Here is a 115,343-nt window from a genome sequence, read left to right on the forward strand (position 1 = left end):
TGAAGGATCTCTTGGCCGAGACTGACGTGAATTTCGATCTCCTTCTTGTCATCGACGTGATCGAGCACGTTGAGGACTACATCTCGTTCATCAAGAAGCTGCAGCCGATCGCGACGTTCAAGATATTTCACATTCCCCTTGATCTTTCCGCGCAGTCGATCTTGCGCGCTTGGCCCATTGCTGAACTCAGGCGCAACGTGGGGCACATCCACTATTTCTTCAAGCAATCGGCGTTGGCGACGCTGGAAGATTGCGGGTATACGATCGTCGATCATTGCTATACGGCAAGCCGTCTGGAATTGCCGAACCAGGCTTTTACAAGCCGTCTGATGCGGTTGCCGCGACGCCTGATGTTCGCACTTGAGCCCGATCTGGCCGTGCGGCTGCTCGGTGGTTACTCGCTGATGGTCGTTGCGAAGTGACGGCGAAGCGCCGAGGCGGTGTCATGGAGTGACAGCACGAGCGCCGGGACGGGCATCAATTAGAGTCGGACTCTTTCCGACCACGACCGCGGCAGCTTGCGTTGAGCGAATTTGAAGGCGCGGCGGATCAGCAGTCCGCCGAAATAACAACCCTGCAGGATCGCCTGCGAGATCAGAACTATCAGCAATGTCTCGAGCCAACTGAGGCTACGGGCAAAGGAGAACAGCACGCACGCCAGGAAAAGCAGCATCACGAACGGCAGTAAGACGCGAAACCGGAATCTGAGACCGAGGATCACTCCGAGAACTGCCAATGCACCTGCGGCGTATTCCATTCCCGCTCCTTCGTCGGCACCAAAACGGCGCCCACATCAAGTCTCGAAACGCGAAGAAGAATGAGAATAACATAATACCGACCGGAGATGAACGCCTCCGGCTTAGGGGCAACGCCTGAAGCGGCGCCCTGCCGCAATTTGCCCCAAAAAATGACACGGTCGGCCACAGTGAATCACACCTGCCGACGAGAGGACAGCGCATTTTTTGGGATAGGCGATGTGAAATGGTGGAAATTATCCCTGCCGACCTTCAGCGCTGAATTAATTCGCGCCTGCAGCCCCGATAGCAACGATGCTCCGTCGTCCGAAGGGTGGACGCTCTGACGTCAAATGAGCGAGCTGCCTACTTTCTATGCAGTATGCCGGCTCGCCTGTGGTTTAGATGCAACGGAGCCGCAGAAAGACCATCCACCCGCCTCACTTCGCTTCCGGTCGAGGGCGTGTATCTGTAACTTTATCGCGGAGGGGACTCAGCCTTTAAGGGTTTCGGAAGGGATCAGCTTTGTAATCCCATGGTGAATCTCAGGTTTTTTCTATCTGAGAGTCCGTTGACCCGTGACTTGCGTTGTATTCGGGCGATGGAACCCAGGATGAGTAGTAGTTGTGGCGAGATTTATTTGATGGCCAAAGGACTGAGTGTCCGTTTCTTAGCTATTATTCTCGCGGGCTCGTTGCCCGCCTGCTCGCTGTTGCCGGGAACCGGCCCGCGAAGCGACGATGTTAATGCAAATGCGACCGCTGGGATCAGGTCCACCGCCTCGTTGCCTTACGCCCTAGTCGACGTGAGTGCTGATACGATCGGCTTTCTATCCCAGCCGAACCTCGTGACGTTCAAAGGAACATTTAGCGACAGGCGGCCCAAGCAGCTTCAGGTGGTCGGGGTCGGCGATTTCCTCAATATTTCGATCTTCGAAGCCCAGCCCGGCGGCCTCTTCACTCCCGGGACGGCGTCAGGCGCGCGCCCCGGCAATTTCGTCGACGTGCCCGTCCAAGAGGTCGATCAGGAAGGCAATATTCACGTCCCCTATGCGGGGTCGATTCCGGCGGCGGGACGCACGATACCTGCCATTCAGGACACCATCGTCGAGCGCTTGCGCAACCGCGCGATCGAACCGCAAGTGGTCGTCAGCCTGAACCAGCAGCATTCAAACATCGTCAGCGTTCTGGGCGACGTGAACACGCCGGGCGCACTGCCGCTGAACAGCTCCGGCGAGCGCTTGCTGCAGGTGATTGCGCGTGCAGGCGGCCCGAAGTTCGAAGCGATCGAAAGTTACGTCACGCTGCAGCGGGACGGCAGGCGTGCAAAGGTCCTGTTGAGCCGCGTTGTTCACGATCCGAGCGAGAACATTTTTGTCCGTGCGAGGGACGTGGTCTTCGTTACGCGTGAATCGCCGACCTTCACCGCGCTGGGCGCATTGAATCAGAACGTTTTTGGCTTCAATTCCGAAATCCCGTTCGATGTCGAAACGCTGACGCTTGCCCAGGCGCTGGGTAAGTCGGGCGGACTTAACGATCAGCAGTCCGATCCGAGCGAAGTCTACGTCTACAGGTACGAGGACCGTCCGTTCCTGAACAAGCTCGGCGTCGATACCACGCGTTTCATCTACGACAGAATACCGACGATCTACCGACTCAATTTGCGTGACCCATCCGGCATGCTGCTTGCGTCTGGCTTCCAGATGCGAACGAAAGACGTGATGTATGTCGCCAATGCCCGGGTCGTGGATTACTACAAATTGTTGACGCTCATAAACAATACGACGACGACCGTGCGGAATGTTAACTCCGCGGTGCATGAAATCGCTGCGCCGCTTAACTAGACGTGGCTAAGCTCGAAAGCATCGGGCGAGACTAGGCTTCCGGCCTGACCTTTTTCTGACGGTCGGAAGCCGCTGCCCGGAAATGGCGTTCAGCGTTTGCCAACGGCAAATGCATCGCGCCAAAGATTGGGCTTGCGAAGATGGATAGGACATTCCTATCCTTAGCCATTTCGGTGCGGCGGGCTCGTCATGCGTATTTTGCAGCTCCTCAACCACACGCGACGCCTGAATGGACATGTCCATGCGGCCGTCGATCTGGCATGCGCTCAGTCCAAGCTGGGCCATCAGGTCGCGATCGCGAGCGGCGGAGGCGACTTTGACGAGCTGCTTGCGGCCAACAATGTCGAAACGATGTTGGTGAGCCATGAGCGCCGGCCGGCCGAGCTCGTGAAGTCAGTCGCGACGCTTTACCGGTCGGCGCGCCGCTGGCGTGCAGAGGTCGTGCATGCCCATATGATGACGAGCGCCGTGCTGGCCTGGCCGGTATGCAAGCTGCTCGGCATCCCTCTGGTGACGACAGTTCACAACGAATTCGAGAAGAGCGCGATCCTGATGGGGCTTGGCACGCGGGTGATCACCGTGAGCGCAGCCGTCGGCGAGTCCATGCAAAAGCGCGGGATCGACAAATCCCGCATCCGCGTGGTTCTGAACGGAACCATCGGCGCGGCCCGCTTCGCCGGGAAAGATCGTGCTCCGCGCTCCCTTCAGTCGCCATCGATCATCTTTGTCGGTGGCCAGCATCCGCGGAAGGGGCTGCCGGATCTCTTTGCCGCGTTCGACTTGCTCTACAAGAGCCATCCAGCGGCGCGCTTATATGTTCTGGGCGATGGTCCGCACCGCGAGGAATATATGGCCCAGGTGAACTCGTTAGGTTGCGCTCAGGCCGTGACTTTCATGGGCGCTCAGGACGATCCTTTTCCGTTTCTGCTCGGCGCAGACATTTTCGTGCTGCCGTCTCACGCCGATCCCGCCCCTCTGGTGTTGTCGGAGGCACGCGAAGCCGGCTGCGCGATCGTCGCCACCAATGTCGATGGCATTCCCGAGCTGCTGGAGCACGGCAAAGCTGGCATTCTGGTCCCGTCCCGAAATCCGGCCGCGCTCGCGCAGGCGCTGGGCTCACTGATCGAGAACGCGGAAACGCTCACGGAGTGGAGGAGCAAGAGCCAGTTCAATCTGGACTATCTGACCATCGAGCGCGTTGCCCGTCGGACGCTCGATATTTATGAGGAGGCGTCTCGCCAAATCCATGGACGCGCCTGAAACCAGCGAAGTGACCGGACCAGAGACTGAGATCCGGCAGGGCTGTTCGGAAAGCGCCAGCCGCGACGCTGCGAAGCTCGCCGTGATCATCACCTGCTACAACTATGAGGCTTTTGTCGAGCGGGCGATCAATAGCGTCCTGGATCAGAAGCGCGACGACTGCGAACTTGTTGTCGTCGATGATGGGTCAACCGACGGCTCGTGGCAGGCGATTGGACGCTGCGGCGCCAGAGCGTTCCGGATCGATAATCGAGGCCAGTTGGGCGCCTGCGTCTACGGCCTTGAGCGGACGCAGGCGCCATTCGTGCTGTTCCTCGACGCGGATGATGAGTTGAAGCCCGGTTCGCTCGCTGCGCTGATCGATGAGCTCGACGAGCGGGTCGCGAAGATTCAGTTCGCACTTACGTTGATCGATGCCGATGATCGTCCAATGGGAGCATTTTCCTCGCTGGACGCATTCCGGGATCGCGAGGGCCTGCTGGACGAGGTGCTCAGGCGCGGCGTCTACAAGACCCCTCCAACGTCAGGGAACGTCTTTCGTCGCGATGTCTGCGAATTGTTGCGAGAAGTCGATTATGACAAAGCGGTGGACGGCATTATCCTATTTGCCGCACCGCTGTTCGGAGACGTTGTAAGCCTGTCTGAGGAGCTGGGCTATTATCGCGTCCACGGTCGCAATGATTCGCGCTTCGGTCAGATTCCGACGGCAGGAATAATCGAGCGCGACATCGACCGGTTCGTGGTGCGGACGGAGCATCTGCGGCGCGTTGTGCAGCGGCTTGCGCCGGGGCGCCAGCTCGTACAGTGCCGCGACGCATTCTATTATCGTGAGCGCAAATTCTGCCTCGATATCGTATCCGGTCATCGGCCGCGCCTCACGGCGCTGCCCATGCTGCTCGCCGGGCTTGCGGCCGAACCCTATTCTCTCAAGGTAAAGCTTGCTATGATGGCCTTCTTCGTGCTCGGCTCGGTGCTGCCGAGTGAGGCGGCGAAGACCTTGCTGGCCTATCGATCGAAGAGCGGAGAGCGGTCTGCGCTGGGCTTTGCCAGGGAGTTCTTTCGTTTTCGTGCGCCAGCGAGGCGATAGCTGCGCAACAGCCGTGAGCAAATAAAGGGAAGGGGCATGTCAAAATCTTTTCGGATCGCAGTTGCCGCCGTCGTCGCGGCGGTTGTCCTCAGCGGGGCATCTTCGTCAGCGCTGGCGCGTTCACGGCTGTATCCGCTGACCCCATGCGGTCCGGAGCTCGCCGACCTCTGTCCCATCCATGGCTATTTCGATACAGTGCCGTTCCACTACAATCTCGCGGTTTACCCGGGCTGCTTGCGGTCGGAGCGTGTCGAAACGCCGCGCGGGATTCGGCGCCGGCTCGTTCTGGTTTGCGGTTGATCCGGAATTAGGACTGCCAACGGCTCGAGCAAATGCCGCGCATCCGCCCGGTCGCGAGTTCGACCGAGCGCACGCCAACCCTCCCTGCGGGTGGTCAGGTGCAAATGGAAGCTGGCTTTGATGAGACCGGAGATTTTCGCGCATCGAATCCACGAGGAATCCGGACGCGCGGTCTATGAATCATCGCTGCCAATCAGCGCTTCTACTCGACTTGCAACCTGATCGCCCTCTCGGCACTGGCCAGCAGATTTTCCCGAGCAAGTTTCTCGATCGCCGACCAGTTCTCCTGAAAGATGGTCGCTGCCCCCGCCTTGCTGCTTGCCCGAATGATGACGCTGCAGGCATGCCTTGCACCGCCACTCGTGATCTGGAAGTTGATTCTGAAATCGGCTGCGTCTTGAACAGACGCAAGCGACTGCTGCTCATGGCGCATTGTAACGTCCCCCAATTTTCGGAAAATGAATATACATTTATGATTTAGCTTTTCGTGGGGCGCGATTGTGGCTCAGTCGTTGAATTGCGTTGTCGTCAGATCGTTATATTGGGCAACTCCGGTCTGCCGGCGGCCGGTCAACTCGTCGTGGAGGTTGGAAAGCAGCGTCGCTGCCGACCCCGACGACAGACCTTAGTGTCGTGCGTGGCGAAGACGCCGGAGGGAAGGCGCCAGCGCATCGAGGAGAGGCGGCCGTTGGCCTGGCCACATAAGCGAGAAGAGGGCGGCTCGCTGCCGCGAGCAGAGCATGATCCGGAAAAGCGCGTGCCGGCTTTCCGCAATCATGCTCTGCCAGATGGTGCGCAATGATGATCTCAAGGCAATCCCATCGCGCTCGCGCTCTAATGCGTCAGCTTGACAGGCGCTTTGTCGTATTGATGGAGAAAGGCGATGAGGTCCTTGATCTTCTGCTCGTCCTTGATCCCAGCAAAGGCCATTTTGGTGCCGGGTATCTTGGCCTTGGGATCCTTGATGTAGTCCGTGAATGTTGCTTCATCCCAGGTAATGCCGGACTTCTTGTTGGCTTCGGAATAGCTATAGCCCTCGACCGAACCTGAATTGCGCCCAAACAAGCCATTGAGCACCGGACCGACGGCATTCTTTGCGTTGTCACCGATCTGGTGACAGGCCTTGCAGACCGCAAACACCTTTTCGCCCGCGGCCGCGTCCTGGGCGCAGGCCTGTCCCAAGCCTGCCGCCATGAACAGTGCCGCGAAGACATACTTTCTCATGCAGTTCTCCTTGCTCAAGTTAAGTGGATTGCAGTCGTGCCGAGCCTATTCAGCAGCTCGCTTCACTCACACGACGAGCTGGGAAGTGTTTCCCTTCGTGTCGATGAGATGAACTCGTTCGATCCCTGCTTCCGACAGCATGGGCCGGATTTGCGCCTCGTCCATCACGCTGAAGGCGGTGGAAAGCGCGTCCGCCGCGGTCGCGTTGGTCGCCACGGTCGTGACGCTGCGGTAGCGGCTGGCGCAGCCACCGGTTAGCGGATCGAAGAGATGATTGAACCGGCCCTGGGCGTCGAACTGGAATCCGTAGCCGCCGGACGTCGAGACGGCGCGGTCGGCGATCGGCAGGATCGCCGCGGTCTTGCCCACCACATCGGGATCGGCGATCCCGACTTCCCACGGTCCGCCATCCGGTCGCGTCCCGATGGCGCGCGTCTCGCCCATGTCGATGAGGCTGTGATCGAGTCCTTGTGCGCGCAGCAGCTCGACGATCTTGTCGGTGACATAGCCTTGCGCGATGCCGTTCAGCGTCACCGCCATGCCCCGCGGCATAACGATGCGGTTGCGATCGACGCTGAGCCGGCGATAACCGACTCGATCGAGCGCCGCCTTTACCTCCGCGCGCGGTGGCCCGCCAGGATCGGCGGCGCTTTGCGAAAAATGGTCCGCATAAAGCTGCCACAATGGTTGCACGGTGGGATCGAACAGCCCGCCCGTCAATTCGGCGTAGCGCCGCGATATCGTCAGCAACTCCACGAACTCGGCGGCAGGATCGACAAGAATGCCGGTCCTGTTCAACTCAACCAGCGCCGAGTCGTTGCGATAGAGGCTGAACAGTCGTTCCAGCCGATGGGCTTGCGCGCAGGCCAGTATGATCAACCGTTCTGCCTCGCGCTGATCGAAATGATGGATCTGCATCGTCGCCGTGGCGCCGAGCATTGTGCCGCGCCAGGTGAACAGCTTGGTATTCGCCTTGGCCATCTGGCCGACTGGCACGACCGCGAGACCGGCGGCGGCAGCGCTGATGCGGATAAAACGTCGGCGCGAGATCATACGTGCCATGCCTTATCTCTCCTCGATTTGTCGCCTATTGCGCAGCGGCGCGCTCGTCCGGTCCGGCGCCGGCTCTCTCATCGACCGGTCCCAGCACATAATCGTGCGGTACGTCGGCAAAGCGTACAACGCGTCCGCCATTTTCGGCGACGAACTTCTCCGCGGCGGCGCGATCCGAAAAAGGCACGGCCTCCTCGCCACCCATGCCGCCTTTGGCGCGGCTTTCGATCACAAACAGCGCCTTGCGCGCCTCGACCCAATTGTCGGCGCCTGGCTTGTCCCAGCTCGGCGCCTTGGCCATGTCGGAGACGTAAATGACCTGAATGTCCTTCGGCTCATCCGGCAACATGGTGAAAGCGATGGTGTCACGCACCGATGAGAACCAGACCGGCTCGATCAGGCTGGCGGCGAGGATCTGTCCCTTCGGCCCGCCGTGCTCGAGCAGGTTCATGCCGCAATAATGCCCGATCGCTTCAGCGGTCATCTTGTGCGGGGGCGGAAGCGCTGAGGCCGGCTTCTCGTTGCAGCCCGCGAGCGCGATGGGCGCGAGCAAGGCGCAGGCCAAGGCGAGTCCTTTCATAATTCCCTCCGCGAAAAAGCAAACGCAGCAAAGGCCAGTGGAGCCAGCGTCCAGAACGTGAGCGTCGCGAGCAGGCTTTCGACCGACAAGCTCGTGCTGCCGGCGAGCCCCGCCATGCCCGAGAACAGGCTGACATTGGCAAAGCCGGTCAGATTCAACAGGCGGTAGACATCGGTCGGATTGAGCAGCAGCAGCGCATTCAAAGTCGCGCCGGAAATCCCGCGTCCCTGGTCGAGCACAAGCAGGCCGAGCAGCGCCATATCGTAGATCAGCACCAGCAACAGCCACAGGCCGATCGAGGCGCCTGCAGCCGTGCCGCGGTCGCGCGCCAGTGCGCTCACGAGATAGCCGATCGCGACGAATACTGCGCCGAGCAGCACGGAGGAGCCGATCATGGCGGCAAAGGCGGCAAGGCCCTCGCCGTCAAACTGGGCTCCGGTTACGAGCAGTGCAGCGGCTGCCGCGCCGTAACCGAGGCAGGTCGCAAAGGCAAGCACCGCGAGATGGCCGAGAAATTTGCCGAGCAGCACCTGCCAGCGCGCGACGGGATAGCTCAACAACAGCAGCATGGTGCCACGCTCCATGTCGCCGACGATCGCATCATGAGCGATCAGCAGGGCGATCAGGGGCACCAGAAAGATCGTCAGGCTCGACAGGCTGACGATGATGACGTCCAGCGCGCGCACGCCGACGCTGCCGGTCGGCGCGCTGCCCAGAAATGCCAGCGACAAGGCCAGACCCGCGAGCAGCAAGGTCGCCGCGAAGACCCAGCGATTGCGTACGGCTTGCCGGATTTCCTTGGCCGCAACGATGGTGACGGCGTTCATGGCATTCGCTCCGCCTGCCGCAGAAATTGGGCGTAGAGCTCGTCCAGATTCGGCGGGATGACATCAACATCCTCGAGGGCTGTGCCAGCGGCCGTCGCATGCCGCAGCAGCTCGATCTTCTGCTCGGGGGCCGCATCGATCTCGACGACGTGGCCGTTCAGCCGGCGACAGGGCGCGAAACTTGGCAACCAGTGCGGCAGTTCTCCGGGTGCGAGACCCGAGACCTTGAGCCGGATCTTGGTCGGCAGTTGCGCCAGATTGCGCAGCTTGTCGATCGAGCCGTCCGCGACCTTGAAGCCGCGATTCATGATGATCACGCGCCCCGCGCGCTCCTCGAGCTCGGTCAATGCGTGCGACGACAGCAGGACGGTGGTGCCTTCGGCAGCGAGCCGCTGGACCACATCATAGAAGGTCTGACGCAGTTCGGGATCGAGCCCGGTGGTCGGCTCATCGAGCAGCAGGATGCGCGGCCGGCCAATCAGCGCCTGCGCTAGGCCCAGACGCTGGCGCATGCCTTTTGAATAAGTGCCGACCCGCCGCGCCGCGGCGGCGCCGAGCCCGACCACGTCGAGCAACTCCAGCGCCTTGGCAACCGGCTCGCCCTTCAGCCGTGCATAGAAGGCCTGGGTTTCGCGCGCCGTGAGGGCGGTGTCGAACGAGACATTTTCCGGCAAATAGCCGAGATGGCGGCGTGCCGAAAACTGGCCCGCGGCGGGATTCTCGCCGAGCACTTCGATCGACCCATCGGTCGGCCGGAGCAGGCCCAGCATCAGCTTCATCAGCGTGGTCTTGCCCGCGCCATTGTGGCCGATCAGCGCCACCATCTCGCCCGCATTGAGCGCGAAGCAAACGCCGCTGACGGCCGTGTTCCGGCCGTAGCGTTTGATCACTTCGGTGATGTGAACAGTCGGTATCATGGCGCGGCGCCCTCGATGTTGCGGCGCGCCTTCGGCGCCATCAACGGATGGCTGTCGACGACACCCCCCGGCAACAGCGCGGGGAATTGCGCTTGAGCCCAGCGGATCACCTGAACGGCGGGGCTATTGATCAAGACCTTTGCGCTCGGCGCCGTCCAGAGCACGCGGTCAATCAAGTCGTTCGGCCGGTATGCGGTATCGGCGACTCCGTCGCCGTTGAGATCAAATGCCGGATTGTCGCTCCAATAGTTGCCGCGCCTGTCCTTGGACCAGTCGAGATGGCGGGTGCCGACATATTTGATCTGATTGGCGTTGTTGATAAAGGCGTTGCCGGTAATCGCGTTGCCTTCCGAGCCCGCGGTGAAGTGAACGCCGATCTCACAACCTTCGAACCAGTTGTTCTCGAAGCGGTTGTTGTTGGTGTTGTAGATGAAGACGCATTTTTCCGGACCGACACGCGCCCCTCCCGGCCCGGCCGCGTTTCCGGCGTCAACTTGCGACATGCCTTCGTCCTCGCCACGATTATCCGCCGTTGCCCAGCGCGCCGCCGGCTGCAAACCGCCGATCACGGTGTTGCCCACGATTTGCGAGCCGTCGGTGGAATTGAACAGAAGGCCACGATCGCGATCATGGTCCGAGACGTTATTGCGGACGAGGAGGCGTTTGGAAAACATCAGCGCGTAACCGATGATGTTAGCTTTGGAGAGGTTGTCGGCGATCTCGCCGTCATTGGTGTACATGTAGTGGACGGCGAAGCGCAGGTCGCGGAAGCGATTGCCGCGGAATTCGTTGTTGCGGCTGGTGATGGCGAAGATGCCATCGCGCCCGAAGCGGACATCGTTTTCGATGACCTTTGCACCCGGCGCGTTCCAGACGGACACGCCGTTGCCGGTCTCGCTGGCGTGCGACCGCCGCAATCCGACAATGCTATTGTGGCGCACGACGGCGTCTGCGGAGCCGTGCAGATAGACGCCGAATAGGTTGTCCTCGATCTGATTGTCTTCAATGAGGGCGCCGCGCGCCGACTCCTCCACGAAAATGCCGGAGTCCATTTTTTCCATCGAGCGGCCGGAGTTGCGCACCGCCAGGCCGCGCACCACGACGTCCGGCGCCGAGATCGTGATGACGCTGCCTTCGCCCGCCCCGGCGATCACCGTGCCGGCCGTACCCGCGAGCGTAATACGATGACTGATCCGCAGAGGACCACGATAGGTGCCGGCCGCGAGGCGGACTTCGTCGCCATCGGCGGCGTGGTCGAGGATCGCTTGCAGATCGGAAGCTTGCGGAGCCACCGTTAGCTGTGCTGCTGGCGCGCGCGCGGCGAGGCTGGCGGCAGCAAGCGCCGCCAGCCCGATTTGCGAAAAATGGCAGGTACGCCGCAGCATCAGACGTTTAGCGGCTCAACCAGCATGCGCCCGCGCATTTCCATGTGCATGGCGTGACAGAACCAGGTGCAGAAATACCAATAGACGCCCGGCTTGTCGGCGATGAAGGTCACCGAGGAGGTCTGTTGCGGATCGATCTCCATGTTGACACCGTAATTGACGATGCAGAAGCCGTGGGTGAGGTCTTCGACGTCGTCGATATTGGTGATGTAGACCGTGACCTCGTCGCCTTGCTTGACGGTGAACTTGTCGAGCGCAAACGCCGGTGCGCTGGAATACATGTAGACCCGCACCTTGTTGCCGTCGCGGATGACCTTGGCGTCGCTCTCGAGCTTAACGCCATCGGCGGCGGCCTGCTTGACTGCATCCGCAAAGAACGGATCGTCGCGCTTCCACACGCTACTGACACGGCCGTCCAGCTTGGACCGATGGATGATCACGGCATCATGCGGCTCGGCAAAGCTCGGGCCGTCATGCACAAGCTCCATCTTGTCGCCCGAGATGTCGATGAGCTGATCGTTCTCCGGCTTCAAGGGGCCAACATTAAGGAAGCGATCCTTGGAGAACTTGTTCAGCGACAGGAGCCATTTGCCGTCCGCCTCCTTGGTCTCGCCCATCGAGGCATGGTTGTGGCCGGGCTGGTAGTGTACATCCAGCTTCTGGATGATCGGATTGACCTTCTCGCCCTTGTAGGCGCGTTTGGCGACATCGATGCTCCACTTGCACACCTGGCTGTCGAGGAAGAGTGTCGTATAGGCGTTGCCCCTGCCATCGAAAGCGGTGTGAAGAGGGCCCAAGCCAAGCTCCGGTTCGGCCACCACGACGTCGCGCGGCTTGATCTTGTCGTCGAATAGTTGGTCCATCAACCGCACATCCATCACCGTCACGGTCGGCGCGAGCTTGCCGTTGGCGACGATATGAATGCCGTCGGGTGCGGTGTTCAGGCCGTGCGGGCTGTTGGAGACTGGAACGTAGCGCGTGTAGGGCGATCCCTTGCGGCCATCGATCACAGGCACGCCGTTCATTTCCTTGAAGTCACCTTTTTTGACCGCCTCCTCGATGCGCTTGATATTGAAGACGGTGACCCAGTCCTGCTCGCTCGCGGTCATTTCGGCGAGGGTGACGCCTTTCTCCGAATTGTAACAGGTCGCAAAGGCATATTTGCCCTGGTAATCGGCATCGGTGTTGTCGAGATTGCCGTCGACGATCACCTGCCAGGCGATCTTCATGGTATCGCCGTCGACCGCCGTGAAGATGGACCAATACTTGCTCTTGTCGTCCAGCACCTTGCCGTCGTTCGGCAGCGGCACCTCGTATTCGCCGTTGCAGAACAGATATCCGGTGCGCGGATATTTCTGCGGACGCATGCCGTGGATCGTGTACTGGTTCGGCAGCTCGATGATCTTGTCGCACTTCATGATATCGGTGCGGATACGGGCAAGGCGCGTGTTCGCCTTGTCGTTGATGAAGATGTAGCGGCCGTCATAGGTGCCGTCGGTGAACGACATGTGCGGGTGATGGGTATCGCCGTTCTGCCAAACGCCGTTCCAGCGTCCCTTGGTCCGCTCGCGAGTCTCGGCCGTCAGTCCTTCGGTCAGTACCTTCAGCGACTCGTTGGTGAGACCCCATCCGGTGGCGCTGCAGCGATTGAACACCGGAATGCGCATCAGCTCGCGCATCGAAGGCATGCCGACGATGCGGACCTCTCCGGTCTGGCCACTCGAGAAGAACACGTAGTATTCGTCGAGCTCGCCGGGGGCGACCTCGATCTTCTGAGCGCCGGCTCGCGCCGCCGGGCGAGGCTGGGCGGCCGCGGGTGTCGGCTCGCCGGCTCCGCCAAGCGCGAGGCCTCCCGCGATTCCGGCCGCGCCAATAGCGGCCGTGCCGACAATCTGTCGGCGGCTTATCGTGGTCTTGTCGTCGTCGCGCGCCATCTTTGTCTCCTTTATGATGGACTGCTGTGTGGATCGTCAGCGTTCGCCGGAATGCGAACGGGCTTTCCGGCGTGGGTGATGACTGTCTTCGGACCGGCTCCATCCGATCGCATCGAGGGCGACGACATCGCGGCGAACTTTTCCCGCTTCAGCCGCACTTGGATCATGTGCGGGCAGCGGTGGTCGTCGTAATACAGCTCCTGGCAGTGCATGCAGTAGATGCACTCATTGACGTTGATGTGCCCCTCGGGATGGATCGACTGCACGGGGCATTCCTTGGCGCAGCGCTGACAGGGCGATCCGCACTCCTTCCAGCGTCGCAACCACTCGAAGGTGCGGATGCGGCCGGGGATCGCCAGCGCAGCTCCGAGCGGGCAAATGTAGCGGCAGAAGAAGCGCTCAATGAACAGGCCGATGACGAGCAGTCCGACCGCATAGAGGACAAACGGCCAGCCGCGAGCAAACTTCAGAATGATCGCGGTCTTGAAAGGTTCAACCTCGGCAAAGTGCTCGGCAAGAGAGACGGAGTAGAGCGAGAGGCCGAACAGCGCGAGGAAGATGATGTATTTGATCGGCCACAATCGTTCATGCAGCCCCCAGGGCACCGTGATCTGCGGTATCTTGAACCATTTCGCTATCGCGTTTGTGAGCTCCTGCAGCGCGCCGAATGGGCAGAGCCAGCCGCAGAACGGGCCGCGGCCCCAGAACAGAAGTCCCGCGGCGACCGCTGACCACAGGATGAAGATCAGAGGCGCGGCGAGAAAAAACTCCCAATGGAAACCGGTGACCAGTGCGTTGGTGAAGGTCAACACGTTGACGACCGAGAGCTGAGCGTTGGCGTACCAGCCGAGCCAGACCAGCACGAATAGGAGGTAGGCGCGGCGGACCCAGGTGTAGACGCCGGGGCGTCGGACCAGCACATTCTGGAAGAAGAAGATTGCGGTCAGCGTCAGCAACGCGAAGGCCGTGATGCCGATCGACACGGTCGTCGAACGCCAGATCCGCATCCACAGAGCTTCGTCGTCATCGTCAGGCGGAGCGGCCTGCTGGGCTGTCGGCGCCGAAGCGGGGGCGGCGGTTGCCGGCGTTGCCGCGCGCTGCTCATGCCGCAGGTAGGAATCGGGAAGGGTGTAATCGAGATCGAAGGTCAGAAAGGCCTTGTCGCGGGCGCCGGTGCTTCGCTGCACCAAGAGCTGCAACTGCCAGGGCTGCGTCGGATCGAGCGTGAATTCCGGCGGCGTGACGAATAGGCCGATCTCTTTGAAGTCGGGCGCGCCTTCCGCCGCCAGTGCACCGAGGCGGGTGTGATTCTTGTCGCGGAAGCGCGTGCCAGAGCCTTCCTGCAGGATTTCGATGCGATCGAAGATGCCGCCGCGCACATAGGCCGAACCCTTGAAAGAATAGGCGCCTTCGCCTGCGACGATGATCGCCTGCTGTCCTACCTGCAGCCCCTCCTTGAGGCGCTGATAGCCTTCATCGCCGAGCAGGCTGCGTCCGATGGTCGGTGCGGTGGCAAGCCCAACATAAAGGTCGATGAAGGTGTCGCCGGCATCGCCCTCCGCATTTTGCGCGGCGATGCCGTTACCTGCCTTCGCAAAGGCCTCGTTGACATCACCAATGCTCAAATGAAGCCGGCGTACCGAACCGTCGCCGAGCAGGCTTGTCCAATCGCGTATGGCACTGTGGTCGAGGTCGAGCGTGGTGACGGTGGCCGGCTTTGCCGCTGTGCCGGAAGCAACATCAGCTCCGCCGATACGCCCGGCGCGAATCAACCGCACCGCCGACCGCACGATACTGTCGCTCATGACCAGCACGGTTACGGTCGCGCCGCTGACGATGTCGACCTGCGGCGGATGGCCGGAGCCTTCCGCAATGGGCTTCATGGCCTTGCCAATAAGGCCGTTCACGGCCGCGACGATGCGGGCCTCCGGGATTCCGATTAGAACGATCGGCTCCTTATGATCGACAAGCTTCAGCCCGGTGATGACGCCCTGCGGATCGATGCCGATGAGAATGCGGATCGGTTTTCCCGAATAACCGGTCGCATTGACGATATCCGAATTCAAATAGACAAAGCCTTTGAGCTGATCGCCGCGATAGACAGGCACGATCGGCGGATCGCCTTGCGGTGCGCCAAAGCGATCGGCGCCCGCAAAGAAATCGGCGGGCGCAGCTTTCGGAAGATAGGCCGCAAGATCACTCGCGGCGCAGGCCGTTCGAGTTGACGACAGGACGGCTATAGCGAGGAACGCGGCCAGCACCACGGCGGTGAGGTTACGGCTAAGCACGGCGAAAGGACTCCGGGCCATGGAGCTCCTCAAAAGGGGAGCGCGCGCTCGCTCGGAGCGCGCATTCCAGCAGGTTTTTGGTGTGATGCCGGGACGTCACCGTTGACAGCCCTAGAGGATCTCCGCTTGAGCCAACGCAAGTTGACTTTCAACGAGATGTTCTAATTACCCGGGGCAGGGCGCTTGACTTTGCGCTGGATCAAAATGCAGGTGGAACATGCTGCTGTCGCGAGCATTGCTGCTTAAATCCGAGCCCGCCGGGGATTTGCACTCGCTTGACGAATTATTCGCGCTTGCAAATGCGATGGAGCAGGAGGCCGCGAACCGGTACGCGGAGCTCGCAGACGAAATGGGGCGTCAGAACAAGCCGGAATTGGCGGCCGTCTTCGGCGAGCTTGCGGCGGCCGAGCGTGACCATGTCGAAAGCGTGACAAATTGGTCGCGAGCGCGCCTCGGCAAGGCGCCAGATCCGGCGTTGGTGCGATGGGAGGCGCCCGAGACCTTCGACCGCGAGACGGAGATGGAAATCAGGAGATCGCGCTTAATCACCCCTTATCATGCGTTGTGCATGGCGGTGTGCAATGAGGAGCGCGCTTTTGCCTTCTGGTCCTATCTTGCGGCCTTTGCGGAGGACGCCGAGATCAAGAACGCCGCTGAAGCGATGGCGCGAGAGGAGCTCGGCCACGTCGCGAGCTTGAGACGAGAGCGCCGCCGCGCTTATCACAGGGAATACGACGCGGCGCGTGCCGACGCGCAAGCTGAGGCGGCAGCGGGCCGAATCACCCGGATCGATGCTGGTGCGTTGGAGCGTCGCTTGGCCGCGTACCTCGCCGAACTGGAATCCCGCCTGTCCGGCGCCGCAGCGGGTCGGGCGCGCGAGCTCGCCAAGGAGGCGGTGGATATGTCTCTTGAAGCTATCGGGGTCGGACGATTTCCCGCAAGCCTCGGCGAGCGCGAGGCCCAGGCGATCGCTGAAGCGCTCGCTGACGCCTATCTGGAACGCACCGAGAGAGCTCGCGATCCAGCTCAGCTCGATTCGATGCAGAGTCTCGCCGCGCGCGCGATCGCCCGCCTCGCTTGGCTGCGATCGCTGGATAGGGAAACTCTCTAGCTGATTTATTTGCGAGCTTCGGGTTCCGCCGAGCAGCACGAACAGCAGCCGCCGGCTTTCTCGCGGCGAGCTGCCGTCGGCTCTTCTTCGGCTGCCATTTCCTGTGCCAGTCCGGCAAAAACGGCCTCGAAGAATCTGCGTTCGGTTCTCGTCGTGCGGCGGACTCGTCTGCGCACTTCCTTGAAGAATCCCACCTTGTGCTCCCGCTCTGATGAGAGGCAACACATCTCCTGCGATTTGGCCGCCGTCTTTGTTCCGGAACAAACAGCATGCGAAAGTGAGCGCAGTTTGTGCCCCGACAAAGAGAGGCCTGCGCCGCCCGCTTAGGGTCAAGCGCAACGTAAGGGCAAAGGCCGCCATGGTCGGCAGCAACATCAGCAAATGGACGATCAGCTATTTCGCGGCCGCCGTCGTCTGGCTGCTTGCGGCCGAAGCGTTGATGGCCGCAGGCTTCGGATTTCCCAACGCCGGCTTGCAGGCTGCAGATACGCTCATCGTCGTGCACATGGTCTGCATTGGCTGGCTCAGTATGGCGATGTGCGGCGCGCTGTTCCAATTCGTGCCGGTGCTCGTCGCCAGGCCGCTCTATGCCGAAGGCTGGACGCTGATCGCCTTTCTGCTGCTCACCGTGGGGTTGGTCGTGCTGCTCGCAGGGTTCCTGGCGCTCGGCGGCAGGATTCCGTCCTGGTCCTCGCTGCTTCCGATTGGTGCGGGTCTCCTCGTCGCGGGCTTCCTGCTAGCCGCCGTCGATCTCGGCGCCACCTTATGGCAGGCTCGCCCGTTGCCTGCACCCGCGCGATTTGTCCTGGTCGGTCTCGTCTCGATCTGCATCACGATCCTGTTCGGCGGGATTTTTGCCCTGGTCCTGTCCGGACGCGCAACGGGGGCCGTGCTGTGGCGCCTGCTGGCAGGCGTGCCGATCCATGCCGCGGCGGGGCTTGGCGGCTGGCTGACCCTTACCGCGATGGGCGTGAGCTATCGATTGCTGGCCATGTTCATGTTGGCGCCCGATAACGGTGTGCGATTGGGCCGAGTCGCATGGTTTGCTGGGACAGCGGCACTGACGATCGCCGTGGTCGGGGGCGTGCTCGCGCTTTTGATGGCGGCAGGCCTGAATATCGTGCTTGCACTTGCAGCGGCGCCGGCCCTGATCGCGCTCATGTTCTATGCGTACGACATGCTTGGCCTGTACCGCAGCCGCAAGCGGCGGGCGCTGGAGCTCAACACCCGCATGACCGTATGGTCGTTTGCGAGCCTCGCTGCGGCGGTGCTGCTCGCCGAGGGGCTCCTCGCCACGGGTTCATTCTCTCGCCACGTCGGCGCATTGGTGTTTCTGGCGGTGTTCGGTTGGCTGTCGGGATTGGTGCTGGCCAATCTCTACAAGATCGTGCCGTTCCTGACCTGGCTCGAGGCCTACGGCCCGGTGCTCGGCAGAGTGCCGACGCCGCGGGTACAGGATCTGGTCGCCGAACGCCGCGCGGCGAAATGGTTCGTGCTGTTCTTCCTCGCAAGCTGGGCCGCGACGGCCACGCTGCTCGCAGAGGCACCGTTCGCTTTCCGCCTCACGGTGGCGGTGATGGGCGTGGCGACGCTTGGGATCGTGCAAGAGCTCGTCAGAGCCCGGCAGCTTGCGGATGTCGCAGAACCTTTGCGTTTGCCGGCGGGAACATCATCGCCGCGGCTCCTGGTCGCGCGAAACTGAAAGGAGAAATGCGAGAATGACCGAATTCGTCGATCTTGACGTCCGGCCGCTGTTGCGGGCCGGCGAGGAGCCGTTCTCGACCATCATGGCCACGCTTGATCGGCTTGAGCAGGGCCAGGGCCTGCGGCTCTACGCGCCCTTCAAGCCCTTTCCGCTGTTTGGCGTCATGGAGAGCAAAGGCTTTGCGCATGAGGAGGCCGAGCTCGAAGGCGGCGAGTGGGAGGTGCTGTTCACGCCGGCGACCGTTGCATCGCAAGCGGTCGAGTTGTCGGATATCGCGCCGGCCGATGATTGGCCGGAGCCCATCCTTCAGCTCGACAATCGCGAGCTCGATCCGCCTGAACCGATGGTCAGGATCCTCGCTGCTGCCGAGACATTGGCGCCGGGACAAACGCTTTTCGCCCTGCTGCGGCGCGAGCCGGTCTTCCTGTTTCGGGAGCTCAGCAAACGCGGGCATCGATGGCGTGGCGGTTTCGTGCCTGGAGGAGATACCTACGAACTGACCGTCAGGGTGAGCGCACATGTCGACGAATGATGAGGATCTCGCTGCGCGAGTGAGAGAGGCACTGCGGGTTGTGATCGACCCTGAGCTCGGCCACAATATTGTTGATCTTGGCTTTGTTTACGACGTGTCGGTCGGTCGAGGCGTCGCACGTATCACGATGACGGCAACGACGCGAGGATGCCCGGCGGTCTCGTTCTTGAAGGAGGGCGCGGCGCAGAGCGCGTGTCTGGTGGACGGAATCGACTCGGTCGAAGTAACGATGACGTTCGATCCACCCTGGCGCCCGCAGATGATCTCGCCGGACGTAAAAGCGTCGCTTGGCTTTGCCGAAGTGAACTGAATCGTTGGAGCCCGGTCTGCTCGATCGAAGGCATGGCGGTCGTCACGCGTCATGCATCACCATTTGGAGATATTGTGCCAGCTCGGCGCGGCGGAAGGGCTTTCCGATGATTGTAAACTCGTCCACCGCGCCGTATCGCGTGAGTACATCTGCCGCATTCCCAGAGGTGAGCAGGATCTTGATGCCGGCGCATAATCGCTTCGCTTCCCGTGCAAGTTCAACGCCGTTGATTCCCTGGGGCATGACGACGTCGGTGAACAGGAGATCGAATTTCTTGTCGTCCTTGAGCAGCCGGATGGCGTCGATGCCATTGCGGGCGCAAAGAACCTGATAGCCAAGCTTGCGCAGCATCGCAGATGTGACGTCCAGGACGTCGTCATCATCCTCGACCACGAGCACCCGCCCTGAACCTGCCGGCGCGTTCTGGCTTGGGACAAGCTCTGTCTCCGCGTCGGGCGTTTGGGAGGATCTGGGCAGGTAGAGGCTGACCGTAGTCCCCGCGCCGAGCGCACTCTCGATTGCGACATGGCCACAGGATTGTCGAACAAATCCATAGACCATGCTGAGACCAAGTCCGGTCCCGCTGCCGATGTCCTTTGTGGTGAAGAAGGGCTCAAATACGCGATCCAGGGTTTCAGGAGACATTCCGCTGCCGGTGTCTCTGACCGAGATCCTGACATACGACCCGGACGCAATGCCGGTGATGGCGTTTTCCTCCAGGTGAACGTTTCGCGCTTCGATCTCCAGCGTACCGCCGCTCGGCATGGCATCGCGCCCATTCAAGATCAGATTGAGGAGGGCAGTCTCGAGCTGGGCGGGGTCGACTTGGCACGCCCATAATTGGTCGTCGATCGTCAGCTTGAGCTCGCAACTCTGTCCGAGGGCACGACGGATAAGCTCCTGAAAGTCTCGGACGAGATGTCCCACATAGATCGGCTTCGGATTCAGTTTCTGTCGGCGGGAAAAAGCCAGCAACTGCGTGGTCAGGCTTGCGCCTCGATAAGCGGCATTGCGCGCGGAGGCCGCAAGCTGCCGGATGCTGTCGTTGTCTCCCGCACGTTCCTCGATGAGTTCGAGATTTCCGGTGATCACCATCAGCAGATTGTTGAAGTCGTGGGCCACGCCACCCGTGAGCTGGCCGACAGCTTCCATCTTTTGGCTCTGATGAAGCTGATCCTCCATCTGCCGGCGTGCCTTGATGGCGCGCCTTTGTTCGGTGATGTCGCGGAACTGGACGGCGAGGCCTTCGCCGGAAGGGAACGCATTAACTTCGTACCATTGCGCCCGGTAGTGGCAGAATATTTCAAAGCGGGCCAGGTGCTGCTCCGACATGGCCTCGCGAAGTCGGTCGGAGAGGTCGCCTTCGATGAAATCCGAAAGCGCTTGCCAGAAATCCATGCCGACGAGGTTGCGTTCGTCGGCAAAATGCGCCTTCGCATGCTCGTTGAGATAAGTGATGTGCCAGTCTCGATCGAGGATGAGCACGCAATCCGTCGTGCTCTCAAATATCGTCGTGATCCGGGCCGCGGCTTCTTCGGCGGCCTCCTTGGCGCCGGACAGCTCGCGTTCGCGCTGCTCGAGCGCATCGGCCATGGAATTGAAGGCGTGAGCTACTGCGGCAATTTCCGAGCGGTTGTCGTGGATCTGCACGCGTGGGGTATAATCGCCGAGCCGCCAGCGATCCGCGGCATCGGCCAATAATTGCAGCGGGTGACGAATGAACCTGCGGGCGCCCAGCCATGTCAGCATCAGCGCCAGCGACGTACTCAAGGCGATCAACAGGACGCCGCGGCGGGTACGGCGCTGGATGCTCGCGAATGCTAGGGCCCTGTCGAGGGCGACACTGACGAGAAGCCCTCCCGATTCATCTGGCAAAGCGGCGTGGCCCACGATCCGCTCTACGCCATCGATGTCGCGGGTGTCATCTGTGCTCCAATGCTCGCCCCGGGGGTATCCTTCCAGGGGCATTTTCCGACCAACGAATCGATCGCCATTGGGGTGGCGCGCAAGGTAGGTGCCGTTCCGGTCGGCGATAGCAATCGCCGTGCCCGGTGGGACATCCATCTGGGCGATGAATTGGCCGAGCCAATCGAGGCTAAGGGTCGCTATGATGACGCCCGCCATGCCGCCGTTATCGCCATAGAATGGTAAGGCGAATTGAATGACTTGACGGCCCGTCGACAGTCCGATCGAAAATTCCCCGACTGTGAACTTTCCGGTTCGCGTAGCCTTGGCAAAATAGGCCCGGCTGGCGACATTCACGATCTCGCCATGGGTCGCGCAAAAGGCAACGCCATTCATGTCGACAGCCACAAAGGTGAGAAAGGCTGGAAAGCTCCGCTTGATCGTTGAAAGATATGAACTGCATGCTTCGGGCTGCCTTGTCTTGATCGCGGGCAGCTCCGAAAGCGCAATCAGGACCTGGCGAATTCCCTGGACTATCTCCTGCTGTTGTGCCGCCGCAATCTTGGCGAGACCGGTCGCCTCTTCCTGCACTTCGATTTGATGAGAGCGGGAGAAGTCAAATTCGTTATACAATTGGATAGCGATCATTGGCACCAGCGCGACCGCCACCAACAGGAATAGGCGCGAGAGTAGGGCCAAGACTCGTCTTCCAGGATAAGGCTCGTTTTCCAGGATAAAGATCCACAGGCCGGCAAGTTGAGCCCGTATATTGCTGGGACGGCCGCTACGCGAAGCGGTTCGTTACAAGCACCGGCAAATCATGCGAAAAGATTGGCATCATCTTGCACCTTTCTCCTTCGATCCGAAGAGGAGGCGGTACTGCCAATCGGCGGCTTCGGCGTGACAACTCTCGCAAATCCGTCTTGATCGGTTCTGACGGGAAGCTGCCGGATCCTTTGATGACCAGACTCAACAATCCAGGCAGAAGCGGACAACGTGCTCGATTTGGGAGCGATTGGGAATGCCGAGCCTCCGAAGCGTCTGGTCGTCGAGTTTCTCCAAGCCGGCGACAGCTCTCTTGAGTTTGTGCTCGTCAAGCCATTCATCGCATCGATCTGCGGTCTCGTCCAACGGCTCGCGCCGGCGGCCGGCTTCTTGTGACCTGTCGATCGTAGGTGCGCGCGAGAGGTTCGAACGGAGTCTCGCTCGTGAGCTCAATGGGAACGGCGGAGCGGATGGAAAAGACAGAGGCTTTAGCAAGATCGCAATCCCGGTAAGTTGACGCAAGGGACTCTCCTGCGTCTCGGTTACCGGACGATCACAGTTGCCGGACAATGAGGTTACGATTGTAACCGGCTGGCCTTCAATTCTGTGTGGGGAGGGCCCACACGCGCGGTGCGCTACCAATAGATGCCGCGTCGATAGACAACGGATGTCAACGGGAGCAGGTGCACGCCGACCTAAAGCGAGGCGCCGTTCTCGAGCAATCCGCGCAGACGATGGTGGTTCAATTCCGCGGCCTGCCCCAACCGCCTCCGAATGGACCAAAGCAAAAGCGAGCGATAAGGTAGTTGGGAATGGGTGGGTCGAGAAGAGAGCCGATAGCCAGTTTTCCGTAGGAAGGATGCAGAGAGCGATGTCGCGAACGAGCGCGTGCATGGAGGATGCCCGTGGCGGGTGCCCCAACGGTAAGGTCGGCAGTCGCAAACGAACAGCGTACCGCAATCGATTCATCCTCGCGCTCATCGTCTGCCTGGCGCACCCGCTGGCGTCGGCGGCGGAGCAGGGCGGAGCCGAGATCGAACAGAAGTTCGCCAACTCGTTGACTGTGATTCCGAACGAAAATCTATCGGTATCGGGCGGATTTTACGTGCCGGCCTATTCCAGCGTCTCAATGAGCGAAGGCAAGCTGCGGGTCGACTTCTCCGTCACTTTGAGTGTGCACAACGCGTCCGAAACCAAGCCATTGATCGTCAAGCGCATCGACTATTTCGACACCTCAGGAAACAGGGTTCAGGCCTATTTGAAGGCCCCGGTGGCGCTGAAGCCGCTCGCGACGATCGAGATTTTCGTTCCTACCAATGACGTGCGCGGCGGGACCGGCGCAAACTTCATTGTCGATTGGGCCGCCGCAGGCGAGATCGCCGAGCCAGTGGTCGAGGCCCTGATGGTCGGCGGGGTCGGCAATGCGCATTATGCGTTCATCAGTCAGGGGCGGCCCGCCAGGACCATCGGGAAGAATTAGAAGGGCGAATCGAGTTGAGGGCGATCCTGTCGCCGCTCTTCCCCTGACCGGCCGCGGAAATACAGTCACTGCGTGAGCGGAACCTCGGGCAGATAATTCGATCCCTCCGATCCCATGAAGTCGAACATTGCCTGCGCGGGCGGCAGCAACACCTTGTCGCTGCGGCGGATCACGTACCACTGGCGCACGATCGGAAGCCCTGCGACATCGAGCATGATGAGGCGTCCATCGACCAATTCATTGGCGACCGTGTGCGCGGAAATGAACGCGATGCCAAGCCCGGCCATCACCGCCTGTTTGATGGTTTCGTTGCTGCTCATTTCCATGCCGATCGTCGGCTCGAGATCGGACTTCTGAAATAGACCCTCCATCAGGATCCGCGTGCCCGACCCTTGCTCGCGGGTGAGAAAGGTCTCGTGCACGAGATCGGTCAGGTTGAGGCCGCGGTCCTTCTCCAGCCAGTGTCCCTTGCGTGCGACGATGATGTGCGGGTTCTTGCCGAGCTGCCTGACATCGACGCTGATGTCGGCCGGCGGCCGACCCATCACCGCGAAGTCGAGATCGTAGCCATGCATCGCCGCGCGGATTTCTTCGCGGTTGCCGATTGTCAGCTTGATCTCGATCTTGGGGTAGCGCTTGGAGAAGGCGGCGATCGCGTGCGGCACGAAGTATTTGGCGGTGCTGACGGCGCCGATGGAGACCACGCCGCCGGTCCGCCCCGCGAGCAGGTCGAGCGCGCCCTGGCAGTCCATGATGGCGGCTTCGATCCGCCCGGCGAGCGCCAGCACTTCCCGCCCCGCGGCCGTCAGCAGCATACCGTCGCCGGTCCGTTGCACCAGCGGCAACCCGGCCAGCCCCTGAAGTTGATGAAGTTGCTGGGTTACCGCCGGCTGGGTCAAGCCGAGTTGTTCGGAGGCCGCAGTGACGCTGCCGCGGGCCGAAAGCGCCGCCAGCGCCCGCAATTGCCGGATGGTCAAGTGCCGGAGTCGGCCGGTATTATAAGAAAAATCTCTGGCCTTTATCATAATTAGAAATTTTCCTTATTTCGCACCTTCTGTCAATTTTCCTGTGCAGGCTCTGACCGCGCCGACCCAAATCGGGACCAACGGCAGCGGCGGCGGCGAGGGATGGACGCAAATGACAGGGCAACGCACGCTTGAGGACTATCTTCAGCGCTACTCGGAAACCGGGCCGCTTGCGCTCGCTGTCGCCGGGGCGATCGATGCGGTTGCGTCGGCTGCGGTGGAAATCGCGGACCTGACCGGCAAGGGCCCGTTGTCGGGGACCCAGGGTCTTGCCACCGGCCGCAACAGCGACGGCGATCTGCAGCGGGATCTCGATGTCCGGGCGGATGCCATCATCCGCCGCTGCCTCGGCAGCATTCCGATCGCAGCGTTGGCCTCCGAGGAGGCGCGCGAGGCGGAAATCTGCGATCCCCAGGGAAGGATTTGCGTCGCGATCGACCCGCTCGACGGCTCCTCCAATATCGACATCAACATGACGGTCGGCACGATCTTTTCGATCCTGCCCGCGCCTGACGATCTCGCCGGCTGCTTCCGCCAGCCCGGCACCGCGCAGGTCGCGGCCGGCTTCGTCACCTACGGACCTCAGACGTCGCTGGTTTTGAGCGTCGGCGACGGCGTCGACGTGTTTACGCTGGATCGCGCCGCGGCCTGCTTCCGCCTGGTGCGCGTTGGCCTGCAGATATCAACGCACGCGGAGGAGTTTGCCATCAATGCCTCGAACCGGCGGCATTGGGATGCGCCGGTGCGGACCTTCATCGACGAATGCCTCGCCGGTATCGACGGCCCCGCCAATCGCGACCTCAACATGCGCTGGATCGGATCGCTGGTCGCAGAGACGTTCCGGATCCTGACGCGGGGCGGCGTGTTTCTCTATCCCTCCGACGCGCGGCCAGGCTACGGCGATGGCCGGCTGCGGCTCGTCTACGAAGCGCATCCGATCGCCTTCATCGTCGAGCAGGCGGGTGGCCTGGCTTCGACAGGCTATCAGCGTATCCTCGATCTTTCGGCGCAGAGCCTGCATCAGCGCGTGCCCCTGATGATGGGTGCCTCGCACGACGTGCGCCGGCTCGAGGAGCTGCATTGCGATCCCCTGCTCATTGCGAGCACCACTGCGCCCCTGTTCGCGCGGCGCGGCTTCTTCCGGGTCTAAAGAGGGAGCGCGCGATGTCCAGAAAGCATCCGATCATCTCGATCACAGGCTCCTCGGGCGCGGGCACGACTTCGGTCAAGCGCACCTTCGAGCAGATCTTCCATCGCGAGAAGGTCAACGCCGTCTATATCGAAGGCGATGCCTTTCACCGCTACGACCGCGCCGAGATGCGCGTTCAAATGGCGCAGGAGGCCGAGCGCGGCAATAGGCATTTCAGCCATTTCAGCCCGCAGACCAATCTGTTCGAGGAGCTCGAGCAGGCCTTTCGTGAATACGGCGAAACGGGCACCGCGATCACGCGTCATTATATTCACGACGAGCAGGAGGCCGCTCTTCATGGCGGTCCGCCCGGCACCTTCACGCAGTGGAAGCGGCTGCCTGAGAATTCGGATCTGTTGTTCTATGAAGGGCTGCATGGCGCCGTCGTCACCGACAAGGTCAACGTCGCGCGCTATGCCGACCTGAAGATCGGCGTCGTCCCCGTCATCAATCTGGAATGGATCCAGAAGCTGCATCGCGATCGCAGCGCGCGCGGCTATTCGACCGAGGCGGTCACCGACACGATTCTGCGGCGCATGCCGGACTACATCCACTACATCTGTCCGCAATTCACCGAGACCGACATCAACTTCCAGCGCGTTCCCACCGTGGATACGTCGAACCCCTTCATCGCGCGGTGGATCCCGACGCCCGACGAATCGATGGTGGTGATCCGCTTCAAGAACCCGCGGGGAATCGACTTTCCCTATCTGCTTGCGATGTTGCCGAACAGCTTCATGTCGCGCGCAAACTCGATCGTCTGTCACGGCTCGAAGCTCGACCTGGCGATGCAATTGATCCTGACGCCGCTGATCATGCAGCTCATGGAACGCAAGCGAAGCCTGAAGTGATGGGCCGCTGGTAGTCGGAAAACAAGACACAAAGGGAGGTGTCATGAACATCTCGGTTCATGCCGAAGCTGACCTGAATGCGGTCACCCATCGTGATCTCGCCAATGCGGTGCGCTTTCTTGCGGTCGACGCGGTCGAGAAATCTCAGTCGGGGCATCCCGGCATGCCGATGGGCATGGCTGATGTCGCAACCGTTTTGTTCTCGCGCTTTTTGAAGTTCGATGCCACACATCCGACCTGGCCGGACCGTGACCGTTTCGTCCTCTCTGCCGGCCACGGCTCGATGCTGCTCTACGCGCTGCTGCATCTGACCGGCGGCGATGTCAGCCTGGACGACATCCGCTCGTTCCGCCAGTGGGGCTCGAAGACTCCGGGCCACCCCGAATATGGCCATACGCCGGGTGTGGAGACCACCACAGGCCCGCTCGGGCAGGGAATTGCGACTGCGGTCGGCATGGCGCTCGCCGAGCGTCTGGCGAATGCGCGACACGGCGACGATCTTGTCGATCACTTCACCTATGTGATCGCCGGCGACGGTTGCCTGATGGAAGGGCTCAGCCAGGAAGCGATTTCGCTCGCCGGTCATCTGCAATTGAGCCGGCTGATCGTGCTCTTCGACGACAACGGCATTTCCATCGATGGCCCGACGTCGCTTGCCACCTCGGACGACCAACTCAAGCGCTTTGCCGCGTCGGGCTGGTCGGTGCGCCGGGTCGATGGGCATGACCCGGAAGCGATCGCGCGGGCGATTGCCGAAGAACGCGAGACGGCACAGCCTTCGCTGATCGCCTGCCGCACCATCATCGGCTACGGTGCGCCGGGCCGCCAGGGCACGGAAAAGGTTCATGGTGCTCCGCTCGGGGCCGAGCAGACGGCGGCCGCCCGAAAGCAACTGGGCTGGGATCACCCGCCCTTCATTGTCCCGCAGCCGATCGCGGACGCCTGGCGGATGATTGGCCAACGTGGCCGATCCGCACGGCTTGCCTGGCTCGATCGTTGCGCGCGGATGGATTCCGCGGAGCGCGAGCGCTTCGAGCAGGGGCGGGCGGCGAGCCTGACCTGTGCCTATGAGCGCGAGCTCGTCAAGTTGCGTGACCGGCTGGCGACAGAGCGTCCAAAACTGGCGACGCGCCAGGCATCCCAGCTCGTGCTCGAGAGCATCGCCTCGACGATCCCGGGCCTGATCGGCGGGTCGGCCGATCTGACGCATTCGAATCTCACCCAGAGCAAGACGCAGCATCCGGTGCGTTCCGGCCAGTTCGCCGGCGATTACGTCCACTATGGCATTCGCGAGCACGGCATGGCCGCGGCGATGAACGGGATCGCACTGCACGGTGGCTTCATTCCCTACGGCGGCACGTTCCTCGCCTTCTCCGATTACAGCCGGCCGGCGATCCGCCTCGCGGCCTTGATGCGGATCCGCGTCATCCATGTCATGACCCATGATTCCATCGGGCTTGGCGAGGACGGGCCCACGCATCAGCCGGTCGAGCATCTGGCCGCGCTGCGGGTGATCCCGAACCTTCTTGTCTTCAGGCCCGCCGACGCGGTGGAAACGCTGGAAGCGTGGGACTGCGCTTTGCGGGCGACCGATCGCCCGTCGGTGCTTTGCCTGTCGCGCCAGGCCCTGCCCACCTTCCGCAGCGACGCGCGCGGCAAGAACAGGGTCGCGCGAGGCGCCTATCTCGTTGTCGCGCCCGAGGGCGGCCGTGACGTCACCTTGATCGCGACGGGATCGGAGGTGGCGATCGCGCTTGATGCGGCCCGTCTGCTCGCGACCGAACACATCCGCGCGGCGGTGGTGTCCGCGCCCTGTTTCGCGCTGTTCGATGAGCAGCCGGCCGATTACCGCGCGCTCGTCCTGGGTTCGGCGCCGCGGGTCGGTGTCGAAGCCGCGGTCGCTGGCGACTGGGGGCGCTGGATCGGCACTGATGGCGAATATGTTGGCATGAGCGGCTTCGGAGCATCGGCGCCGGCGCCCGTTCTCTACCGCGAATTCAACATCACCGCCGACGCGATTGCAGAGGCTGCACGACGCACGATCGCGCGACGACAAGCCTGACAGTAAGCGCCGCAACGAAACATCATTGAACGGAGAAACCTGTGGCACGCATTACCCTTCGACAATTGCTCGATCACGCGGCCGATCGTGGCTACGCGGTGCCGGCCTTCAACATCAACAATATGGAGCAGGGGCTCGCGATCATGCAGGCCGCTGCCGCGGTGGATGCGCCGGTCATCATCCAGGCCTCCCGTGGTGCACGCAGCTATGCCGGTGACATCATGCTCTCGCACATGATCGACGCGCTGGAGCGAATGTATCCCGACATCCCGCTTTGCATGCATCAGGACCACGGCAACGACGAAGCGACCTGCGCCAGCGCGATCGCGCACGGCTTCACGTCCGTCATGATGGACGGATCGCTGAAAGCCGATGCGAAGACGGCGGCCGATTACGACTACAACGTCGCGATCACCCAGCGCGTGGTCGATCTCGCCCATTGGGTCGGCGCCTCGGTCGAAGGCGAGCTCGGCGTGCTCGGCTCGCTCGAACATGGCGGCGGCGCGCAGGAGGATGGTCACGGCGTCGAGGGCAAGGTGAGCCACGATCAGCTCCTGACCGATCCCGACCAGGCGGTCGATTTTGTCCGCGCCACCAAGGTCGATGCGTTGGCGATCGCGATGGGCACCTCGCATGGCGCCTACAAGTTCAGCCGCAAGCCGGATGGTGCGATCCTGGCGATGCGGGTGGTCGAGGAAATTCACCGGCGCCTCCCGAATACGCATCTGGTGATGCACGGATCATCGTCAGTGCCGCAGGCGCTGCAGGACATGTTCAACGAATTCGGTGGGCAGATGCCGCAGACCTGGGGCGTGCCCGTCGAAGAGATTGTCCGTGGCATCAAGAGCGGCGTGCGCAAGGTCAATATCGATACTGACTGCCGGTTGGCGATGACGGCCGTATTCCGCAAGGTCGCTGAGCAAAACCGCGCCGAGTTTGATCCCCGCAAATTCCTCAAACCGGCAATGGATGCGATGCGCCAGCTCTGCCGCGAACGGCTTGAGCAGTTCGGCGCCGCGGGCAATGCCGGCAAGATCAAGGTCATCCCCATGAGCGAAATGGCGCGGCGCTATCGGGCCGGCGAGCTGGATCCGCGCGTCGACAGCTTAGCGTCAGCCGCGGCCTGAGCAGCACGTCGAACAGTGATCCGAACCGCGACCCAGAAACCTAGGAGAGCAGCATGAACGCACATACTGGCACGTTACGCGGCAAAGAGCGCTATCGGTCCGGCGTCATGGAATACAAGCGCATGGGCTATTGGGAGCCCGATTATGTCCCCAAGGACACCGACGTCATTGCGCTGTTCCGCGTGACGCCGCAGGAGGGCGTCGACCCGATCGAAGCGGCGGCAGCCGTCGCTGGCGAATCCTCGACCGCGACTTGGACGGTGGTGTGGACCGATCGCCTGACCGCATGCGAAAAGTATCGCGCCAAGTGCTACCGCGTCGATGAGGTGCCGGGCACGCCAGGCCAATATTTCGCCTACATCGCCTACGACCTCGATCTGTTCGAGCCGGGTTCGATCGCCAATCTGTCGGCTTCGATCATCGGTAACGTCTTCGGCTTCAAGCCGCTGAAGGCGCTTCGGCTCGAAGACATGCGGCTGCCGGTCGCCTATGTCAAAACCTTCCAGGGCCCGGCCACCGGCATCGTGGTCGAGCGGGAACGGCTCGACAAATTCGGCAGGCCCTTATTGGGCGCCACCGTCAAGCCGAAGCTCGGGCTTTCGGGCCGCAACTACGGCCGCGTGGTCTATGAAGCGCTGAAAGGCGGACTCGACTTCACCAAGGACGACGAGAACATCAACTCGCAGCCCTTCATGCATTGGCGCGACCGCTTCCTGTATTGCATGGAGGCCGTCAACCGCGCGCAGGCGGCATCCGGCGAGGTCAAGGGCACCTATCTCAACGTGACCGGTGCGACCATGGAGGACATGTACGAGCGCGCCGAATTCGCCAAGGAGCTCGGCTCGGTGGTGATCATGATCGATCTCGTGATCGGTTACACCGCGATCCAGTCGATGGCCAAATGGGCGCGCCGCAACGACATGATCCTGCATCTGCATCGCGCGGGCCACTCGACCTATACGCGGCAGAAATCGCACGGTGTGTCGTTCCGTGTCATCGCGAAGTGGATGCGGCTCGCCGGCGTCGACCACATTCACGCCGGCACCGTGGTCGGCAAGCTGGAAGGCGATCCCAACACCACGCGCGGCTATTACGACGTCTGCCGCGAGGACTTCAATCCGATGAAGCTGGAGCATGGCCTTTTCTTCGACCAGTCCTGGGCGAGCCTGAACAAGCTGATGCCGGTGGCATCGGGCGGCATTCATGCCGGACAGATGCACCAGCTTCTGGACCTGTTGGGCGAAGATGTCGTGCTGCAGTTCGGCGGCGGCACCATCGGCCATCCCATGGGCATCGCAGCAGGCGCGACCGCCAATCGCGTGGCGCTGGAGGCGATGATCCTCGCCCGCAATGAGGGACGCGACTACGTCCACGAAGGCCCCGAGATCCTCGCCAAGGCGGCCGCGAGCTGCACGCCGTTGAAAGCCGCGCTCGAGGTCTGGAAGGACGTGACCTTCAACTATCAATCGACCGACACGCCGGACTTCGTGCCGCAGGTCCTCGCTGCGGTCTAGAGCATGATGCGGACCCGGAGGGCCGCGTTAGCGCAAAGCGTGTGGCGGTTTTCCGCAAAAGCTCATGCGCGGATAAGGAGAGACAAGATGAGATTGACCCAAGGCTGCTTCTCGTTTCTGCCCGATCTGACCGACGATCAGATCTACAAGCAGGTGCAGTATTGCCTGGCGAACGGCTGGGCCGTGAATATCGAGTTCACCGACGATCCGCATCCGCGCAACACCTATTGGGAAATGTGGGGGTTGCCGATGTTTGATCTGGCCGATGCGGCCGGCGTCATGATGGAGCTTGCCGAATGCCGCAAAGTCTATGGCGACCGTTACATCCGCCTCAGCGGCTTTGATGCGAGCCATGGCTGGGAGTCGGTTCGGATCTCCTTCCTGGTCAATCGACCGCCGAAGGAGGCGCAGTTCGAATTGTCGCGGCAAGAGGTTGCTGGACGGGGGCTGCGTTACACCACCAAGCGCCGCCCGGCCCAGCAGGAAGCTCTGTCCTAAGAAATCCTGATTCCGTCGGAACGGAGTTTACTCCCCTTGCTCCTCCGCGGACCAACTGCTTCGCCGCTTGCGGCGGAGCCCTTCTTTTCGAGGTGCCAATGCTTGATCGCCCGCATCAGCCAAGCTCGGACGAGGACCCGGCCAAGGCGCCGTTCCCGTCGAGCTTCGATCTAAGAAAGGAAGCCGAAGCGGCCGGCATCACCGCAACTCTCCGCGAACTCGATCGCGAGTTGATCGGTCTGAAGCCGGTCAAGAGCAGAGTGCGCCAGATCGCATCGCTGCTGCTGATTGAGCGGATCCGGCAGCAGGCGGGTCTGGTCGCCTCGCCGCCCACTCTGCACATGTCGTTCACCGGCAACCCAGGCACCGGCAAGACGACAGTCGCCTTGCGGATGGCCAAGATCCTGCACGGACTCGGCTTTGTGCGGCGTGGGCATGTGATCTCGGTGACCCGCGATGACCTCGTCGGCCAATATATCGGTCATACCGCGCCGAAGACGAAGGAGATTCTCAAGAAGGCGATGGGCGGCGTGCTGTTCATCGACGAGGCCTATTACCTGCATCGCCCCGACAACGAACGCGACTACGGTCAGGAGGCGATCGAGATCCTACTGCAGGTGATGGAGAACCAGCGCGACGATCTTGTCGTCATTCTTGCAGGTTACGGCGAGCGGATGACGAGCTTTTTCGCGAGCAATCCGGGCTTCCGTTCCCGGATCGCGCATCACATCGAGTTTCCCGACTATTCGGAAGCGGAGTTGCTCGCGATTTCGGAGCTGATGTTGCAGGAACGCGGCTATCGCTTCAGCGCTGCGGCGCGCGAGGCCTTTGTCAAGTATATTGCCTTGCGCAGCCAACAGCCGTTCTTCTCGAACGCGCGCTCGATCCGCAACGCCGTCGACCGCATTCGCCTTCGCCAGGCGGATCGGCTGGTATCGGATCTCGACCGAATGCTAAGCGTTGCGGATCTCGAGACGATTGACGCCTCCGATATCCTGGCAAGCCGCGTCTTCGCATTTCCCGATGCCAAAGTGCGGACGGATGGGACGAGCGCCCGCAATGACTGACGACATCTTGATTTCTCCCTCGCTTCTCGCCGCGGACTTTGCCCGACTTGGCGAGGAGGTCGCCTCTGTCGCCGCTGCTGGCGCAGATTGGATCCATTGCGATATCATGGATGGACATTTCGTGCCGAACATCAGCTTCGGCGCCGATGTCATCAAGGCCATTCGTCCCCTGACGGCGAAGCCATTAGACGTTCACCTGATGATCGCGCCCGTCGAGCCATATCTGGAGGTGTTTGCGAAGGCGGGCGCGGACATCATCACGGTGCATGCCGAGGCCGGGCCGCATCTTGACCGCTCGCTGCAGAGAATCCGGACGATGGGGAAGAAAGCCGGTGTAAGCCTGTGCCCCGCGACGCCGGAAACCGCCATTCAATATGTGCTCGATCGCGTCGATCTCATTTTGGTGATGACCGTCAACCCCGGTTTTGGCGGGCAATCCTTCCTCGGCTCGCAAATCGAGAAGATCGCTCGCATCCGGAACATGATCGGCGACAGGCCGATTCATCTTGAGGTCGACGGCGGCATCACTCCGGATAACGCGGCCTCCGCGGTCGCGGCCGGGGCGGACGTCCTGGTCGCCGGATCCGCCGTATTTCGTGGGCATGGCGGTTTGGACTACGCGAACAACATTGCCGCCATCCGAAATGCCGCGAAGGGGGGTCGCGCCCCGGCCGTGCGCCTCCGATCCGCTGCGGGCTGACTCGCCTCGGTTTCCCAGAGAGATTTGACGCCGACCTGCCAGCAGCACCGCGGCTGCGGCTTTTCAAGTCGTGGATCCTAAGCTTTCTATACGTTGAGCCTGTGAGCGCCGCACGGGCGAGCCGTTTGTCGCACATCTGTCATGAGCCGGTTACAACAAATGGTTTGACCGATCCGCTTAATTCATATGCAACGCGTGCCATGGTTCGAATCGTCTACATCTTGGCTGCCTTGGCGGCGTTTGGCGCACCGGCTAAAGCGCAGCTCTGGATGCCGGCGCAAAATCATGAGCGGATGCCGGCCCAGCCGTTGTCGCGTCCGCCGGAGCCGGATGTCGTTCGTCGCGAAAAGAGCGGAACGGCCTTCTTTGTCGATGATTCCGGCACGCTCCTGACGGTGCGACACGCGATCGACGATTGCACGCGCGTCCTCGTCACAAAGGAGGGACGGTGGGTTGCGGCTCGCGTGTTCGCACTTTCCGACCGCGTCGATTTGGGCTTGATCAAAGTGCCCAAGACACTCGGACTTTCTGCCACCTTTCCTCGCACCGTCACGACGGCCGCGAACGAGATGGTGTTCGTATCCGCCTACGACAGGCTGCCGCAGATGCTGAGCCACGGCGGGATGCTCGGCAACGCCACTATCAGCCCGAGTTCCGGGGAAGGTGAGACAGGCTACATCGGAATCGATTCCGACGCCACATTCGGCGCCAGCGGCGCGCCCGTGCTTGATAGCCGCGGCCTGGTCGAGGGCGTGATCAGCCGGCGCACGGGAGTCAACCACGTCCTGGCGGTTGGCGCGGCCGAGGCCAAGGCGTTTCTTGCCAGCAACGGTATCCGTTTCGCGGAGGACGACAGGCCGCAGATGGCCGGCAGTTCGCCGCGCGCCAACCGGGCCGCTTCGATTTCGGCGCGTGTCACTTGCCTGCAAAATTGAGCAGGCAATCTGGCTGATATCCTTGCCGTGAGGCGGTATAGGCCGGAGCCCTTCCTGAGATGTTCGTGTTTGGTTCATTGATGCTGCCGCGAAAACCGGCAGCGGCGCTGAGCGTTTTGCTGTTGTGCCTGTGCGCGCTCGTTTCGGTCAGCGCACTTGGGCAAAGCCTCGACTATCGTGAACCGGGCAAGGCGCCGCCATCCTGGGCGCAATTTGCCAAGCTCGTGCAGTATCGCTTCGAGAGCTGGATCGAGGCCGACGACCCGGCGGCAAATCGCTTCCGCGCTTACATCAAGGAGCACGCCGGGCAGGAAGACGGCCTGCCGCCCTCGATGGTTGTAAAAGCTTGGCTCAATCCGGACGGCACGGTGGAACGGGTTTCGTTCGCGCCGCTGACGGACGCGCAGGCCGACGCCGACCTGCGGACCATTCTCACCCGCCGCAATATCGGCGAAGCACCGCCGCCGGAAATGTTGCAGCCTCTCAACCTGCGCTTCTCGCTCAATCTCAAGAAGTGAGCAGTGTGTGAGCCTCGCTCGATGGTCATCCCTCGCGCGACGATCGCGCCGGTGGGTCGCGGCGCGCGTGCTCTGGAGGTCCCTTCCATCCGGTCTTTCGATCCGATAATGATCGCCGGCCAAGCCATCGACGCGCGATGATGATGACGATCGACACATTCATATCTGGTCCAGGTGGTTGTCTCGGCGGGGATCCCGTCCGAAGCGCCCGGGAGAGCCGCGAGCTGAAGCGGCGACGACTGATCGGCGCCTCTACTGCGTTGGTGATCGCCGGAATATACGCGGCGGCAGCGCAGGAGCGCCAGCCGGCCGAAAGCCCCGCGCCGATCGTGTTCCACATCCCCTCGCAGCCCTTGGCGAACGCGCTGCAAAGCTACGGCGAGCAAGCCGGCGTGCAGGTTCTCTACGAAAGCCGCGCCGCCGCCGGCCAGCGGTCGATTGCGGTGGACGGAAGCTTCACGCGCGAAGAGGCGCTGAACCGGCTGCTGACCGGGACAGATCTCACTGTCCGTTACACGCGGCCGGATGCCATTACGCTTGCCCCCCGGGTTTCCGAGCGGGACATCCCTCCAGCGAGCCCGTTCGCCAGCGCGGATCTGTCGCTGGGTACACTCCACGTGCGTGCGAGCGGTGAGGAAGATGACCGAAGCTCGCTGCGCGATTACAGCGAGAGCATTCAGGCCGATATTCAAAGAGCACTGCAGAAGAACGCCAGGACCCGCGGCGGGACCTATCGTGCCGTTCTCGATCTCTGGATCGATCCCTCCCGGACCATTCAGCGCACCCAGCTCTTCCAATCGACCGGCGATGCGGATCGCGACGCCGCCGTGGCGGCGGCGCTGCACGGCGTTGTCATTAGCCGTCCGGCGCCGGCCAACATGCCGCAGCCGGTGCGCGTGGCCATTGTCGTGAGGTCCGCACAATGAAATCCGGCGAGCCCGGCGGAGAGCAGGCCGTCCGGATGATCTCGACAGCCTCACCTTTTTATCCTGATGATCCCAGCGCCTGGGCCTGGGGCGAGGTGCTTCGCCTGCTGCTCGCGCCGATTATCGTCACCATGCTTTTCGTTGGCGGGATTTATTGGATCAAATGGCAGTTGCCGTCGGGCCGATCGGGGCAGGACCAGGCTTCGACGGTTCAGGTCCGTCTGCTGCCGCGTCCGGGCCCCGAGCCCGTTCCGGTGTCGGAAATCTCGCCGCCCAGCCTCGCGCGCGTTGCCGCGCAAACCGATGATGCGGCGGACCGGCCGGATAAGCCCATCGAGGATGCCGCCGTCACGCCGGTGCCCTCCGCGCCCGCCGCCGCGGAAGCTCCGGCGGTGATCAGTCGCCCGGTCGCCTCCGATGGTCCGCCCAATGTCGCCGCCATCAAGTTCAGGCAGGACCTGCTGCGCCACGTCGCGCGCTATCAGCGTTATCCCAAGGCGGCCCGCCGCGAACGGCTCTATGGATCGGTCGATACGATATTCTCGATGCGAAGGGATGGGACGGTTCTGGGGGTCTGGGTCAGAAGCAGTTCGGGACAGCCGATCTTTGACAAGGAAGCCGTGGATACGATCTGGCGAGCGCAACCGCTGCCAGCCGTTCCCTCCGACCTGCCGGATCCATTGACTGTCGAAACCACGCTGGTGTTCGAACCGTCCTGAGGTCTACCCGATACTGATACGGCTCACCACGGCCCGCGGCATATTTCGCGGTTGCAGCGTACCGTCATAAATGTGTTGTGCACGCTCGTTACGAACAAATCCGTCCGGGGGACGAGGCCTAAGCTTCGCGGGGACGGCGTGTGGGGGTTAGCAAGACGTGGCTGATATCAACCGCGTGCGATTGCGCGGCCAGCTTGTCGAGAACTACGAGAATCTCGTCAGGAAGCTGACCAGGCGCTTAGGGTCGTCGGATTTCGCCTACGAGGCGCTGCACGAGACGTTCCTGCGGCTTGATCGGGTGACGGACGCTGCGCCGGTCCGCAGCCCGGCGGACTACATTTTCCGGATCGCGATCAACATCGCAAAGGACCGCCGGAAGGCGCAGAATCGCCGTGTAAGCCCCGCGGAAGTCGATGCGTTGCTCGACATCTCCGATGAAAAGCCGGACCCGGCCCGGGTTGTCGAGGCGCGCTCGGAGATCGAAGCCTTCAAGCGGGCGCTGGCCGGACTGCCGGCGCGCCCGCGCGAGGTTCTGTACAGCATCTCAGTGGAGGGGCAGTCTGCGCAGCAGGTCGCCGCGCGCCTCGGCGTCAGCCTCCGCACCATCGAGAGCGACCTGAAGCTGGCAGTGACCCATTGTGCGGATTGTCTTGACTACAAGTTGATCCGTCGTCTTGGGGGCCCGCGCCCCCGTTCATAACCAAGTAGGCGACGTGGCGGTGTGGCTTCGCGTCTGCCGGCCTTGCGGCCGACCTCAGGGCCGGGAGCGCGAGGCAGGCTGTTTGGCCGAAGTCGCCGGCTCAAGTCGTGCTGGATTTTTCCACTGGTGTAGGGTTTTTCTGCGGGATCAGCAGCGTTCGATCGTCTATCAGAAGAGGGCCTGCGGTGACTCGGTGGACGTGGAGCCTCTGCAGGCATTTGAATGGAGCGGCAACATAGATTGCGGCGATATCGGGAAGGCAATTGCGATGGGCAGCAAAAGCGCAACCATCAATTTGGTCGTTGAGGTGAATCGCGGCGAACCGAAAGATATCCTGTCGGCGCTGCCCGCTGCGGCTGTTGGGCGGCGGCTGCCTGCAATTGATCTCCCGAATTGACACGATCGTCCGGTCCAATCCTCATGCACTCCTCGGCGCGGGGGCTTTCGTTTGGCTGGTAAGGCAATGAGCATTCAATGATGATCATGCCCCCTACATCGGCGCGTGATCCGCTGATCGAGGAAGCGCTCGACTGGATCGTGCGGCTCAAGACCGGAGCGCCGACGCAGGCTGACCTGGACGCGCTGCAACGCTGGCGCCGGCAAAGCGAGGCGCATGAGGAGGCTTTCAGGGCAGCGGCGCGGCTTTACCATCACGCAGGGATTGCGGCGCAAGAGCTCAATGCCGAGCAGGCCGCCCGCGGCGCGGTGCTGGTCCAGCGTACTCCCCCACTGCTCGCGCGTCGCGCCATCCTGACCGGAGCGGTTGCCGCGGCGGCCGGCTACGTCATCGTGCGGCCTCCGCTTGGGCTGTGGCCTTCGTTCGAGGAGTTGTCGGCCGACTACCGGACTGGGAAGGGCGAGCAGCGCAAGGTCCTGGTGACGCCCGATATCTCGCTGGAATTGAACACGCAGACCAGCATCGCCTTGCGGCCCGTACCGAATGAGACCCGGATCGAGCTGATCTCAGGGGAGGCTTCGGTCGCCGCGAAGACATCTTCGTCGAAGCCGCTGGTGATGCTGGCTGGGACAGGCCAGATGACAGCCTCCCAGGCCAGCTTCAACGCGCGGTGTTTCGATCGGGTCGTCTCGGTGACCTGCATCGACGGCATAGTGTCCGTCGAGCAGGGCGGCAAGTCCGTGCAGCTCGAGGCGAAGCAACAGGTCAGCTATTCGGATGCCGGATTGCAGCCCTCGACCGCCGTCGACGTCGGCCAGGTATCGGCATGGCAGACGGGACTATTGATCTTTCGCGATCGTCCGCTGGCCAGCGTCGTCGACGAGATCAATCGCTACCGGTCTGGAAAAATCATCATCACCAGCTCCGATCTCAAGGGCCGGCTCGTCAACGGCACTTTTCAGCTCGATAAGCTCGATAATTTCGTCGGCCAGGTCGAGCAGCTCTTTGGCGCCAGGATCACCCACCTGCCGGGCGGCGTCGTACTCCTGAGCTGAGCGGCAGAGGCGATGCGCCCGCCTTTCCGCAACTTCCTAAAAGACCATTAAATTTTTCTGCGTCCTGCAAAAAAATTTGCGGGTTAGCACTCTGCCGGTCGTCTTTGGAATAAGGCCACACGAAGGCGGCGTTCCTGCCGTGCTCGCGCGCGCCCTCCGAAAACGAGCGACTGCAAGTGCGAATTCGAACCGGCAATAACAGTAATCCGCGGCGTCAAAGCCGGCCTTCGCTGCATCTGGCTGCGGCGACCATGATGGGCTGTCTCGCGGCGACCGCTCCGGCTGCCGCAAGGCAGGTGGCCGAAGCCGCAACCCCTGCGGCGGATACGGCGGATGCGCAAAAGCCGGCTGCCCCTGCCCAGAAAGGCGGCGCGTCGACACAGAAGGCTGCTCCGGCGCAACATTTCGATATCGACGATTTCGCGGTGCAGGGAGCGGACGCGCTGCCGCAGATCGAGATCGAGAAGGCGATCTATCCATTCCTCGGTCCCAACAGGACCGCTGATGATGTCGAGAAGGCGCGCGCGGCGCTCGAAAAGGCCTATCACGACAAGGGTCTTCAAACGGTCAGCGTCGCGGTGCCGCAACAGAACGTGGCCGGCGGCACGGTGATCCTCAAGGTGACGGAGCTGAAGGTCGGCCGGCTGCGGGTCAAGAACTCGCGCTATTTCGATCTCGACAAGATCAAGCAGGGCGCGCCTTCGCTGAAAGAGGGGACTGTGCCTAATTTTGGCGATGTCACCAAGGACATCGTCTCGCTCAATCAGTGGCCCGACCGCCGGGTGACCCCGGCACTGCGCGCTGGCGTGACCCCGGGGACGGTCGACGTCGATCTCAACGTCGAGGACACCGCGCCCATTCATGGCAGCCTCGAACTCAACAATCGGCAGTCGCCGAGCACCACGGCGGAGCGCATCGTTGGGACGGTGCATTACGACAATCTCTGGCAACTCGGGCACTCCTTCAGCTTCACCTACCAGGTCGCGCCGGAGCGGCGGAAGGATGCCGAGGTCTTCTCGGCCTCTTATCTGGCGCGCGTGCCCGGCGTCGATTGGCTGAGTTTCCTGACCTACGGCGTGAAGTCGGACAGCAGCGTCGCGACCGTCGGCGGCACCAACGTGGTCGGCCCCGGCGAGATCGTCGGCGAGCGTGCGGTCATCACGCTGCCGACGCGCGATCACCTGTTCCACACGCTCTCGATCGGCGCCGATTTCAAGCATTTTGATCAGACGGTCAGCCTGGGGACCGACGGTTTCTCTTCGCCGGTCACCTACTATCCGATGGTCGCGAGCTACAGTGCGACCTTTCAGCTCGACAAATCAACGACGCAGATGAACGCGTCGCTCACCTACAATCTGCGGACGCCGAGCAGCTCGCTCCAGGAATTCGACAACAAGCGCTTCAACGCCTCGCCCAACTTCACGCACTTCAACCTCGACGTTTCACATACCCAGGAACTGCCCGAAGGCGTCCAGCTCTACGGCAAGGTGCAGAGCCAATTGGCCGACGGGCCGCTGGTATCGAGCGAGCAGTTCAGCCTCGGCGGTCTCGACACCGTTCGCGGCTATCTGGAATCCGAGGTGCTCGGCGACAACGGCGTGGCCGGCTCGATCGAGCTGCGCAGCCCCGACGTCGGCGACGTCCTGCAAAAGAATCTCAAGAATGAGACCGGCCAGGGAGCGCCGCGTTTCAACACCTTCAACGAATGGCGCTTCTTCGTGTTCACCGATGCAGGCCAGGCGATGGTGCTTAAGCCGCTTCCCGATCAGGTGTCGCACTTCGAGGAGTGGAGCTACGGGCTCGGCACACGCTTCAAGTTCTTTGATCACATCAACGGCATGGTCGTCGGCTCGATGCCGATGATCAGCCAGGCTTACACCCGCGCCAACAACCCGCGCGTGAATTTCCGGATCTGGGGTGAATTCTGATGACAATGGGCTGGGACATCGTGTTGCGCGCGTGCTGCGCCTCGCTTCGGCGGAAGGCTGCGAGGGCTGTATCTGGCTTGCTGTTGGGCCTTGTGGCCGCGATGACGCTGTCGCCATCGCCGGCAAAGGCCTGGTGGAACGACGAGTGGCAGCTTCGCAAGAAGATCACCATCGATACCAGCGCGGCCGGCGGCAACATCACCGATCAGATCGGCAGCACGGCCGTGCTGGTGCGGCTGCATGCCGGCAATTTTCGCTTCGCTGCGACGAAGGATGACGGCAGCGATCTGCGCTTCGTGTCTGGCGACGACAAGACGCCGTTGAAATTTCACATCGAACGCTACGACCCGCTGCTCGCGGAGGGGCTGGTCTGGGTCGCGGTCCCCAATCTTGCGCCCGGCGCCAAGACAGACATCTGGCTCTACTACGGCAACAAGAAAGCGGTATCCGTCGCTGACGCGAAGGGAACGTATGATCCCGACATGCTGTTGGTCTATCACTTCAACGAGCGGGGCACGCCGGCCCTCGACTCGTCGGTATGGACCAACAATGCGCAAAGTGCGGGACAGCCGGCTGAAGGCGCGCTGATCGGCACCGGGTTGCGTCTGGATGGGACCAAGCCGCTGACGTTGCCCGCCTCGCCATCGCTCGCGCTTGCCGACAATTCCGCCTTCACCTGGTCCGCCTGGATCAAGCCGGCGGCGCTGCAGCCCAGTGCGGCCGTCTACAGCCGCCGTGATGGCGCCAATGCCCTCGTGATCGGGCTCGATAACGGCGCTCCATTCGTCGAGGTCACCAATGCGGGCAGCGTGCAGCGGAGCGGGGCCGGTGCACCGGTCGCGCCGAATGGATGGCATCATCTCGCTGTGCTCGCGAGCAACCGGCAGATCACGGTCTATCTCGACGGCGCGCCCTATGGGTCGCTGAATGCAGCCATACCCGCGCTCAACACTGTCGCATTGGTCGGGGGGGACACGTCGACCTCCAGCGCTGCCCCGACCTCGCCGGCGACGGCGCCTGCCGCGGCCGCCCAACCTGACAGCCCCGGGGCGGCGGCCGCGGACGGGGGCGCCACCGCTGCACCGGCGCCCGATGCGGCGGCTGCGGCCGCTCCGGCTGCAGGGCAGATGGCCGGCTACGTCGGCGATATCGATGAACTGCAGATCAGCAAGGCCGCGCGTCCGGCGGGCTTCGTTAGGTTTGCTGCCCTCGAGCAAGGTCCGGAATCCTCGAAGCTGATGTCCTTCAGCGTCGATGAGGAAACCGCGAGCTGGCTGTCGGGCTATTTCGCGGTGATCCTGAAATCGGTCACTCTCGACGGCTGGGTGGTCATCGGCCTGCTCCTTGTGATGGCCGCGATTAGCTGGGTCGTGATGGTCGACAAGGCCTCTTACCTGAACAAGCAGGCGAAGGCGAACGCGCAATTCATGAAGGGTTTTCGCGAGATCGCGGCCGATCTCACCATGCTTGATCGCGGCGATGCGGACGAGGTTTCAACGCTTGGCGGACGGCTGACCGAGGCAGATGCCAAGATGATGCGGGCCTCCTCGCTCTACCGCATCTATCACATCGGTGCTGCCGAACTTCGCCACCGCTTCGATGGACGCGACGGGCCGCTGGTGCTCTCGGCCGCTTCGATCGCGGCCATCCGCGCCGCGCTCGACAGCGGCGTGGTCAAGGAGATGCAGCGCCTCAACCGCCTCATGGTGGTTCTGACCATCGCGATCTCCGGCGGCCCGTTCCTCGGCCTGCTCGGCACCGTGGTGGGCGTCATGATCACCTTCGCGGCGATCGCGGCCAGCGGCGATGTCAACGTCAACGCCATCGCGCCGGGCATCGCGGCCGCACTGGTCGCCACCGTCGCGGGCCTCGGCGTCGCGATCCCGGCTCTGTTCGGCTACAACTACCTGATCTCCCGCATCAAGGATCTGACTTCCGACATCCAGGTCTTCGTCGACGAGTTCGTGACGAAGATGGCCGAGTACTACTCCGCCGATCGGCCCGATCCGATGCCGCATCAGATGGCGGCGGAGTAGCGCGATGCAGATCCAGAGCGAAGCCAAGCCGTATGACGACATTAACATCACGCCGATGTTGGACCTCGCCTATGTGCTTCTGGTGATCTTCATCATCATGACGACGGCGACGGTGCAGGGCCAGAAGGTCAACCTGCCCAAGGCTTCGGCCGCGCCGAGCCTTGCGACCCAGACCACGAAGGCGATCACGGTTGCCAACGACGGCAAGATCTTCCTGGACACCATTCCAGTCACCTTGCCCGAGCTCGAGCAGCGGCTGATCCAGCAGAAGGCGCTCACGCCGGAATTCCCGGTCGTGCTGCGCGGCGATGCGCAGGCGCAATACCAGAGCGTGATGGATGTGCTGGACCTTCTGGGGCGCATCGGCCTCACCCAGGTCGGGCTTGCGACGAAACCGCTTGTGAAATGACCGAACCGATGCGGACCGCCGAGATCACGCAATTGTCGCTCCACGGTCGCGCGCCCCGCCGGACCCTGTGGTCGCGGCTGCGCGAGATTGTGCTTGCAGTGGGCTCAAGGTGCGTTGGGCGTCGGAATGAAGATACCGCATCCCCTGCGTTCGGTCGTTCCGCTCAGTCTGATGCTTCGGAACAGTGCGGCACCGCGGTGCTACCGTTTCCAATTCGCGGCGAAGCGGTGCTGGTCAGGTTGGCACATACTCTGCGCAGCCGCCTTGGCGATGCGGATCTGGATGGCGATCCGCTGCTGCTCACGATCGCCCGCGGCGCGCAAGCTCGCCTGACGATCGACCAGGCCGCCTATGTGGAATTTTGCCGGGAGTGGCCCGGCTTTCACGTAGCGATCGAGGCGGCGCCGAGCACGACGGTGTCTCTCAGGACCGCCGATTTCGATATCGTCGTTGGTTTCGTGCTGCACTATCTCGGCGAGAAGCTCGGGACGTCCGCAAGGCTTGAGGCCGCATCATGAGCCGCTTGGCCAGGGACCAAGAGCATTTCATGGCGCGCCGCGACGCCGCCTCAACGGCCGTGCCCGACAGTCCGCAGACCGGGCTTGATCCCGGCGTTGCGCCAAATCCGCCGCGGCCAGGGCGCGAGCGACGCTCCTACCTGCGTTACGGCGCCGGGCTGGCGGTGCTCGCCGTTCTATTTGGCAGCGCCGGCTACTTCTTCTTCGGCCATGACGACATGCCGCCACCGCGCCAGGTGCGTGAGCTCACCATCGTCAACATCGTGCCGCCGCCGCCACCTCCGCCACCACCACCGCCGCCCGAGCAGAAGATGATCGAGCAGCCGAAGATGGCGGAGCAGGAGTTCAAGGAAGACAAGCCGCTCGAAAAGCCGAAGGATGAACCAGTCAAGGACGCCAAGAACGAGGAGCCGCCCGGGCCGCTGTCGCTCGATGCCAAGGCTGTTGGCCCAGGCGATCTGTTCAACCTCGGCGGCAAGCCGGGCGGCAGTCCCTATGGAGGCGGAGGCGGCGGCAGCCGCTTCGGCTGGTACGCCTCCATGGTGCAAACGCAAATCGAGGCGGCACTGCGTGCCAATCCAAAGACCCGCAACGCGGTGATGCAGGTGCAGATCCGATTGTGGGCCGACAGTTCGGGGCGCGTCAGCAAAATCCAGTTGGTCTCTTCAACCGGCGATGCCGAACTGGACGCCGTGATCCGCAACGATGTGTTCGCTAGCCTCACGCTGCGCGAGCCGCCGCCGAAGGATATGCCGATGCCGATCAACACCCGCGTCACCGCGCGGCGGCAAGGCTGATCAGGGGCAATCCAACAACAAGAAATGTGTCGTGATAACTGGGGGTTCTATGTTTAGGAAGAAGACAGACGCAGATTGGCGCGCAATTCCGGTCGCGGTCTCGCTCTGTGCGCTCACCTGTGCGTCGCCGGCGTTCGGCCAAAGCGCGAGGGATCCTGACGCGCCGGCGAAACAGGCCGACTCGAAGCGGCCGAAAGTGTCGAGCACCAAGCCGACTTCTCCGAACGCGACCGTCAATCTGGTCAACCTGCTGGTCAAGCAAGGCGTGTTGAAGCAGGACCAGGCCGACGACCTGATCAAGCAGGCCGAGGACGAGGCCTATGTGGCGCGGCAGGCGGCCAAGGACGCCAGTGCCAAAGCCGACGATGCCACGAAAGCGGCGAGTGCCGCGGCCGCTGCGGCGCAGCCACCGGGAACGCGCCATGTCACCTACGTGCCCGAGATCGTCAAGCAGCAGTTGCGCGACGAGATCAAAAAGGAGGTCATGGCCAAGGCCGAGAAGGAAAACTGGGCCTCGCCCGGCGCCTATCCGGAATGGGCGCAGCGCATCCATTTCTATGGCGACGTGCGCATGCGCTATCAGGGCAGCTACTTCCCGGCCGGCAACGACCAGGCGGACGCGATCAACTTCAATGCGATCAACACTGGTTCGCCCTACGATATCAGCGGGGCCAACGGCACCTGGTGGCCCACTTATAATGCGACGCAGAACCGTGACCAATTCAAGCTCCGCGGTCGATTGGGCATGGAGGCGGACTTGACATCCGGCTTTACGGCCGGCTTTCGCATCGCGACCGGCGACAGCAGTTCGCCAGTGTCCACCAACCAAACGTTGGGAAACAGCGGCGGCAACTTCTCCAAGTACTCCTTGTGGCTTGATCGTGCCTATCTGAACTACGCCACATGGGACAAAGACCTCTCGATCTCCGCCGGCCGCTTCGACAATCCGTTTTGGTCGCCGACGGACCTCGTCTGGTATAAGGAGATTGGCTTCGATGGCTTTGCAATCCAGGCGAAGCACGAAGTGGCTGAAGGTTACACGCCGTTTGCGGTCATTGGCGCGGCTCCGGTCTTCAACACCGACTTCAACGCCGGCATCAATCTCGATACGCAGGGGGTCGGCGCGCCGACCAAGCTGCCGAGCCACGACAAGTGGCTGTTTGGCGGTCAGGTCGGCTTCGACGCCAGGTTCAACGCCGACTATTCCTTCCGACTCGCCGCGGCCTATTACGATTTCAGCGGCGTGCAGGGACAGGAATCGAGCGTCTGTACCGTGACGTCGGCATCCGATGTTTGCGACACCGACTACACCCGGCCATCCTTCGCGCAGAAAGGAAACAGCTACTTTCCGCTGCGCAACATCGCATCGATCTCAGCGAACAATTTCGGCCAGGGACCCGGGCTGTATCAATATTTTGGTCTCGCCAGCCAGTTCAGGCCGGCCGTCGTCGGCGCCGAGCTGGACATCGTCGAGTTCAATCCCGTCCACATCATTCTGGACGGCGAATATGTGGTCAATACGGCCTTCAACAAGGCCTACATGCAAAGCCTTGCGGCGCAGGGACTCCTCTGGAACAACTTTGGGCCGAGCCCAAATCCGGCCAATCGCGTACCAGGACCATTCACCGGCGGCAATCAAGGCTGGCTCGGCAAGATCACCGTAGGCAACAAGGAGATCAAGCATCTCTGGGACTGGAACGTCCATGCGGGCTACAAGTATCTGGAGTCCGACGCCATGATCGATGCGTTCGTGGATTCAGATTTCGGGCTCGGCGGCACCAATCTCAAGGGCTACTTCCTCGGCGGCAATCTCGGCCTCAGCGAAAACGTCTGGGCTTCGCTGCGTTGGATGAGCGCCAACAATATCGGCGGCGTTCCCTATGCCGTTGACGTGCTCCTGGTCGACGTCAACGCCCGGTTCTGATCATGCGCATCCGTTTCAACCTGATCGTGTTGGCGGCCGCAACATTGTTCACGACCGGCGCGTTCGCCAACGATGAAGCCGATAAGCTGCGCGAGGCGCTGCGCAGCGCCACCATGCAAACCCGCGCGCTGGAGGATCAGCGCGCGGCCCTGCAGGCGAAGGTCGCGGAAGCGGAGAGGCAGATCGCTGCCGCGAAAGCAGAGGCCGAGGCCGCGAAGGCCCAGGCGAAAAAGATCGAAAAGGAACATCGTGAGGCGGTCGAGGAATTCAATCAGCGCCTCGCCGAACGCGACCAGACTCTGGACAAATGGAAAACAGCTTACGAAGAAGCTGCCACCGTCGCGCGGACCAAGGATGCGGAGCGCGCCAAGTTCGAGAGTGAGGCCAACACCTACAAGGCCAGCACCAAGAGTTGCGTGGCCAAGAACGACACGCTGGTGAAGGCGGGCCGCGATCTCGTGCAGCGTTATAAGGCTGTCACAATCGGCGATGCTATTGTGGCCCATGAGCCAATGCTTCAACTGCGGCGTGTCGAAGTCCAGAACCAGTTGCAGGAAGGCGATGACAAGTTCCTCGATCAGAAGGTGAGCCCATGAGCGATGCATCCATCCTGAAACTGACACGGCCGGCAGGCATCGCCGTCGTCGCGGCGATGGTCTGTTGTTCAACGCTTGCAGCGCCCGCCCAAACACCGGCGCCGCCCGCGCCGCGCGCCGCTCCGGTCCCGGCTAAGCCAAAGCAGGCCGTGGCCGCGCCGGCGCAGAACGCGCCGGCCGCAGCGCCCGCAACCGCGACGCAAGGCCTCGCCGCCGGCAAGATCGCCGACAACGGTGATGTCGTCGCGCGCGTCGGCAACACCAATATCTCGGCGGCGGATGTTCGTTCCTATGTCGCCGCGCTGGCGCCGCGGGAACAGGCCGCGCTGGAGAAAGACCCGGCACTGCTCAGCCAGGCTGTGCGGCTACTGCTGACCAACCGGCTTGTCCTGCAGGAAGCGCAGGAGAAGAAGTGGGACCAGCAGCCGGCGGTCGCAGCACAACTCGACCGGATTCGTGAAGGCGCCCTGGTCGAACTCTATCTGCAGGCCATAACCGTGCCGCCCGCGAACTTCCCGAGCGATGAAGAGGTGCAGAAGGTCTATGATGCCAATCGCGCCGCGATGCTGGTGCCGCGGCAATTTCAGCTCGCGCAGATTTTCGTCGCCGTGCCCAAGGATGCCGACAAGGCGACGGACGACAAAGCCAAGCAGCAAATCGACGAGATCGCGCGCAAGCTGAAGGCGCCAGGCGCCGATTTTGCGGCGATCGCAAGTGCCAGCAATGAGGCGAAGGATAGCGGCGACCTGGGCTGGCTTGCGGAAACGCAGATTCGCCCCGAAATCCGCAACCAGGTGATGGGGCTCGCCAAGAACACAGTGTCCGAGCCGATCAAGCTCGACGATGGTTGGCACATTCTCAAGCTGATCGACACCAAAGCTTCGTACACGCGCACGCTGCCTGAGGTTCGCGACCAGCTCGTGCAGCAAATGCGGGCCGAGCGCGCGGCGATGTTGCGGCGTGCTTATCTGGCCGAGCTGCAAAAGCAGCATCCGCCGGTGCTCAATGAGCTTGCGCTGTCCGGCCTGTTCGACAACTCGAAGAAATAACCAAGCCGAAAGTGATCATCATGTCCGATATCGTTACCAAGCTCACGCTCGACGGCCTGCGCGAGACCTTTCAGAGCGCTGGCTACCGCATCGAGACCCTGACCGATCCGGTTGCCAATGTGCAATATCTGCGGTCCGCCACCTCGGGCCTCGCGTTCGACATTCGGCCCGGCAATCGCTTTGCCGGCGAAGAGCAAAGCTTTGCGGATGTCACGCTGGTTGCACCGTTGCAGGTTCAGGGCGATCTCCCGCTCGATCTGGTCAATCGCTGGAACGCGACGCGCCGGTTTGGCCGGTTGCAGCTCAGTCATCCGTTCCTGGTGTTCTGCCTCGACATCTGTGTCGCCGGCGGCGTGGCTCCAAACAATCTGCGCGCACAGATCGAGATTTGGGACCGCCTGGTGCAGGAGCTGATCGGCTATCTGCGCGAGGAACTGTCCAAGCTCGGCGCCGCCATGGCCGCCGCTGCGCCGACAGCGCAGCCTTCCGGAAACGCCGAGGAGCCGGCGCACCAGCGTGCAAAGTTGGAGGCATCGCCGACCATTCAGTGATTGCGAGGGTGCCGCTGGGCGCGGCCCTTTGGCCGAGACCGGAGGCTGATGGGATTGCCACATGAACGGAAACGGCGTGTTGCGATGGCGGGCTTTGTTCGGCTGGCTCGGTGCGGTGAGCGGTATGCTTACGGTTGCGCCGGGCCCGGCCGGCGCCGCCACCGGCGATGCTCCACAGAGCGCTTACCGGCCTGCGGTCGTCGCTCCGGCGGCGTGGCACGCCTTCGCCAGGCAACTGCAGACCCGTTTCCAGGAAGAGCTCTCGGCTGAAGATGTGGTGCGGCGGTTTCAGGATGAGATGGCAAGACGTGGGCGCAGCGCGGAGACGGCCGTTGACGTCGTGACGGTGCAGGCCTGGATCACGTCGGATGGTCGCATCGAGAGGGTCGAGTTCGGGCAGATCGACCCTGGTCTTGCGATGCGGCTCCGTGCACTCCTGAACCGGGCCAATGTTGGCGCGCCGCCCTCCGACATGCTGCAGCCTGTGCATCTACGCCTTTCCCTTAAGCCGAAGGAACGGCCTGGGCAGGGGCAGTAGGATGACAGGCGCAAGATCTCATCCGCTGCTGATACGCAGGGCGCGTCTGTGCTCCGCGATCGTATTGGCATTAGTGCTCGCGGCGGGTGAGGCCGGGACGACGTTCGCGGAATCGGCGCCGACCGATTCATTTGCGACGCGCTTCGCTGCCGCCGAAACGGCGCCATCCGCGCCCGCCGCGCCGATGGTTTCTTCCCCCGAGCCTCCAAGGAACGTTCTGCGTGGTGCGGTTGCAATTGCGACACCCACCCCAAGCGGGGCCGACGCACGCAGCCACTATCGCAGCCTGATCGAGAAGGAAGCGGCCCAAAGCGGACTTGCACCGGAGATCGCCGAGGCGGTGATGGCGGTGGAGAGCGGCGACAATCCCGCCGCTGTCGGAGGCGCCGGGGAGATCGGATTGATGCAGATCCTGCCGTCCACCGCGCGCATGCTCGGGTTCAGCGGCACGCTTGCCGATCTTGCCGTGCCGGAAACCAACATCCACTATGGCGTGACCTATCTCGCCCAGGCATGGCGTCTTGCGGGCGGCGATCTCTGCACCGCTGTGATGAAATATCGCGCCGGTCACGGCGAAACGCGGTTTTCGTTCCTCTCGGTCAATTACTGTCTTGCGGTGCGTTCCAAACTGATGGCGCGAGGTTTTCCCGTCACAGGCCGCGTGCCGGTCGCCACCTTTGGCGAGCCGGCAAGGGGCGGATGTGGGCGCAAATGCGTCGGCATAGCGAGGGTAGGACAGGTGAACCTCGCCGCGCTGAACAGTCAGTTGAGCGCACTCGTTGTTCAGGTTCGAGCCGGACGATAGCGCAAGATCGCGTGCCCGCTCATGGAGCTGGCGCTGTATTGGCACGTCCTGTTGTTGTTGCCGACGGGCGCAGCAAGGAGCATTGCAATGAGAGACATTGTTGTTCTTGCAATTGCTTTTCTCGCGTTGGCCGTAGCGCCTGTTCAGGCCGAGGAGCGAACGCCGCTGCCTGAGATCATCATCGGCGCGCCGGCGCACGCCGACGACAATGCTAACAAGCAGCCGGCCGCCCGCGGCGCATCGAGTGGCACGGCGACCGAAAAGTTGGAGCGCTGCGTCGATGTCGTGATCGGCGGCGAAAAATCCTTTGGCTGCATGAACGAGAAGCTCAAGCGCGAGGTGGATCGGGTCAATCCGCCCGTCCTCAACGTTCCGCCGATCGATGCCAGATCCTCGGACCTCAAGGTCGGCACCCTCAATGTGCCGGCTGTCCAGCAGCAATATGGCAGGAACTTCGGCGTTTCCGCCTTTCCATACCGCCCGCCGCCGCCGGTCTATGTTGCGCCGGTCGGACCGACGGCGCGGCACTGAGTGCGGCCGTCGCGGTCGCCGGCGTGCGCCTTCAACCAGGTCCGTCATTTGCGAGGAGAGAAAAGCGCCGGAGCTTGGGCGTGCATCACCTCGATTCGCTCAGCTCGGCGACAGCGTCGTGCCGTAAACGACGCCCTTTTCCTTGAGCCAGCGCCGGTAGATGACTGAAGTCGCATCCGCGCGGGTTGGAATTTCCGCGCGCGGTTCGAGTGGCAGGAGTCGCGGGCGCTGGTTCTCCAGGATGATCCGGTCCTGCAGAAAGATCATCTGCTGGAATTGAACGAGGTCCGCGAGCGCGGAGGCGTTGTCGATCAGAAACATCACCGGGTGGGCTCGACATTGCCCCGGATCGAGCGGCTGTACGAACAGGCAGATCACGTCCCAACGATCGGCGGCGTTCGGACAGGTCTTGTACAGCAGCGTCGCGAACGGGGTGGCGACGCGGTACATATATTGGGTAACGATGCCGCCCGTGGCCGACAGCGCCGCCTGCGGCTGGAAGAACTCGCAATCGGTCGCCCAGACCTCATCGACATCCCTGCGGATCTCGGTGGCGTAATGCCTGACCTCGGTGTGCGGCTCGGAGCCGAGAATGTCGGTATGGACGAAAGGAAAATGGGCCATATCGAGAAAATTCTCGACGATGCGCAAGCCGGAGGCGCGCACCGTGACCGCTCCGCAGGCGACGTGGCGACGGTCAGACTCATCGGCCTCGGGGATCGCGAGGATATCGCGCTCCGGCTTGCCGAGCGAGGTCCAGAGACAGCCGTAGCGCTGGCGCGCCGGCAGCGGCTGGTCTCGGCCGGCGGCGGTGATGGCGATCTCGCCGTTAGGCCCACGCCGCGTGGTGAGATCGGTGCCCAGCAGGCGATGGTGCTTGGCCGCAACCGGAATATCGGTCAGCGCATCCAGGACGTACCATTGGTCGAGAGTGCCCGCTTCGATGGTCGTGTTCATCCCACCGCTCCGCTCTTCTTCGGCAATCGGCTTACTGCCGATAGATTCGTTGCATGATCCTGGCGTGATCGGCAAGTGAAGCCTCGATGTCGTGGCTTACGAATTCACCACGCCGGATGATGTTGCGTCCGTTGATGAAGGAATAGTCCACCTTGAACGGTCCGCACATGATCATCGCGGCGAGTGGATCGCGCTGGGTGCCGGAAAGACCAAGCTGGTTGAGGCGGACCGCGATGAAATCGGCACTCATGCCAGGCGCGAGCTGGCCGATATCGTCGCGCCCGAGCAGCCTTGCGCCGCCCAGGGTTGCCATCTCCAATGCCTCACGTGCCGACAGCGCCTTCGGACTGCCGCCGAAGCCGCCGCGCCCACCCGGCGCCTCCGAGAGATAGCGATGAGGTGCGATCCGCTGCAGCATTTGCGCGAGCCGCGCTTCGAGGAAGAGGTTGGAGGTGTCGTTGGAGGCCGAGCCGTCGACACCGAGCCCGCAGGTCACGCCGGCGTCGCGCATTTCCCGGATCTTGGCGATGCCCTGGCCGCAACGCATATTGGCCGAGGGACAGTGCACCATCCCGGTGCCGGTCTCGGCGAACTCTCGGATTTCGTCGCTGTCGAGAAAGATGGCGTGCGCAAACCAGACGTCCGGCCCGAGCCAGCCCACGGAGCTTGCGAATTCCACCGGCCGCATGCCGTAGATGTCGCGACAATAGACTTCCTCGTCCAGGTCTTCGGCGAGATGCGCATGCAGATGCACGCCATCATGGCGGCGCGCCAATTGCGCGGCTTCCTTCATCAGACCGGGCGTGACCGAGAAGGGCGAGCAGGGAGCGAGCACGATTCGGCTCATGGCGTGTCGGCCTGGATCGTGAAAGGTGTGGATCAGCCGTTCGGCGTCCGTGAGAATATCCTCCTCCTTCTCGACGCAATTGTCGGGCGGCAGCCCGCCCTGGCTCTGGCCTCGCGACATTGCCCCGCGCGCCGCGTGAAAGCGCAAGCCGAGTTCTTGGGCGGCCCGGATGGTCGAGTCGAGCCGGACATTGTTGGGCTGGATATACAGATGGTCGGAACTGGTGGTGCAGCCGGAGTGGATCAGCTCCGCCATGGCGATGCGCGCGCTGACGTAGATCGCTTCGTCATCAAGCTCTGCCCAGATCGGGTACAGCGTGGTCAGCCAAACGAACAATTCGTCATCCTGAACCATCACCCTCGTCAGGTTCTGGTACATATGATGATGGGTATTGATCATGCCCGGCATCACCAGATGTCCCGCGAGATCGAGCACCTCATCCGCGGCAAGTCCGGACAGCTCGGCGTTGCTGCCGACCGCCTCGATGACATTGTCGCGGATGAACATGACGCCATCCTTGATCTCGCGCCGTGTCTCGTCAAAAGTCGCGAGATAGTCGATGTTCTTCACGAGCAGCGTGGACATGGATCACCGCAGGTCACGATAATAGGGAATGCCAAGCGCGGCCGGCGCGGCCATAGCCTGCCGCATGCGGTGCCAGGCAACGACCGGGACGACGATGAAGGCAATGGTGCCGAGATAGGGCAGCATCGAGAGAATGGGCGCAGCGACCGGCCAATTGCGCGCCTGCCCGACGAAGCCAAGCGAGGTGATCACGCCGAACAGCAGTGCCGCGAGCACAGCATTGAGCGGGCGGTAGCCGGCGAAGATCACGAGCGCCACCGCGATCCAGCCGCGGCCGGCGACAACACCCTCGGACCACGACGGCACGAAAGCGAGCGTCAGATAGCCGCCGGCACCGGCGGCCAGCGCCGCACCCATCGTCACATACCAGAAGCGAATCTTCTGCACGGCGATGCCGGCGGCATCCGCCGCGGCGGGGTTTTCGCCGACCGCGCGCAGGTTGAGACCATGGCGGGTCCTGAACATCAGGAAATGAATGAGCAAGGGCAGTACGATATAGATCAGGTAAACCAGCACGTTCTGCGTGAACAGCACGGGGCCAAGCAGCGGGATCGAGCTCAGGTAAGGCAGCGGCAGCGGGGTGAAGGTCGCAGGCGCCGGAATACCGGAATAGGCCTTGCCGACAGTGGCTGCAAAGCCCGTGCCCATCAGCGTCAGCGCCAGGCCGCACAGCACCTGGTTGGCACGCAGCAACACCGTGATCGTCGCGAAGACCATCCCGACCAGAAATCCAACGCCGAGCGCCAGCAGAAAACCCGCGGTCGGACTTTTCGTCGTCACCACCACGGCGATCCCCGTGATCGCACCTAGCGCCATCAGTCCCTCGACCCCGAGATTGACCACGCCGACGCGCTCGGCCAGCACCTCGCCAAGCGCCGCAAGCGCGAGCACGCCGCCGGCGAGGAGTGAGGTGTGCAGAATGCCCGTGACCAGGTCCATCGGATGACTGCCTTCAAGCCGGTTGGCTGCGGGTGATCTTGAAGTGCGCGAGTTCATCGCCCATCGCAGTGAAGAACAGGATCAGTCCGGTGATCGCGAGCACGGTCGAGGTATTGACGCCCTGGGTCTGCAGGACGATGCCCGAGTTCAGGATGACGGCCATCAGGGCCGCGCCGGCGAGGACGCCGATGCAGGAGCCGCGCGCGAGCACCGCCACCATGATGCCGAGATAGCCGAAATTGTTGGAGATGCCGCCCTGCAGCCGATGCACGGTGCCGGCGACCTCGAGCATGCCGGCGATGCCGGCAATCGCGCCGGACAGCAGCATCACTACGATGAGATGCCTGCGGAATGGCATGCCGGCATATTTTCCGGCCTGCGCATTGGAGCCGGCGATCCGCACCTCGTAGCCCCAGTGCGTGAAGCTGAATGCGACGGCGAGGGTGAGGGCGAGCAGCACGGCGATCGGGAAGCCCCAATGCACGAGGCCGAAAAACTCGGGCACGTCATGTTTCAACCGCGCCGTGGTCGCAAGCGCGTGGCCGCCAGGGTCGAGCCAGGGGCCGGTCGAGACATAATAAACGAGCAGCGTGGCGACGAAGTTGAGCAGCAGCGTGGTGATGAGCTCGCTGACATCGGCATAGGCGCGGGCAAGCGTCGGCACCACGATCCAGATCAGCCCGCCAAGCGCGCCGGCGACGAACATGGCCGGCAGCATCACCAGGCTGGGGCCGGGAACGAACAGCGCGACGCCGGTCGCGGCGAAAGCGCCGGCGTAAAACTGCCCCTCCGCCCCGATGTTCCAGGCGCCGATCCGTAACGCTACCGCGACTGAAAGGCCGGTGAGGATCAAGGGCGTCACCAGCAGCCCGACATCCTCGATGCCGAAGCCGGAGAAGGTCGATCGCAGCACCTGCTGGCCGAGCTTGATCGGCTGGGCACCAGCCGCGGCCAGCAGAAGTCCGGCGGTCAGAAGTGCCAGAACGATCGCGACGGCACGCGCCGCGATCGCAGCGGCAGGCGATGCTGACGGGAGTCTTTGCACGCGCAGCGCCATCCTCAATGCACCATCGCAGCCGCGCGGGACGGAGCTGCCCCGCCTTGGCCGCCCATCATGAGCCCGATCTGCTCGATATCGGCGCCTGCGGTATTCATGACGCCCATGATCTCGCCATGGAACATCACCGCGATACGGTCCGACAGGTTGAGAAGCTCTTCGAGCTCCTCGGAGATCACCACAATGCCGACGCCGGCATCGCGCAGCTCGACGAAATAGCGCATCATGGTGTTGATCGCCCCGACATCGAGCCCGCGGCTGGGATAGGCCGCGACCAACAGCTTGCTTGCGATCCGCATCTCGCGCCTCGCCACAAACCGCTGTTGGTTGCCGCCGGAGAGGTTGCGAACCGGCATCGCGAAGTTCGGCACCCGCACCGAGGCCGCCTGGGCAATGGTTCGCGCCAGCGCGAGCGCGGCGCGCGGCCGATACCAGGGTCCGATGGAAATGGGCGGACGATCATATTCGCGGATTACGGCGTTGTCGGTGATGCTGAGCGCCGGTGCAAGTCCGCTGCGCAGCCGGTCTTCAGGAATGTGGCCGACACCGAATTTGGCGAAATCGGCCGGGCCCGCCGCGGAAAAATCTTGCCCGCCGAGCATCAATTGCCCCCTGGCGATGCTGCGCATGCCGGTCAGCGTTTCGCTGAGCTCTTTTTGTCCATTGCCCGCGACACCGGCGATGCCGAGGATCTCTCCAGGTGCGACCTCTAGCGAGATCCGTTTCAGCATGGTGTGACCACGATCATCGTGTACGGTCACATCGCGCAGTCTAACGACCGGTTCGCCGGACTGCGCGACCGCCTCCGTTCCGCGTGCGCGAAGATCGTCGAGCACGATTTCATGCCCTACCATCAGCTTTGCGAGCATCTTTTCGTTGCAGGCGCTGGTCTTTTCCGTGGCCACCCGGCGCCCGCTGCGCAGCACCGTGATCCGGTCCGAGATTTCCAGGACCTCGTCCAGCTTGTGGCTGATGAAGATCACGGCGTTGCCGCCGGCGACGAACTGCTTCAGGGCCTTGAACAGCTCGCGCGCTTCCGAGGGCGTCAGTACCGCGGTCGGCTCGTCCAGAATGAGGACCCGTGCATGCCGCGCGAGCACGCGGAGGATCTCGACACGCTGCTGCTCGCCCGTCGACAGTTCGTCCACGCGCGCATCGGGGCGGACGGCAAGATTGAGCGAGGCGGACAACTGCGCCGTGCGCGCCTCCAGCGCCTGAGGACTTATGGTTCGCGGCGTCTCCGACCAGCCGAGATGGATGTTTTCCGCCACCGTGAAGGCGCGCACCAGCTTGAAGTGCTGGTGCACCATGCCGATCCCCACCGCGATCGCCTCGATCGGCGAGGCAAAGGTCTTGAGGTATCCGTCGATAATGATCTCACCGGCGTCAGGCCGATAGATGCCGGTGAGAATGTTCATCAATGTGGATTTCCCGGCGCCATTCTCGCCGAGCAGGGCGTGGATCTCGCCGGGCCTTACTTCGAGGTCCACATCCTGGTTGGCAACGACGCCGGGAAAATATTTGGCGATCCCCTTCAACTGCACGAGCGGCGGCGTGCCAGGGGCAGGCCCGGTGCGTTCGGTGGCATTGGGCATCGCGATCATGTCCGGGACGGCTCGCTTGGCGTCAGAGCCCTGAAATGCCGGCGATCGGCCAGTCCCAGTTATAGAGCTCCTGCTCAGTCATGCTATGGCCGGCGGCGACCTTCACGTTGCCCTTGGCGTCCTTGATCTCGCCGACGAAAGGCGACCAGCCGCCAAGGATCTTCTCGCGCACCGCGTCGGCCTGCTTGCGCACCTCTTCCGGTACGCTCTCGCCCCACGCGTCGCGATCGATACCGCCGCCCATGGGCAGGATGGTGGTCGATGGCGTCCAGGTCCCATCCAGTCGTTTTTTTACCTGGTCGACGTAATAGGCTTTGAAGTCGACGATGATCGAGCTGATATAGGCCTTCGGTCCATAGCGGCGGATATCGGTGTTCCACATCACCGCCTTGGCGCCACGCTTCTCGGCGACCTGCAGATATCCCGCTTCATCCATGATGCCGAACAGGAGATCGCAGCCATTGTCGAGCAGCGCCGTGCCCGCTTGCGTGGCGGCCTGCGGATCGAACCAGGAGTTGATGGTGATCACCTGCATGCTTGCGTTGGGATTGACCGAACGCGCGCCCATCAGGAAGGCGTTCGTGCCGGAAAACACCGAGGGGACAGGGAAGGAGGCGACATAGCCGAGCTTGCCGCTCTTGCTCATCAAGCCAGCCGCAACGCCGGTGACATAAGTCGGGTACCAATGCGCGACATAATAGGTGCCGAGATTGTCGAGCGGATTGCGACCGTCGCATTCGAAGAAGGCGACCTTCGGCGAGCGCTTGGCTACGTCATAGAGAAAATCGCCATAGTTCGACGTCGCAAACACCATGCAGGCGTTTTCGGAAACGAACTGGCGAAACGTTCGGGTCGCATCGGCGGAATAAGGAATGCTCTCGACGAACAGCGTCTTCAGTTTCGGGAACGCCGCTTTCACCGCCTTCATGCCCTGATCGTGGCTCCAGGTCCAGCCTTCGTCCGTGACCGGACCGGTGTGACCGAAAGCAATGACGGCGTCTTGTTCGGCAACCGCGGGCAGGGGTGTTGCGGCGCGCGCTGCACGGATCAAGCCGGACGGCAGCAGAAGCGAGGAGCCGGCGGCAGCGCCGAGATTGAGGAAGCGCCGGCGGGACAGATGGCGAAGATCTGACATGATTGAGCAAAGCCTCGTGTTGGAGCCCACGTTCTGGGTTCGAATGGTTACCGCGGCGAACCCAGCCGAAACGTTTCCGCGCAACACCGCTCGTCGACCCACTGGTCGGCGCCCGGCCGCTGAAATCGTTTAGCAAGGTCCGTGCCGCAGCTCGCACGCCGGCGGCATCTCCGGCCCATCCCGCCCGCACGTGCTTGAGGGAGGAGCCTGTCCGCTGCTCGCTGTTCCGCATAGGCGCTTTTTTTCGATCGCGGTGATCTCTGGAGCGCAACACCGTCTGGCAATGATGCCTTAAAAAACAAGCAGATCGCTGACTAGCTGCTCAAACGGTGAGCATTGGCGATTTTTTCGCTTGCTCCGATCCGGATGCGACCGAATAAATTGAAATCATGAGGGCGCACGCATGCAGGGAGCAACCATCATCGTTTTCCGCGGTCGCTTCAATCCCGAGAGCTTTGTCGACTTTGTCCAGCATCGCGCGCAACGGCTGCAGCTCGATGTGGTGGTGGAGAGAATCGGCGCGGATCTCATCGAGGTCGCGATATCAGGGCCGCGCGATCTGGTGGACGCTCTCGAGATGGCCTGCAGTCTCGGGCCTATCGACTGCTTGGTGCGGGAGGTCCGGCGAAAGAATGCGGCATGAGTCCTGCAGGATTCGGCAACGTCACCTAGTCCGGATGGAGATGAGCTGATGCAATCTGCGTGGTATCCGATCGCGCTTGCCGAGGGGCTGGAACGCGGCACTTCAGTCGGCACGAGATTGTTCGGCCGCGAACTCGTGGTCTGGCGCGACGCGGCCGGCTCATCGCATGTGTGGGAGGATCGCTGTCCGCATCGCGGGATGCGCCTGAGTTTTGGCTTCGTGCGCGACAATCACATCGCCTGCCTCTATCACGGCTGGCAGTACGACGCCTCCGCGCGATGCCGTTACATCCCGGCTCATCCTGACCTGGCTGTGCCGAACTCGATCCGGGTCGCGACCTACGCGTCGGTTGAGCGGCTTGGGTTCGTCTGGGCGTATGGCGAGCTCGATTGCGCCGATCCGGAGCCACTTCAGTTCGCGGAGCGAACCGTGACGCCGGTGCGCAGCCTTTATGTCGAGGCGACGGCTGCAAAGGTCGTCGATGCGCTTGCTTCGGCGGGCGATCCGGCGGCTGATAATGCCGCCAGCGCAACACAACGCTCACGGACGGCTTCGCTGGTCTCGCTTGCGGTCGGCGGCGACGAAATCCTCATCGCGGTGCAGCCCTTGTCGGAGCAGGAGACGGCGGTGCATATGGTGATTGCGGGACCGGCGGATGTACACCGCGGCGCGAGCCAGAAGCGCGTCTCCGCATGGAGCGAGGCGCTGCGGCGCAAACTCGAGAGTCCCGGTATCGGTCGCGCCAGCGAGATTCGTCACGAGGCGAGATCATGAGCGAGATTCGCTTATACGATTTCGAGCTTGACGAGAACTGCTACAAGGTTCGTTTGCTGTTGTCCGTGCTGGCCGTTCCCTATCGCAAGATCGCCGTGAACATGATTCCCGGCGGCGAACATCTCGAGCCGCCTTTGCTGGCTCTCAATCCGCGCGGTAGCCTGCCGATTCTTCTCGACGGCGAGCTTGTGCTCAGCGAGGCCGAGCCGATCATGCTTTATCTCGCCCGCGCCTATGATGCCGTTGACAAATGGTTGCCCTCGGATGCGAGGGGCCTTGCCTTGGTGGCGATGTGGCTCCAATTCGCGTCCCGTGACCTGCACGCGGCCTGGCTTGCGCGGCGTCATGCGATGTTCGACGCATCGGGCGATGAGCAAGCGTTGCATCACGCTGCGCGCCGCGCGTTCCGGCTGATGGACGACCACATGACGGCGCGTGAATTCGACGATGCGGCTTGGTTCGTGGGAACTGCGCCGTCACTGGCCGATCTCGCGCTGTTCCCCGCGATCGCCCTGAGCCGCGATTTCGGCGTCGAGCACGAAGCCTATCCCGCATTGCGGCGCTGGATGCGGCGTATACGCGCCATTCCGGGTTTCATCACCATGCCCGGGATTCCGGACTATTATTGACGTCAATCACGTTGACGCAAGAGGAGGCGCAGCATGGCCAAGCTCACCCGGTTCTCCGTCCAGCCGCTGCATACCATGACGCGGCGTCTCGCGGATGTCGCCTCGGGCCGTGCGGTGCCCGATCTCGTCATTACCGGTGCGCGCGTGTTGTCGACCTACTCCGAACGCATCATGAATAACAGAGAGATCTGGATCGCGGGCGGGCGCATCGCCGCCGTCAAGCCGGCCGGTACCCACAAAGCGGCCGGCGGCGGTGCGGCAGTCAAGGATGTGGCCGGCGGCATCATCGCGCCAGGATTGGTCGATCCGCACATTCACATCGAGTCGTCGATGGTGACGGCCTGCGCTTACGCGGAAGCCGCGCTGCTCAACGGCACCACCACGATCTTCTGCGACAGTCACGAGATCGGAAATGTAATGGACGTCGCCGGCGTCGAGGCGATGCTGGAGGATGCGCGCGAGGCGCCGCTGTCGATCTTCCTCACGGTGCCGAGCACGGTTCCGGCGACATCGCCAGCGTTGGAGACCGCAGGCGGCGACCTCACCGCCGAGAAGATCGCCGGCTTGTTCGACCGGTGGCCCGAGGCAGTAGCGCTTGGCGAAAAGATGGATTTTGTGCCGGTCACGCTGGGAGACGAGCGCAGCCACGCGATCCTTGCTGCCGCTTTGAAGCGTGGCCGGCCGGTATCGGGCCACGTCTACGGTCGCGAATTTGTCGCGGCCTATGCGGCAAGCGGAGTGACCGACACGCACGAGGCGATCGATCGCGACATCGCCGACGATCTGCTCGAGGCCGGCGTGTGGATCTTCCTGCGTGGCGGGCCGCCGACCACGCCCTGGCATTCGCTGCCGCAGGCAATCCGGACCATCACCGAGCTCGGCGCCTCGCACAAGCGCGTCGCCGTCTGTACCGATGATCGCGACGCCGACGATCTTCTGCAGTTCGGGCTCGATTGGGTGGTGCGCGAGGCGGTGAAGGCCGGCCTATCGCCGGAGCAGGCCTGGTCGATGGGCTCGCTGCACGGCGCCACGCGTTTCGGCGCGGACAATGACATCGGCGGCCCTGGCGGCGGCCGCCGTGCCGACCTGGTGCTGCTGGACGACGCGTTGAAGCCGCATGCGACCTGGTATGGCGGCGAGTGCGTGGTGGAAAGCGGCAAGATCACGCCGCTGCTCGATGCCGCTTTGTCGGAGCGTTACCGCTATCCGCAGGCCGCCTATGCGACGGTCAAGTTGCCGGAGAAAGTACGCCTGACGCCTGAGCTTCCGACTGTTTCCTGCACCGTCAACGCGATCCGCACCGCGCTACCCGGCATCACCCTGATCCACGATCGCCTCGCCATCGAACCGGCGAACGATTGGACCACGCTGTTCGAGCGCCATGGTCTTTGCTTCGTCACCATCGTGGAGCGTCACGGAAAGTCGGCCGGCAATGTGGCATACGGCCTGCTCAAAGATTTCGGCTTGACGCGCGGCGCGGTTGCCTCGAGCGTCGGCCACGACAGCCACAACGTCATCATCGCCGGCACCAACGAAGCTGACATGCAGCTTGCGCTGGCAACGATCAGCGCGCATCAGGGCGGCGTCTGCGTCGTCGCCGACGGTAAGGTGAAGGCGCTCGTGCCGTTACCGATTGCGGGCCTGTTGTCGGACAAGCGGGTGACGGAGGTTGCAGAAGAGGTGCAAAAGCTGAAGGCGGAATGGCAGGAGGCGGGCTGCACCATTCCCTATATGGGCTTCAACCTGATCCCGCTCTCGGTGATCCCGGAGATCCGCATCACCGATAAGGGCCTGGTGCTGGTGCCCGAAATGCGCCTCGCTCCATTGTTCGAATAGGCCGATGGATCCGCACCGGCTCGGCCTGATCTCGACGCGCCTGCACTACTTCCAGTTGGTCGCCCAGCTTGGCTCGATCCGCCAGGCCGCGCGCGTGCTCAACGTGGCGCCGTCCTCGATCAGCCGCGTGGTCGGCCAGCTCGAGGACGAGTTGCGCACGCCGCTGTTCGAGCGCATTCGCCAGCGGCTGAAGCTGACCAGCGCCGGCGAAATCCTGCTCTATCGCACGCGCTCCAGCCTTGGCGAGCTGACCCGCGCCTATACCGAGATCAACGATCTCCAGGGGCTGCGCCGCGGCAGCGTCACCGTTGCGGTCGTGGAGAGCATCGCGCGCGGTCTTCTGCTCGATGTGATGTCCGTGTTCTGGGAGAACTATCCGGCGATAACGGTCGATATCAAGGTCATGGGATCGCAGCACGCCTTCGATGCGGTGGCGGACGGTGAATGCGACATCGGCATCGCCTTCGATATCAAGACGCCGCGCAATGCCCAGCGGCTCGCCGGTACCGTGCTGAGTCTCGGGGCGGTGATGCATCCAGGCCACCGTCTGGCCAACCGCGGCGAATTGCGCCTGTTCGATCTCGCCGGCGAGCGGGTGGTGCTGTCGGACGCGAGCCTCTCGCTCGGTGCTTCGCTCGAAGAGGCGCTGAACGGCTCGTCTATCGATTTCGGGCGGCGCGCGCTGACCAATTCAATCGCTGTGATGGCTGATCTCGCCATGCGCAGCAACGGCGTTGCCCTGCAGACCCGGATCGGCGTTCAGCGCGAGATCGCGAGCGGCGCGTTGGTGTTCGTTCCCTTGCACGATCCCAAGCTGCGCCCGCGCAAGCTCGTGCTGCTCTCCCGTGCCAAATCGGGCATGTCGGAAGCCGCCGCAAGCCTTGCCACCATGCTGACGCGCGCCATCGAGGGGCTATCGAGCGGATGAGCGGTGTTGCGTCCAGCGCACCAGCTTGGTGAGAAATCAGGGCCTATACAGAACATCTGTCGGCTGGAAAATTCATCGCAAAAGGAATATCGCTGCATGAAGCCATCCGCCGTCCACGCCGTGATCCGCGGTTTGAAGAAGGCAGGCGTTTCCATCGTCTGCTATTTGCCCGACTCGCTGTTTAGGGAGCTCTATCCGGCGCTCGATGCGGACCCGGATATCCGCACCATTCGCGTCACCAATGAAGGCGAGGGCGCGGCGATCTGCGGCGGCGTGTTCCTGTCGGGCAAGCGGGCTGCGCTGGTGATGGAAAATTCGGGCCTGCGGGCCTCGGTCGAGCCGCTGGCGCGCATGGGTTTGGGTGCAGGCATTCCGGTCGTGATGCTCATGAGCTATCGCGGCGAGCTCGGCGAGAACAATTGGTGGGCTATCCCGCACGGCATCACCATGGAGCCGGTGCTCAACGCGCTCCGCATTCCCTATCGGATCGTGACGGAGGAGGAGAAAATCGAGCGCGCTATCATGGACGCGTTTAGCTGGTCCTATGCTGCCTATTACCATTCCGCGGTCGCGCTTGGCGGGAGCGTCGTGCGGTGAAGCGGTTCGATTGCATGATTGCGCTGGCGCGTCGGCTGTCCGATGAGCTCGTGATCCTTTCGCTCGGTGCGAGCGTCGACGAATGGTACAACGCCGCTCCCCATATGCGCGAGGCCAGCTTGTTTCAGCAGCAGCTCGGCTGCGTGACGCCGCAAGCGTTTGGGCTCGCCGCCGGGCTCCCTCATCGTCGCATCGTCTCGCTGGACACCGACGGCGGCATGATGTTCAACCTCGGCATTCTCGCGACCATCGGCAACGAGCAGCCGAAAAATCTCTTCATCGTGGTCTGGGACAACGAGTGCTACCAGTCGATCGGGGGCCCACCGACCCATACCGCCTCGGGCCGCGTCGATATCGCGGCCATCGCTCGTGGCGCCGGGCTCGCACGGGCCTATACGGCGTGCACCGTCGAGGAATTCGACGCGCATTGCGCCGAAGGACTAGCAGCACAAGAGCCTTATCTGATCGTCGCCAAAGTCGCAGGAACCGTGCAGCCCGACATCAGGCGCAAGCACAGCGACGGCCGGGAGGACAAATATATCTTCGTGCGCCACGTCGAGCGCACCGAAGGCATCGTCATCATGGGACCGAGCGAGCACAATTGATCATGGCGAAGCCGCTTCTCCCCGCCTATGATTACATCGTCGTCGGCGGTGGGTCCGGCGGCGCGGTGGTCGCGCGGCGTCTGGCCGAGCGCAGCGAATTGAACGTGCTGCTGCTCGAGGCGGGGCCATCCGACATTGGCCTCGCGCCAATCGAGGATGCCGCGAACTGGACCGCGCTGCTCGTGGTTCCTATGATTGGGGCTATCACTACGCGCCCTCGCCCGAGCTCAACGGCCGCAGCATCGCGATCCCGCGCGGGCGCGTGCTCGGTGGCTCCTCCAGCATCAATGCGATGCTCTGGTATCGCGGCCATCGGTCCGACTACGACGCCTGGGAAGCGGCAGGCGCGACGGGTTGGAATTTTGCAAGCGTGCTGCCCTATTTCAAGCGCACCGAGGATTGGGAGGGCGGCGCATCCGAATTCCGCGGCGCCGGCGGGCCATTGCGGATCGAGCGGCCGCGCGATCCGCATCCGATTGCTCGCGCCATGCTGGACGCTGCCGCCGAGCTTGGCTTTCCCGTCATCGACGATCCGAACGGCGCCAGCAATGAAGGCGCGAGCCTCCCCAATCTCAATATCGGCGGCGGCAAGCGCTGGAGCGCTGCGCGCGGCTACCTGCATCCGCTCGCCGACCGGCCCAATCTCACCGTTCGCACGCACGCACTCGCGCTCGGTCTCGGTTTCGACGGGCGCCGCTGCCGGACCGTTCGTTTCATCATTGATGGCGTGGTCACGGAGGTGCGCGCGGAGGGGGAGGTCATCCTGGCGCTCGGTGCGATCGACACGCCACGGCTTCTCCTGATGTGCGGGATAGGGCCGGCTGGTGAACTCGAGCGTCTCGGCGTCCCCGTCCTTTGCGATCTCCGCGGCGTTGGCGAAAATCTGCAGGACCATCCGCTGCTGATGGGCATCAACTTCCGCGCGCGCCGGCCGCTCGGCCCGGTGCGCGACAATGGTGGCGGCGCCATCATGAACTGGAAGAGCACGCCCGCGCTGGCGGCACCGGATCTTCATGCCTTCGTCGTGCAAGGCGCGCATGCGGGCGCCGAAGTGGCGTCGGCCTATGATCTCTCAGGCGATATCTTCGCGATGTCGCCCGGATTGATGCGCTCGACCAGTGTTGGACGGCTGCGCCTGCAGAGCGCTGCGCCAGGTGGTGCGCTCGACATTCAGCCGAACTTTCTGGCTGAATCTGGGGATATGGAAGCGCTGATCGCCGGCATGGATGCGATGACAGAGCTGGCGAGCACGAAGGCTTTTGCCGATCTCGTCGCGGGACCGGCAGCGCCCGATCGCCGGCTGTCGCGGAGGGAGAAGATCGCGTACATCCGGATGAGCTGCTCCACTTTCTTTCATCCCTGCGGCACCTGCGCGATGGGCGAGGGCGAGCGGGCCGTGGTCGATCCGCAATTGCGGGTCCGCGGGGTCGACGGCTTGCGCATCGCAGACGCGTCGGTGATTCCGATCATTCCATCCTGCAATACCCATGCACCGGTGGTCATGATCGGCGAGCGCGCCGCTGATTTCATCACCGGTACAAAACTTGCCACGAAAACTGCACAGGTCCTGGCAAGCGCGATGGATCCGGCATGAGCGAAACACGGGACCACATCATCGCGGCCGATTTCGTTCTCACCATGGACGCAAACGATCGCGTGATCACCGACGGGGCGGTGCTGGTGCGCGACGGCCGCATCGCTGCCGTGGGCAAACGCGAAGCATTGTCTGCCTCGGAGCCTGCGGTCGATGTCAGGCGGCTGAAAAGCTGCCTGATTATGCCTGGGCTGGTGAACTGCCACATGCATTCGGGCCTGTTGCGCGGCACCGCCGAGCACCTGCCGGTGTGGGATTGGCTTCGCCTCCACATCAACCCGATGCATCGCGTTCTTGAGCCGGGCGAAGCGGAGGCCGCGTCCTGGTTGTGCTATGCCGAAAGCGTGCTTTCCGGCACCACCACGCTGGTCGATATGTGGCGCTTCATGGATGGCAGCGCACGCGCGGCAAGCGGAATCGGCAACCGCCTGGTGGCGGTGCCCTATGTCGGAGCCCATCCGGACTACGACTATTTCGAAACGCTCGACGACAATGAGCGGATGATTGAGATGTGGCAAGGCAAAGCCGACGGCCGTATCACCGTCTGGGTTGGGCTCGAGCATCCGTTCTACGCGGATGAGGCCGGCCGGCGTCGGGCCGTCGAGATGGCCAGGCGGTTTACCACCGGCTTTCACACCCATTGCAGTGAGGCCTCGATCGAGGTCGCCGAGTTTGAGAAGCGCTATGGCAAGCGCCCGATGTTTGTGCTTGACGATCTCGGCTTCTTCGAGACGCCAAGAGCGATGATCGCCCATGCGGTCTGGCTCGACGAGGCCGAAATCGCGCTGCTGGCTCGTCGCGGCATCTCGGTTGCGCATAATCCGGTCAGCAACATGAAGCTTGCGAGCGGCATTGCGCCGGCGGAAGCCATGCTCAAGGCGGGCATCGCCGTCGGGCTCGGCACCGATGGCGAGAAAGAAAACAACAATCTCGATATGTTCGAGGAGATGAAAGCGGCTTCACTGCTGGGCAAGCTGAAGAGCCTGGATGCGGCCGCGCTCGATTCCTGGACGGCACTCAAGATGGCGACGATTATGGGCGCGCGCGCCCTCGGGCTCGATCGGGAGATCGGATCGGTGGAAGTCGGAAAGAAAGCCGATCTGATCGCGGTACGGACCGACACGCCGCGGATGACGCCGCTGTTCGGCGAGGGACCCTATTTCAACCTGCAGCACAATCTGGTCCATGCGGTGCGCGGCGGCGATGTCGCGCTGACCATGATCGATGGCCGTACCGTCGTCGAGGACGGCAGACTGAAGACCGCGGACGTGCAGGCGCTGATCGAGCATGTGCACGAGGTTGCGCCGGGCCTATTCGCCCGCCGCGCGGCCTGGCTCGCCGAGCATGTCCACGGCTCGGTGCAGTGGACCGGCGCAGCTTGAGAGGGACTGGAGCGAGCCATGGCCAGGACAGATGACCCCGTCGCCTTGAACGAATGGTACGCGGTCGAGACGCTGTCGGATGTAACGGCCTCTCCGCGCCGCACGCGCCTGCTTGGCCAGGACCTTTTGCTCTATCGCGAAGACGGCGCGCTCCGCGTGCAAGAGCTGGATACAGCAGGACGACCGGGCAAGGCCCTGCCGACACGTGAGCGCTATGGCTGTGTTTGGACCAGCCTGGGCATGCCGTCGCGCGAGATCTTTGAAATCCCCGAAGCTTCCGAACCGGACCGACGTTTCGTTATCTGCGGCTGGGTGAAAATGCGCACCTCCGCGCCGCGGATGATCGAGAACTTTCTCGACATGGCCCATTTTCCTTACGTGCATAACGATATTCTCGGAGCCGAGCCGCATACGGAGGTGCCGGGCTATGAGAGCGAGATCCGCCGCGATGTTGACGAGGTCTGGGCGACCAACTGCCGGTTCTTCCAGCCGCGAATTGCGGTTACGGAATCGTCGGGCGATTTCGTGAAGCTCACTTATCGCGTGCCGTCGCCATTTGCGGTGATGCTGTACCGGGTTTGTCCGTCGGTGCCGTCGCGGCTGGATGCGATTGCGATGTTCATCCAACCGATCGAGGAAGAGCTGTGCCGCGCCCAACCGGTGATGTTTCTGGTCGACACCAAATCGGCGCACAATGATCTCCTGAAATTCGAGCAGGTCATCTTTCTGCAGGATCGCATCGTCGTCGAGAACCAGCGGCCGCTGCGGCTACCGCTGGAGCCGCGCGCGGAGATTCCGACCCGGGCGGACAGCTCGTCGGTGGCCTATCGGCGTTGGCTCAAGGAGAAGGGGCTCCGCTACGGCACGATCGCCGGTTCGCTCTGATCGCGGCCCGTCGCGAGGGCGCCCGCCCGGCGGGCTTCACGAACCGGCCTCCCGCATCATGGCCTTGAGCATTTCCGCAAGCACGCTCGCGATGGCGCTGGTCCCGCGCTCGTGACCGATCAGCATCAATGCCTGCGCATCATGGGCGAGCTCACGGACGGTGACGTAGACCAGGCGTCCCGCGCGGCGTTCGAATTCGATATCGAACGGCGTCAGGAAGGTGATGCCGTTGTCGAGGATGGCGGCGTGCCGCATGATTTCGATCGCGTTGGTCTCGATGACGGGCTGCAGGTCGATCGAGGCCCGGGTGAAGGCTGCGTCCAGGTAAGGCCGGATCGCGCTGCTGATGTCGGCGATGACGAGCGGATAATCGATGCAATCGCTGAGGCGGATGCTGCTCCGCTTCGCCAGCGGATGGTTCGGCGCCATCACCGCGCCGAGCCTGCCGACGGTGCGGGCGAGCACCTTGAGATTGCCGTCCTTGGTGAAGTCAAATCCGATGCCGAGGTCGGCTTCGCCATTGGCGACGGCGGATTGGATCTCCGCACCGGTGTTGAACAGCGTCAGGTTGAGCTTCACGCGCGGATTGGCAAGGCGAAATTCCTTGACCGTGCCGGGGACCAGATTTGAGGCAAGCCCACTCATCAGCGCCACCGTGATCTCGCCGCGCCGCAGGCCCTTGAGCTCTTCGATTTTTGCCTGCGCGCGCGTCAGCTCCTTGAGCGTCTGGCGGACATGACCGATCAGGACTTCGCCTGCTGCCGTCAGGATCAGCTTCTTCGGAAGACGCTGAAAGATCGGCGTCCCCAACTGCGTTTCCAATGCCAGGATCTGGCGGCTGATGGCGGATGCCGCGACGTTCAGGTGGTTCGCCGCCTTGCGGATCGAGCCGGTGCGGGCAACCTCGTCGACATAGTTCAATAGGCGACTGTGAAGCATCATCCTGGCTCGCAAAAGGGCTCGCGATCAGGATGGCCGCACGTTGCCTAAAAGGCAACGGGTCTGCCGAATTAAAGCGCTTTCAAGTCATGGCCGGGCGTGCAAGATCGGCACGAAGAGAAGCGGGTCGGCACAGGTTCGGTTCAGGCATGTTTCCCAAGTCGCGCTGGCGGTGGGATCTGACGACACGCGATTTCGCCGAACTCGATAGCGAACGCATGGTGGCGATTCTGCCCGTTGGCGCCATCGAGCAGCACGGGCCGCATCTGCCGGTGCGGGTCGATGCCGCGATCAACGCGGGCATCGTCGCGCGGGCGGTGGAGCTGATGCCGCAAGACTGTCCGGCCCTGGTTTTGCCGATGCTGCCGGTGGGCAAGTCGGACGAGCATCTGGCATTTCCCGGCACGTTGACGCTGTCGCACGAGACGTTGGCGCGGATGTGGTACGAGCTCGGCGAGTGCGTGCATCGCGCCGGCTTGCGCAAGATCCTGTTCCTCAATTCGCATGGCGGCCAGCCGCAATTGCTGGAGATCGTTTGCCGCGATTTGCGCGTCAAGCTTGGCATGTTCGCATTGACGACCATGTGGTCGCGGCTGATCGATATGAGCGACCTGTTCGATGCCGCCGAGATCAGGCATGGCATCCACGGCGGCCAAATTGAAACCAGCGTGATGCTGCACCTGCATCCGGAGCTGGTGGATATGACGCGGGCCGAGAATTTCATGCCGGTTTCGCTACAGATCGAACGCGAGTCAGCAATGCTCGGCCAGGACGCAGCCTATTTCGGCTGGCAGGCGCAGGATCTTCACCCGAAGGGCGCCTGCGGTGATGCCAGCAAGGCGAGGGCGGAGCTCGGCAGGGAGCTGGTAGAGCGCTCGGCAAGGCGGCTCGTGGCCCTGGTCGAGGAGATCGGCCGCTACCCGATGTCGCGGCTGGCCGCACGTCCCGTGTTCGATGCGGGATGAGAGTTTCTGTGCGAGGGAGTCATCGCATGCCGTTCAGTGTTGCCGGGCTCGCGCGGGCGAAGGCTTTCCGGATCTCGCCGAAGGACACCAATTATTTCGTGATGCTGTTCGATCAGGAGACCGATGCGATCGGCAACATCTTCGTCATCGAGATCTTCAAGCCCGGCGGCGCGACGCCGCCCAATGAGCATGCCTCGGCACACGAATTCTTTCATGTGCTGCACGGCGAAGGTCTTGCACGTTGCGACGGCAAGGCCGTGCCGATCAAGAAGGGCGACTCGCTGCTGCTCCATCCCGGCTCCGAGCATGTGATCGAAAACACCGGCCCCGGCAAGCTGTACACGCTCACGGTGATGACCCCGAACGAAGGCTTTGCGGAATTGATCCGCGGCGGTGATCAGGTCGAACTCGATGCGGAAGATCTCCGCATTCTTCAGGGGCTTTAGGTCATGGATGCCGGGCCGAACGGCTCTCCGGGCGGGCAAAGCTTGCGGCCCCTTGGGTCGAGCCGGCGCAATGGCTGGATGGTCTCGGAAAGCCGCGCTCATCTGGTGCGCCAGCCGATCCCGCCGCGGCCGATCACGGTGCAGGCGCAAGGCAAGCTGGTGACGTTCGACCTCGCGCGCAGCGCGATCATTATCGTCGACATGCAGAATGATTTTTGTCATCCCGAGGGGTGGCTGGCGCAGCTTGGCGTCGACATCGCGCCGGCGCGCACGCCGATCGCGCCGCTGCAGCGGTTGTTGCCGGCATTGCGCAAGCACGATGTGCCTGTGATCTGGGTCAATTGGGGCAATCGGCCCGACCGGCTCAATCTCAGCCCGTCGCTGCTCCATGTCTATAAGCCGAGCGGCGCCGGCATTGGTCTCGGCGATGCGCTCCCGGCTTCCGGCGCCAGAGTGCTCGAGCGTGGGAGCTGGTCGGCGGCAATCGTCGATGAACTTGCCGCCGATCCCTCCGACATCCAGGTCGCGAAATACCGCATGTCGGGTTTCCAGGACACCGAGCTCGACAGCATCCTGCGCAATCTCGCCGTGACCACGCTAATGTTTGCCGGCGTCAACGCCGATCAGTGCGTGCTGTGCACGCTGCAGGATGCCAATTTTCGCGGCTATGATTGCCTGCTCTTGGAGGATTGCGCCGCCACGACCTCGCCGGACTATTGCATGGCCGCGACTCTCTACAACGTGCGCCAGTGCTTCGGTTTCGTTATCGGATCGGATGCGGTTCTGAGAGAACTCGAATCGAACCGGAGTGGGCAACCGTGAACGATCTCTCATTCAATGCTCTGGAGAAACTGGTCGCGGATCTCGGCGATATTCCTGTCGTCACCGACCAGAAGGTCGTGCGCCGGCGCTCGCGCGATTTCTTCTGGTACAGCCCGGTCCTGAACGAGCAGCTCGACGGCAAGTCGGCGGATCTGATTGTCGCGCCACGGGACGAGAAGGATATCGTCCGGACTGCCGCGGCCTGCGCGCGCCACCGTGTGCCCATCACCGTACGCGCCGGCGGCACCGGCAATTATGGCCAGGCCGTGCCGCTTAAGGGCGGTGTGCTGCTCGATGTTACCGCGCTCAACGGCATCGAGTGGGTCAAGCCCGGGCTCATTCGTGTCGGTGCCGGCGCGAAGCTGAACGCGATCGACACAGAGCTGCAGCCGCAAGGCTGGGAATTGCGCATGCATCCGTCCACAAAGCGGACCGCCACCATCGGCGGCTTCGTGGCGGGTGGGTCGGGCGGCATCGGCTCGGTCACCTATGGCGGCCTGCGCGAGGGCGGCAATATCCTGGCCGCGCGCATCGTCACGGTCGAGGAAGAGCCGCGCATCATCGAGCTGCGCGGCGATGCGGCGCAGAAGGTCAACCGCGCTTATGGGACCACCGGCATTATCACCGCTCTGGAAATGCCGCTCGCGCCTGCTTGGAGGTGGATCGACGTTCTTGTCGCGTTCGATGATTTCATGGAGGCTGCCGCGTTCGGCTATGAGCTCGCGCTTGCCGACGGGATCGTGAAGAAACTGCTTTCGCCGATCACCTGGCCGCTGCCGTCCTATTTCGGCGCGCTGCGGCCGTCTTGTCCCGAGGGCGCAAGCATTCTGATCGCGATGATTGCCGAGCCGTCGCTCGAAAGTTTCAAATCGCTGCTCGGCGGACGAGGCAAGATCACGCTGGAGATGCCGACCGATGACAGTCGGGGCCAAGTGCCGCTGTATGAATACACCTGGAATCACACCACGCTCCAGGTGCTGAAGTCCGACCGTTCCGTGACCTATCTGCAGTGCCTCTACCCGGACGATCGTCCGATGGAGAAGGTCCGCCAGATGCGGGAGCTATTTGCCGATGAGGTGCTGCAGCATCTCGAATTCATCCGTTTTGGCGGCCGCGTCACCTGCAGTGCCTTGCCGGTGGTGCGCTACAGCAATGCCGACCGGCTGAACGAGATCATCAGCCTGCACGAGGAACGCGGAGTCTACATTGCCAATCCCCATGTCTTCACCGTTGAGGACGGCAGCCGTTACAAGCGCGCCGATGCCGACCAACTCGGCTTCAAGCGTGAGGTCGATCCGCACGGCCTGCTCAATCCCGGCAAGATGCGGAGCTTTGTGACCCCAAGGCCCTGATATGCGCGTGCTCTATGTCTACTGCCATCCGCTGGATGACAGCTTTCACGCCGCGATCCGCAAGGAGGTATTCGCCGGTTTGAAGCAAGCGGGCCACGAGATCGACCTGCTCGATCTCTACGCCGAAGGCTTTGATCCCGTGCTGACCGCGCAGCGCCGGCGCGACTACCACGATCCCGCGCGCAATCGCGCCAACAACGAGGCCCACGCCGACCGGCTGATGGCGGCGGGTGCCATGGTGGTGCAATTTCCGACCTGGTCGTTCGGACCGCCGGCGATGCTGAAGGGCTGGTTCGATCGGATGTTCGGCCCCGGCATCGCGCTCGATCTGTCGGATCCCGCGCAGGCCAGGCCGATGCTGATGCACATCAAGCGCATCACCGGGATCGCGACCTATGGCCGTCCGCGCTGGCAGGCGATCGCGATGGCCGATCCGCCGCGCAAGATCATCAAGCGTTATCTGCCATGGTTCACCGGCGGACATGCGATCGTGCGCTATCACGCGCTCTACCACATGAACATTGCCACGCCGACGCAGCGGAGCCGCTTTCTTGCAAAAGTCCGGCGCGAGATGAGCCGGTTCTAAATTTAATGGTGAAACGCGCGATCAAGTTGAGCCCGTCATCCTGAAGGAGCGCGCTTGCGCGCGTCTCGAAGGGCGACGGCCCGCTCTCGCAGCGGGGCCGTTCATCCTTCGAGGCTCGCTTTCGCGAGCACCTCAGGATGACGGGTTGAGAGCGACGCCCGCTTTGGCTCAAAACGACATCGCCAGAACAAAGATGCCTGGTTACTGCCTCACCCGCGCTCGGCTGCCGCCGCAATCGCCTCGATCTCGACGACGAATTCCGGCCGGGTGAAGCCGGACACGATCACCAGCGTCGAGGACGGCGGCGTTCCTGGAAATTGCCGATCGCGCGAGCGCATGTAGCCGGCCATATGCTCGCGCGCGGTCACGTAAGCGTTCAGGTGAACCACGTCGGCGAGGCTCATGCCATCTTCGGCGAGGATCGCTGCGATATTGGCAAAGCAAAGCTCGGCCTGCGCCTCGCTGCCACCGGGGATTTTTTCGTCGGGGCCAATGCCGAGTTGTCCGGAGGTGAAGACCAGCCGATGGCCGGCCGGCACGGCAATGCCGTGACTGTAGCGCGCAAAGGGAGGCCTGATCGAGGGTGGGGAGAGTGCGCGCAAGATGATCGCTCCGAGGTCAGCGGCGGCCCGATGCGGGCTGATGTTAGGTCAGTCCCGCGCAACCGTCACCCGAGAATTTGCCGATGATGTCAGGCTCGCGTCCGGTACGTTCGCGGCTTGTTGCTCATGAAATTGGCGTTGCCTGGAAGGCAACAGATCGCTCGAATAAAAATGCTTTCAGGCGACAGCTCCTCTGTGCATCCTTCAGTGCAGGCGAGGATGACGGCGCCGGCCGTTGCCGGCTCGACATGAGGGTGCTGCGAATGGGGACGAAATTCCTGCTGCGAACGATGGTGACCGCCGCGATTGCGGCGGAGGCTTTGATAACCGCTTTGGCGCCGGCGCGGGCCGCGGACAAGGTGACGTTTTTAACGAGCTGGTTTGCGCAGGCCGAGCATGGCGGATTCTATCAGGCCAAGGCGACCGGGCTCTACGAGAAGGCGGGACTCGATGTCACGATCAAGATGGGTGGACCGCAGGTGAACGGCTCCCAGCTTCTGCTCGCCGGCGAAACCGACTTCCTGATGGGCTATGACATCCAGGTGCTGAAGGGCCGCGAGCAGAACCTGCCGCTGGTCACGGTGGCATCTTCCTTTCAATTCGATCTGCAGGGCATCATGACCCACGATGATGTGGCGGATCTGGCCGCGCTGAAAGGCCGGCCTATCCTGATCGCCGGATCGTCGCGCGTGACGTTCTGGCCCTGGCTGCGCGCCAAATACGGCTACACCGACGATCAGATCCGCCCATATACATTCAATTTGCAGCCGTTCTTCGCCGACAAGGCCATGGCGCAGCAGGCCTATCCGTCCTCCGAGCCCTATCAGGCCGAGCAGCAGCAAGAGAAGGTCAAATTCTTCCTGCTCGCCGACGGCGGCTATCCGCCCTACGGCTCGACCATCGTCACGACCGAGAAGATGATCGCCGAAAAGCCCGACGTGGTGGCGCGCTTCGTCAAGGCGTCGCTGGAAGGCTGGCGCGACTACATCAAGGACCCCGCACCGGGCAATGCGCTGATCAAGGCCGATAATCCCAAGATGACCGACGGGCAGATCGCCTTCGCCATCGAGAAGCTCAAGGAAATGAAGGCCCTTGATCGTGGCGATGCGGCAAAGCTCGGCATCGGCATCATCACCGCCGATCGTTACAAGCAGATCTACGATTTCCTCGTCGCGGGCGGCCTGCTCGATCCCAAGGTCGATTGGCAGAAGGCTTTTGACGACCGCTTCGTCAAGGATTTGAAGATCGGCGTCGACTAGGTGTGGCCATGAACGCCCTTTCGCCTGGCGAAAGCTTCGAGGACAAGACGGAGCGCGTGACGGCCGGTGGTGATCGTCCACCGGCTGTCGAAGTGCTCTCAGCCGAGAAGATCTTCGCGAACGGCACGCGTGCGCTTTCGCCGATCGATCTTGCCATCGCTGAGGGCGAGTTCCTGACCCTCATCGGCCCATCCGGCTGCGGCAAGAGCACGCTGCTCAAGCTGATCGCCAATCTCATCGCGCCGTCGGACGGCCGGCTGCTATGGTGGCGAGGCGATTTCGCCCAGGTGGGGCAGGAGGGGAGACGCTTCGCCTTCGTGTTCCAGGAGCCGACCTTGATGCCGTGGGCTCGCGTCGATGCCAATGTGCGGCTGCCGCTTGAACTGGCAGATATGCCCAAGGCCAAGGCAAATCCGTTGGTGGCCGATGCAATCGCGCGGGTCGGGCTGTCGGCCTTTTCGCGCCATTATCCACGGCAACTCTCCGGCGGCATGAAGATGCGCGTCTCCATCGCTCGCGCGCTGGTGACAAGCCCGAATCTGCTTCTGATGGACGAGCCATTCGGCGCGCTCGACGAATTTACCCGCAACAAGCTCGATGACGATCTGGTCCGGCTGTGGTGGGAGCGCAAACTGACGACCGTGTTTGTCACGCATTCGATTTATGAAGCGGTGTTTCTCTCGACGCGGATCGTCGTGATGGCGGCAAATCCCGGCCGCATCTTCCGAACCATGACCCTCGATGAGCCGCAGCCGCGCGACCAGGGATTTCGTGATAGCCCGAAATTCGCCGCTTACTGCCGTGAATTGTCGACCTGGCTTGCCGAAGCATCGCTACCGACGGCATCGGAAGGCGCATCGTGAAACCACTGCTGCAATCGGAGGCCTTCGTACGAATTGCAGCCCCCGTCGCGGTGGGCGTTGCGCTGTTCGCGCTCTGGGAAGTCGGCTTTCGCCTCGCCTCGGTCCCCGTCTATTTGTTTCCCAAGCCGAGCGATATCTTCGCGAGCTTGCTGCACAATGGTCCGTCGCTGTTGCGGGCGCTGCTCGTTACCTTGCGCGTGACATTGCAGGCCTTCGCGGCCGCAGTCGTCCTCGGCACGCTGATCGCTTTCATGTTCGTCCAGAGCCGGGCCATCGAGGTCAGCCTGTTTCCCTATGCGGTTCTGTTGCAGGTCACCCCGGTGGTTGCGATCGCGCCGCTCGTCATCATCCTGGTGAGGAACACGCAGGCCTCGCTCACCATCTGCGCAACCTTGGTCGCGCTGTTCCCCATCATCTCGAACACGACGCTCGGCCTGCGCAGCGTCGATCCGGGCCTTGCCAATTATTTCCGGATGAATCGCGCCAGCCGCGTGAAGACGCTCATCAAGCTGAGAATCCCGGGCGCGCTGCCTTATTTCTTTGGCGGCTTGAGGATATCGAGCGGGCTGGCGCTGATCGGCGCCGTGGTGGCCGAATTTGTGGCCGGCACCGGCGGCCGCTCGTCGGGGCTGGCCTATGAGATCCTTGATGCGGGATTTACGCTCGAGATTCCCCGCATGTTCGCGGCGCTGTTTCTGATCACGCTGACCGGCGTCGCGCTGTTTGGGGCGATGGTCGGGCTGTCGCGGCTGGCGCTGTCGAACTGGCATGAGAGCGAGGCAAGAGCAGAGACATGACGACGATGCTGATCGAGAACGCGGCCGGGATCTTCACGGGGCTCGCCGGCTCCGCAATGAGGACTTCGGGGAACATTCGGATTCGCGACGGAGTCATCGTCGAGATCGGTGCGCTCCAGCCAGGGCCGGACGAGCAGAGGCTCGACGCGCGCGGCGGCGTGATCTATCCGGGCCTCATTTCGACGCATCATCATCTGTTCCAGAGCGTGCTGAAGGGCGTGCGATCGGGCATCGACCTGCCGCTCGCTGGTTGGCTGCGCTCTGTGCCTTACCGTTACTGGTCCAGGATCGACGAGGAGGCACTCGCTATTGCCGCCCGGATCGGACTGACGGAAATGCTGCTGTCGGGAACGACGACGGTCGCCGATCACCACTATCTCTTCAGCGACACATTCCGATTCGACCCGGCGCAGGTGATCTTCGAGGTCGCGCGCAGTCTCGGCATCCGCCTGGTGCTCTGCCGCGGCGGCGCCACCATGGCGCGGCACGTTGATGCGACGGAGTCGATGCCGACGCCCGTCGAGACGCTCGATCGCATGCTGCAATCGGCCGAAGCTTGCGCACAGCGGTTTCACGATCCTTCGCCCGCCAGCCTGTCCCGCGTGGCGCTTGCGCCGACCACGCCCACCTGGTCGCTCGATCCCGGCGAATTGAGGGAAGTGATTGCGGCGGCGCGGCGGATGAAGCTGCGGCTGCACAGCCATCTTTCGGAAACGTCAGATTACGTCGATTTCTGCCTCGCGGTTCACGGCAAGCGGCCGGTGCATTGGCTGGCCGATCACGATTGGCTCGGCGAGGACGTGTGGTTCGCACATCTGGTGCATCTCGACGCCGACGAGGTCCGGGTTCTCGCCAGCACGGGAACGGGAATGGCGCATTGTCCGCAATCCAATTGCCGCCTCGGCTCCGGTGTCGCCCCTGCCGATGCAATGGCGCGACTGGGCGGCGCGGTGTCGCTCGGCGTCGACGGTGCGGCGTCCAACGAAGCCGCCGACATGATCTGCGAGATGCACAGCGCCTGGCACACCCATCGTGCCGTGAAGGGGGCCGGCGCAGTGACCGCGGAGGACGTCGTGCATTGGGCCACCGCCGGCGGCGCCCGCGTGCTCGGCATGCCGCATGTCGGCACGCTCGCGCCGGGGCAGCAGGCCGACATCGCCATCTTCGATTTGGATGAGCCGCGTCATTTCGGCATGCACGATCCGATGATTGCGCCGGTGACCTGCGCGGGCTCGGCCAAGCTGCGCTATCTCCTGATCGGCGGACGGATCGTCGTCGAGAACGGCCTCATTCCGGGGCTCGATCTGCAAAAACTCAAATCCGATGCGGCCCGCGTCGTCACGCGCCTGGCTGCCTGACTTCGGAGGGCTACGATGCTGAGCACCAAACAACCCGTCCTTCGCCGCTTCTGGTATGCGGTCATGCCGGTCGATCACCTGAAGGACGGACCGAAGCCCTTTACGCTGCTGGGCGAGCCGATCGTGCTGTTCCTCGATGCGAAGGGAGATCCGGCCGCGCTCGAGGATCGTTGCTGCCATCGCACGGCGAAGCTTTCAAAGGGCTGGTGCAACAACGGCAACATCGTCTGCGGTTATCATGGCTGGGAGTACGATCGCGACGGCAGGCTGGTGATGATCCCGCAGTTTCCATTCGAGCAGCCCATCCCCGATGCCAAGGCACGGTCATTCCGCGTCAGGGCGCGTTATGGGTACGTCTGGGTCGCGCTCGATGAGCCCCTGCGCGAGATTCCCGACATTCCCGAGGAGGGCAATCCGCGCTATCGCCTCATCCACCAGTTCTATGACAAATGGAATACAGCGGCGCTGCGGCTGATGGAAAATTCCTTCGATAACGCCCATTTCGCTTTCGTCCACAAGGGGACCTTTGGCGATATCAAGCAGCCGAAGCCGGAGAAATACGAGATCATCGAAACGGATTACGGCTTCGACGCCGAGACGATCATCACGGTCAAGAACCCGCCGAGCGCCTTCAGGATCACCGGTACGAGCGAGCCGACCACGAAGCGGCACCAGCGCAACAAGTGGTTCATGCCGTTCTGCCGTCGGCTCGACATGGAATATCCCTCGGGTATCCGCCACATCATCTTCAACTGCGCCACGCCGATTGCCGACGGGCAGATCCAGGTGGTTCAGCTTCTCTTCCGCAACGACACCGAGGCGGACTGCTCCGCCCGTGAGCTGATCGACTGGGACGCGGCGATCATCGCCGAGGATCGCGACATGCTGGAATCGACCGATCCCGACGCCATCGTCGATATGAGCCGAAAGATCGAGATGCACATGCCCTCGGATCGGCCGGGCATGATCATGCGCAAGCGCCTGCTCGAATTGCTGCGCGAACACGATGAAGAGGAGAAGCCGAGGGACGAGGTGGCTTGAGGTTGGCTCGGGCGTAGCCAGTGTGTCCACCTCTCCCGCTTGGGAAAGGTGGACCGGGTTCGCGAACACAATGACTCAGCCGAAGCCCATCCCGTCTTAATGGATGGCGCTCGCGTCGACCATTTCGAAGAGCTTATGGTTGTCGCTGTAGTTGACATGGACTCCGACGATGACCGGGCCGGCAATGTCAAACGCCTTTTTCAGGATCGGGGCGATCTCGTCGGGTTTGCCGATCATCAATCCCTTGGCGCCGAAAGCCTCGGCGTACTTGACATAGTCGACGGGACCGAAGTCCACGCCGGATCTGCGGCCGTATTTGATCTGCTCTTGGGTTCCGACCATATCGTAGCTACCGTCGATCCAGACCATGTGCACGATATTGGCCTTGAGACGAACCGCGGTCTCCAGCTCCATTGCCGAGAAAAGAAAGCCGCCGTCGCCGGAAATCGAGAGAATCTTCTCAGCGGGACGGACGATCGAGGCTGCGATTCCCCAGGGAAGCGCGACACCCAGCGTCTGCTGACCATTCGTGATCAAGACCTGCCGCGGCCTGAAGCTATAGAGGTGGCGCGCGATCCACAAATGGAACGAGCCCATGTCCAGGCAAAGCGTGGTGTCGCTGCCGACGAACTGCTGCAGCTCGTACACGAGGCGCAATGGATGGATGGGGGTCCCGGCGCGAGCCTGCGCTTCGGTGGCGAACTGCTGACGCTCGCGACCGATCATATCGAGAATTTCCGACGACAACGCCGATTTGCGTTGCCGTTCAAGGTGCGGCGATAGCGCCTGCAGAGTTTGCGCGATATCGCCGGTCAGTTCGACGTAGGGGCTATAGCAATTGTCGAGATCCGCCGGCTGAACGTCGATGTGGATGATCTTGCGCGGATTCCTGCCGTTCCAGAGCGGGGGCCAATATTCGACAGGGTCGTAGCCCACGGTCATGACGAGATCCGCGGACTCGAGCAGGCGGTCGGCCGGCTGGTTGGCAATCTGGCCGACGCGTCCGCCGAAATTGTCGAACAGCATCGCGCCGACCGCGCCTGCCGCCTGGAAGGTGCCGACCACGGGAAGGTTGTTCTTGCCGATGAATGTCTGCAGGGCTTGCGCATTGGCCGGCTTGCTGGCGAGCATCCCCAGCATGACCACTGGATTCGACGCAGCATTGATGAGCCGTGCCGCCTCCTTGATCGCGGCGGCGTCCGCACTCCCAGGGCCGGCAAAGGCCGGAGCGGCCAAAGGCTCACGGCTACAAGGGGCGGCCATGATATCGATGGGCAAGTTGACATAGGCCGCGCCGGGCCGGCCGGACTCCGCTGCCCGGAAGGCATTGGCGAGCACTTCGCCGAGCTGATCGGGAGCGCCGACCGTCGCGCTGAACTTGGTCACCGGTTTCATAATGGAGACCGAATCCATCGTCTGATGCACCTGCTTGAGCGCATCGGCCGTGGCGACGGCACCGCCTAGCGCCACCACCGGGTCACCTTCGGAGTTCGCGGTGCCGAGAGCCGTGGTCAGATTCGATACGCCTGGCCCTGATGTTGCAATGGTGACGCCTGCATTGCCTGTCATGCGGCCGATGCTGCCGGCGATGAAGCCCGCATTCTGCTCATGTCGGCAGACGACAGTTTGGATCTTCGAGTCAACCAGCGCATTGAACAGCGTGTCGATCTTGGCGCCCGAAACGCCGAAGACATGGGTTACGCCTCGTGATTCCAGCGTGCGAACGACCAAATCCGCACCGATCTGTTGGGTCTGTCTTGAACGCGTGTCCATTGTCGATCTCCTAGTGAGCCTGTTCGGCATAGGCGAGTTCGTCGGCCGTGTTCTTGCTGAGGTCCGCTTTGAGAAAGGCTTCCGATTCGGGCAGCGCCAAGTGGAAGCTGGTCAATGCTTCCATCCGCATGCGGAGAGGGCCTGCTGCGACGTCAAGCAGATGTCCGCCATGCTGCCGGTCCTTCGAGATGAAGTGGAGATGGTAGCCGGCGACGCTGAAAGCACTGGAGAAACCCGGCGACCACAAGCCGACCATGGTCCCGTCGATATCGGTGAGATGGAATTCGCTCTGAGCCTTGGCCGCGTCGGCGAGACCCGTGCCGGGTTGCGGCGGGTTCACGGCGCGGGTGCGAACATGCGCAAAGCGGCCGTCGAGACGGAGTGCATAGAAGATGTTGCCCGAAGACCGGTACTTGTCGCAGCGACCCTCCAGCTCCCTGAAACTTGCGACGGGGCCGATCTCGACATCGGTTTGCGGCGAGAAGCGCGTGACCACCGCAAAAGGCGCCCCGGCATCGAGACCGGCTTCACAGACGCGCCCGCTGCCCAGAACCTGGTAGACGCGCCCGTCGAGCACGACCATCTCACCGTCGAGGTTGGCGAAGGTGCCGAGGCCAAAATCGCCATGCTCCAGGATCGACCTGACGCTGACCTCCCGGTTGTAGACTCCCGCGACCAATGCACCGGAGGTCGAGACTTGAAACAGGGTATGAACCGGTAAGCCGAGATATTCGGACAAAGCCGCTGTGATCACGGATGCGGCCGTTCTCCCGCTTCTTGCGGCTTCCTCATCCAGCGCCGCCCGAAGCGACGCCGGAATGCTCGTCTCCAGATTTGCCATCGCAGACCTCCGATCGGAGAGCGTCGCCTATCCGCTGCTCAAGCAGCAGGCGGCGGCACAAGAGCATTCCACGCATGTCGACGCTTTCCAAAAACGGTCACCTTGTTCTGTATGCACGCACACAGTGTCGTGATTTCGCTCTCCTCCGCCTCATTCAACGGTCTCGTCGGCGCGCACGAGAACGTCGGGCGGCATGATGATGCCGTGCCTCGGGTGGTTTTCAGTTTGGAGATCAGGTCGAACTGGGAGGACGGTTCCGCACGGCGCGGCAAGTGCGTTCAACCAAGCCCCTCGTCGCGAGGAACGAATGCGACGAGGCAATCCAGACTACGTCCCCCGACAAAGTCTGTGCTTCGCCCGCCATGGCGCCGAGCTTGGCGCGTCGTTCAAGATCGGCCGGCGCGCATGTCGCGCGGCGATCGGGTTCGCGGCTCTGTTCGTCCGCTCGCCGCGTGCCGTCAACGTTCGGCTGGGCGCACCCCGCTCAGCCAGAGCGCAAGCAGGGTCCACACCGCACCGGAGAGAAGATAGGCGCCGGCGGACATCAGGCCGAAATGGGCGGCGAGCAGCAGCGCTGCCAGCGGTGCAAATCCGGCACCGAACAGCCAGGCAAGGTCTGAGGTCAGCGCGGAAGCGGTGTAGCGATAGAGCCGCGCAAAGTTCGAGGCGATCGAGCCCGAGGATTGCCCGAAGGAAAGCCCGAGCAAGACGAAGCCGAGCACCATGTAGGTCGTCTCGCCGGCCGGACCGGCATCGAGCAATTGCGGGGCGAAACCGCTATAGGCTGCGATCGCCATGGCGGAAGCCATCAGCAGCGATTTGCGGCCGATCCGGTCGGCGATCAAGCCTGATGCGACAATCGCGACGACGCCGAACACGGCACCGATCATTTCGATCACCAAAAACCGCACGGGGCTCTCGCGGGTGAAGAGAAACACCCAGGACAGCGGGAAGACGGTGACCATGTGGAAGAGGGCAAAGCTCGCGAGCGGCGCAAAGGCGCCGAGCAGGATGTTGCGCCCTTCATGACGAAGCGTCGAGGAGACGCGCGCCGGCTGCAGTTCGCGACTTTCGAACAGGAAATCGTATTCCGACGTCGCCACGATGCGCAGCCGCGCAAACAGCGCCACCACGTTGATCGCGAAGGCGACAAAGAAAGGATAGCGCCAGCCCCAGTCGAAGAAATCATCCGCGGAAAGACTGCTTGCGAAAAAAGCGAACAAGGCGCTGGCCACGATCAGCCCGAGCGGCGCGCCGAGCTGGGGGATCATGGCGTACCAACCGCGATGATGCGGCGGCGTGTTGAGCGCCAGAAGCGAGGCAAGGCCATCCCATGCGCCGCCCCAGGCCAGGCCCTGGGCCAGGCGGGCCAGCGCGAGCAGCCAGATGGCTGCCGCCCCGATCAGTCCATAGCCGGGCAGGAACGCGATCGCGACCGTCGCGGTCCCCAGGAGCACCAACGCGACGACCAGCTTGGCGCTCTTGCCCCATTTGCGGTCGATCGTCGTGAAGATGGCGCTTCCGAACGGCCGCGCGATGAAGGCGAGGGCGAAGATCGCAAAGGAATAGAGTGTGCCGGTCAGCGGGTCGGTGAACGGAAACACCAGGCGCGGGAACACGATCACCGAGGCGATGGCATAGACGAAGAAGTCGAAGAATTCCGACGTCCGGCCGATGATGACGCCGGTTGCAATCTCGCCGGGATTCGCATGGTCGTGGCCGACCTTGACCACACCGGGGTCGCCGAAAAAGACCATGAGGTTCCTCTTAAACGCGCTTCTTGCTGCCGACATAGCACGAATGGGACCGCCTGAGGTTGCCGAAATCCGCGTTGGTAGACTTCAGTGTGCAGTGCGACATTGGACAAATTGTCCAATGTTGCACTGCCGTTGCCGTCGCTAGGCACATGCGACTAAGAGTAATTCCAACTTGCAGGTTCTGCCTTGAATCGTCTCAAGATCCTGGCTTTGCTGCCCTTTGCGGCATTATTGAGCGGATGCGACTTCGTCGTCCTTTCCCCTTCCGGTGATATTGCGGCGCAGCAGCGCGATTTGGTCGTCATCTCGACCGTTCTGATGCTCCTTATCATAGTACCGGTCATGACGCTGACCGCGCTGTTCGCATGGCGCTATCGGAGCTCGAACACGACGGCCCGTTATGAGCCCGAGTGGCACCATTCCACCAAACTCGAACTCGTCATCTGGTCCGCGCCGCTCCTGATCATCATCTGCCTGGGCGCGCTGACCTGGATGGGCACCCATCTGCTTGATCCATTCCGCCCGTTGCAGCGCATCGCCGCGGGGCGGCCCGTCGACCCGAACGTCAAGCCGCTGACGGTGGATGTCGTCGCGCTGGATTGGAAATGGCTCTTCATCTATCCGGAGCAAGGGATCGCAACCGTCAATGAGGTTGCCGCGCCGGTCGATCGGCCGATCGATTTCCATATCACCGCCTCCTCGGTGATGAACTCCTTCTACATCCCCGCGCTCGCCGGCCAGATCTACGCCATGCCCGGCATGGACTCGCAGCTCCATGCCGTGATCAACAAGGCCGGGACCTATAAGGGCTTCTCCGCCAACTACAGTGGCGCCGGCTTCTCCAGCATGCGCTTCACCTTCAAGGGGCTGTCGGACAAGGACTTCGATGGCTGGATCGCCGGAGTGAAGGCGGGTGGGGGCGCTCTCGAGAAGAGCGACTATCTCGCGCTTGAGCGTCCGAGCCTCAACGAGCCCGTGCGTCGCTACGCCTCCGTGGACAAGGACCTTTACCGCGCGATCGTCAACATGTGCGTCGAGCCCGGCAAGATGTGCGTGAGCGACATGATGGCGGTCGATGAGAAGGGCGGACTGGGGCTCGCCGGCATCCGCAACACGTTGCCGCTGGCTTACGACAAGTACGCCCGACGCGGCGCAGTGTTCGGCGCCGAGCCGTCCTATGTGGCTGCACTCTGCTCGCCAGATGCGCCGCGGGGGCAGGAGACCGTCGTGAACCGCCTTTCGCGGAACGTCACGCCGCTTCCCGGTAGCGGCGTCACGCCGCCGCTGTTCACGTCGGCTAACACGTCCTCGACATCCTTCCTCCTCGGCCTGCGCCGCAAGTCCGAGTCCTGAACGAGACTGCCATGTTCGATACCTCAACCCTTGCAAAAGTCGTCTTCGGCCGCCTGACGCTGGAGTCGCTGCCCCTGCACGAGCCGATCATCGTCGGCACCTTCGCCGTGGTCGCTGCCGGCGGCCTCGCTTTATTTGCCGCCGTCACCTATTTCAGGCTGTGGGGCTATTTGTGGCGCGAGTGGTTCACCACGGTCGACCACAAGCGCATCGGCATCATGTATATGATCCTCGGGATCGTGATGCTGCTGCGCGGCTTCGCCGACGCGCTGATGATGCGCGCGCAGCAGGCGATGGCCTTCAACGGCTCCGACGGCTTCCTGCCCGCACACCATTACGACCAGGTCTTCACCGCGCACGGCGTCATCATGATCTTCTTCGTGGCGATGCCGCTGGTCACGGGGCTGATGAACTACATCATGCCGCTGCAGATCGGCGCGCGCGACGTGTCGTTCCCCTTCCTCAACAATTTCAGTTTCTGGATGACCACCGCCGGCGCCGTGCTGGTGATGATGTCGCTGTTCGTCGGCGAATTCGCGCGCACCGGCTGGCTCGCTTATCCGCCGCTCTCCAACATCGGCTACAGTCCCGACGTCGGGGTCGACTACTACATCTGGGCGCTGCAGGTCGCAGGCGTCGGCACGCTGTTGTCGGGCGTCAACCTGATCTGCACCATCGTCAAGCTGCGCGCGCCCGGCATGACGCTGATGAAGATGCCGGTCTTCACCTGGACCACGCTCTGCACCAACATCCTGATCGTCGCATCCTTCCCGGTGCTGACCGCGGTGCTCGCGCTGTTGACGCTTGACCGCTACGTCGGCACCAACTTCTTCACCAACGACTTCGGCGGCAACCCGATGATGTATGTCAACATCATCTGGATCTGGGGCCATCCCGAGGTCTACATCCTGGTCCTGCCGGTGTTCGGCATCTTCTCCGAAGTCACGGCGACCTTCTCGGGCAAGCGGCTGTTCGGCTACACCTCGATGGTCTACGCCACGGTGGTCATCACCGTCCTGTCGTACCTGGTCTGGCTGCACCACTTCTTCACCATGGGGTCGGGCGCATCCGTCAACTCCTTCTTCGGCATCACCACCATGATCATCTCGATCCCGACGGGAGCGAAGATGTTCAATTGGCTGTTCACGATGTATCGCGGCCGTATCCGCTTCGAATTACCGATGATGTGGACGGTCGCATTCATGCTGACTTTCGTCATCGGCGGCATGACCGGCGTTCTGCTCGCGGTGCCCCCGGCGGACTTCGTGCTGCATAACAGCCTGTTCCTGGTCGCGCATTTCCACAACGTGATCATCGGCGGCGTGGTGTTCGGGATCTTCGCCGGCATCGCCTACTGGTTCCCGAAGGCGTTCGGCTTCAGGCTCGATCCGTTCTGGGGCAAGATGTCGTTCTGGTTCTGGGTGGTCGGCTTCTACTTCGCCTTCATGCCGCTTTACGTGCTCGGCCTGATGGGCGTCACCCGCCGCCTGCGCGTGTTCGATGATCCGTCGCTGCAGATCTGGTTCGTCATCGCGGCCATTGGCGCGCTCATGATCTTCTGCGGCATCATGTGCTTCCTGGTGCAGATCGCGGTGAGCGTGCTCAAGCGCGAACAGCTCCGCGATGTCACCGGCGATCCGTGGAACGCGCGGACGCTGGAGTGGGCGACCTCGTCGCCGCCGCCGGCGTTCAACTTTGCCTTCACGCCGGTCGTCCATACGACCGACGCCTGGTGGGACATGAAGAGCCGCGGCTACAAGCGTCCGTTGACCGGATTCAAGCCGATCCACATGCCGAGCAACACCGGCACGGGCATCATCCTCGCCGGCTTGAGCACGGCGATGGCGGTCGGCCTCATCTGGTACATGTGGTGGCTGGCTGCGGCGAGCTTCATCGCGCTCCTCGCGGTCGCCATCGGCCATACCTTCAATTATCACCGCGACTACCACATCCCGGCTGACGAGGTCACCCGGGTCGAGAATGCGCGGACCAAGCTGCTCGCCTCAGGAGCGAAGTGATGAGCATCAACGTAAATCCCGCGCAGGCTTACGAGCCGATCTTCTACGTCGTCGACGAGCACGAGCACCCCGAGGGTGCCTCGACGATGCTCGGCTTTTGGATCTACCTGATGAGCGACTGTCTCATCTTCGCGATCCTGTTCGCCACTTTCGGCGTGCTCGGCGGCAACTATGCCGCCGGCCCGGCGCCCAAGGATCTGTTCGATCTGCCGCTGGTCGCCGTCAATACGTCGATGCTGCTCTTCTCGTCGATCACTTACGGCTTTGCCATGCTGTCGATGCAGAAGTCGCGCGTCGGCGCCACGCAGGCCTGGCTCGCCATCACGGGACTGTTCGGCCTGGCATTCATCGGTATCGAACTGTCTGAATTCGCTCACATGATCCATGAAGGCGCGACGCCGCAGCGCAGCGCCTTCCTGTCGTCCTTCTTCACGCTGGTCGGTACCCACGGATTGCACGTCACGTTCGGCCTGGTCTGGCTGGTGACGCTGATGACGCAGGTCTGGCGCCATGGCCTGATCGAGGCCAATCAGAGGCGGCTGATGTGCCTCAGCATGTTCTGGCACTTCCTCGACGTGGTCTGGATCGGTGTTTTCACCTTCGTTTACCTGATGGGAATGCTGCGATGACCGCACATAGCCACTCCGCTCACCACGCCGCCAGCCATGCTACGGCGCACGGGGACATCACGCTCTCCGGTTATCTGACCGGCTTCGCCTTGTCGGTCGTCCTGACCGCGATTCCGTTCTGGCTCGTCATGACCAACGCGCTTGGCGACAAGAGCCTGACGGCCGTCGCGATCCTCGCGTTCGCCGCCGTGCAGATCGTAGTCCACATGATCTACTTCCTGCACATGAATGCCCGCTCGGAGGGTGGCTGGTCCATGCTGGCGCTCATCTTCACCCTTATCCTGCTGGTGATCACGATGACGGGGTCGCTGTGGATCATGCGCCACCTCAACACCAACATGATGCCGACCCATGAAATGAGCCGGATGCAGTGACCGGGGTGCCGCCCGTCATGAACGAGCCTGCGCCGGGTGGGCCACGGCCGGAGGGGCCAGGGCGGGGCTGGCGGACCGCGCGGTCTTTCGTTCTTGGGATCGCGGCTCTCGTCTGCGTGGCCGTTCTCACGGCGCTTGGCGTGTGGCAACTCGAGCGCCGGGTTTGGAAACTGGCGCTCATCGATCGCGTCGAGCAGCGCATCCATGCCGCACCCTCGCCCATGCCGGTGTCTTCATCATGGCCGGCGATCAATACCGCCGATGACGAATACCGGCGCGTCACCATTGCCGGTCGGTTCCTGCACGATCGTGAAACGCTGGTTCAAGCGGTGACGGAAGCCGGCGGTGGCTTCTGGGTCCTCACGCCGCTGCAAACCGCGGATGGCACTATCGTCCTGGTCAACCGCGGCTTCGTCCCGCCAGACCGGCGCGACCAGGCGAGCCGCCAAGAGGCCAATCCGGCGGGGCCGGTGAAGGTGACCGGCCTGTTGCGGATGACCGAGCCGAAAGGCGCTTTTCTGCGGAAGAACGACCCGCAACAGGACCGCTGGTATTCGCGCGACATTGCCGCGATCGCCGCGGCGCGGGGCTTGCCGCAGACAGCGCCATTCTTTATTGATGCCGACGCGACACCCAATCCGGGCGGCTACCCGCTCGGCGGACTGACGGTGGTCAGATTCCCCAACAACCACCTGATTTATGCGCTGACATGGTTTGGCCTGGCTCTTATGATTGCCGGCAGGCTTGTGTTTGTCGCAAGGGGCGGAATGCATCTCCGCGGCTCGGGTACCCGGGACAGCACCCCGGTAGGCGGAGACTCGATCTCCGCCCGCAGGACCGGAGCAGATGCTGAAACCGCCATCCAATCTGGCTGATCCCCAGGAAAAAACGGCTTCCGGCAGCGAAGCGGCTGCGCCTCCTCCTCAGAGGAATCCCGATCCCAATAGCCCGGTTGAATCGAGTCCGACTGACGACGAGACCAATCGCAAGAACATGGCGTTGCTGATCCAGCTCCGCTGGACAGCCGTGGTCGGTCAGATCGGAACCATCGCGTTCGTTTATTCCTGGCTTGGAATCAAGCTGCCACTCGAGTCGATGGGCGCGGTCATCTGGGCGCTGGTCCTGCTCAATGTCGTGAGCCTGGTCTGGGTGCGCTATCGCGCCCAAATCAACAATCGCGAGTTGCTTCTCGCGCTCATGCTCGACGTTGCGGCGTTGACGGCTCAACTCTACTTGAGTGGGGGAGCTGCCAATCCCTTCACATCCCTATATTTGCTGCAGGTCACGCTCGGAGCGGTATTGCTCGACTCGCGCTCGACCTGGTCGCTCGTCGCCGTCACCTGCATGAGCTTTGCCTGGCTGACGTTCTCGTATCGGCCGCTGGAACTGTCGCATCAGGAATTCAGTGATCCGTTCAGGCTGCACGTCATCGGCATGTTCATCGGTTTCGGCCTGAACGCGGTTCTGCTTGTGGTGTTCATGGCCCGTATCAATCGCAACCTGCGTGAGCGCGATGCGCATCTGGCCGCGCTGCGTCAGCACGCCGCCGAGCAGGATCACATCGTCAGGATGGGGCTGCTCGCGTCCGGCGCGGCACATGAGCTCGGAACGCCGCTCGCATCGCTGTCAGTCATTCTCAGCGACTGGCGCCGTATGCCGGCGCTCACCTCGAATCCCGAGATCGCCGATGATCTGGCCGAAATGGAGAACTCGCTGCAACGCTGCAAGTCGATCGTGACGGGCATTCTCGTGTCAGCGGGCCAGGCGCGTGGCGAGGAATCGGTTCCGACGACGGTGACTGCCTTTCTGACCGACCTCGTCGAGGAATGGCGCAGGGCGCGTTCCGTCACGAGCTTGCATTTTACCAATTCTATCGGCGCCGATGTCGCGATCGTTTCGGACGTCGCGCTGAAGCAGGCCATTTTCAACGTCCTCGACAATGCATTCGAAGTGTCGCGGGATTGGGTGGAGTTCGTGGCGGAACGCGACGGCGACACCCTCGTGCTGTCCGTCAGCGATCGCGGCCCTGGTTTTGCGCCGGAAATGCTCGCGCAGCTAGGCAAGCCCTATCAATCGAGCAAGGGCCGTGCGGGAGGCGGCTTGGGCCTGTTCCTGGTCGTCAACGTCATACGCAAGCTCGGCGGCGTCGTGACGGCGCAGAATCACAGGAAGCGCGGCGCGACCGTCAGGCTCTCGCTGCCCTTGGCGGCGCTTGCGATCGGAGACGATTTTGATGCCTGAACGGACCTTGATGATCGTAGAGGACGATGCCGGCTTTGCCCGCACGCTCAAGCGCTCTTTCGAGCGCCGCGGCTACGAGGTCCTCGTCACCGCCTCGCTCGAGGAAGTGCGCAAGGTCCTGGAAGAGAAATCGCCGGGCTATGCCGTCGTGGATCTGAAGCTCGGAGGGGCGTCGGGGCTCGCCTGCGTGGAGGCATTGCACGCGCACGATCCGGAGATGCTGATCGTGGTGTTGACCGGATTTGCGAGTATCGCCACCGCGGTCGAAGCCATCAAGCTCGGTGCGTGCCACTATCTTGCCAAGCCTTCGAACACCGACGATATCGAAGCGGCATTCCAAAAAGCCGCAGGCAATGCCGAAATTGCCCTGGCCGAGCGGCCGACATCGATCAAGACCCTCGAGTGGGAGCGCATCCACCAGACGCTGATCGAAACCGACTTCAACATATCGGAGACTGCAAGGCGTCTCGGCATGCATCGCCGCACCCTTGCCCGGAAGCTCGAGAAGCGGCAAGTGAGGTGAAGCATCGCTTAGGGTAGTGCGCGGGCGCGCCTACTCGAAGGATGCGTCAAATATCTCGATGTCGATGAGAGCCGGTCTGGCGACAACTGTGCCATCCGGCTGACGCAACAGGGAGCGGCGGAGGGTCGGAATGACGATGCCGCAGAAGCTCTGGTGCGCCCAGCTCAGGTGAGCGACCGAAGTCCCCATGACATGATAGTCGGTGCGCCGCTGAAGACCATCGACATCGAAATAGAAGATCTGCTCGCGGCAATGCGTAACAATGCTCGGAGGAAACGACGCGCGCAAACGTCGCCACACCTGGTTGTTCGCGTTCCAGGGTTCCAGCTCTTCGATTTCGATATCCGGCTGCGCAAGCAGGAAGGGCGTGGTCAGATAATTCCAGATCGAGAAGCCGCAGAAATAGACGAGATGGAGGTCATCCCAGGGCTCATTGTTCTGGACCGGAAATGCTTGTCCTGGATTACCGCATGATTGGAGGACTTCACCGCCCAGGTCTTGAACTGCCACACGATCGGGCTGATACAGCGCACATTTGTCCGGAGCGGTGAATCCCGTCAATTGCAGGGACTGGCTTTGCGTGGATCCCTCTGCGACCATGTCCTTGAAGAGCCCGGCTTTCCCAATGCGCGAGAAGAAGTCGCCATCCATGGAAACATGGATCGTAAATTGGTTCAGTTGGCGCCACCGATTCAGTCCGCCGCAGGCTGCAAGAACGTGGTCAAGCAATGCCATTTTCGCGGGTCCTCGGCGCAGCGCACATGCGGCCATCGAAGATGAACCCGAAGGAGACGCTTGGCCCGTTAGATGTTGTTAGATGCTGAAAGGCGCCTGCATCTCGGCCAGCGGTATCGCCGTATCAACTATCGAGCAGGGCCTTTGCGCTCCTGAGATCGGCGCTGTCGAGGCCCTCTTGATATCGCGCATAGAGCGGAGCGATCAGACCGTGCGCCTTCGCGGCATCACCCTGATCGCGCCAGAGCCGCGCCAAGCTCAGGGCGGTACGCAGTTCCCAGCCTATCGCGCATTGCTTGCGCGCCAATGTCAGCGCTTCCAGCAGACAGCTCTCGGCTTCGGCCGCATGTGCGGTGCAGGCAAGAACATGGCCCCTGACGCGAAGCATCTCCGGGGAGTCGAATGACTGGCCGATCAGCTCACGTTGCGCAACGGCTGCATCGATCGCTGCCAGCGCCTCCTCATATTGCTTCATCTGCACCAGGCCCTCGGCGAGAGCTGCCGCGAACACCGTGCTCAAGATCGCGTGGCGCGTCTCTCTGAGCGTCCCCGCGCCCTGTCGGAGCAGTTCGACGCCCGGCCTGACTTCGCCGCGGCGGATCAGCAGCTCGCCCTTCAGCCCAAGTCCCACGGCCTGGTAAGGGCCGAGGAAATGTCTGGCGGCATGGCCGACGAGCCGGTCGATCAGCTTGTCGGCGCTGTCCCAATCACCCACCCAAAGAAAGACATAGATGGTCCAGATCATGGAAATGCCGAGCGTGAGCGGCTGCTCGGTGCACTCGGCTTCGCTGACCGCGTATCTTGCCACCTCAACCGCTCGGTCCGGACGTCCGGTCAGCCAGAGGCTCCGGGCCAGCGCCACCAGAGCGATGATCCGGTCGTCATACCCGAGACGCAGCATGTTGGTCCGTCGGGAGTCCGGACCACGAAGCATCGCGCTTTCGCAAAGGACGACGGCCTTGTCCTGGGTGCCGATCAGGTGATGGGCAACGCCGAGCATCCACTCGGCCGTGCGCGTTGCGGCGGGATCATTCAAGGGCTTCGCGACCGCCTCCCCGCGCTCGCCGACCCGGAGCGCGCCCTGAAAGTCGCCGATGCGGGTGAGATAGATGTGAAATTCCCGCAGCAGGCACAATTGCCAGTGCGCATCTTCCAGAGCCTGCGCCAGTTCCAGGCTACGGTTGAAAGCGATACGAACCTCTTCGCCATTGCCGCGGGTGAACATCAAGGACGCGCCAAGCGCGGCTTGAAGCACCATCTCGTCGCGACGGGTGACGGATGCGGCGTCGGCTGCCGCGATCGCCTGTTGCGTCCAGCGATGACATTCGGTCAACAACGACAGCTCGAGAAAGAACGGAGCGGCGGCCGCGGCCAGCGCGATGGCGATTGCACGATCACCATGATCCGAAAAACTCCAGTCCAGGGCGGCGCGGATATTGGCGAGATGATCGGCGTAAGGAGCGAAGCTGACCGCAGGCGAAAGACCGTCGGATCCGTTCGAGATGCTTGCAAGGAGATCGCGGAAATAGATCGCGTGATTGCGCGATGCTTTTATCGCCTCCCCGCTTTCGATCAGTTTCTCCGCAGCGAAGGTACGGGTGGTGTCGAGCAGTCGGTAGCGTATGGGCTGAGCCGCAGACGGCAGCGAGATCAGCGACTTTGCGACAAGGTTGGCGATGGCCTCGACCGCCTCGGGTTCGCCGATGCCATCGCCGCGGGCGACGGCCAGGGCGGCTTCCAGCGTGAAGGGACCCGTGAAGACGGACAGTCGGCGCAGCGTCAGACTTTCGGCCGGAGGCAGCAGGTCGTAGCTCCAACTCAGTGCGGCACTGAGCGTCTGATGCCGAGGTATCGCCGTGCGGCGGCCCTGCCACAGCAGCGAGAAGCGGCTGTTGAGCAGGGTGGCGATGCCCTGGATTCCGTAGGCGTTGACGCGACCGGCGGCAAGCTCGATCGCAAGCGCGATGCCATCGAGCTTGCGACAGATTTCCGCAACGAGCGGCGCCTCGGCATCACCGAGTTCGAAACCACCCAGGCTCGCGGCAATCCGTTCGACGAACAACTGTGCCGCAGGGTAGGCCAGGACATCGGATGCCCTCAATGCCGGGCCGTCGGGCGGACAATCAAGCGGGAACAGGCGATGCACCTGTTCGCCTTCGGCGCGCAGCGATTCACGGCTAGTGGCCAGGATGCAAACCTCGGGCGCCTCCTGGATGATGCTCTCCGCCAGCGCTGCCAGGCTCTCCAGGAGATGCTCGCAACTATCAAAGATCAACAGAAGACGTTTCTCGCGCAGAAACGCCAGCAGACTCGGCACCGGGTTTTCCGAACTGACTGTGAGACCTAAGGCCGTGGCAACCGCACTCGGCACCAGGTGTGCATCTCTGAGGGCGCCGAAATCGACGAAGCGGACCATTCCGGCAAAAGCGGTGAGCTGGCGATGGCCGACCGCCAAGGCGACGGTGGTCTTGCCAATGCCGCCCGGCCCCACGATCGTCACCAGACGATGAAGCGCGAGCTCATTGCACAGCCTGTCGATTGTCTCGGCACGTCCAATCATCCTCCCGATCGGGGCGGGAATAGGCGGACGGGCGGCCGGCGCCACCACGCGTGCTGCCGCCTCCGAGCGCGCGATCGGCGCCGCAAAGCAATAGCCTCGTCCCGGAACGTTCACCACATATCGCGCGCCCGATGCGCGATCGCCAAGCACCTTGCGCAAAGCACTGATGTGGAAGCGGAGGCTGCCTTCGTCGACATTGACGTCCGCCCAGACCCGCGTGACCAGCTCCCTCTTGCTGACGACTTCACCGGCGCGCTCTGCCAGGCAGATGAGGATGTCCAGCGCCCGACCTCCGACAGGAAGCGGAAGGCCATCCTTCTCGAGCAGTCGCGCCTTCGGCAACAGTCGGAATCGGTCGAAGATCAGCGCAGACTCGTCGATACCATCGCTGTGCACGCGTTACCTGCCTGCTGGGCCGGCAGCCTTGGTTCGGCATCAATTCGCGCCCGGACCAAGGCAATCTGCAGCCTGTTTCGCTACGGGTAACGTCTCTCGACGAAACCGGCAACCCGGTTTGCAAGGCAAAGCAAGGAAGCAGGCTCGCGTGAGCCGCATCCGGGCCAACTCATGCGGTGTGGAGACGAAAAGGGGGTGGGACGGCCCCGAGGCTCGATTGCGGGGAGGGGCTTCGAGCCTGCAGAGAAAGCTGGTGGCCCTCTGACAGGCTCAACCTATCAACGCGGAGCAGCGCAATCTTTCGCACGCGCATGTCATTTTCGAGCTGGCACGATTTGCCTTGCATCTCCCAGTGGTTCTCATCGCCGGGCTGAAGAAGCAGAAACGCACGCCCGCAAATTCGGCTGTAGCGATGCCAACTGCTCCAGCAACTGGCTGGCTGCCTTGAGATCGCGGCGGCCGAATCCCTCGGAAAATCGAACGTAAACCGGCGCAAGGATCTCGCGCGCTTCGTTATACCGCCCCTGTGTCATCCACAGCTTCGCAAGGCTCGTGGCGGTCCGCAGCTCCCAGGCCAATGCGGACTGATGTCGCGCGAGATCAAGCGATTCCTTCAGGCAGCTTTCCGCCTGCGCACGCCTGGCGCCGTTCGCCGCGATCAGCACTTCGGCCTTTACGCGAAGCATCTCGGGCATGTTGAACAGGTACTTGCCGGGCCTGTCGTGGGCGATCGCTTGATCGATCGTGTCCAGGGCTTCCTGCGTTTTTCCGACCGCGGCCAGGCCCTCCGCGAGCTGGATTCTGAAATCCGTGAGCGGGCCATAGCGATGGTTCCGCATTTTGTCCATCGCGCCTCGCAGCAGATCGATTCCGGCTTCCAGCCGGCCCTGCGCCATCATGGCCATCCCCTTTGCGCCCTCGCCAACCGCCTGGTAGGGCGCAAGAGAGTGCTTGCCGGCTTCCAGCAGGAGCCGGTCGACATAGTCTTCGAAATTTTCCGTGTCCCAATTCCAAACGAAAATGGCGAGGGACCAGAGCAGGGCCCTTGAGAGTTTGACGGGATGGCCCACGCGGATTGCGTCGGCAACCGCTGCTCGTGCGATCTCGACAGCCTGGTCGGAGTATCCCTGCAGCCAAAGGATGCGAGCCAGAGTAATTCTGGCACGACTGGGATAGTCAAAACTCAGTTGACCGTGGATGGCAGGTCTCGCCACCGCCAGCCGTGACAACGCCGCCTCGACGTAGAAGCGGGCCAGGGCAGCGTCGCCTGCAAGATGGTGGGAAATGCCGAGCGCCACCTGCATGTGGGCGAGCCGGACAGGATCGTTTTCCTTGCAGGCGGCAGCTTCGCCTCGCTTGGCTATGTCCAAGGCCTCGCCAAAGTTTCCGGCGGTCATGTGGAACAGGTGGAGCCGCTCGACCAGGCAAAGCTGGTTCGGCACGTCGCCGATGTCTTCGGCGAGCCGAAGCGCCGTCGTGAAGAGAGCGCCGACCTCGCTGGTGGTTCCCTTGGTCAGCATCAGCGCGAGGCCCAAGGCGGCGCGAAGCTTGAGTTCTTGCCCGGCATTTCGGTTGCTGCCGTCGTCGAGCGCTTCGATGGCGCGCGTGGCCCAGAGCTGGCATTCCGTCAAAAGCGACAGCTCGAGAAAGAGGGGCATCGAAGCCACGGCGAGCGCGACGCCGATCGCGCGCTCGCCGCGTTCGGAGAAGCACCACATCAGCGCAGCGCGGATGTTTCCGAACTGGTCGGCAGCTTCGCTCAGCGTCTCGCTCGGCTGGTCGCCGATGCGTTCGAGCAGGCGCAGAAAATAGGATGCGTGACGTTGCGCCGTCGCTTGGGAATCGACGCTCGCCACCAGTTTCTCGAGCGCATAGGCCCGTGTCGTATCGAGCAGCCGGTATCGCGTCGATGAGCTGGTGGCGCTCGCGGTCAACATCGACTTCGCGATCAGGTTGGCCAACGCAGCCATCACCTGGCTGTCATCGGCATCATCTGATCCGGCCACCGAGCAAGCGGCTTCCAAGGTGAAATTGCCGGCGAAAACGGACAGCCGGCGAAGCACCATGCGTTCCAGCTCCGAGAGGAGATTGTAACTCCAATCCATCGTTGCGCGTAGCGTCTGATGCCGCGGCAGCGCGGTGCGTCGTCCTTCCCACAGCAGCTTGAACTTGTCGTTCAGGAGCTCGATCGTGTGCTTGACGCCGTAGGCGCCGACGCGGCAGGCTGCGAGCTCGATTGCAAGGGCGATACCGTCCAGCCTGCGGCACAGTTCACAGACCAGAGGGGCGTCCGCATCGCTCAGTTCGAACTCGCCGCTGCTGGCGCTGGCGCGTTCGACGAAAAGCTGAACCGAAGGGAAGGCGAGCGCCTGCGTCGCGGTCAGACTGGCGTTCTCAGGCGGACTCGGCAGCGGCAACAGGCGGTGAATGTGCTCGCCCTCGACGCGCAGCGATTCCCTGCTGGTGGCCAGGATGTGGAGCCGCGGCGCTTCCCTGTAAAGCCGCTCCGCCAGCGCTGCCGCGTTCTCGATGACATGCTCACAGCAGTCCAGAATGAGCAGCATTCGCTTGTCACGGAGAAATCGGACGAGCCCGTCCGACGGATCTTCGGACTGCCCCATCAGCCCGAGCGTCGAGGCGACGACATCAGGGACGAGAGCGGCGTCGTGGATTGCACCGAGGTCAAGAAAGGACACCGCACCGGCGAACTCGCCGAGGAGGGCGTGACCTGCAGAGATGGCCACGGTCGTCTTGCCGATGCCGCCCGGTCCAACGATGGTGACGAAGCGTTCGCTCCTCAACTTGTCCGCTATGTCGCGAATGGTTTGATCGCGCCCCACCAGCCGCATCGGCAGCGCCGGCAGCTTGTGCTGCGGCTCGCAGCTCGGTCGCGTCGGGGTGCATTTTGGATTATCGGGACGGGACAGTCGCGCCACGAAGCAATAGCCCTGTCCCGAAACCGTGGTCAGATATCTCGCTCCATCCTTGCCATCGCCAAGCGCCTTTCGAAGGGCGGCCACATGCACCCTGAGGCTGCCCTCATCGACCGTGACGTCCGGCCACACCCTGGCCATCAGGTCGTTCTTGCCGACCACTGTCCCCGCTTGCTCGATCAAGGCAATGAGGATGTCGAGTGCACGGCCGCCGAGGTGGACGGCGCTGCCGTCCCTTTCAATTCGTCTTTCCGCGACATGGAGCCGAAAGGGTCCAAAGGACACGACATCTTCGGCGGTCGGGTCCATGTCACTATTGCCGATCATGCTTTGCATGCGGCTGCCCGTTTTGGGAAGCCATGCGACGGACCGATCTTGTGCGCGGCGTCAGCGAAGAGACTTGGTATCCCGTTGGACCGTTGTATCCGCTTGGCGCGTTACGGCCGGCAAGCCTGCGGACATCGGCTGCCAAATCGCCGCGGCGCTGGACTGGCGCAACACATCCCGAGAGTTGGCATGAAAATCCCATGCCCATTTGTAGCGCAGTTGTCCGCGCGGGGTTAGTCATCCGAACGTTTAGTTCTTGGTCCGGTCAAACCGATGATTCTGGATTCTGCCTTTTGAATGCAGCGGACTTGTCGGCGTTCTCATGGGGGGCGCAGTCCGAGGTCCGATGGTTCCACAACGCGTGGGTTTGACGCCATCGTGATTTCGGATAGTGCGATGCGAAGTGTTAATGGGACGCCGCTCTGATGCGCAAGCGTCACGTGGGCGGGTGCGGGAGATGGGGCATCCCGACTGTTGCGGAATGACAGGCAGTGATCCCGGCTCTAGCTGAACCTCGCCGCGTCGGATGTCTCGAGGCCGAACGTGCCGACGTTGGACTTCAACGCAAGCTGTTGGCTGACGGACGACGCCATTCTGTTGCCGCTTCTCCAGCGCGCCGGGGTTTCTCCGGTGATGCGCTTGAACACGGTCGAGAAATGAGCCTGCGTGCAGAAACCGACGGCCAGCGCGACCTCGGCAAGGGGCATCTCGGTGGTTGACAGGATGTGCTTGGCACGTTCGATGCGCCGATGCAGAAGATATTCGCGAGGACGATATCCGGTCGCTGTTCGGAATTGGGCGGCAAAATGCATGCGCGACAGGTTGGCAGCCCTTGCCAGGTCAGGAAGACTGACGCGACGATGGAGGTGGGCGTCGACGTAGTCCTCCACGCGCCTGAGGCGCCACTTGGGCAGCGCGTTCACTCTGGCCCGCGGCAGCTTGAGGCGGGCGAGATGGATTGCAAGGGCTTGGCCGATGCAGCGGGTGAAATCCCGATAGCCCGCATTCCCTTGCTTGATCAGCGTCTTGCCGAGTTGCTCAGCGAAAGAGTCGCGCAATAAAACGAGGTCGTTCAAGCCGGCCTCGGCCAAGTCAGGATCGGTCGCATCGCGATGCCTGCGCAAATAATCGGCCGAGATGTGGAAGTGCAGAAAGTCGCAGGGGGCGTAAAACTCGACACTGAGCTGCTTGGCCGGCGCGGTCACATGCAGCGTACCCGCCGGCATGATGCCGTCGAAGATGATCTGACGTCCGCTGGTCAATTTCAGACGTGTGGTCTTTAAGGCGATCCCGACGACGTAACGGTCGGCCGGTCTTGCTGCGGCCTCCCATCGGGAGGAGCTTCGCACATCGACCCACCGCGACACCACGACATCTTCGCCTGCAGCGTCCGAATCCAGCTCCAGGTGACGCCATTTCGGTTCAAGGCGAAGGCCTTTCGCATCGTGGCCGTCATCCCGAAATTGGGGGTCGGGGTGAACGTTGATGTAGGGGCGGCCGGTTTGAGCGCTGAAGCTCTGCGGAAGCATCGCTGATCCTTTCTGAGTTCCCGCCGGCCCCGGGGGCGACCGCAGAACTCGCGAATGCAACAGTTGCGATGCTCGAGAGCTTAGACGTTTCCCGCCATGATGCGCGTTATAGATGCTTAGCGTCTGTTAGATATCGCAAATCGCCTTGCCGGCGCGCCGGGCAAGGCGCGCAAATATCGTCAGCGTTTGAATGGGTTGACGGGCCTTCACGCTGCTTAACGCGCAATGCCGGCGGACGTCGTGCCGCCCGCTATTCGATGGGCGCCGGCTTGAGGATGTCCTCAAGCCCGATCCGCCGCAGCAGTTCCGCGCGCACGCGATCGGCAACTCCGCAGACGGTAGCCGCGCCATCATGGTCCGGGTCGAAGTGGATCCGCAGGGGGCGTGTACCGAACGGAGTGTCGATGAGTTTCGCTATCGCGCTTGCGATGCCCTGGGCGTCGGGATCGAGTGCAGAGAGCGCGGCCAATCCCTTGAGCGCCGTTTCGCTGATATCGGCAGTCGGCCCATCCGCATACTCCTCCGCCCTGATCGTGTCGCCGGGCCGGCCGGAGCGAACATAATGATTGGGTCCCAAAGCCCCCGGGACGATGATGGTGGTTTCAATGCCCCAGCGCGCGAGCTCGCCGGCATAGCTCAACGCCAGAGCGTCCAGGCCGGCTTTCGATGAGGAATAGGGCCCCAGATAGGGCGATGTGCCGCCTCGCGCGCTGCTTGAGGAAATCCAGACCAGCAGGCCCCGTCCTTGTTTTCGCAACTGGGGCAAGGCGGCGCGATTGACCCTTTGCGTGCTCAAAATGTTCGTATCGTAAATCTGGGCGAGCTGTTCCGGCGTAAACGCCTCGGCCGGTCCATAAACGATCTGGCCTGCATTATGGACCACCACGTCGAGCCGGCCGTTCTCGGAGACGATTGCGTCAATTGCCGCATTGACCGAATCCTGGAACGAGACATCGAGCTCGATGCTGCGCAGATCGACGCCATGCTCGCGTGCAAACGCTTCGATCTCCTCCACGCGATGCGCGTTGCGGCCCTTGGTTTCGCGCATCGAAGCGTACACGGTGTGCCCTGCGAGTGCCAATTCCTTGCATGTCGCTCGTCCAATGCCATTTGAAGCGCCGGTGACGACGATGATTTTGCGCATTCCATTCCCTGACCGCATTCCGATTATATCGTTATCGCGCGATGGACGGGGCGGGTGTACGCCGCTTCGGCGCGCCAGGTCTTTCAGGCCTCACGATCGATTTTCAAAACGAACGAGATTTTCGGAAAGGCCCGTATTTCGACGGAGGGGATCGCTCGCGAACCCGCGTGTCATCGGCGCGTCAAAACTCCGATGATCACGGACAGACGGGCATGAGGTCGAACAATGCATTCGCCAGTTGCATTTTGCGGCAACCGTCTCCGGCCACAACCTCCATTTGCGTGATTCGCACAAGGCCGGGACGAGGCACCGCCGTGCGAGTTAGCAATTTGCCGTGCTCTTATCGAAATCTCGCCGCGTCAAGCCGTTCGCGGTTTGCTGATTTCACCCGCTGCCGATCGCCGTGATATCTTGAGATCCTCGAAACAGCGGAGATCGATGCCAATAGGTATGTCAGCGGCTTTCTCGGGAGAAACAATATGAAAGTGGCGATCATTGGCACGGGGGCGGTCGGGGCTGCCTCACTCATGGCGCTTGTGATGCGCGGCTGTGCAACCGAGATTGTTTTGATCGACAAGAGCCGGGAGAAGGCGCAAGGCCTGGCGACCGATGTTCGCTATGGCGCGACACTCTCACCGTCGGTCACGGTTCGGGCCGGCGACTATGACGATCTGAAGGGCGCCGCATTGGTGATCATTACGGCCGGCGTCAATGAAAAGGCCGGCGGCGCGACCGATCGCAGCGATCCCGCCGGCCGGCTGCGGCTGCTCGATACCAATGTCGCCGTCTATAAAGACATCATCTCGCAGCTTGATGCCGTCGTGCCCGAGGTGCTGACGCTGGTCGTGACCGATCCGCCGGATCCGCTTGCCGATGCCGTCCGCATGATGGGCCACAGCCGCGTCCTCAGCACCGGGACCTATCTCGACAGCCTGCGATTTGGGTTTCATCTGGCGCATCGGTTTGGCGCCAGTCCCGGTTCGGTCAGCGCCCAAGTCTTGGGCGAGCATGGCACGTCGGAAGTGTTCATCTGGTCTTCGGCGCAGGTGAACGGTGTGCCGGTCCACGCCTTGTTGTCGCGCCGACCGAAAGGGAACTTCGAGGAATTTCGGCGCGAGGTCGAGCAAGAGGTGAAATACGCCAATATCTCCATCATCGAAGGTATCGGCGCGAGCCAATACGGCATCGGCATGGTTTGTGCGCGAATTGCCGAAATGATCCTGCGCGATGAGCGCGCGGTGATACCGATCGGCAGCTATCATCCGGAGCACGAGGTCACCCTTTCCTTGCCCGCCATCGTCGGTCGAGCGGGCATCATCGAGACGCTGCAGCCGGAGCTCTCGAAGGGCGAGCAGGACGCGTTGATGCGAAGCGTCGATGCGTTGAAGGCTGCAATCGGCCGAATCAAGATTTGAGCGCGCGGCCTGCTGGCAGCCGAGGGCTAAGTCTTCGGTTGAACGGCTAGGTGCCAAGTCTCTTCGGATCAGGTAGCCACAGCGACAGCACGCTGCCGAGGACCAGGAGGCCGACGTTGCAGCCGAGCGCAACAGCAAAGCTATGTGCATAGGCCGCCAGATCCGGCTCGGTACCAAGCGTGCCGAAGAAGACGCCGCCGACGATTGCAACCCCGAGTGCCGCGCTGATCTGGAAGGTGGAGATGACAACTCCCGATGCCAGGCCGGCATGGCGTGGGTCGATGCCGCCGACCACCGCCTTGATCACCGAGGGCACCACGATGCCGTAGCCGAGGCCCGCCACAACAAGCGCGACCTCGAGATATCCCGGCGTTACGCCCAGGACAGAGAGGATCACCGTGCCGAAGCCGACGACCTGGACAACGAAGCCTAGCGTGAGGGCGCGCGGCCCGAGCCGTTGCATGATGCCCGCCGAGGCAAAGGAGGCGACGAAATAGCCGATGGCAAACGGAAGCGTGCGAAGGCCGGCGTCAAGGGGGGTCAGATGGAGACCGCCCTGCAGATAGACCGAAAAGGTCAGGTAAAAGGACGAGAGCATGTAGAACACGAGCGCCATGGCCACGCCGATCGCAAATCCCGGCTCCCGGAACAGCGAGAGATCGACGAGAGGCGAGCCACCCCGCGAGGTCAGCCGACGTTCGAACTGAATGAAGGCGAACAGCGCGATCGGTGACAGCACCAGCATGATGATCATCGAGAGCGGCCATCCCGTCTCGCGACCCTGGACCAAGGGATAGACGAGAAGCCCGAGAGTCACCGAAAGCAGCACGACGCCGCCGATGTCTAACCGCTGGACGTGATCGGCCCGCGAGTCCCTGAGAACAAGCAGGCTGCCGACGATGGCAACGAAACCGATCGGCACGTTGACGAGAAAGATCGCCTGCCAGGTGAAACCGAAGGGATGTGACGACACCAAAACGCCGCCGAGGATCTGGCCGGCGATGTTGGCGAGCCCGAACGTTGCGCCGTAGAGCGCGAACGCAGTGCCTTGCTCGGCGGCGGGAAACAGGATGCGGATCGAGGCCAGCACCTGCGGCGCCATCACCGTCGCCGTCAGGCCCTGCAGGATACGTCCGGCGATCAGGACGCCCGGCGACCACGCAAGGCCACAAAGTACGGACGCGAGCGTGAAGCCGGCGACGCCAAGCACGAACATGCGCTTGCGCCCCAGCCAGTCGCCGAGTCGCCCGCCCGTGATCAGGAAGACGGCGTAAGTCGCGGCGTAGGCGGAGATGACGAATTGCACGTCGCTCGACGTCGCATCAAGACTCTGACGGATTGCAGGTAGTGCGAGATTGACGACGTTGAAATCGAGCACCGGCAGGAACGCGCCGATCAGGAGGACCGGAAGCGCGAACCAGCGGCGCGGATCGCCTTCCGCTTCCAAAACGCTCGGTTTTGCGAAGGCTGCTGTGTTGAGGCTCATGACTTGCTCCCGCTCATCGGCGCGATCCGCGGTGCGGTCGATCGGCCGGCATGTTGTGAATTGGTGGACATTTCGAATCTCAGGGCAGCGGGTGCTTGCAATGCCAATCGGTCGCCTGCTGATAAGCGTGGCCCGCCCGCACCAAAAGCGCTTCGTCGAGATGCCGGCCGACAAGCTGGAACGAAAGTGGCAGCCCCTTCGCCGTGAAGCCGCCCGGTAGCGTGATGGTCGGGCTGCCGGACATGTCGAACGGCGTGGTGAAACGCAGAAAGCCTGCGAGCCCCTCCGCCGTCGCGAACAATTCCTTTTCCTGCGCGATCGTGAAATCGGCCAGCGGCTGCGTCGGGATCAGCAGCAGATCGATCTCCGAAAACAGCGCGGCCAATGCGCCGGTGAAAGCAAGGCGCTCGTGATGCGCCTTCATGACCTCGACGCCGGAAACGGCGCGCCCTGCGTCAATGAGCTTGGCGAGCCCACCATATTCCGACCACCGGGCCGGATAGGTGGCCTCGTGCGCGATTGCGGTCTCAACCGCGCAATACGATCCCCAGGCGGCCATCACCGCGGCAGGATCCGGCAGCTTAACCTCTCTGACGCTAGCGCCGAGATTCTCCAGCACCCTGCCGGCCTCAAGCACCGTCGCCACGATCGCGGGATCGCTGCCTGTCTCGTTGTAGGCGGCGTCAACGCCGATGCGCAGCCCGCGGACACCTACGTCGAGTTCGGCGAGATAATCCGGAACGGGCGCGGCCAGGGTCGTGGCGTCATTCGGATCACGACCCGCGATCGCGCCGAGCATCACGCCTGCATCCGCGGCCGAGCGGGTCATCGGACCGATGTGGTCGAGGCTTTCGGCGAGAGCAAAGACGCCATGACGGCTGACGCGTCCCCAGGTGGGCTTGAGGCCAGTGATTCCGTTGGCCGAGCAGGGAAACCGGATGGAGCCGCCGGTATCGCTGCCGAGCGATCCAAAACACAGGCCCGCCGCGGTCGCGACGCCCGAGCCGCTCGATGAAGCGCCCGCATAATACTCTGCATTCCAGGGATTCCGAGGTGGCGTGATTTTGGGATGATGACTGACGAATGCCCCCTCGGTGAGCTGGAGCTTGCCCAACAGCACGGCACCGGCATCGAGCAGTCGCTTCACCACGGTCGCGTCATGGTCGGGGACGTTGTCCGCGTGTATCGCCATGCCGGCCGCCGTCACCACGCCGGCGGTGTTGCAGATGTCCTTCACCGCGATGGGGATGCCATGAAGCGGACCGCGATAGCGGCCGGCTGTGATCTCCTTTTCAGCTTGGCTCGCCTGCGCCAACGCAAGCTCCGGCGTCACGGTGGCGTATGAATGAAGCGAGAGGTCGAGCAAATCGATGCGCTCGAGCAATCCGCGGGTGAGTTCAACAGGGGAGACGTTACGCGATCGAACGGCGTCGGCCGCCTCGAGCAGGGTCGCGTAGTACATATCGAGCATCCGTTATTCTCTACTTGGAGCCAGGGATTAAACAGTTGGGCGGCTTTCTTTCGCCACCGAGACAGACAGGGTGCCGCCAAGGATCAGGACCGCAACGACGCAACCAAGCGCGAGCGCGAAGGCGTGGGCATAAGCGGCTGTGCTTTGCTCAAGCCCGAGCGCGCTATAGAAAACGCCACCGATGATCGCGATGCCGAGCGCCGAGCCGATCTGCAGGGCGGAGATGACAACGCCTGATGCAAGCCCGGCGTGACGGGAAGCAACGCCGCCGATGACAGCCTTGATCACGGAAGGCATGATGATGCCAAAGCCCATCCCCGCCGCGACGAGGCCGATAGAACCGCCGCCAGGAAGGATGGATTCGACGGCCAGCATGAGGACGACAAAACCGAGTGCCTGGAGGCCAAAGCCGACGGTCAGCGCATAAGGTCCGAGCCGTTGCATCAGATAGGAGGACGCCAACGAGGCGACGAAACTGCCGCTGACATAGGGCAGCGTCGCAATGCCCGCTGCCATTGGCGTCAGATGCAGTCCGTTCTGCAGGTAGACGGAGAAAGTGAGAAAGAAGGCATTCTGCATGTAAAAGGTGAGCGCCATCACGACGCCTGTGGCGAAGCGCTTGTCACGGAAGAGCGAGAGTTCGACCAGCGGCGATCCTCCGCGCCGGGCCAGTCGGCTCTCGAATGCTCCGAAGAGGGCGAGCGCGGCCGGCGAGGCCGCGAGCATCGTCACGATCCACCACGGCCACCCGATTTCGCGTCCTTCGATCAGTGGATAGACGAGAAGACCAAGTGTCAGGGACAGCAGAACCACCCCGCCGGCATCAAGCCGCTGCGCCTGCTGCGCTCGGGAGTCGCGCAGGAAGAACCACCCGCCGAGCAACGTGGCGAGCCCGATCGGAATATTGACGAAGAAGATCGCCTGCCAGGTCAGGCCGAGGGGATGAGACGAGACCAGGACACCGCCGAGAACCTGACCGCACAGATTGGCTAATCCAAACGTCGCGCCATACAATGCGAGTGCTTTTTCCTGCGCGGCTCCCGCGAACAGAACGCGGATCGAGGCCAGCACCTGCGGCGCCATGACCGTCGCCATGATGCCTTGCAGGATCCGTCCGGCGATGAGGGCCGCGGGCGACCAGGCCGCGCCACAGAGGGCCGAAGCGATGGTGAAGCCTGCGACACCAGTCAGGAAGACCGTCCTGCGCCCATAGAGATCGCCGAGCCGTCCGCCCGTGATGAGGAAAACCGCGTAGGTCGCCGCGTAAGCGGAGATCACGAACTGCACGTCGCTCGAGGTGGCGCCGAGGCTTTGCCGGATGGAGGGAAGCGCCAGGTTGACGATGGTGAAGTCGAGCGGCGGCAGGAATGCGCCGGCAAGCAGGACCGGCAGTGCGATCCATCCCCGAGCATTGGCCTCGACGATGGCGACAGGTCGATCCAGCAGTTCGTCAGTCTCCGCGCTCATCCCGCCTCCTCGCCCCATCCTCTTGTTGCGACCGGAGGGCTACATAGAAGGCGCTTGACCATACAGAAATAGGATGATTGAATATTTCAGAGATAACGTATTGGTATCTTTGTCGTGCTGACGTTGGATGTCGATGCCGTGCAGGCTTTCGTCCTGGTGGCCGATCTTCAGAGCTTCACGCGAGCCGCCGAGGCGCTCGACACCTCGCAGGCCGCAATCAGCGTCAAGCTCAAGCGGCTCGAGGACAGGCTGGGCGAAAAGCTGATCGAGCGGACGCCGCGCCTGGTACGCCTGTCGGCGCGGGGCGCGGCCTTCCTTGGTGTTGCACGCGAATTCATCGCGGCCCATGAGCGCGCTTTGGCGGGACTGTCGTCGACGTCCCGCCGCTTCACGCTTGGTATCGCCGATCAAGTCGCCGGTCCCGAGTTGCCGCTTCTGCTGGCCCGGCTTCATGGCTACGATCCCGCGCTTTTGATCGAGGTTCAGATCGAAGCGTCGCGCAACCTTCTGGATGCGTTCGACCGCGGCGCGCTCGACGCGGCGATCGTTCGCCGCGAGGATGATCGGCGCGATGGCGAGATCCTGGCGCAGGAGCGCTTCGGCTGGTTTGCCGCACCAGGCTTCGAACATCGCCAAGGCCAAGCGCTTCGGCTGGCCTCGTTGGCGGCTTCCTGCGGCGTCCGCAACATCGCGACGCGGGCGCTCGATGCAGCCGGTGTGAGCTGGGTCGAGGTCTTTACTGGAGGCGGGACTGCGGCCGTCATTGCGGCCGTATCCGCCGGCCTTGCCGTGGGCGCCTTGGCGCACCGCGTCGCGCCGGTTGGAGTGGTCGAGATTGGCGAGCGGTTCGCTCTTCCTCCGCTTCCTCCATCCGAGATCGTGCTCCACTCCAGTGTATCGGATGCGCGCTCAAAGGGAGCATTACGCACAGTCGCAGCCGCTTTCAGCGAGCATCGGGCTCCGTCGCCGTGAGGCCTCGTTCGCCAGCAAACGACGTTCATGAAGGCGCTACCAGCCATCCGACCCATGGCACCGTAACAACGCTGACGATCGTCGACAGCACAATCGCAGCCGAAACCTGATCCGCATCGGCGGCGTAACGCTGCGCGAGGACATAGTTGCTGCCGGCGGAGGGCAGTGAGGCGATCAAAACTCCCGTGCCGCTCCAGAACGGCTCGATACGCAGCACATGCGCGAGCACGCACCACACGGTCAGGGGATAGATCACGAGCTTGACCATCGTGACGCCTGCCGCCGCGAAACCGGTCGAACGTTTGATCCGTTGTACGGCGAGTGCGCCGCCCACGGCGAAAAGGGCTGTCGGCGCGGCCGATGCGCCCAGCAGCGCCAGAAAGCGATCCACCGGCACAGGCAGCGCGACCCCGGCCGCGGCGATCGCGGCGCCGGCAACGATCGCCACGATCACGGGATTGTAGATGGTGCTTTTGAGAATGAGCGGACCGGCGCCCACGCGGCCCCTCTCGCTGCCAGCCATGATGGCGGCGCCAACCGACATGAGGATCATGACCTCGGCGACGATCGCCATCGCGAGCGGACCGGCTCCACGCTGGCCGAAGAACGCAAGAACGATGGGAGGACCGAGAAAGCCGAGATTGCTGACAGTCGCCGAGGTCGCGTGCGCGCCGGCCACCGAGGATCTTTGTCGCTGTAGCAGATGCGAAACGCCGAACGTGAGCGCGAACATGAGGCATCCGCTCGCGAAGTAACCTGCGAAAAATGTCGGATTGAACGAGCGACCCAGCGGCTCGCTGGCGATCAGCCGCATCACGAGAGCGGGAAGCGCGAAGCGAAAGGAAAACGCGCCGAGCGCGTCGAGAGCGGCCGGCGGGGTAAGCTCCGCTTTCACCGCGGCCCAGCCGAGCGCGACCAAGCCGAAGATCGGCATGCTGAGCAGGACGAAGCTGATCACGGAATCATGGCCGTGCGTCGTTCGATCGCGCGGATGACCGCGATCATGTCTTCCTCGCCGAATCCCAGTGCTTCGGTCTGTCCATAAAGCGCGAAGCAGACGTCGATGAGCGGCGATGCAATCCCGGCCTCGCGCGCGGCCTCGACCACGAGGCGGTTGTTTTTCAGCACATCGAAGATGGCCGCCTGCCGGGCGAAATCCCCGTGCAACAGCTTCGCAGCCTTGACTCGCGATACATCGCTTGCCATCGGTCCGGCATCGAGCACCGCCACGAACCTTTCAAGGTCCAGCCCATGGCGCTCTGCAAAATGCGTCGCCTCCGCAAGGCCCGTGACCATGGTGATGAGGAAGACGTTCACGGCGAGCTTCATCAGAAGCGCGCCCGGAACGGCGCCGCAATCGAAGCTTTGCCGGCACATCGGTGTGAGGAGGGAGCGGATCGCCGCGATATCCTCGGAGCGCCCGGCCAGCATGGCGACGAGCTGGCCGGCCTCGGCGGGCTTTCTCGAGCCGGAGACCGGTGCCTCGACATAGCGGCCCCCCGCTGCACGGACGTCGGTCTCCAGCGCCTTGGAATAGCCGGGCGGCACCGTCGCCATGTTGATCAGGACACGCCCTTTGACCCGCGTGGCAAATGCAGCATCGCCGCGTCCAAGCACCGCATCGATCGCGGCGCCGTCCGCCAGCATCAGGATCACGACCCCGCAGCGGGCGAAGAGCTCGGCAACATCCTGCGCAACCACCGCGCCGGCATTCGCCAGGGGAGCGGATTTCGCCGCGGAGCGATTCCAGACGATCAGCTTTGTGTCGGCCCTGACCAGATTGAGGGCCATCGCCTCGCCCATGGTGCCAAGGCCGATGAAGCCGAGGGCATCGGATGCGATCGTTGTCATTCTGCCTCCTTCGAAGCCGCACCGGACGCGTCGGGCTTAGCGGACGCTAGCCTTTCGCCACACTTTCGTATAATGGATAGTTTTGAAGCGTGACTTCACCAAATCAGATAGATGAAGCCGACATTCGACATCGATGCGTTGCGTACGATCGTCGCCGGCACGGAGCTCGGAAGCTTTGCGCGCGCATCCGTGCAGTTGGGCCGCTCGCAGTCGGCCGTCAGCATGCAGTTGAAGCGGCTTGAGGAGCAGGCGGGCCGTCCGCTGTTTCAGCGCAACGGCCGCGGCCTGGTGCCGACCGAGGCCGGCGATGCCTTGCTCGCCTATGCGCGTCGCATCATCGAGCTGCACGACGAGGCTGCCGCCACGCTGGGCGCGACGGTCGCGGCCGCCTCGATCAGGATGGGACTTCCGCAGGATTTCTCCGAAGACGTGATGCCCGAGGCAATCTCGCAATTCTCGCGGCAATGGCCGAGCGTTCACGTCGAGGTGCGGGCGGGCCGCAACTACGCGCTCGAGGACGAGGTGAATGCCGGCCGGCTCGATATCGCGCTCGCATTTTTCCGGCCCGGTCGCAACAGGCCCGGCGCGTTGCTTGCCCGCTTGCCGATGTTCTGGTTCGGCGGAAAGAGCTTTGCGAAGACGGCGAACGAGAATCGAATCCCGCTCGTTCTCTTCGATCATCCCTGCCTGTTTCGCCAGACCGCGCTGCAGGTGCTGGACGGCAAGGGCATTCCTTGGAGATTGTCGCTCACGACGCCGAGCCTGCCCGGCGTGTGGGGAGCCCTTCGGTTCGGGCACGGCATAACGATCAGAACGGCGCATCGGACGCCTGCGGGCATACGCGAGGTGGGAGCAGAGCTCGGTCTGCCGCGCCTGCCGACAATCGAATTGCGGATGCTTGCGAGAGGCGATCTTTCGCCCGCCGCCTCACAGCTACGGGCCGTGCTGGAATCCGTGGTCCGAAAGCGGGTGAGGGGCGCGAGATAGAGGCCGGCGGCAGTTCGGCTTCGCTCCAGCTACAGGTTTTGCGAGGGCGTCGCCCGCTAAGCAGCACGTCGCGTTTGGGCTAGATGTGCTATGGCTAATCGCCCTGGTCCCGTTGGACAGTGATACTGACTAATTCCGGAACTCAGTGCTCCCGGCTCGGCGGAGTTCCGCAACGTCGGCCTGTGATCGAACCTCTTGATGGCGCGGCGGCGGCTTCCGTTTTAACCTCCGCGGCATTCGCAGGTGCACGCCGTGCTTCGAGTTCATCCGCGCCGCGACGGTCCTGTCGTGCGTGCCGAGCAAACCGTGTCGCTGCTTTGGAAAATGCGTCGGCCAATTCAACGCGCGAGAGCATCATGACCATTTTAGCATTTCCCGAGACGAAGGTCGGCCTTACGGGACGAAAAGGTCTGATCGTAGGAATCGCTAACGATCAATCCATTGCTTGGGGGTGCGCCAAAGCATTTCGAGCCCTGGGCGCCGAGTTGGCTGTAACCTATCTGAACGATTGCGCGAAGGGGTTTGTCGAGCCGCTCGCCAGGGAGTTGGACGCGCTAATTTTCATGCCATTGGATGTCAGCGTCGAAGGGCAGACGGAGCAGGTATTCGAGCGGATCGAAAAGGAATGGGGACAGCTCGACATCCTCCTGCACTCGATCGCATTTTCTCCGAAGGAAGCGCTGCACGGACGCGTTATTGATGTAGGGCGCGACGGATTTCTCAAGACCTTGGAAATATCCTGCTGGTCCTTCATGCGAATGGCGCATCTGGCGGAGCCGTTGATGAAGAACGGCGGCACAATGTTTACCATGACTTACTACGGCAGCCGGATGGTCGTGGAGAATTACAACGTGATGGGAGTGGCCAAAGCGGCGCTCGAGGCCGCGGTGCGCTATATCGCGGCGGAGGTAGGCCCAAAGGGAATACGGGTGCATGCCATCTCGCCGGGACCGCTGGCAACGCGCGCGGCTTCTGGCATTCCGGAATTCGATGAGCTGCTGGACAAGGCGCAGAGCAAGGCGCCGGCGCGAAGTCTCGTCAGCATCGATGATGTCGGGGCGGCAACGGCGTTTCTCGCGCTTGACGGCGCCAAGCTTATTACCGGTGGTGTCACATATATCGATGGTGGTTATCACATCATCGATTGAAGCTGTCCTGGGGGTTCACGGCTTGGCGGGGCTGCCGTCGACATCGGCGATTGGGTAAGCTCTCCAGGGTTGCAGGCGCCGGAGTAAATGGTCGCATCGATTCAAGGTCGGGCGGTCACTGAAAAGTTTCCCTCGCGGATTGGAACCGAATGCGCCGCTTCGCATTCGTAGGCGGTACAAGCCTCGCGACGTCAAGTTGAACTACAGAAACCTATCGGAGGATGCGGCCATGCCACAGGTGAAGCAAGCAGCGAAAGAGAAGCGCACAACCAAAGCCGCTGCTGTGACGGCGCTGGGGGCCGCCGGCCTCGGGGTTTCGCTGGTGGGGAGCGCATCCGCTACGACCATGCCCGCGGCCAGTGTCCCGCAATCTCACAACGTCTGGCCCAATCAGCGCTTCGTTCTTGATGAAGAAGAGATGGCCGACGTCAGTCTCGCCACATTCCATCTGTTCGACAAGGAAAACATCGGCGGCGAGGTACAGGAAGCCGCCGTTGTTGTTCGTCGTGGCTGCGGCGGTTGCCGCGGCTGCCGCGGCTGCCGCGTTTGGCGTGGCTGCAGGTGTGGCGGCTGCGGGGGTTGCGGCGGCTGCTGCCGCTCCTGGGGGCGGTGCCGCTTGTGCTAAGTCACTCGTGGTGATGCCGGCGCCTGTTTCCGGGAATACCCGGAGGAACATTGCGCATTTTGAGCCTAGACTGGCCTCCGCAACAGGGAGGCCGTTTCAATGGCCAGAAAAGAGATCCTGGATCGCATCCAGAAGTATATTCGGCCGTACTGCGTCAGTATCGGCAAGGACTTCCGGCTGAAGAATTTCGATCCGGCCGACACGAGCGGTCTGGTGCTCGATAAGGGCGAGGCTTCCGAACTCCTCCGGCGCGGCACTGAGTGGCTCGCGGAGGAACAAGACATGCTGTACGCCCAGGATCGCTGGTCGCTACTGCTGGTCTTTCAGGCGATGGATGCAGCCGGCAAGGACGGCACGATCAAGCACGTCATGTCGGGCGTAAATCCTCAAGGATGCCAGGTCTTTTCCTTCAAGCAGCCGTCGTCCGAAGACCTCAGCCACGACTTCCTTTGGCGTTACACAAAGCGCTTGCCCGAGCGTGGACGGATCGGAATCTTCAACCGCTCCTACTACGAAGAGGTCCTCGTCGTACGCGTGCACCAGGAGATTTTAGAGCGGCAGAGGCTGCCCCCATCGTTCGTAAGTAAACGCATCTGGGACGAACGGCTTCTCGACATCGCGCATTTCGAGGATTACCTCACCCGGCAAGGCGTCGTCATTCTCAAGTTTTTCCTGCACGTATCGCGCAAGGAGCAGAAGAAGCGCTTCATGGCGCGCCTCGACAAGCCGGACAAGCACTGGAAATTCTCGCCCTCCGATGTTTACGAGCGCAAGTTCTGGGACGACTACATGCACGCGTTCGAGGAAGCCATCCGGGCGACTGCATCGGAGCATGCTCCGTGGTACGTCGTGCCGGCCGACAACAAATGGTTCACGCGGCTCGTCGTTGCCGCGGCTATTGTGGAGGCGGTGGAGAAACTCGATCTCACTTACCCGACGGTCGACCCGGAGAAGAGAAAGGAGTTGCAAACCATACGCGCGGCCCTTGGCCGCGAGAAATAGGTGACCGCCGCGCAGCGGTTGCCCATTGCGCAGCTTCGGCGGCTGCCCTCGCTCTGCGACTGAGCTATAGTGCAGGAGCCGGCCTGATCGTCATTCAGCTCAGGAGCGCGCATGTCGACGGCAATCTCGGTACTCGGCGGCGTAGGTCTCTTCCTGCTTGGCATGACCGTGATGACGGAGGGCCTGAAGGCGCTGGCCGGGTCCGCCCTTCGAACGGTGCTCAGCAAGGCGGCGGCGACGCCGCTGCTCGGCTCCTTCTGGGGTGCTGTCGTGACGCTCCTGGTGCAGTCCTCCAGTGCAACGACCATGACGACGATCGGCCTCGTCAGCGCGGGCTTGCTGACGTTCCAGCAAGGATTGGGCCTCGTCTTCGGCGCGAATGTCGGCACCACGGGCACCGGCTGGCTGGTCGCGCTCATCGGCGTCCGCGTCTCGCTCACGGCGGCGGCTCTGCCAATGATCTTCGTCGGTGCGTTGACCAGGCTTCTGGCCCGCGGGCGAACATCCGGGGTGGGCGCCGCGCTCGCCGGATTCGGGCTGGTCCTTTTTGGGCTGACAACCCTGCAGCAGGGCATGGGCGGGCTAGCCGAACGATTGCACCCGGCGGACCTGCCCGCCGTTCTCGCAGGTCCCGACGCCCGGTGGTGGTCAGGCCTTCTCGGCGTGCTGGTGCTGATCGTGGTCGGGCTGGTGATGACCGCGCTGATGCAGTCGTCAACGGCCGCCGTCGCGGTGACGTTGTCCGCCCACTACGCCGGTGCGGTCGGGTTGGATCAGGCCTGTGCGCTGATCATCGGGCAGAACATCGGAACGGCGACGAGTTCGTCGCTGGCGGCGATTGGCGCGAGCACCACCGCCAAGCGGCTGGCCATCGCTTATGTCCTGTTCAAGCTGATCGCCGCCTTTATCGCGCTGGCGCTTTTTCCCTTCGTCACCCCTCTTCTCGTGCGCGCCGCCAAGACCGTCGATAGCGTCACGCTTTTGGCCGGTTATCACACGGCGTACAATCTGGTCGGGGTGTTGGTCCTGCTGCCGCTGGTCGACTGGTTCACGCGACTGGTCGAGCGTATTCTGCCCGAGCGTGGCTCGCGGCTCACGCGTTACCTCGATCCCTCCGCGCTTGCGACCCCGATCGTGGCGGTGGAAGCAGTGCGGAAAACCATCGCACAGGCGCTCGCAGCGAGATGCGGCTCGATCGAGGCGGCCCTACTCGGCCGCGCTGAACCAGTCCGTCTGGGGAAGGATGTGGTATCGGTGCAGGAAGTGGCCGACGCCTTGCGGCAGGCACAAATGTTTCTCTCGGACGTCACCGGACCGCCTGACACCGATGACGAGCAACAGCGCCTGACAAGCACGCTCCACGCGCTCGACCACGCCTCTCGACTGGCCGAATTGGCGAATGGGCCGATCAATTTCGGGGCGGTGGACGGCGGGCCGGAGGACATCCGTGCCCGAGAGCTATGCGCAGAAGCGATGCGAGGCGCAGCCGCGATTGCGCGCGGAGTGGCGGAGCCGCTTCGTGATGCGCAGGTCACGGCAATCTCACCGGACGCCGACGCCGTGGCTGGCAAGCGTGCGATCTCGACGAGCGAGGCCATCACCGAACTCGAGCGCTGTACCACGCAACTGGGCGAATTGCAGCGCACCCATCGCAGCGCGACGCTGGGAGCGGTCGCCAATGGAACGCTCACCGCCGACGCGGCGCTCGTCCGCGTCGAAACGGTTCGAAGCTTTGAGGCGCTGTCGCGTCACGCGTGGCGCTCTGCAGCTCATCTTGTCGGCTGCGGCTAGAGCAATCGCCGAGCTGAGCGAATCGGAGGGCGCGCGCTCCGCCGTCATTGCGAGCGAAGCGAAGCAATCCAGACTTTGACCGCAGATACAGTCTAGATTGCTTCGTCGCTTTCGCTCCTTGCAATGACAGGCCTGGTTGAAGGCACTCGTCCGGCTCTGTAACTTGATCGGCAGATGCTCTAGTGTTGTGTCTCTGACATCTGATTCACTCGGTGTCATTCCGGGGCTCGCGAAGCGAGAACCCGGAATCTCGCGCCACAACCTCTGGATTCCGGGTTCAGCCCTGCGGGCTGCCCCGGAATGATGGAATGGATTGTCAGAGTCACAACACTAGTTTGATCCGCCTTCCCACTCGCGCGACGAGCCGCGGCTAGCGGACCCTCGCGGGAAGAAATCCGCCGAGGGTCTTCGCTTCTCAGTTTCGGGTCAGATCAGCCTTGCCATCGCTACGGCAGTGTCCGCCATGCGGCACGAGAAGCCCCACTCGTTATCGTACCACGACATGACGCGGACCAAGGTGCCATCCATAACCTTGGTCTGGTCCATGTGGAAGACGGAGCTGTGCGGATCGTGGTTGAAGTCGACCGAAACATTGGGATCGTTGGTATAGCCAAGAATCCCCTTGAGCTGCTGGTCGGCGGCGCGCTTGATCGCGGCGTTCACCTCGTCCTTCGATGTCGGCCGCTTGGCGACGAATTTGAAGTCGACGGCCGAGACATTCGGCACCGGCGCGCGAATGGCGACGCCATCGAGTTTGCCCTCGAGTTCAGGCAGCACCAGGCCGACGGCTTTCGCCGCGCCGGTTGATGTCGGGATCAACGACATCGCCGCGGCTCGTGCGCGGTACAGGTCCTTGTGCAACGTATCCAGCGTCGGCTGATCGCCGGTATAGGCATGGATCGTCGTCATGAAGCCCTTTTCGATCCCGATCGCGTCGTTGAGCACCTTGGCAACCGGCGCCAGACAGTTGGTTGTGCACGAGGCCGCGGAGACGACCTTGTGCTCCTTCGACAGCCCGTCGTGATTGACGCCGTAAACCACCGTAAGGTCTGCTCCGTCGGCCGGTGCCGAGACCAGGACGGCCTGCGCACCCGCCGTGAGATGAGCGGAAGCCTTGCTTTTCGAATTGAAGACTCCCGTGCATTCGAGCGCGATGTCAACGCCCAGGTCCTTCCACGGCAGGCTCGAGGGATCCCTGATCGCGGTCACCTTGAATTTGCCATTGCCAATGCTGATGGTGTCGCCTTCAACCTTGACCTCGCCGGGGAAGCGGCCGTGCACGGAGTCGTACCGTAGAAGGTGCGCGTTGGTCTCGACGGGGCCGAGGTCATTGACCGCGACCACCTCGATATCCTTGCGGCCGTTTTCAAAGATGGCCCGGAGAATGTTACGGCCGATGCGGCCGAATCCGTTGATGGCGACGCGAACGGTCATTTTTCGGCTCCCTTTGTTGGCAGCAAGGCCAAATCGGATAGGGGCAGCGGGGTGACGCGCGCTTAGCTCTCATTCGTGGAAGCGAGTCTCTGAAAGACGATCGGCTTCGACCCGAAATCATACAACGCGACCGTAGATTGTGATAGATTTAATCGAGCTCGCGATTGATGTTCCCTTTGATCGGAGAGCCATTCGCGGTTGCGATTTGAGTCCAATTCAAGCGCACGGAAAGTTGAATGGCAGCCTTGGTCGCGACTGCTCCGCTCGCCCTGATCGTTCTCCTCATGGCCGCGTTGCGGTGGTCTGCCGCAAATGCGGGACTGGTCGGG

107 protein-coding genes (2 of these 107 only partly in view) are annotated in these 115,343 nt (G+C 62.7%); 72 read left to right on the forward strand and 35 right to left on the reverse strand.

Annotation, left to right across the window (positions count from 1 at the left end; translation table 11 throughout):
- A protein-coding gene (locus tag P6U23_RS05590; RefSeq protein ID WP_407178574.1) for a class I SAM-dependent methyltransferase crosses the window boundary here: on the forward strand, positions 1-422 show its 3' portion. Its footprint begins 271 nt before the window's first position; only the last 422 of its 693 coding nucleotides appear in the window; its start codon lies off the left edge, out of view; the stop codon is at positions 420-422.
- 59 nt (positions 423-481) lie between these two features.
- Here the strand turns inward: P6U23_RS05590 and P6U23_RS05595 are convergent, their stop codons facing one another.
- Entirely contained in the window at positions 482-757 is a 276-nt protein-coding gene (locus P6U23_RS05595; protein ID WP_407178575.1) for a hypothetical protein, read from the reverse strand.
- Positions 758-1,305: 548 nt separating this feature from the next.
- Here P6U23_RS05595 and P6U23_RS05600 point away from each other — a divergent pair.
- From P6U23_RS05600 to P6U23_RS05615, 4 genes are all read left to right on the forward strand, one after another.
- A complete protein-coding gene (locus tag P6U23_RS05600) occupies positions 1,306-2,577 on the forward strand; it encodes a polysaccharide biosynthesis/export family protein (protein WP_407178576.1) in 1,272 nt (423 codons plus the stop codon).
- Between the two features lie 189 nt (positions 2,578-2,766).
- Positions 2,767-3,837, forward strand: coding sequence for a glycosyltransferase family 4 protein (locus P6U23_RS05605; RefSeq protein ID WP_407178577.1), 1,071 nt, complete (start codon positions 2,767-2,769; stop codon positions 3,835-3,837).
- Entirely contained in the window at positions 3,824-4,924 is a 1,101-nt protein-coding gene (locus P6U23_RS05610; RefSeq protein WP_407178578.1) for a glycosyltransferase family 2 protein, read from the forward strand. Before P6U23_RS05605 ends, P6U23_RS05610 begins: the two co-directional genes overlap by 14 nt.
- A gap of 36 nt (positions 4,925-4,960) precedes the next feature.
- On the forward strand, positions 4,961-5,224 hold the full coding sequence (locus P6U23_RS05615) for a hypothetical protein (protein ID WP_407178579.1): 264 nt from the start codon (positions 4,961-4,963) through the stop codon (positions 5,222-5,224).
- A 202-nt stretch (positions 5,225-5,426) separates the two neighbouring features.
- Here the strand turns inward: P6U23_RS05615 and P6U23_RS05620 are convergent, their stop codons facing one another.
- From P6U23_RS05620 to P6U23_RS05660, 9 genes are all read right to left on the reverse strand, one after another.
- Positions 5,427-5,657, reverse strand: a complete 231-nt coding sequence (locus P6U23_RS05620) for a hypothetical protein (protein ID WP_407178580.1) — start codon at positions 5,655-5,657, stop codon at positions 5,427-5,429.
- A gap of 401 nt (positions 5,658-6,058) precedes the next feature.
- A complete protein-coding gene (locus tag P6U23_RS05625; RefSeq protein WP_407178581.1) occupies positions 6,059-6,448 on the reverse strand; it encodes a c-type cytochrome in 390 nt (129 codons plus the stop codon).
- A 66-nt stretch (positions 6,449-6,514) separates the two neighbouring features.
- Positions 6,515-7,510, reverse strand: coding sequence for an FAD:protein FMN transferase (locus P6U23_RS05630; RefSeq protein WP_407178582.1), 996 nt, complete (start codon positions 7,508-7,510; stop codon positions 6,515-6,517).
- Between the two features lie 25 nt (positions 7,511-7,535).
- The gene (locus P6U23_RS05635) at positions 7,536-8,081 is read right to left on the reverse strand and encodes a nitrous oxide reductase accessory protein NosL (RefSeq protein ID WP_407178583.1); all 546 of its coding nucleotides are present in this window, start codon (positions 8,079-8,081) and stop codon (positions 7,536-7,538) included.
- A complete protein-coding gene (locus tag P6U23_RS05640) occupies positions 8,078-8,908 on the reverse strand; it encodes an ABC transporter permease (RefSeq protein WP_407178584.1) in 831 nt (276 codons plus the stop codon). Before P6U23_RS05640 ends, P6U23_RS05635 begins: the two co-directional genes overlap by 4 nt.
- The gene (locus P6U23_RS05645) at positions 8,905-9,825 is read right to left on the reverse strand and encodes an ABC transporter ATP-binding protein (RefSeq protein ID WP_407178585.1); all 921 of its coding nucleotides are present in this window, start codon (positions 9,823-9,825) and stop codon (positions 8,905-8,907) included. The genes P6U23_RS05640 and P6U23_RS05645 overlap by 4 nt, the downstream gene beginning before the upstream one ends.
- The gene (locus tag P6U23_RS05650; RefSeq protein WP_407178586.1) at positions 9,822-11,210 is read right to left on the reverse strand and encodes a nitrous oxide reductase family maturation protein NosD; all 1,389 of its coding nucleotides are present in this window, start codon (positions 11,208-11,210) and stop codon (positions 9,822-9,824) included. The genes P6U23_RS05645 and P6U23_RS05650 overlap by 4 nt, the downstream gene beginning before the upstream one ends.
- Positions 11,210-13,144 (reverse strand): TAT-dependent nitrous-oxide reductase, encoded by a 1,935-nt coding sequence (gene nosZ, locus P6U23_RS05655; RefSeq protein ID WP_407178587.1) that lies wholly within the window; start codon positions 13,142-13,144, stop codon positions 11,210-11,212. The genes P6U23_RS05650 and nosZ overlap by 1 nt, the downstream gene beginning before the upstream one ends.
- A gap of 11 nt (positions 13,145-13,155) precedes the next feature.
- Positions 13,156-15,453 carry a 4Fe-4S binding protein gene (locus P6U23_RS05660; protein WP_407178588.1) on the reverse strand — a complete coding sequence of 766 codons (2,298 nt, stop codon included), beginning with the start codon at positions 15,451-15,453 and terminating at the stop codon, positions 13,156-13,158.
- Positions 15,454-15,649: 196 nt separating this feature from the next.
- On the opposite strand from P6U23_RS05660, the gene P6U23_RS05665 reads away from it, so the two are divergent.
- Complete coding sequence (locus P6U23_RS05665) at positions 15,650-16,543, forward strand: ferritin-like domain-containing protein (RefSeq protein WP_407178589.1); 894 nt, start codon at positions 15,650-15,652, stop codon at positions 16,541-16,543.
- A 5-nt stretch (positions 16,544-16,548) separates the two neighbouring features.
- Here P6U23_RS05665 and P6U23_RS05670 read toward each other — a convergent pair whose 3' ends face one another.
- Positions 16,549-16,737: a hypothetical protein gene (locus P6U23_RS05670; RefSeq protein ID WP_407178590.1), complete on the reverse strand. Its 189-nt coding sequence runs from the start codon at positions 16,735-16,737 to the stop codon at positions 16,549-16,551.
- 164 nt (positions 16,738-16,901) lie between these two features.
- Here P6U23_RS05670 and P6U23_RS05675 point away from each other — a divergent pair, with 164 nt between their 5' ends.
- The 3 genes from P6U23_RS05675 to P6U23_RS05685 are packed head-to-tail and all read left to right on the forward strand — an operon-like array spanning position 16,902 to position 19,090.
- Complete coding sequence (locus P6U23_RS05675; protein ID WP_407178591.1) at positions 16,902-18,245, forward strand: hypothetical protein; 1,344 nt, start codon at positions 16,902-16,904, stop codon at positions 18,243-18,245.
- 16 nt (positions 18,246-18,261) lie between these two features.
- On the forward strand, positions 18,262-18,780 hold the full coding sequence (locus P6U23_RS05680; protein WP_407178592.1) for a DUF2249 domain-containing protein: 519 nt from the start codon (positions 18,262-18,264) through the stop codon (positions 18,778-18,780).
- A 19-nt stretch (positions 18,781-18,799) separates the two neighbouring features.
- Positions 18,800-19,090, forward strand: a complete 291-nt coding sequence (locus P6U23_RS05685) for a metal-sulfur cluster assembly factor (RefSeq protein ID WP_407178593.1) — start codon at positions 18,800-18,802, stop codon at positions 19,088-19,090.
- A gap of 42 nt (positions 19,091-19,132) precedes the next feature.
- On the opposite strand, the gene P6U23_RS05690 is transcribed toward P6U23_RS05685, so the two are convergent.
- Complete coding sequence (locus P6U23_RS05690; RefSeq protein ID WP_407181343.1) at positions 19,133-21,664, reverse strand: ATP-binding protein; 2,532 nt, start codon at positions 21,662-21,664, stop codon at positions 19,133-19,135.
- 988 nt (positions 21,665-22,652) lie between these two features.
- Between P6U23_RS05690 and P6U23_RS05695 the strand changes: the two genes are divergently transcribed.
- Positions 22,653-23,240, forward strand: coding sequence for a DUF3124 domain-containing protein (locus P6U23_RS05695; RefSeq protein WP_407178594.1), 588 nt, complete (start codon positions 22,653-22,655; stop codon positions 23,238-23,240).
- 65 nt (positions 23,241-23,305) lie between these two features.
- Here P6U23_RS05695 and P6U23_RS05700 read toward each other — a convergent pair whose 3' ends face one another.
- Positions 23,306-24,265, reverse strand: coding sequence for a LysR family transcriptional regulator (locus tag P6U23_RS05700; RefSeq protein ID WP_407178595.1), 960 nt, complete (start codon positions 24,263-24,265; stop codon positions 23,306-23,308).
- Positions 24,266-24,377: 112 nt separating this feature from the next.
- Between P6U23_RS05700 and P6U23_RS05705 the strand changes: the two genes are divergently transcribed.
- The 27 genes from P6U23_RS05705 (at position 24,378) to P6U23_RS05835 (ending at position 50,205) form a co-directional block, all read left to right on the forward strand.
- Positions 24,378-25,415 (forward strand): class 1 fructose-bisphosphatase, encoded by a 1,038-nt coding sequence (locus P6U23_RS05705; protein ID WP_407178596.1) that lies wholly within the window; start codon positions 24,378-24,380, stop codon positions 25,413-25,415.
- 14 nt (positions 25,416-25,429) lie between these two features.
- Positions 25,430-26,305 (forward strand): phosphoribulokinase, encoded by an 876-nt coding sequence (locus P6U23_RS05710; protein ID WP_407178597.1) that lies wholly within the window; start codon positions 25,430-25,432, stop codon positions 26,303-26,305.
- Between the two features lie 43 nt (positions 26,306-26,348).
- A complete protein-coding gene (gene tkt / locus P6U23_RS05715; RefSeq protein ID WP_407178598.1) occupies positions 26,349-28,367 on the forward strand; it encodes a transketolase in 2,019 nt (672 codons plus the stop codon).
- A 41-nt stretch (positions 28,368-28,408) separates the two neighbouring features.
- The gene (gene fba, locus P6U23_RS05720; RefSeq protein ID WP_407178599.1) at positions 28,409-29,494 is read left to right on the forward strand and encodes a class II fructose-bisphosphate aldolase; all 1,086 of its coding nucleotides are present in this window, start codon (positions 28,409-28,411) and stop codon (positions 29,492-29,494) included.
- Between the two features lie 53 nt (positions 29,495-29,547).
- Positions 29,548-31,008: a form I ribulose bisphosphate carboxylase large subunit gene (locus P6U23_RS05725; protein WP_407178600.1), complete on the forward strand. Its 1,461-nt coding sequence runs from the start codon at positions 29,548-29,550 to the stop codon at positions 31,006-31,008.
- Positions 31,009-31,095: 87 nt separating this feature from the next.
- The gene (locus P6U23_RS05730) at positions 31,096-31,506 is read left to right on the forward strand and encodes a ribulose bisphosphate carboxylase small subunit (RefSeq protein ID WP_407178601.1); all 411 of its coding nucleotides are present in this window, start codon (positions 31,096-31,098) and stop codon (positions 31,504-31,506) included.
- Between the two features lie 98 nt (positions 31,507-31,604).
- Complete coding sequence (gene cbbX, locus P6U23_RS05735) at positions 31,605-32,573, forward strand: CbbX protein (protein ID WP_407178602.1); 969 nt, start codon at positions 31,605-31,607, stop codon at positions 32,571-32,573.
- Complete coding sequence (rpe, locus tag P6U23_RS05740; RefSeq protein ID WP_407178603.1) at positions 32,566-33,273, forward strand: ribulose-phosphate 3-epimerase; 708 nt, start codon at positions 32,566-32,568, stop codon at positions 33,271-33,273. Before cbbX ends, rpe begins: the two co-directional genes overlap by 8 nt.
- Before the next feature lie 200 nt (positions 33,274-33,473).
- Positions 33,474-34,208 (forward strand): serine protease, encoded by a 735-nt coding sequence (locus tag P6U23_RS05745; protein WP_407178604.1) that lies wholly within the window; start codon positions 33,474-33,476, stop codon positions 34,206-34,208.
- A 59-nt stretch (positions 34,209-34,267) separates the two neighbouring features.
- Complete coding sequence (locus tag P6U23_RS05750) at positions 34,268-34,726, forward strand: hypothetical protein (protein WP_407178605.1); 459 nt, start codon at positions 34,268-34,270, stop codon at positions 34,724-34,726.
- 137 nt (positions 34,727-34,863) lie between these two features.
- The gene (locus P6U23_RS05755; protein WP_407178606.1) at positions 34,864-35,652 is read left to right on the forward strand and encodes an STN domain-containing protein; all 789 of its coding nucleotides are present in this window, start codon (positions 34,864-34,866) and stop codon (positions 35,650-35,652) included.
- On the forward strand, positions 35,649-36,371 hold the full coding sequence (locus P6U23_RS05760; RefSeq protein WP_407178607.1) for an energy transducer TonB: 723 nt from the start codon (positions 35,649-35,651) through the stop codon (positions 36,369-36,371). Before P6U23_RS05755 ends, P6U23_RS05760 begins: the two co-directional genes overlap by 4 nt.
- Before the next feature lie 157 nt (positions 36,372-36,528).
- A complete protein-coding gene (locus P6U23_RS05765) occupies positions 36,529-37,071 on the forward strand; it encodes an RNA polymerase sigma factor (RefSeq protein WP_407178608.1) in 543 nt (180 codons plus the stop codon).
- 82 nt (positions 37,072-37,153) lie between these two features.
- Positions 37,154-37,468: a hypothetical protein gene (locus tag P6U23_RS05770; RefSeq protein WP_407178609.1), complete on the forward strand. Its 315-nt coding sequence runs from the start codon at positions 37,154-37,156 to the stop codon at positions 37,466-37,468.
- A gap of 77 nt (positions 37,469-37,545) precedes the next feature.
- The gene (locus P6U23_RS05775) at positions 37,546-38,523 is read left to right on the forward strand and encodes a FecR family protein (RefSeq protein ID WP_407178610.1); all 978 of its coding nucleotides are present in this window, start codon (positions 37,546-37,548) and stop codon (positions 38,521-38,523) included.
- Between the two features lie 251 nt (positions 38,524-38,774).
- A complete protein-coding gene (locus tag P6U23_RS05780) occupies positions 38,775-40,451 on the forward strand; it encodes a ShlB/FhaC/HecB family hemolysin secretion/activation protein (protein WP_407181344.1) in 1,677 nt (558 codons plus the stop codon).
- Positions 40,451-42,487, forward strand: a complete 2,037-nt coding sequence (locus P6U23_RS05785) for a DUF2341 domain-containing protein (RefSeq protein ID WP_407178611.1) — start codon at positions 40,451-40,453, stop codon at positions 42,485-42,487. The genes P6U23_RS05780 and P6U23_RS05785 overlap by 1 nt, the downstream gene beginning before the upstream one ends.
- 4 nt (positions 42,488-42,491) lie before the next feature.
- Positions 42,492-42,896: a biopolymer transporter ExbD gene (locus tag P6U23_RS05790; protein ID WP_024506329.1), complete on the forward strand. Its 405-nt coding sequence runs from the start codon at positions 42,492-42,494 to the stop codon at positions 42,894-42,896.
- Positions 42,897-43,123: 227 nt separating this feature from the next.
- Positions 43,124-43,414, forward strand: coding sequence for a hypothetical protein (locus P6U23_RS05795; RefSeq protein WP_407178612.1), 291 nt, complete (start codon positions 43,124-43,126; stop codon positions 43,412-43,414).
- The gene (locus P6U23_RS05800; protein ID WP_407178613.1) at positions 43,411-44,211 is read left to right on the forward strand and encodes a TonB C-terminal domain-containing protein; all 801 of its coding nucleotides are present in this window, start codon (positions 43,411-43,413) and stop codon (positions 44,209-44,211) included. Before P6U23_RS05795 ends, P6U23_RS05800 begins: the two co-directional genes overlap by 4 nt.
- Before the next feature lie 49 nt (positions 44,212-44,260).
- Positions 44,261-46,135, forward strand: coding sequence for a putative porin (locus P6U23_RS05805; RefSeq protein WP_407178614.1), 1,875 nt, complete (start codon positions 44,261-44,263; stop codon positions 46,133-46,135).
- A 2-nt stretch (positions 46,136-46,137) separates the two neighbouring features.
- On the forward strand, positions 46,138-46,731 hold the full coding sequence (locus P6U23_RS05810) for a hypothetical protein (protein WP_407178615.1): 594 nt from the start codon (positions 46,138-46,140) through the stop codon (positions 46,729-46,731).
- Positions 46,728-47,780: a peptidylprolyl isomerase gene (locus tag P6U23_RS05815; protein ID WP_407178616.1), complete on the forward strand. Its 1,053-nt coding sequence runs from the start codon at positions 46,728-46,730 to the stop codon at positions 47,778-47,780. Before P6U23_RS05810 ends, P6U23_RS05815 begins: the two co-directional genes overlap by 4 nt.
- Positions 47,781-47,800: 20 nt before the next feature.
- Positions 47,801-48,331: a YbjN domain-containing protein gene (locus P6U23_RS05820; protein WP_407178617.1), complete on the forward strand. Its 531-nt coding sequence runs from the start codon at positions 47,801-47,803 to the stop codon at positions 48,329-48,331.
- A 61-nt stretch (positions 48,332-48,392) separates the two neighbouring features.
- The gene (locus tag P6U23_RS05825; protein WP_407178618.1) at positions 48,393-48,869 is read left to right on the forward strand and encodes a hypothetical protein; all 477 of its coding nucleotides are present in this window, start codon (positions 48,393-48,395) and stop codon (positions 48,867-48,869) included.
- A gap of 1 nt (position 48,870) precedes the next feature.
- Positions 48,871-49,674: a lytic transglycosylase domain-containing protein gene (locus tag P6U23_RS05830; RefSeq protein ID WP_407178619.1), complete on the forward strand. Its 804-nt coding sequence runs from the start codon at positions 48,871-48,873 to the stop codon at positions 49,672-49,674.
- 87 nt (positions 49,675-49,761) lie between these two features.
- Positions 49,762-50,205 (forward strand): hypothetical protein, encoded by a 444-nt coding sequence (locus P6U23_RS05835; RefSeq protein ID WP_407178620.1) that lies wholly within the window; start codon positions 49,762-49,764, stop codon positions 50,203-50,205.
- A gap of 99 nt (positions 50,206-50,304) precedes the next feature.
- On the opposite strand, the gene P6U23_RS05840 is transcribed toward P6U23_RS05835, so the two are convergent.
- Genes P6U23_RS05840 through P6U23_RS05865 form a run of 6 tightly spaced genes read right to left on the reverse strand, consistent with a single transcriptional unit; the run spans position 50,305 to position 57,329 of the window.
- Complete coding sequence (locus P6U23_RS05840; RefSeq protein ID WP_407178621.1) at positions 50,305-51,162, reverse strand: aromatic ring-hydroxylating dioxygenase subunit alpha; 858 nt, start codon at positions 51,160-51,162, stop codon at positions 50,305-50,307.
- A gap of 31 nt (positions 51,163-51,193) precedes the next feature.
- Positions 51,194-52,594: an 8-oxoguanine deaminase gene (locus P6U23_RS05845; protein WP_407178622.1), complete on the reverse strand. Its 1,401-nt coding sequence runs from the start codon at positions 52,592-52,594 to the stop codon at positions 51,194-51,196.
- A 3-nt stretch (positions 52,595-52,597) separates the two neighbouring features.
- Complete coding sequence (locus tag P6U23_RS05850; protein ID WP_407178623.1) at positions 52,598-53,533, reverse strand: ABC transporter permease; 936 nt, start codon at positions 53,531-53,533, stop codon at positions 52,598-52,600.
- 13 nt (positions 53,534-53,546) lie between these two features.
- A complete protein-coding gene (locus tag P6U23_RS05855) occupies positions 53,547-54,590 on the reverse strand; it encodes an ABC transporter permease (RefSeq protein ID WP_407178624.1) in 1,044 nt (347 codons plus the stop codon).
- 2 nt (positions 54,591-54,592) lie between these two features.
- Positions 54,593-56,194 (reverse strand): ABC transporter ATP-binding protein, encoded by a 1,602-nt coding sequence (locus P6U23_RS05860; protein WP_407178625.1) that lies wholly within the window; start codon positions 56,192-56,194, stop codon positions 54,593-54,595.
- 22 nt (positions 56,195-56,216) lie between these two features.
- Positions 56,217-57,329 (reverse strand): BMP family ABC transporter substrate-binding protein, encoded by a 1,113-nt coding sequence (locus P6U23_RS05865; RefSeq protein ID WP_407178626.1) that lies wholly within the window; start codon positions 57,327-57,329, stop codon positions 56,217-56,219.
- A gap of 403 nt (positions 57,330-57,732) precedes the next feature.
- On the opposite strand from P6U23_RS05865, the gene P6U23_RS05870 reads away from it, so the two are divergent.
- The 10 genes from P6U23_RS05870 (at position 57,733) to P6U23_RS05915 (ending at position 67,202) form a co-directional block, all read left to right on the forward strand.
- On the forward strand, positions 57,733-57,972 hold the full coding sequence (locus P6U23_RS05870) for a hypothetical protein (RefSeq protein ID WP_407178627.1): 240 nt from the start codon (positions 57,733-57,735) through the stop codon (positions 57,970-57,972).
- A gap of 48 nt (positions 57,973-58,020) precedes the next feature.
- Positions 58,021-58,746, forward strand: a complete 726-nt coding sequence (locus tag P6U23_RS05875) for a Rieske 2Fe-2S domain-containing protein (protein ID WP_407178628.1) — start codon at positions 58,021-58,023, stop codon at positions 58,744-58,746.
- On the forward strand, positions 58,743-59,375 hold the full coding sequence (locus P6U23_RS05880) for a glutathione S-transferase family protein (protein WP_407178629.1): 633 nt from the start codon (positions 58,743-58,745) through the stop codon (positions 59,373-59,375). The genes P6U23_RS05875 and P6U23_RS05880 overlap by 4 nt, the downstream gene beginning before the upstream one ends.
- A gap of 33 nt (positions 59,376-59,408) precedes the next feature.
- The gene (locus P6U23_RS05885; RefSeq protein WP_407178630.1) at positions 59,409-61,211 is read left to right on the forward strand and encodes an adenine deaminase; all 1,803 of its coding nucleotides are present in this window, start codon (positions 59,409-59,411) and stop codon (positions 61,209-61,211) included.
- 4 nt (positions 61,212-61,215) lie between these two features.
- Positions 61,216-62,139, forward strand: coding sequence for a LysR family transcriptional regulator (locus P6U23_RS05890; protein ID WP_407178631.1), 924 nt, complete (start codon positions 61,216-61,218; stop codon positions 62,137-62,139).
- A 96-nt stretch (positions 62,140-62,235) separates the two neighbouring features.
- Entirely contained in the window at positions 62,236-62,736 is a 501-nt protein-coding gene (locus P6U23_RS05895) for a thiamine pyrophosphate-binding protein (RefSeq protein ID WP_407178632.1), read from the forward strand.
- Complete coding sequence (locus tag P6U23_RS05900) at positions 62,733-63,341, forward strand: thiamine pyrophosphate-dependent enzyme (RefSeq protein WP_407178633.1); 609 nt, start codon at positions 62,733-62,735, stop codon at positions 63,339-63,341. The genes P6U23_RS05895 and P6U23_RS05900 overlap by 4 nt, the downstream gene beginning before the upstream one ends.
- Before the next feature lie 262 nt (positions 63,342-63,603).
- A complete protein-coding gene (locus P6U23_RS05905) occupies positions 63,604-64,935 on the forward strand; it encodes a GMC family oxidoreductase (RefSeq protein ID WP_407178634.1) in 1,332 nt (443 codons plus the stop codon).
- A complete protein-coding gene (locus P6U23_RS05910) occupies positions 64,932-66,317 on the forward strand; it encodes an amidohydrolase (protein ID WP_407178635.1) in 1,386 nt (461 codons plus the stop codon). Before P6U23_RS05905 ends, P6U23_RS05910 begins: the two co-directional genes overlap by 4 nt.
- A gap of 18 nt (positions 66,318-66,335) precedes the next feature.
- Positions 66,336-67,202 (forward strand): aromatic ring-hydroxylating dioxygenase subunit alpha, encoded by an 867-nt coding sequence (locus P6U23_RS05915; protein WP_407178636.1) that lies wholly within the window; start codon positions 66,336-66,338, stop codon positions 67,200-67,202.
- Positions 67,203-67,238: 36 nt separating this feature from the next.
- Here P6U23_RS05915 and P6U23_RS05920 read toward each other — a convergent pair whose 3' ends face one another.
- Positions 67,239-68,144 carry a LysR family transcriptional regulator gene (locus P6U23_RS05920; RefSeq protein WP_407178637.1) on the reverse strand — a complete coding sequence of 302 codons (906 nt, stop codon included), beginning with the start codon at positions 68,142-68,144 and terminating at the stop codon, positions 67,239-67,241.
- A gap of 146 nt (positions 68,145-68,290) precedes the next feature.
- On the opposite strand from P6U23_RS05920, the gene P6U23_RS05925 reads away from it, so the two are divergent.
- The 5 genes from P6U23_RS05925 to P6U23_RS05945 are packed head-to-tail and all read left to right on the forward strand — an operon-like array spanning position 68,291 to position 72,312.
- Positions 68,291-69,106 (forward strand): creatininase family protein, encoded by an 816-nt coding sequence (locus tag P6U23_RS05925; protein ID WP_407178638.1) that lies wholly within the window; start codon positions 68,291-68,293, stop codon positions 69,104-69,106.
- A gap of 26 nt (positions 69,107-69,132) precedes the next feature.
- Positions 69,133-69,552 (forward strand): cupin domain-containing protein, encoded by a 420-nt coding sequence (locus P6U23_RS05930; RefSeq protein WP_407178639.1) that lies wholly within the window; start codon positions 69,133-69,135, stop codon positions 69,550-69,552.
- 3 nt (positions 69,553-69,555) lie between these two features.
- On the forward strand, positions 69,556-70,374 hold the full coding sequence (locus P6U23_RS05935; RefSeq protein ID WP_407178640.1) for a cysteine hydrolase family protein: 819 nt from the start codon (positions 69,556-69,558) through the stop codon (positions 70,372-70,374).
- Positions 70,371-71,726: an FAD-binding oxidoreductase gene (locus P6U23_RS05940; RefSeq protein WP_407178641.1), complete on the forward strand. Its 1,356-nt coding sequence runs from the start codon at positions 70,371-70,373 to the stop codon at positions 71,724-71,726. Before P6U23_RS05935 ends, P6U23_RS05940 begins: the two co-directional genes overlap by 4 nt.
- A gap of 1 nt (position 71,727) precedes the next feature.
- On the forward strand, positions 71,728-72,312 hold the full coding sequence (locus P6U23_RS05945) for an NAD(P)H-dependent oxidoreductase (RefSeq protein WP_407178642.1): 585 nt from the start codon (positions 71,728-71,730) through the stop codon (positions 72,310-72,312).
- A 209-nt stretch (positions 72,313-72,521) separates the two neighbouring features.
- On the opposite strand, the gene P6U23_RS05950 is transcribed toward P6U23_RS05945, so the two are convergent.
- Positions 72,522-72,917: a RidA family protein gene (locus P6U23_RS05950; RefSeq protein WP_407181345.1), complete on the reverse strand. Its 396-nt coding sequence runs from the start codon at positions 72,915-72,917 to the stop codon at positions 72,522-72,524.
- A gap of 260 nt (positions 72,918-73,177) precedes the next feature.
- Here P6U23_RS05950 and P6U23_RS05955 point away from each other — a divergent pair, with 260 nt between their 5' ends.
- Genes P6U23_RS05955 through P6U23_RS05975 form a run of 5 tightly spaced genes read left to right on the forward strand, consistent with a single transcriptional unit; the run spans position 73,178 to position 78,232 of the window.
- Complete coding sequence (locus tag P6U23_RS05955) at positions 73,178-74,173, forward strand: ABC transporter substrate-binding protein (protein ID WP_407178643.1); 996 nt, start codon at positions 73,178-73,180, stop codon at positions 74,171-74,173.
- A gap of 8 nt (positions 74,174-74,181) precedes the next feature.
- Complete coding sequence (locus tag P6U23_RS05960) at positions 74,182-75,036, forward strand: ABC transporter ATP-binding protein (protein WP_407178644.1); 855 nt, start codon at positions 74,182-74,184, stop codon at positions 75,034-75,036.
- Positions 75,033-75,833 carry an ABC transporter permease gene (locus P6U23_RS05965; RefSeq protein WP_407178645.1) on the forward strand — a complete coding sequence of 267 codons (801 nt, stop codon included), beginning with the start codon at positions 75,033-75,035 and terminating at the stop codon, positions 75,831-75,833. Before P6U23_RS05960 ends, P6U23_RS05965 begins: the two co-directional genes overlap by 4 nt.
- Positions 75,830-77,191, forward strand: a complete 1,362-nt coding sequence (locus P6U23_RS05970; protein ID WP_407178646.1) for an amidohydrolase family protein — start codon at positions 75,830-75,832, stop codon at positions 77,189-77,191. Before P6U23_RS05965 ends, P6U23_RS05970 begins: the two co-directional genes overlap by 4 nt.
- A 15-nt stretch (positions 77,192-77,206) precedes the next feature.
- Complete coding sequence (locus P6U23_RS05975; RefSeq protein WP_407178647.1) at positions 77,207-78,232, forward strand: Rieske 2Fe-2S domain-containing protein; 1,026 nt, start codon at positions 77,207-77,209, stop codon at positions 78,230-78,232.
- Positions 78,233-78,328: 96 nt separating this feature from the next.
- Here the strand turns inward: P6U23_RS05975 and alsS are convergent, their stop codons facing one another.
- From alsS to P6U23_RS05990, 3 genes are all read right to left on the reverse strand, one after another.
- On the reverse strand, positions 78,329-80,005 hold the full coding sequence (alsS, locus tag P6U23_RS05980; protein ID WP_407178648.1) for an acetolactate synthase AlsS: 1,677 nt from the start codon (positions 80,003-80,005) through the stop codon (positions 78,329-78,331).
- A 10-nt stretch (positions 80,006-80,015) separates the two neighbouring features.
- Positions 80,016-80,846, reverse strand: a complete 831-nt coding sequence (budA, locus tag P6U23_RS05985; protein WP_407178649.1) for an acetolactate decarboxylase — start codon at positions 80,844-80,846, stop codon at positions 80,016-80,018.
- A gap of 458 nt (positions 80,847-81,304) precedes the next feature.
- The gene (locus tag P6U23_RS05990) at positions 81,305-82,603 is read right to left on the reverse strand and encodes an MFS transporter (protein ID WP_407178650.1); all 1,299 of its coding nucleotides are present in this window, start codon (positions 82,601-82,603) and stop codon (positions 81,305-81,307) included.
- 186 nt (positions 82,604-82,789) lie between these two features.
- Between P6U23_RS05990 and cyoA the strand changes: the two genes are divergently transcribed.
- From cyoA to P6U23_RS06025, 7 genes are read left to right on the forward strand one after another with little or no spacing between them, the layout of a single operon-like run.
- Complete coding sequence (gene cyoA, locus P6U23_RS05995) at positions 82,790-83,956, forward strand: ubiquinol oxidase subunit II (RefSeq protein WP_407178651.1); 1,167 nt, start codon at positions 82,790-82,792, stop codon at positions 83,954-83,956.
- An 11-nt stretch (positions 83,957-83,967) separates the two neighbouring features.
- Positions 83,968-85,974 carry a cytochrome o ubiquinol oxidase subunit I gene (cyoB, locus tag P6U23_RS06000; RefSeq protein ID WP_407178652.1) on the forward strand — a complete coding sequence of 669 codons (2,007 nt, stop codon included), beginning with the start codon at positions 83,968-83,970 and terminating at the stop codon, positions 85,972-85,974.
- Positions 85,974-86,603, forward strand: coding sequence for a cytochrome o ubiquinol oxidase subunit III (gene cyoC, locus P6U23_RS06005; protein WP_407178653.1), 630 nt, complete (start codon positions 85,974-85,976; stop codon positions 86,601-86,603). Before cyoB ends, cyoC begins: the two co-directional genes overlap by 1 nt.
- Positions 86,600-86,977, forward strand: a complete 378-nt coding sequence (gene cyoD / locus P6U23_RS06010) for a cytochrome o ubiquinol oxidase subunit IV (protein ID WP_407178654.1) — start codon at positions 86,600-86,602, stop codon at positions 86,975-86,977. Before cyoC ends, cyoD begins: the two co-directional genes overlap by 4 nt.
- 17 nt (positions 86,978-86,994) lie before the next feature.
- A complete protein-coding gene (locus tag P6U23_RS06015) occupies positions 86,995-87,852 on the forward strand; it encodes an SURF1 family protein (protein ID WP_407178655.1) in 858 nt (285 codons plus the stop codon).
- Positions 87,824-89,218, forward strand: a complete 1,395-nt coding sequence (locus P6U23_RS06020; protein WP_407178656.1) for an ATP-binding protein — start codon at positions 87,824-87,826, stop codon at positions 89,216-89,218. Before P6U23_RS06015 ends, P6U23_RS06020 begins: the two co-directional genes overlap by 29 nt.
- Positions 89,208-89,741 carry a response regulator transcription factor gene (locus P6U23_RS06025; protein WP_407178657.1) on the forward strand — a complete coding sequence of 178 codons (534 nt, stop codon included), beginning with the start codon at positions 89,208-89,210 and terminating at the stop codon, positions 89,739-89,741. Before P6U23_RS06020 ends, P6U23_RS06025 begins: the two co-directional genes overlap by 11 nt.
- Before the next feature lie 30 nt (positions 89,742-89,771).
- Here P6U23_RS06025 and P6U23_RS06030 read toward each other — a convergent pair whose 3' ends face one another.
- The 5 genes from P6U23_RS06030 to P6U23_RS06050 all read right to left on the reverse strand — a co-directional run bounded on the left by P6U23_RS06030 (position 89,772) and on the right by P6U23_RS06050 (position 99,365).
- Positions 89,772-90,476, reverse strand: coding sequence for a hypothetical protein (locus P6U23_RS06030; protein WP_407178658.1), 705 nt, complete (start codon positions 90,474-90,476; stop codon positions 89,772-89,774).
- 124 nt (positions 90,477-90,600) lie between these two features.
- Complete coding sequence (locus P6U23_RS06035; protein WP_407178659.1) at positions 90,601-93,432, reverse strand: ATP-binding protein; 2,832 nt, start codon at positions 93,430-93,432, stop codon at positions 90,601-90,603.
- A 359-nt stretch (positions 93,433-93,791) separates the two neighbouring features.
- The gene (locus P6U23_RS06040) at positions 93,792-96,692 is read right to left on the reverse strand and encodes an ATP-binding protein (RefSeq protein WP_407178660.1); all 2,901 of its coding nucleotides are present in this window, start codon (positions 96,690-96,692) and stop codon (positions 93,792-93,794) included.
- 503 nt (positions 96,693-97,195) lie between these two features.
- Positions 97,196-98,221 carry a helix-turn-helix domain-containing protein gene (locus P6U23_RS06045; protein ID WP_407178661.1) on the reverse strand — a complete coding sequence of 342 codons (1,026 nt, stop codon included), beginning with the start codon at positions 98,219-98,221 and terminating at the stop codon, positions 97,196-97,198.
- Positions 98,222-98,471: 250 nt separating this feature from the next.
- Complete coding sequence (locus P6U23_RS06050) at positions 98,472-99,365, reverse strand: SDR family oxidoreductase (RefSeq protein ID WP_407178662.1); 894 nt, start codon at positions 99,363-99,365, stop codon at positions 98,472-98,474.
- A gap of 479 nt (positions 99,366-99,844) precedes the next feature.
- On the opposite strand from P6U23_RS06050, the gene P6U23_RS06055 reads away from it, so the two are divergent.
- On the forward strand, positions 99,845-100,780 hold the full coding sequence (locus tag P6U23_RS06055) for a lactate/malate family dehydrogenase (RefSeq protein WP_407178663.1): 936 nt from the start codon (positions 99,845-99,847) through the stop codon (positions 100,778-100,780).
- A 46-nt stretch (positions 100,781-100,826) separates the two neighbouring features.
- Here P6U23_RS06055 and P6U23_RS06060 read toward each other — a convergent pair whose 3' ends face one another.
- From P6U23_RS06060 to P6U23_RS06070, 3 genes are all read right to left on the reverse strand, one after another.
- Entirely contained in the window at positions 100,827-102,266 is a 1,440-nt protein-coding gene (locus tag P6U23_RS06060; protein ID WP_407178664.1) for an MFS transporter, read from the reverse strand.
- A gap of 79 nt (positions 102,267-102,345) precedes the next feature.
- Positions 102,346-103,728 carry an amidase gene (locus tag P6U23_RS06065; protein ID WP_407178665.1) on the reverse strand — a complete coding sequence of 461 codons (1,383 nt, stop codon included), beginning with the start codon at positions 103,726-103,728 and terminating at the stop codon, positions 102,346-102,348.
- 36 nt (positions 103,729-103,764) lie between these two features.
- Positions 103,765-105,204: an MFS transporter gene (locus P6U23_RS06070; RefSeq protein WP_407178666.1), complete on the reverse strand. Its 1,440-nt coding sequence runs from the start codon at positions 105,202-105,204 to the stop codon at positions 103,765-103,767.
- Positions 105,205-105,318: 114 nt separating this feature from the next.
- On the opposite strand from P6U23_RS06070, the gene P6U23_RS06075 reads away from it, so the two are divergent.
- A complete protein-coding gene (locus tag P6U23_RS06075; protein WP_407178667.1) occupies positions 105,319-106,176 on the forward strand; it encodes a LysR family transcriptional regulator in 858 nt (285 codons plus the stop codon).
- A 25-nt stretch (positions 106,177-106,201) separates the two neighbouring features.
- Here P6U23_RS06075 and P6U23_RS06080 read toward each other — a convergent pair whose 3' ends face one another.
- Together P6U23_RS06080 and P6U23_RS06085 are read right to left on the reverse strand one after the other, a co-directional pair.
- Positions 106,202-107,134 carry an AEC family transporter gene (locus tag P6U23_RS06080; RefSeq protein ID WP_407178668.1) on the reverse strand — a complete coding sequence of 311 codons (933 nt, stop codon included), beginning with the start codon at positions 107,132-107,134 and terminating at the stop codon, positions 106,202-106,204.
- Complete coding sequence (locus P6U23_RS06085) at positions 107,131-108,027, reverse strand: NAD(P)-dependent oxidoreductase (RefSeq protein WP_407178669.1); 897 nt, start codon at positions 108,025-108,027, stop codon at positions 107,131-107,133. Before P6U23_RS06085 ends, P6U23_RS06080 begins: the two co-directional genes overlap by 4 nt.
- A gap of 111 nt (positions 108,028-108,138) precedes the next feature.
- Between P6U23_RS06085 and P6U23_RS06090 the strand changes: the two genes are divergently transcribed.
- The 5 genes from P6U23_RS06090 to P6U23_RS06110 all read left to right on the forward strand — a co-directional run bounded on the left by P6U23_RS06090 (position 108,139) and on the right by P6U23_RS06110 (position 113,580).
- On the forward strand, positions 108,139-109,014 hold the full coding sequence (locus tag P6U23_RS06090; protein WP_407178670.1) for a LysR family transcriptional regulator: 876 nt from the start codon (positions 108,139-108,141) through the stop codon (positions 109,012-109,014).
- 356 nt (positions 109,015-109,370) lie between these two features.
- Complete coding sequence (fabI, locus tag P6U23_RS06095; protein ID WP_407178671.1) at positions 109,371-110,162, forward strand: enoyl-ACP reductase FabI; 792 nt, start codon at positions 109,371-109,373, stop codon at positions 110,160-110,162.
- Between the two features lie 229 nt (positions 110,163-110,391).
- Positions 110,392-110,787: a hypothetical protein gene (locus P6U23_RS06100; RefSeq protein WP_407178672.1), complete on the forward strand. Its 396-nt coding sequence runs from the start codon at positions 110,392-110,394 to the stop codon at positions 110,785-110,787.
- Between the two features lie 99 nt (positions 110,788-110,886).
- Positions 110,887-111,789, forward strand: coding sequence for a polyphosphate kinase 2 family protein (locus P6U23_RS06105; protein ID WP_407178673.1), 903 nt, complete (start codon positions 110,887-110,889; stop codon positions 111,787-111,789).
- A gap of 111 nt (positions 111,790-111,900) precedes the next feature.
- Positions 111,901-113,580 carry a Na/Pi cotransporter family protein gene (locus P6U23_RS06110; RefSeq protein WP_407178674.1) on the forward strand — a complete coding sequence of 560 codons (1,680 nt, stop codon included), beginning with the start codon at positions 111,901-111,903 and terminating at the stop codon, positions 113,578-113,580.
- A 426-nt stretch (positions 113,581-114,006) separates the two neighbouring features.
- Here the strand turns inward: P6U23_RS06110 and gap are convergent, their stop codons facing one another.
- On the reverse strand, positions 114,007-115,014 hold the full coding sequence (gene gap, locus P6U23_RS06115; RefSeq protein WP_407178675.1) for a type I glyceraldehyde-3-phosphate dehydrogenase: 1,008 nt from the start codon (positions 115,012-115,014) through the stop codon (positions 114,007-114,009).
- Between the two features lie 236 nt (positions 115,015-115,250).
- Here gap and P6U23_RS06120 point away from each other — a divergent pair, with 236 nt between their 5' ends.
- Positions 115,251-115,343 carry the 5' portion of an L-lactate permease gene (locus tag P6U23_RS06120; protein WP_407178676.1) on the forward strand. Its footprint extends 1,410 nt past the window's final position, so only the first 93 of its 1,503 coding nucleotides appear in the window; it begins with the start codon at positions 115,251-115,253; the stop codon falls past the right edge of the window.

The organism is Bradyrhizobium sp. STM 3562, assembly GCF_045571435.1.
GTDB lineage: Bacteria > Pseudomonadota > Alphaproteobacteria > Rhizobiales > Xanthobacteraceae > Bradyrhizobium.

Coding starts and splice junctions, on each gene's coding strand:
- P6U23_RS05805 (WP_407178614.1), top strand. CDS start 44,261: ATGTTTAGGAAGAAGACAGACGCAGATTGGCGCGCAATTCCGGTCGCG.
- P6U23_RS05910 (WP_407178635.1), top strand. CDS start 64,932: ATGAGCGAAACACGGGACCACATCATCGCGGCCGATTTCGTTCTCACC.
- P6U23_RS05845 (WP_407178622.1), bottom strand. CDS start 52,594: ATGTCCACGCTGCTCGTGAAGAACATCGACTATCTCGCGACTTTTGAC.
- P6U23_RS05895 (WP_407178632.1), top strand. CDS start 62,236: ATGAAGCCATCCGCCGTCCACGCCGTGATCCGCGGTTTGAAGAAGGCA.
- P6U23_RS05760 (WP_407178607.1), top strand. CDS start 35,649: ATGAAATCCGGCGAGCCCGGCGGAGAGCAGGCCGTCCGGATGATCTCG.
- P6U23_RS06055 (WP_407178663.1), top strand. CDS start 99,845: ATGAAAGTGGCGATCATTGGCACGGGGGCGGTCGGGGCTGCCTCACTC.
- fabI (WP_407178671.1), top strand. CDS start 109,371: ATGACCATTTTAGCATTTCCCGAGACGAAGGTCGGCCTTACGGGACGA.
- P6U23_RS05640 (WP_407178584.1), bottom strand. CDS start 8,908: ATGAACGCCGTCACCATCGTTGCGGCCAAGGAAATCCGGCAAGCCGTA.
- P6U23_RS05750 (WP_407178605.1), top strand. CDS start 34,268: ATGTTCGTGTTTGGTTCATTGATGCTGCCGCGAAAACCGGCAGCGGCG.
- P6U23_RS05810 (WP_407178615.1), top strand. CDS start 46,138: ATGCGCATCCGTTTCAACCTGATCGTGTTGGCGGCCGCAACATTGTTC.
- P6U23_RS06110 (WP_407178674.1), top strand. CDS start 111,901: ATGTCGACGGCAATCTCGGTACTCGGCGGCGTAGGTCTCTTCCTGCTT.
- P6U23_RS05705 (WP_407178596.1), top strand. CDS start 24,378: ATGACAGGGCAACGCACGCTTGAGGACTATCTTCAGCGCTACTCGGAA.
- P6U23_RS05745 (WP_407178604.1), top strand. CDS start 33,474: ATGGTTCGAATCGTCTACATCTTGGCTGCCTTGGCGGCGTTTGGCGCA.
- P6U23_RS05725 (WP_407178600.1), top strand. CDS start 29,548: ATGAACGCACATACTGGCACGTTACGCGGCAAAGAGCGCTATCGGTCC.
- P6U23_RS05665 (WP_407178589.1), top strand. CDS start 15,650: ATGCTGCTGTCGCGAGCATTGCTGCTTAAATCCGAGCCCGCCGGGGAT.
- P6U23_RS05755 (WP_407178606.1), top strand. CDS start 34,864: ATGATGATGACGATCGACACATTCATATCTGGTCCAGGTGGTTGTCTC.
- P6U23_RS05825 (WP_407178618.1), top strand. CDS start 48,393: ATGAACGGAAACGGCGTGTTGCGATGGCGGGCTTTGTTCGGCTGGCTC.
- cyoB (WP_407178652.1), top strand. CDS start 83,968: ATGTTCGATACCTCAACCCTTGCAAAAGTCGTCTTCGGCCGCCTGACG.
- P6U23_RS05925 (WP_407178638.1), top strand. CDS start 68,291: ATGTTTCCCAAGTCGCGCTGGCGGTGGGATCTGACGACACGCGATTTC.
- P6U23_RS05595 (WP_407178575.1), bottom strand. CDS start 757: ATGGAATACGCCGCAGGTGCATTGGCAGTTCTCGGAGTGATCCTCGGT.
- P6U23_RS05780 (WP_407181344.1), top strand. CDS start 38,775: ATGATGGGCTGTCTCGCGGCGACCGCTCCGGCTGCCGCAAGGCAGGTG.
- P6U23_RS05870 (WP_407178627.1), top strand. CDS start 57,733: ATGCAGGGAGCAACCATCATCGTTTTCCGCGGTCGCTTCAATCCCGAG.
- cyoD (WP_407178654.1), top strand. CDS start 86,600: ATGACCGCACATAGCCACTCCGCTCACCACGCCGCCAGCCATGCTACG.
- P6U23_RS05850 (WP_407178623.1), bottom strand. CDS start 53,533: ATGGACCTGGTCACGGGCATTCTGCACACCTCACTCCTCGCCGGCGGC.
- P6U23_RS05855 (WP_407178624.1), bottom strand. CDS start 54,590: ATGGCGCTGCGCGTGCAAAGACTCCCGTCAGCATCGCCTGCCGCTGCG.
- P6U23_RS06050 (WP_407178662.1), bottom strand. CDS start 99,365: ATGCGCAAAATCATCGTCGTCACCGGCGCTTCAAATGGCATTGGACGA.
- P6U23_RS05625 (WP_407178581.1), bottom strand. CDS start 6,448: ATGAGAAAGTATGTCTTCGCGGCACTGTTCATGGCGGCAGGCTTGGGA.
- P6U23_RS05660 (WP_407178588.1), bottom strand. CDS start 15,453: ATGGCCCGGAGTCCTTTCGCCGTGCTTAGCCGTAACCTCACCGCCGTG.
- rpe (WP_407178603.1), top strand. CDS start 32,566: ATGACTGACGACATCTTGATTTCTCCCTCGCTTCTCGCCGCGGACTTT.
- P6U23_RS06040 (WP_407178660.1), bottom strand. CDS start 96,692: ATGATCGGCAATAGTGACATGGACCCGACCGCCGAAGATGTCGTGTCC.
- P6U23_RS05820 (WP_407178617.1), top strand. CDS start 47,801: ATGTCCGATATCGTTACCAAGCTCACGCTCGACGGCCTGCGCGAGACC.
- P6U23_RS06030 (WP_407178658.1), bottom strand. CDS start 90,476: ATGGCATTGCTTGACCACGTTCTTGCAGCCTGCGGCGGACTGAATCGG.
- P6U23_RS05775 (WP_407178610.1), top strand. CDS start 37,546: ATGATGATCATGCCCCCTACATCGGCGCGTGATCCGCTGATCGAGGAA.
- P6U23_RS05875 (WP_407178628.1), top strand. CDS start 58,021: ATGCAATCTGCGTGGTATCCGATCGCGCTTGCCGAGGGGCTGGAACGC.
- P6U23_RS06020 (WP_407178656.1), top strand. CDS start 87,824: ATGCTGAAACCGCCATCCAATCTGGCTGATCCCCAGGAAAAAACGGCT.
- P6U23_RS05970 (WP_407178646.1), top strand. CDS start 75,830: ATGACGACGATGCTGATCGAGAACGCGGCCGGGATCTTCACGGGGCTC.
- P6U23_RS05840 (WP_407178621.1), bottom strand. CDS start 51,162: ATGAACACGACCATCGAAGCGGGCACTCTCGACCAATGGTACGTCCTG.
- P6U23_RS06065 (WP_407178665.1), bottom strand. CDS start 103,728: ATGTACTACGCGACCCTGCTCGAGGCGGCCGACGCCGTTCGATCGCGT.
- cyoC (WP_407178653.1), top strand. CDS start 85,974: ATGAGCATCAACGTAAATCCCGCGCAGGCTTACGAGCCGATCTTCTAC.
- P6U23_RS05730 (WP_407178601.1), top strand. CDS start 31,096: ATGAGATTGACCCAAGGCTGCTTCTCGTTTCTGCCCGATCTGACCGAC.
- cbbX (WP_407178602.1), top strand. CDS start 31,605: ATGCTTGATCGCCCGCATCAGCCAAGCTCGGACGAGGACCCGGCCAAG.
- P6U23_RS05620 (WP_407178580.1), bottom strand. CDS start 5,657: ATGCGCCATGAGCAGCAGTCGCTTGCGTCTGTTCAAGACGCAGCCGAT.
- P6U23_RS05675 (WP_407178591.1), top strand. CDS start 16,902: ATGGTCGGCAGCAACATCAGCAAATGGACGATCAGCTATTTCGCGGCC.
- alsS (WP_407178648.1), bottom strand. CDS start 80,005: ATGGACACGCGTTCAAGACAGACCCAACAGATCGGTGCGGATTTGGTC.
- P6U23_RS06090 (WP_407178670.1), top strand. CDS start 108,139: ATGAAGCCGACATTCGACATCGATGCGTTGCGTACGATCGTCGCCGGC.
- nosZ (WP_407178587.1), bottom strand. CDS start 13,144: ATGGCGCGCGACGACGACAAGACCACGATAAGCCGCCGACAGATTGTC.
- P6U23_RS06060 (WP_407178664.1), bottom strand. CDS start 102,266: ATGAGCCTCAACACAGCAGCCTTCGCAAAACCGAGCGTTTTGGAAGCG.
- P6U23_RS06045 (WP_407178661.1), bottom strand. CDS start 98,221: ATGCTTCCGCAGAGCTTCAGCGCTCAAACCGGCCGCCCCTACATCAAC.
- P6U23_RS05635 (WP_407178583.1), bottom strand. CDS start 8,081: ATGAAAGGACTCGCCTTGGCCTGCGCCTTGCTCGCGCCCATCGCGCTC.
- P6U23_RS05935 (WP_407178640.1), top strand. CDS start 69,556: ATGGATGCCGGGCCGAACGGCTCTCCGGGCGGGCAAAGCTTGCGGCCC.
- P6U23_RS05990 (WP_407178650.1), bottom strand. CDS start 82,603: ATGGTCTTTTTCGGCGACCCCGGTGTGGTCAAGGTCGGCCACGACCAT.
- P6U23_RS05800 (WP_407178613.1), top strand. CDS start 43,411: ATGAGCCGCTTGGCCAGGGACCAAGAGCATTTCATGGCGCGCCGCGAC.
- P6U23_RS05975 (WP_407178647.1), top strand. CDS start 77,207: ATGCTGAGCACCAAACAACCCGTCCTTCGCCGCTTCTGGTATGCGGTC.
- P6U23_RS06085 (WP_407178669.1), bottom strand. CDS start 108,027: ATGACAACGATCGCATCCGATGCCCTCGGCTTCATCGGCCTTGGCACC.
- P6U23_RS05930 (WP_407178639.1), top strand. CDS start 69,133: ATGCCGTTCAGTGTTGCCGGGCTCGCGCGGGCGAAGGCTTTCCGGATC.
- P6U23_RS05830 (WP_407178619.1), top strand. CDS start 48,871: ATGACAGGCGCAAGATCTCATCCGCTGCTGATACGCAGGGCGCGTCTG.
- P6U23_RS05790 (WP_024506329.1), top strand. CDS start 42,492: ATGCAGATCCAGAGCGAAGCCAAGCCGTATGACGACATTAACATCACG.
- tkt (WP_407178598.1), top strand. CDS start 26,349: ATGAACATCTCGGTTCATGCCGAAGCTGACCTGAATGCGGTCACCCAT.
- P6U23_RS05785 (WP_407178611.1), top strand. CDS start 40,451: ATGACAATGGGCTGGGACATCGTGTTGCGCGCGTGCTGCGCCTCGCTT.
- P6U23_RS05955 (WP_407178643.1), top strand. CDS start 73,178: ATGGGGACGAAATTCCTGCTGCGAACGATGGTGACCGCCGCGATTGCG.
- P6U23_RS05920 (WP_407178637.1), bottom strand. CDS start 68,144: ATGATGCTTCACAGTCGCCTATTGAACTATGTCGACGAGGTTGCCCGC.
- budA (WP_407178649.1), bottom strand. CDS start 80,846: ATGGCAAATCTGGAGACGAGCATTCCGGCGTCGCTTCGGGCGGCGCTG.
- P6U23_RS05835 (WP_407178620.1), top strand. CDS start 49,762: ATGAGAGACATTGTTGTTCTTGCAATTGCTTTTCTCGCGTTGGCCGTA.
- P6U23_RS05700 (WP_407178595.1), bottom strand. CDS start 24,265: ATGATAAAGGCCAGAGATTTTTCTTATAATACCGGCCGACTCCGGCAC.
- P6U23_RS05610 (WP_407178578.1), top strand. CDS start 3,824: ATGGACGCGCCTGAAACCAGCGAAGTGACCGGACCAGAGACTGAGATC.
- P6U23_RS06015 (WP_407178655.1), top strand. CDS start 86,995: ATGAACGAGCCTGCGCCGGGTGGGCCACGGCCGGAGGGGCCAGGGCGG.
- P6U23_RS05945 (WP_407178642.1), top strand. CDS start 71,728: ATGCGCGTGCTCTATGTCTACTGCCATCCGCTGGATGACAGCTTTCAC.
- P6U23_RS05885 (WP_407178630.1), top strand. CDS start 59,409: ATGGCCAAGCTCACCCGGTTCTCCGTCCAGCCGCTGCATACCATGACG.
- P6U23_RS06070 (WP_407178666.1), bottom strand. CDS start 105,204: ATGAGCGCGGAGACTGACGAACTGCTGGATCGACCTGTCGCCATCGTC.
- P6U23_RS06105 (WP_407178673.1), top strand. CDS start 110,887: ATGGCCAGAAAAGAGATCCTGGATCGCATCCAGAAGTATATTCGGCCG.
- P6U23_RS05680 (WP_407178592.1), top strand. CDS start 18,262: ATGACCGAATTCGTCGATCTTGACGTCCGGCCGCTGTTGCGGGCCGGC.
- P6U23_RS05645 (WP_407178585.1), bottom strand. CDS start 9,825: ATGATACCGACTGTTCACATCACCGAAGTGATCAAACGCTACGGCCGG.
- P6U23_RS06100 (WP_407178672.1), top strand. CDS start 110,392: ATGCCACAGGTGAAGCAAGCAGCGAAAGAGAAGCGCACAACCAAAGCC.
- P6U23_RS05695 (WP_407178594.1), top strand. CDS start 22,653: ATGGAGGATGCCCGTGGCGGGTGCCCCAACGGTAAGGTCGGCAGTCGC.
- P6U23_RS05710 (WP_407178597.1), top strand. CDS start 25,430: ATGTCCAGAAAGCATCCGATCATCTCGATCACAGGCTCCTCGGGCGCG.
- P6U23_RS05605 (WP_407178577.1), top strand. CDS start 2,767: ATGCGTATTTTGCAGCTCCTCAACCACACGCGACGCCTGAATGGACAT.
- P6U23_RS05915 (WP_407178636.1), top strand. CDS start 66,336: ATGGCCAGGACAGATGACCCCGTCGCCTTGAACGAATGGTACGCGGTC.
- P6U23_RS05860 (WP_407178625.1), bottom strand. CDS start 56,194: ATGATCGCGATGCCCAATGCCACCGAACGCACCGGGCCTGCCCCTGGC.
- P6U23_RS05615 (WP_407178579.1), top strand. CDS start 4,961: ATGTCAAAATCTTTTCGGATCGCAGTTGCCGCCGTCGTCGCGGCGGTT.
- P6U23_RS05890 (WP_407178631.1), top strand. CDS start 61,216: ATGGATCCGCACCGGCTCGGCCTGATCTCGACGCGCCTGCACTACTTC.
- P6U23_RS05960 (WP_407178644.1), top strand. CDS start 74,182: ATGAACGCCCTTTCGCCTGGCGAAAGCTTCGAGGACAAGACGGAGCGC.
- P6U23_RS05650 (WP_407178586.1), bottom strand. CDS start 11,210: ATGCTGCGGCGTACCTGCCATTTTTCGCAAATCGGGCTGGCGGCGCTT.
- P6U23_RS05630 (WP_407178582.1), bottom strand. CDS start 7,510: ATGGCACGTATGATCTCGCGCCGACGTTTTATCCGCATCAGCGCTGCC.
- P6U23_RS05815 (WP_407178616.1), top strand. CDS start 46,728: ATGAGCGATGCATCCATCCTGAAACTGACACGGCCGGCAGGCATCGCC.
- P6U23_RS05880 (WP_407178629.1), top strand. CDS start 58,743: ATGAGCGAGATTCGCTTATACGATTTCGAGCTTGACGAGAACTGCTAC.
- gap (WP_407178675.1), bottom strand. CDS start 115,014: ATGACCGTTCGCGTCGCCATCAACGGATTCGGCCGCATCGGCCGTAAC.
- P6U23_RS05865 (WP_407178626.1), bottom strand. CDS start 57,329: ATGTCAGATCTTCGCCATCTGTCCCGCCGGCGCTTCCTCAATCTCGGC.